This window comes from Streptococcus zalophi, assembly GCF_016481285.1.
GTDB lineage: Bacteria > Bacillota > Bacilli > Lactobacillales > Streptococcaceae > Streptococcus > Streptococcus zalophi.
In genome coordinates, this window is sequence record NZ_JAENBP010000003.1 from 1 (window position 1) to 115,343 (window position 115,343).

The following is a 115,343-nucleotide window of genomic DNA, read 5'->3' on the forward strand; positions in this document are numbered from 1 at the left end:
TACTTGTAGTGCCATCGTCAAAAGTAGCTGCTACTGTGTCATCCATCGGAACAGCAACATCACCGCCTGTGAAGGTTGGTTTGCCTGTTTGCACTTGTCCTTGTGGACCTGTTGAAACAGCATCTGTTCCGGTTGGTGTTACTGCTGTTACTGTTGGAATATAAACAGCATCCATAGTTACAAAACCATTAATATTATCATTAATATTGTCTAAACCATTTAATGCTGTATTTGATGTCCAGCCAGTTGTCACACCGTTTTTATCAGTGGCTCTTAAAACAATTCCTTTGGCCGTACCATGGAAGCTTGGAATTGGCGTGAAAGTTACTGTACCATTTGAAGCAACTGTATAAGTTCCTTCACCTGTTTCTGTATAAGTGGAAACTAAAGTACCATCTGATTTCACTATTTTAACAGCAACTGTTGAATCAATTGTGTTTAGAGAATTTAAATCTGTTTTTAATTTACCATAGGCAGTAAAATTGATTTGAGTTGTCTGATTTTTTCCCTGAAGACCGGTTGTTTCTTTACGTTCCCCTCTTGGAGGATGTATTATTTGTATTAAAAAGTCTTCTACTTCACCAGAAGAAGCAAGTTTTGTTGGCGTTTCAATATCTTCTTCTTTTAAAGCAATTCTAACACGTGCACCTAAAGCAGCAATATTCGTATCAATAATTTGAGGTGAATTTTGAAAAACTAAATCAAGTGCTCCATCAGCAGTGATTTCAGTCATTGCTGATGCTTCATTAGTATCGAATTTACCGTTATTATTAAAATCAACCCAACCTTTAACGAAAGCTTTTGCATGACCACTTCTGTTTGCTTTAATTGAAAGAGTATATTGTTGATTGTCAGCTTCATGAATAACAAATGAATTACCATCAGCTGATAACTGTGATACACCTTCATCAGGGGCATCTGCATTATCATCTCTTATCCATGCTTCGTTCGCAGGAACAGGCGTTCTATCATGATCATAATCTGGTCTTACGGTACCTAAATAAGGTGTATCAGCTGTAAAAATATGTTCAGCAGTTCCATATGAATCTGGCGCATCACTAATATCTGAAAATATAAATCCAAATTGCACACCTTGTGCACCCGAAGAGTTGATATAAATACCAACTTCAGTCGCTTTAGTTTTTAAAATTGGAACAGAGTGCTGACCAATGGAAGTAGCAACTGGGCCAAACACTTTAGTACCAATACCTCCATCTGTTATGTCTCCATTTTGCCAGTATTGTGCTTTATATAAATCCGGAAACAGTCCTCTGTTATCTGAACTTAAATCTGAGGCAGTACTTGGTGAGTAGTGATTTCCAGCTGTATTAGAAACATCTGCTATTTTTTCCCAGTCACTACCGTTGGTGGTAAAAATAATCGCTTCATACCCTTTTGACTCTTCTGCATCTGCAACAATAATATCTACTGGATATTCATTCCCTTGATACCTAGCAAAAACTTTCCACTGAATACCGACATCAGCAGATGTTTTTTCTGTTGTTAAAACAACTTTTTTGTCACCAGCATTAACACCAGCTTTTAACAAATGCGACCAATTTTGATCTTGTTTTCTAACAACAATTTCAGCAGTAGTTCCAGGCTCACCATTATTAAATCCATTACCAGGTTGATATGGTGTGCCTTGAATAGCTTGTCTATATTTATTTGTCAGAGTTGGATCATAACCTCCTGTAGGATCACCTATAGAACGCTCTTTGTAAACATCTGTAGACATAAAAGGTTTTAAACCAATGACTTCAGCTACAAATGTATAACCCGGAACAATTTCTTTCTCATAAACAGTTCCAACTTGAAGCGCTATATCACCACTTGGAAGAGTCTTATAATTTTTTAACGAGTTAGTATCACCAAAATCAACCCATGTTACTTGTTCCTGAATGTCTTGAGCAGTTAACTGATCTGTTTGACTAGCTGCATTATTACCATTTCTAAATTGAATTCCACTAGGAATTTTATCACCTTCATTAGATGGACGTTCCATTGCTGAAGTAGTTGGGACATCATTTTTTTGAACAGATTGGGACTTTGTAACATTTTCAGTTATTTTTTCTTCTACTGTTTCTAGTTCACTATTTTCTTCACCTATTTCAGTATTTGTAAATGTTTCTTCAATCTCCAAATCATTATTATTTTCTGGATTATTTTGTTCTAACTGTTTAGAAAAAACAATTTCTTCTTCAGCTACTTCTTTAATTTCATTTTCTAAAACAAGATTATTTGGAACTTCTTCTAAACTAGATTTTTCTACACTATTTTCTTCAATAATTGACAAATTTGTTGATTTTTCTTCTTCAACTGGTTCTACAATATTAGATAGATTTGTATTATCAACGGTAGAATACGTTGTAACAGAATCTGATGACGAAACAGATTCATCCGCTTGAACATTTCCAGCAAATACAGCAAATACAGTCCCAATTAGTACTGATGCTGCTCCTATTTTAAATTTTTTTATGGTAAATCGTTGCTTACTCTCTAATTTTTTTCTTCTTGACATGATATCTCCTTTTTTATAAGACAAAAAGTTTTGTTTCCCTTTAGTATAGGTTTTCTTACACTCTTTGTCAATTAAAATCGCTTACAAATTTGAAAAAATCTTAATCTATTCATTTTCTCTTTTATTCAACAAAAAGAGAGGACTTCATCCTCTCTTTTATCTAATTTCTGCATCTAACTCTATAGCAAGAGCTGTGATAATTTTCTCAATATAATTAGTCACTTCTTCATCAGTTAAACTATCCGTTTCTTTTTGGAAAGTGAAACTGTAAGCCATTGATTTCTTGTCAGCTTCAATGTTAGTACCACTATAGATATCAAATAATTTAATATCTTTAAGATTCTTAACCTTAGCTTTCTTAATAACAGAAATAATGTCATCATGTGTCACATTAATATTAACAAGTACAGCTAAATCTCTTGAAACAGCTGGATATTTAGTAATCTCTTTAAAGATGATTTGAGATTGCCATAGGTCTTCTACTTTTTGCAAATCAATTTCTGCAACATAAGTTTCTGAAAGATCATAATCTTTAGCCATTTGAGGATGAATTTGCCCAACAAAACCAAGAACGACATCATCTTTCAAGATTAGAGCTGTTCTTCCTGGATGCATATTTTCAATCGTTCTCGCTTGATAACTAACAGAGATATTTAACTGATTAAATAAGGTTTCTAAGATACCTTTGGCATAAAAGAAATCAACCGGTGTTGCTTTGGTTTGGAAATCGTTATCTGTTACTAAACCAGTCACAGCAAACGCTAGTTTGCTGGTTTCATTAGGTAGTGGTGCTGTCTGCTCTGTTTTTGGTTCAAAAATTTTACCAATTTCATAAATAGCAATATTTTTAAGATTACGAGCCTTATTATAGGCAACAATATCAAGTATTCCTGCTATCATGTTTTGTCTTAAAGTAGAGCGATCACTTGTCATTGGCCACATCAATTCCGTCAATTCTTGTAGATTTTGAGTAAAGGCAACAGCTTTTTCTGGTGTTGTTAAAGCATAAGAAATCACTTCTGATAAGCCTTGCGCTTCTATAATGTTTCTTACTTTTCGACGTAATTTTTGAGTTTTGGTTAATTCACCAACCGTTCCTCCTGTACTTGGTAGAGTTGTTGGCAACTTATCGTAACCATAGATTCGAGCAATTTCTTCAACAAGGTCAGCTTCAATAGAAATATCCCAACGACGTGGCGGTACTGAAATAGAAAACTCAGTAGCATTACCACTTAGACCAAATCCTAATTGAGCCATTATTTTTTCAATATCATTATAGACAAGTTCAGTTCCAAGACGAGTATTGACATAATCAAGATTGGAAGAGACCACTTTATCCTCTAAGTGTAATTCCCCAGAAGAGACAATACCAGATAAAACATCACCATCTGCCAATTCTGATAGCATGGCAGCAGCATAATCAAGTGCTTCAAGGACTGTAGCTTGATTGATACCTTTTTCAAAACGTGAGGATGATTCAGACCTAAGGTTTAGACGACTACTTGTTTTTCTAACATGTTGCCCATCAAAAACAGCAGCTTCAAGGACAACTGTCTGAGTATTATCATCAATCTCAGTTGATTGACCCCCCATAACCCCAGCAAGAGCAACGGGTTTATCGGCAACAGTAATCACCATATCCTCTGACGTTAAGCTTCTTTCTTCTTCATCTAAAGTGATGATTTTCTCGTTTTCTTTTGCAAGTCTTGCGACAATAGCTTTTTCTTCAAACTTATCATAATCAAAAGCATGCATTGGTTGTCCGAAATAAAGTAATACATAATTAGTGACATCAACCACATTGTTAATTGGTCTAATGCCTTGATTCATTAAAATATTTTGTAGCCATTGTGGGCTTGGTTTAATCACGACATTTTCAACCACACGCGCAGCATAAAAAGAAATTTCTTGATTGGCAACTTGTACAGATAGCAAATCTGAAACTTTTTTATCTGTTTCTACAAACGTTTTTTCTTCAAATTGAACAGGTTTATCATAGATGGCAGCAACTTCGTGCGCTACTCCTCTCATTGATAAAGCATCAGCTCTGTTTGGTGTGATGGCTAATTCGATAATCTCATCATCAAGATCAAGGTATTTAAAAATTGAATCACCAACAAGTGCATCATCGGGAAGACGGTAAATATTATCTTGGTAGTCTTTAGGAATAACAGCATCGGGGACACCAATTTCACTCAAGGAACAAAGCATACCGTAGGATTCTACTCCTCTAATTTTTCCTTTTTTAATTTTACGATTACCAACAATTCTTGCACCTGGAATGGCAACAATCGTTTTCATTTCTAAATCAACTACCTTGCCACCACAAACGACCTGAATAGATTCTTCTTCACCAATATCAACTTGACAGACGGTCAAGTGTGTTTCTGGAATTTTTCCTTTTTCAATAATTTGACCAACGATTAATTTAGACAGACCTTTATCTAAGCGTGAAACACCTTCTACTTCGATTCCGGTGGTTGACATTTTTTCTGCTAATTCTGAACTTGGCACATCAATAGCAACTAATTTTTTTAACCATTTATAACTAACTAACATATTTTTCCTTTCACTTTTATATCTTACTGTTTCATTAAGATGAATACAAGGTTATAAAGATGGCGTTCTTAGTTGAATTGCTCATTAAAACGCTCGTCACCTTGATAGAAACCTCTAATGTCGTTAATACCATAACGTAGCATCGCAATACGTTCTTGACCTAGTCCAAAGGCAAAGCCTGAATATTTTTGAGCATCAACACCACTCATTTCAAGAACATTTGGGTGCACCATTCCTGCACCTAAAATTTCAATCCAGCCAGTGTATTTGCAAACGTTACAACCAGTTCCCCCACACTTGAAACAAGAAACATCGACTTCAACTGATGGTTCTGTGAAAGGAAAGTATGATGGACGAAGACGAATTTTTCGATCATCTCCAAACATTTTTTGACTAATCACTTGAAGAGTTCCTTTTAAATCACTCATTGAGATATTCTCACCTACGACTAAACCTTCAATTTGATGAAATTGGTGACTGTGTGTAGCATCATCTGTATCACGTCTAAAGACACGACCTGGTGAAATCATCTTGAGAGCACCCTTAGAAAAGTCGTGATTGTCCAAGGTTCTTGCTTGAACAGGACTCGTATGCGTTCTTAATAAGACTTCTTCAGTAATATAAAAAGTATCTTGCATATCACGAGCTGGGTGGTTTTTTGGTAGATTCATTCTTTCAAAATTATAATAGTCTGTCTCTACTTCAAAACCATCAACAACTTGAAATCCCATTCCTAAGAATATATCTTCAATTTCTTCATTGATTTGAGTTAAAACATGACGATTCCCATGTTTAAGCTGTTTTCCAGGAAGTGTTACATCTATTTTCTCTGACTCTAGCTGTTTTGCTATTTTTTCATTTGAGATAGCTACTGCTTTTTCTTCGAAAGCCTTGGTTAAAGCGTCTCTAACCTCATTAGCTTCTTTACCAATAACGGGACGCATCTCATTAGATAAATCTTTTAAACCTTTTAAAATTTCAGTGAGCTTTCCTTTTTTCCCAAGAACAGAAACTCGGAGTTCTTGGAGTTCTTTAGCTCCATCCAATGACATTGTTTCTATAGTTTCTAGAGTCTCAGTTTTTAATGATTGTAATTCTTCTTGTAGTGTCATTATAATCCTTTCTTAATCAAAAAAAGTGCCAATGCTCCAATTATTCGGAGCGTTGACACGCGGTACCATCCGTTTTCATCTAGTTAGACTAGATCTTAATTTGACTATCTTCGTATTGAGTGAATTCGCTAAATTAACACTTTGTGAACTTCCAGTCACGGTCCACATTCCCTGTTAAGCTTTCCTTTAGTTACTAGTCTCAAAGATAAGTATTCAATTACCGTTATTGTAACAAATTTTCTATCAGTTAGCAAGATGTTGCCTAACAAAAAATAAGAGATACAAAATCAATACGTTATTTACTGAACCAATTGTTCGGCATCTTTTAATTTGACTGAGACTATTTTTGAAACGCCAGATTCTTGCATGGTGACACCATAGATACTATCAGCAGCGGCCATTGTCCCTTTTCTGTGGGTAACGACAATAAATTGACTGGATTTATCAAAGCGATTCAAATAGTCTCCAAAGCGTTTAACATTAGCCTCATCGAGTGCAGCTTCAACTTCATCTAGGATAACAAAGGGAATTGTTTTCACACGGATAATCGCAAATAAGAGAGCTAAGGCAGAAAGAGCCTTTTCACCACCACTCATTAAGTTGAGCGACTGAATTTTTTTTCCAGGAGGTTGGACAGATATTTCAACACCAGATGTTAGTAAGTCACCTTCTGTCAACTGTAAATCTGCTGTACCACCGCCAAACATTTGCTTAAAGGTTTGCTTGAAACTTTCTCTAACAGCTTCAAAAGTTGTTTTAAATCTTCCTTTTACTTCATCATCCATATCATGAATGGTCGATAGCAACAATTCCTTGGCACTGGTTAAGTCAGATTTTTGTTCATTTAAGAAATCTAATCTTTCTTTCACCTCATCATATTGCTCAACAGCATCTAAATTCACTGGCCCAAGTTTTTTAATAGCATTAAGGTATTGTTTTAACTGCTCTTTTGCTTCAAGCATATTTTCAATTTCTTTTGCTTTTTCTTGAGATTTTGTGAAACTCAACTGATAATCTTCTGATAACAATGTTGCAAATTGGTGTAGTTTGCCACTAATTTGTTCAATTTGTGACTCTAATTGTGTTTGTGTTCTAATCAGTCCCTCATTTTGCTGACTAATTTTTTGAATTTGTTCTGAAATATCATCTAAAGCCCCTTCGCAATCATCCCACTCATATTGTAAACGTACTGATTGCGACTGGTAGTCTTCTTTTTCTTTTTTTGCCTTATCTAGCTGAATGTTAAGAGCTGGTAATTGATCTTCATTAATAGCATTAAGGTGCTGATTTAAAAGAATCTTATTTTTTTCAAAATCAATCTCTAACTGAGTGAGTTCCTCTTTTATTCTCATCAAGTTAGCTTCTTCAAATTTCAATTCATTCAACAAATCACGCTCAATTAAACGCTCTTTAGACAGGGATTTGTTTAATGAGTCAACTTTTTCAATAATACTATCTTTATCTTTCTTGATTTTTTCGATTTCGCTAGTAATAGATAGTTTTTTCTTAGCTATTTCCTCTATCTTAGTTGTAATAGCTGCTTTTTCTTGTGTTAACGCATCAAGGCTAGTATTTTTTTGATTATTTTCAAGATGTTGAAAGAGTGTTTCTTTATCAGCTAACTGTTTTGTTAAACGTGACAACTCAATTGATAGTTTTTGTTCTTCTAATCGTGCTTTTTCACCATCACTCTTTGTTTGCTCAATACTTTCAGAAAGCATGCTTGTCTCTTTTTTCAAGGTTTCTACACGCTTTTCATCAGTCAATACTTTTGCTTTTAATTGGTTAATATCACTTATTAGACTTTCTAGTTCAGGTTTAATGAATAAGGTATTATTTTGACGATTTGCACCACCTGAAAAAGATCCTCCTGGACGAATTTCTGTCCCATCAAGAGTGACTATACGCACCTGATAATTCACCAATCGGGCAGCTTCATTGGCTTGATTGGTATCCTCAAAAATAACAGTCGTTCCAAGCAAATAATTAAAAATGGTTGCTAGGCTTGAGTCAAATGACACTAACTCATTGGCAAGACCAAGGTAGCCTGTTGCTTTTTCCAATTGTTTTTGATAATGAGATGATAACTGTCTTTGTTTAATTGTCGTTAGTGGTAAAAATGTAGCACGTCCTTGACGTGATTTTTTAAGAAAGTCAATGGAGCGTTTGGCCGCCTTTTCATCAGCAACAATAATGTGTTGACTACTAGCACCAAGAGCAATTTCAATAGCGGTTTGATATTTTTTATCAAAGGAAATTTTCTCACTAACAGCACCAATAATATTCTTTATCTCATTGGCATGCTGAAGAACGAACTTGACCCCACTATAAAACTGGCTATGATTTTTAACAATAGCCTCTAAACTATTCTTGCGTGCTTCTTTACCTTTTAGTTGATCTAATTGATCAAATAAATTTGTTTGACTTTTTTGATACAAATGCTCCAACTTCGCTAGCTCAGAAACTTGTGAGTGATACTCTTTTAAAAGTTGCTCAACTTGTTGTTTAGCATCGTCATGAGCTTTTTGTACATTTTGAAGTTCAATTTTTAAGGCTTCTAATTCAATTGTTAGTTGGTCTTTTTCTTTTGCCTTATCTTTCAAAGATTCCTCTTGATTTTCAATAGCAACAGAAATAGAAGTCAGTTGATTAGAAAAATCTGCTTCTTGATGCATTAAAGCCACAAAATCTTCTCGAAAACGTTCAATAATATCGTCAGGATGTGTTGAAAAACGCTCCAATTCTTTTTCAAGAGTAGTGATCTTTTGTTTAACCTGATAGTTTTTTTCTTCTAAAGATGTTAAATGCTCTTTTTTAGTTTGTAAAGCCTGTTTTAATTGCACTTGCTCTTGGCTAATTTTATCTAATGTTTCTTTTGTAAGAGCTTGTTTTTCCTCTTTTTGATTTGACTCCAATGTGATAATTGCAATTTTTCTATCAAGCTCACTAATCAGTCGAGTCAATTCTATCAAATCATTTTGAAGCTTATCTTTTTGTTCAGATAATTGATGTCGTTTTAATTTTAAAGATTGGTTTTCTTTTTCTAAAGCATCCTTTTTAGCATAAAAGTGCTTTAAATTGTCAGAAACTTCTTTTAACTTAGCTTTTTTATCTGATAAATTTTCTTTATAAGTTATGATATCAGCAACCAAAATATCAAGATATAGAGCTTTTCTTTTATCCTCTAAAGAAAGGTATTCTTTAGCGGCTTTTGCTTGTTTTAACAAGGGTTTAATCTGATTATCTAACTCATAAATAATATCATCTAGTCGATCTAAATTATTTTGTGTTTGATTGAGTTTTGTTTCGGTTTCTTTTTTCCTGGTTTTATATTTTAAAACACCTGCAACCTCTTCAAAAATAGCACGTCTTTCTTCTGGCTTACTGTTAAAAATCGATTCAACACGACCTTGGGAAATAATCGAGAAAGAATCTCTGCCAAGTCCAGTATCCATAAACAAGCTATGAATATCTTTCAAACGAACTTTTTTACCATCAATTAAGTAATCACTGTCACCATTACGATAGACATGACGTTCTACTTTTATTTCTTTATTAGCATTTGCAATAAAACCATCGCTATTATCTAGTGTTACGGTTACTTGAGCATAATTAAGAGCTTTACGACTTTCAGTACCTGCAAAAATAACATCGGGCATTTTACCACCACGAAGATTTTTAGCACTCGATTCCCCCAAAGCCCATCTTAAACTTTCTGTGATATTACTTTTTCCTGAACCATTTGGACCAACAACTGCCGTAATCCCTTGATTAAAATCAATTTTTGTTTTATCTGCAAAAGACTTAAAACCATACATTTCAATTTGCTTTAAGTACATTTATGACCTCTTTTTAAAAGCTTCAAGAGCATTTTTTGCTGCTTCTTGTTCTGCTAGTTTTTTAGATTTCCCAACACCAGAGCTAACCTCTTTATTATCGACTAAAACAACGACTTCAAAGGTTTTTGCATGAGCTGGACCAGATTCTTTAACGACCTGGTAGTCAATTAAAACATCTCCTTGAGATTGGAGTAATTCTTGAAAATTTGTTTTATAATCTAAAACACGTTCAAATTTTCCTTCTTCTACTAAGGGAATCATCACCTGACCAAGAAAGGATTCTACAGCCTCAACACCAGAATCAAGTAATAAAGCACCTAAAAATGCTTCAAATAAATCACCTAAAATGGTGTCACGATTACGACCTCCAGACTTTTCTTCGCCTTTACCTAGTCTAATATATTTATCAAACTCACAAAATCTAGAGAAGCCTGCTAAACTTTCTTCGCGAACAATCATAGATCGCATTTTTGAAAGGTCACCTTCTGCTTTTTTAGGGTATTTTCTAAACAGATAATGAGAAATAATCATTTGAAGAACGGCGTCTCCTAAAAATTCCAAACGCTCATTATGTGAAATCTTTAGGAGGCGATGTTCGTTAGCATAACTAGTATGAGTGAAGGCTGTCTTTAATATTTTTTTGTTGTGAAAAACAATCCCAAAATCATTCTTTAATTTTTTATCTAATCCTCTCATTTTCTCTCCTTTCAGCTTAATTCTTGTTATTATTATAACAAAAAAAACTCAGAATAACTATTCTGAGTTGTAACATCCTGATAAGATATCATTTAAGGTTAGCTTATCATAATTTTAACAGTGGCGAGGCTGAATCTGGTGACGTATCATATATTTTAAAATCTTGGCCTACACCAAAATCTGCTCTCATCAATTCTGTTTCCATTGTCAGACGAGCTAGCTCTTTTAAATTATTTTCTTGACTAAGATGTCCTAAATGAATTCTCTTAGTTTTACTTCCCAAAGTTCTTATCATTGTTTCAGCACTATCATCATTAGAAAGATGACCTACATCTGATAAAATGCGTTGTTTAAGACGCCAAGGATATCTTCCTAAACGTAACATATCAACATCGTGATTGGACTCAATGAGGTAACCATCTGCATTTTCAATAAGACCAGATAAACGATCACTAACATAACCTGTATCAGTTAATAAGACAAAACTTTTATTATCTTTCATGACACGGTAAAATTGGGGATCGATAGCATCGTGGCTAACACCAAAACTTTCGACGTCTAAATCACCAAATATTTTAGTGGTTCCACGTTCAAAAATATGTTTTTGAGCCACATCTAATTTACCAATTAATTTATCCATAACAGACCATGTATTTTCATTGGCGTAAACATCTAGGTTGAATTTTCTTGCTAAAACACCGACACCTTGAATGTGATCACTATGTTCATGCGTGACTAAAATAGCATCCAAATCCTCAGCTTTTCGATCTATTTCAGATAATAGTTGAATAATTTTTTTCCCTGATAAACCCGCATCAATAAGCAATTTTTTTTTAGGTGTTTCAATATAAAACGAATTCCCTGTTGAACCTGAGGCTAAAACACTGTACTTAAATCCTAATTGTTCTTCCATTTATCCGACTGTATCCTCCCATTCATCAACAGAAATAGCATCTTTTTCATACGGTAATACAATGGTAAAGGTTGAGCCATGCCCATAATCACTTTTAGCCCAGATAAAACCATGATGTTGTTTAATAATTTCTTTTGCGATAGCTAGACCTAATCCTGTACCACCTTGTTGTCTACTTCTTGCTTTATCAACGCGGTAAAAGCGGTCAAAAATAAGAGGTAAATCTTTTTTAGGAATACCTAAACCCTCATCTGAAATCGAAATAATGAGTTGAGTATCGGTTGTTCTCATATTTACCTTAATTTTACCACCATCTGGAGAATATTTAATAGCATTATTGATAATATTATCAATCACTTGTGTCATTTTATCAGTATCAATTTCAATCCAGATAGATTGAAGAGGATAATCTCTGACAATCGTGTATTTTTTTTCTGACGTTTCTCGATTTATCTTGATTTGATCAAAACGATTCAAGATAAAAGTCATAAAAGAAGTAAAATTTGTTAATTCCACATTGAGTTGTGTTGCCTGATTATCAATCCTAGATAAATTTAGAAGGTCATTAATCATTCGCATCATGCGGTTAGTTTCATCAAGAGATACTCTAATAAAATTAGGCGCAATCTCATCTCTTAACGCTCCTTCATCAAGGGCTTCAAGATAGGACTTAACAGATGTTAATGGTGTTCTCAATTCATGACTAACATTCGATACAAATAAACGACGCTCACGTTCTTCTTTTTCTTGCTCGGTTGTATCATGTAATACGGCAACCAAACCAGAAATAAAGCCACTCTCTCGTCTATTCAAGGCAAATCTAATTCTAAGCGTAACAAATTCTCCGATATCATTACGGCGGTTAAGAACAACTTCAGGTGTTTTTGACACCAAATCATGGTAGGTATACTCATTATCAGCATCAAAAATATCTAAAATGTTTAATTCAAGAGCTTCTTCTCTTGTTAAATTGAGTTGCTTTTGAGCAGTATCATTAATCATGATGATTTTACCACCACGATCAGTTGCAAGAACCCCATCACTCATATAAGCAAGAATACTTGATAGCCGATTAGTTTCTTGAGATAATTTATCGTGGGTTAAATGAAAAACTCTTGATAAATCATTAATGTTTTCAGCTAATTCAACAAGATCCTGACTTGATTTCACATCAAGAATTTCTGAATAGTCGCCAGCCATTAACGAATAGATTTTTTCATTCATTTGTTTAATAGTTTCAGCTTGACGATAATCCTTTAAGGCTGAATAAACAAAATAAATGGCTGCAATTATTAGTAAGACTAAAAGAGATAACTCAAAAAGTGTTAAATTATCCGATACATTATTCATAATTTTTCATATAATAACCAACACCACGGCGTGTCAAAATATATTCGGGACGACTTGGTTGGTCTTCAATTTTTTCACGAAGTCTACGAATAGTGACATCAACTGTTCTAACATCACCAAAGTAATCATAACCCCAAACAGTCTCTAATAAGTGCTCACGTGTCATCACTTGCCCCATATGAGTTGCTAAATGGTGAAGCAACTCAAACTCACGATGGGTTAAGTCAATTTCAGAACCATGTTTTTGAGCTACAAAAGCATCTGGAAGGATTTCTAAATCACCAACAACAATCGTTGGTTTCAATCCTTTTTTATTATCTTCTGAGGCTGCTGTTTCGATGTTTTCAGTACGACGTAAATGCGCTTTAATACGCGCCAGTAATTCTCTGTTTGAAAATGGCTTTGTGACATAATCATCAGCACCAATTTCCAACCCTATGACTTTGTCAAACTCACTATCTTTCGCTGAAAGCATGATGATTGGAAGATGGCTTGTTTTTCTAACTTCTTTTGCCACTTCTAAACCATCTAACTCAGGCAACATTAAATCCAAAATAAGTAGATCGGGCTTTTCTTCATGAAATTTTTCAAGAGCTTCTCTGCCATCAAAAGCAGTCACAACATCGTAACCTTCTTTGGTTAAATTAAATTTAATGATATCCGAAATTGGCTTTTCATCATCGACAACAAGTATTTTTTTCATAATGGCCTCTCTCTCGTTCTTCACGGATGTTTTCTTTGATATCCATTCTATGCTACTACTCTTTAAAGTAGTTGTTGACAATTATTTCCTAAATTATAACAAATTTATAAAAAAATAGAAACTTTCAGTATCAAAACAATCTCAAAAAGCTTTAATAACAATAAAAACTTTCTCTAAAAGGAGAAAGTATCACTCAGTTAATGTTATTTGACCAGTTTCGTAAGTAATCTTCAATCCTTTTTGAACATTGGGGATAAAAACATTAAATTCTATAGAACCATCTGAGGATTTAGCTTCAAGCTGTCTTCCTCTTGCTACAATGTCATTTTTGTCATAGATTAAGGTTACTCGGTAACGGATAATTTTATTGTTATCTAATCCCTTACGTATAATCGTTTCATAATAATTTTGACCGGTAGAAAACTCACTATTTGCTTGGTTGGACCACGCAGTTTGTGTGGCAATATTTAAAGGATTACTAGCCGATGGATCAAAACCTCTTAAATTGCCGATTAAAGAGTATGCAACAAGGTGACCTCTATCGACCGCATGATTAAAATCACCCGTTAAATCATAAACTTGATGCCATCCAGGTGGTGTCCAAGACGTAGAACCATTTCCTGTTTCTTCTCTATTTTTGTATTGACGTGTGTTTTTAGTTAACAAGGCATTGGCTACTGTTGGAACAACCTCTCCACTTACTTCTTTGGTCTTAATATCAATATAGGGAGCACTTGATACTTTAGCATTTAAGTTTGTTTGATTATGGTTAACAATAAAAGCACCAGCTTGATTCCATTCAAGTTCCCAACCAATTTGTTTGATAATAGTACTCGTTAAAACCGATCTAGCCAAATCTTCATCAGGTGTACTCTCTTGAAAGGAAAGATTTCCTGAATTTTGTTTGGAATTATTTTCTACAAATAATTGTGCTAACTGCTTAATCGGATGACTATTTGAAACGGCATCATTTGAGACAATATAAGACAGCCCCAAAATGATAATAACAGATAGTAAAGAAATAATTGCTTTTTGTTGTTTTTTTGTTTTTCTAGCCATGACTTCCTTTCATTGAAGCATATAGCAACTAGTTTCCAGTAAATTTACTAATAATTGCTTGCCAGTGGTCTATTGATAAAATAGACAAAGGGTCTTCTCCACCACCAAAAAAACTATAACCTATCATTAAACCTACTGCTAAGAAACAAAGACTTAAAATAGCTACTAATGCTACTAACCCAAATTTCATAGCAACATTAAGAAATCTTTCTTTCATTCTTATTCTCCACTAACTCTTTTTATGTGAGCACCAAGTTTAGCTAATTTTTCATGGAATTGATAATAGCCACGATCAAGATGGTTTAATTTACCCACTGTTGTTGTCCCTTTTACCGCCATTCCTGCTAAAATAAGTGCTGCACTAGCTCTTAAATCGGTTGACATCACAGGTGCACCTTGTAGCTTTCCACCACCATGTATGATTGCGGTATCACGTAAAATTTCAATGTTTAACCCCATACGACGCATCTCTTCTAAGTGTTGAAAACGATTCTCAAACACCGTTTCAATCATAGTAGATTCACCTTTTACCATGGCCATAAGAGCCGTAAATTGTGCTTGCATATCAGTAGGAAAACCCGGATGAGGCATCGTTTTAACAGTAACAGGTTTTAATTTTTTAAGATGGGATTTAACACGAATACCACCATCTTCTTCGGACACCTCAACTCCCATTTCCTTTAATTTAGAAATTAATGGGCGATTATGCTCCCAAATCGCATCCTTTACCAAAACATCACCACTAGTAATCGCAGCTGCAACCATAAAAGTACCAGCCTCAATTCGGTCTTGAACAACACCATGTTCAGCACCATGTAAGCTATCTACACCAACAATTGTAATCGTTTCCGTACCTGCTCCTTTAATATTTGCTCCCATTTTATTTAGAAGAAGAGATAAATCAACAATTTCAGGCTCTCTCGCAGCGTTTTCAATGACTGTTTTACCTTCTGCTAATGTTGCTGCCATCATTAGGTTTTGAGTAGCACCAACACTTGGAAAGTCCATATAAAAATGAGCACCTTTTAAACGTTTAGCAGTTGCCGTAATATCACCATTTTCTTGATGAATTTCGGCTCCCATCGCTTCTAAACCTTTTAAGTGTAAATCAATTGGACGACTTCCTATTGTACAACCTCCAGGCATAGAAACCTTGGCATAACCATTACGAGCCAAGATAGGTCCTAAAACAACAATTGAAGCTCTCATTTTATTAATGAATTCATAAGGTGCTGTATCTAAAATATCACCTGTGGCATCAACTAAAATTTCTTTTTTTACTTCATCAAAGTCGACTGAAATATTGAGACCACGAACCACGTGATTCATCGTATAGACATCAGATAAAATGGGAACATTCTTTAATAATGTCTTTCCTTTTGAAGCTAAAATAGTAGCTGCTAAAAGAGGAAGAACAGCATTTTTTGCCCCTTCAATAATCACTTCTCCTTTTAGACTAATATTGCCACCTTCAATTATAATTTTATCCATAATACGACTCCATTCTACAGTTAAGAAAATGCTAATTCACGATTAATTTCCTAGATTATAGTAATAAAAATATTCTTTGTGATATTTCTATTATTGTGATAATAAAGTTACTAACCATAAAACCAATAGTAATACTGATAAATAATATTAGTAACTTAATCTTTCCAACATTCAATGTTGGTTGTTTTACGATTTTTCCCCAGTCAAATAAAGTGATGAGTAATTGGTAAGTCATTCCTATCAAAACTAGATGACTAGTAAAACGAACTATTAAATCTATTATTTCCATTTTACTATTATATCAAAAAAAATTAGAGATGACAGTAAATTGTTTATACTTCTTATGTTTTGATTTTTTTGTTATTCAAAAGAAAAAAGACTTAGTTTTACACCAAGCCTTTTTAAATTGGTTTTATTTTTTTCCAACTGTAATACGATTGATAGCTCTTTGTAGAGCAACTTTAGCACGTTTCATTTCATCAATTTTTTGCTCTTTTTGTGCTTCTTCAAGAGCCTGTTCAGCACGCATTTTAGCACGTTCAGCTCGGCTAACATCAATATCACGTTTACGTTCTGCAGAATCTGCAACAATCGTAATCAGATTATTTTTGATTTCTAATATGCCACCATTAACGGCAACCCAATCAACATGTGAAACATCATCAACACGTCTGATTTTGACTTCATGAACCTCTAACGGTGCAATCATGTTGATATGTTTTGGTAAGATACCGATTTCACCTGCCTTAGTATGTGCTAAAACAAAAGCTGCATGGTGATTATACTTGAGACCGTCCGGTGTCACAATTTGTACCGTCATATGTTGCATTAAAATACCTCACTAAAAGCCCATTTTTTTCGCTTTTTCAATCACGTCTTCAATTCGTCCAACACTTCTAAAAGCATCTTCTGGTAAATCATCATATTTTCCAGCTAGAATGTCTTTAAAGCCACGAACTGTCTCTGAAACTGGTACATAAGATCCTGGTTGCCCAGTAAATTGTTCAGCAACATTAAAGTTTTGTGAAAGGAAAAACTGTATACGACGTGCTCTGCCAACCAAAGTCTTTTCTTTATCAGATAATTCATCCATACCAAGAATAGCAATGATATCTTGTAACTCTCTATAACGTTGTAGAACTCTTTGAACCTCAGTAGCCACCTCATAATGCTCTTGACCAACAATTTCTGGTGTTAGAGCACGAGAACTTGATGCTAGAGGGTCAACAGCAGGATAGATACCCATTTGTGTTAACTTACGTTCAAGGTTAGTTGTTGAGTCCAAGTGTGCAAATGCTGTTGCTGGGGCTGGGTCAGTATAATCATCAGCTGGGACATAGATAGCTTGGATTGATGTTACAGAACCTTTTTTAGTTGAAGTGATACGCTCTTGTAATTGTCCCATTTCTGTCGCAAGAGTAGGTTGATAACCAACGGCTGAAGGCATGCGTCCTAAGAGAGCGGAAACTTCTGAACCGGCTTGAGTGAAACGGAAAATATTATCAATGAATAAAAGCACATCTTGACCTTCAACATCACGGAAGTATTCAGCAATCGTAAGACCTGTTAAGGCAACACGCATTCTAGCACCTGGTGGCTCATTCATCTGCCCAAATACCATGGCAGTTTTTTCAATAACACCAGACTCCTTCATTTCCCAATAAAGGTCATTTCCTTCACGCGTTCTTTCTCCAACTCCTGTGAAAACAGAAATACCACCGTGTTCTTGGGCGATATTATGAATCAATTCTTGAATAAGAACTGTTTTTCCCACTCCAGCACCACCAAAAAGACCAACTTTTCCTCCTTTGAGATAAGGTGCTAGTAAGTCAATCACTTTAATACCAGTTTCAAGAATTTCAGTAGATGTTGCTAATTCATCAAAAGAAGGAGCCTTTTTATGAATCGGTTGACGTAGCGCTTGATCTGAAAATGGCTGATCTAGGTCAATCGTTTCTCCCAAAACATTAAATACACGACCAAGTGTTTCTTTACCAACGGGGACACTAATCGGACGACCAGTATCAAACACTTCTAATCCTCGTTTTAAACCATCTGTTGATTCCATAGCAATAGTACGAATCATACCATCACCAAGTTCAAGAGCTACTTCTAAAACGATTTTTTGTTTTTTGTCGCCGTCTTTATATACAACTAGCGCATTATTTATCTCAGGTAATTGATCTCCTGTTGCAAACACAACATCAACTACTGGACCAATAACTTGAGCAATTTTGCCTAAGCTCATGTATTTCTCCTTTTTCATATTATTCAAGTGCATTAGCACCAGCTACAATCTCTGTAATTTCTTGCGTTATCGCTGCTTGTCTTGCACGATTGTATTGAATGGTTAAATCATTAATAACATTTTTAGCATTATCAGTTGCTGTTTGCATTGCTGTCATACCAGCGGCATGCTCAGCTGTTTTAGCATCAACAATAGCACCATAAATCAGACTTTCAGTGTATTGAGGCAACAACTGTTCTAAAATAACTTCACGATTTGGTTCCAGTTCAAAACTGCTAATATCTTCTTGCGTTGCTTCTTTTGCATCTAAATCAGCAATAGGAAGCATTTGTTCAACACGAACTTGACTAGTTAGACTATTAACATGATGATTGTAACAAACATAAACTTCATCAAACAATTCGTTTTTATACATTTCAACAGTTTTTGAAAGAATCTGTCCAACTTGTTCAAAGCTTGGTTGGTCTTGTAAACCTCTTAGTTCAAACAAAACATTCATTTTTCTAGCTTTGAAAAAATCTGAACCAACACCACCTATTGAGATAATGGCATAATCATCACTGTTTGAATGATATTCTTCAATAATGTCCATCATGGCTTTTAATATTTTAGAATTGTAGCCACCGACAAGGCCTTTATCAGAAGTAATAACAACGTAGGCTGTTTTTTTAACTTCTCTTGCAACCAACATTGGATTAATACTTTCACCTGATAATTCTGATTTTAGTAAATCAGTTGTGATTTGACGAATTTTTGAAGCATAAATTTGAAAGTGCTTTGCTGCTTGTTCTGATTGAACTAATTTTGCTGATGATACCATTCGCATGGCACTTGTAATTTTACTTGTTTTTTCTGTTGAAATAATTTTTGATTTTATTTCACTAAGAGAGCCTACCATTTAAGAACCCTCCTTTATTTATATTGTGATTGATCTTTATAAGCTTGAATCGCTTCATCCAAAACAGCTTCTTCTGGAAGATCTTTGGTTGTTCTAATTATCTCAAAAATATTTTCATAATTAGAATCAAAGTAGTCATAAAGACCTTGTTCAAAATTAAGAATATTATTGACTGGTACATCATCTAAGAAGCCATGGGTCAAAGCATAAAGAATAACAACTTGTTTTTCTACAGGTAATGGTTTATGTAAAGGTTGTTTTAAAACTTCTACTGTACGACGACCACGATTTAACTTAGCTTGTGTTGCTGCATCTAAATCAGAGCCAAATTGGGTAAAGGCTTCTAATTCTCTATAAGATGCTAAGTCTAAACGCAAAGTCCCCGCTACTTTTTTCATGGCTTTAATTTGAGCACTACCACCGACACGAGATACAGATGACCCTGCATCAATAGCTGGACGAATACCTGAATTAAATAAACTTTCTTGAAGGAAAATTTGACCATCCGTAATCGAAATCACATTGGTTGCAATATAAGCTGAGATATCACCGGCTTGTGTTTCAATAAATGGAAGAGCTGTAATAGAACCACCACCTAATTCATCAGAAACTTTGGCAGATCTCTCTAATAAACGGCTGTGAAGATAGAAAACATCACCTGGATATGCTTCACGTCCTGGCGGACGTCTTAGTAAGAGTGATAATTCACGATAAGCAACAGCTTGTTTTGATAAATCATCATAAACAACAAGAACGTGTTTGCCATTATACATAAATTCTTCAGCCATAGCGACACCAGCATAAGGTGCAATAAATAAAAGTGGCGAAGGTTGTGAAGCAGATGCAGTAACAACAATAGTGTAATCAAGAGCACCATAGCGTCTTAATGTTTCTACTTGTGTTCTAACAGTAGATTCTTTTTGACCAATCGCAACATAAATACAAATCATGTCTTGACCTTTTTGGTTTAGAATCGTATCGATTGCCACTGCTGTTTTACCTGTTTGTCTATCACCAATGATAAGTTCTCTTTGACCACGACCAATAGGGACTAAGGCATCAATGGCTTTTAGTCCAGTTTGTAATGGTTCTGATACTGATTTACGCTCCATAACACCTGGTGCAGGCGCTTCTACTGGGCGTGTTTTATCAGTCTTAATATCACCTAACCCATCAACAGGTAGTCCCAAAGGGTTAACAACTCTACCTATGAGTTCTTCTCCCACCGGAACTTCCATAATTTTTCCAGTTCGTTTAACGAGATTACCTTCACGAATAGAACTAAAATCTCCAAGAATGATGATACCTATATCATTTGACTCCAAATTTTGAGCCATACCATAAACACCATTTTCAAATTCAAGGAGTTCACCACTCATGGCATTATCAAGACCTCTTGCTCTTGCAATACCATCACCAATGTAGGTAACTATACCTGTCTCACTGACATCAAAATCTGGCTGAAAATTCTCTATTTGCTTTTTAATTAAAGCGCTAATCTCTTGTGCATTAATTGCCAAAAGCCACACCACTTTCTATTTTAATTTCATTTTTAATGTTTGTAATTGACGACGAATGCTAGTATCGATCACTTTATTATTTGCAGAAATAACAAAGCCACCAATTAAATCTTCATCGATTTCTTCGATTAAACGACGAGGCGTTAAATCAAACTTTTGAGCAACAATTGCTAAAAGACGCTCTCTTTGAGTTTCTGTTAAAGAAACAGCAGAGGTTACCTTGATATCAAAGGTGTTTGTTTGACGCGATAGCTGTTCTAGGACTGTTTCAAAAATCGGGACAAATAGAGCCATTCTGTCATTTTGAATGATAACTTCAAGAAAATTGTTCAAATACTCAGATTGAGATTCCTGAAAGAGTCTGACTAACTTTATCTTATCAGAAACAGCAATACTAAGATCTGCAAAATGCTTTTCTAAATGATTTTCATGGCAAATCGCTAATATATCTGAAATATCTTCTTCAATCACGTCGATAACATTTTTTTCAATAGCTACCTCAACAAGACTTTTAGCATATTGCTCAATGAGACGATAAGTTCTTTTGTCCATTAAGCTTCTCCTAATTTATCAAGATAATCATTCACTAATTGACTTTTAGATGATGCATCAAGTTGTTCGTTGAGAATTTTTTCAGCTAACAAAATGGTTAAGTGACTGACTTCTCCTTTGATACTTGACAAAGCCTCTTCTTTTTCTCTTGCAATATCTTGTTGAGCCTTATCTTTTATTGAATCAGCTGTTTCTTTTGCTTCAGAGATAATCTTGTTGCCTTGTTCATGACTAATTTCTTTAGCATTATCAATGATTTTATTGGCTTCACTCTTAGCTTCATTTAAAGCAACTTCGCGTTTGTTGGCTAATTTTTCTGCTCTCACTTTAGCGTGCTCAGCACTATCAATATCATTGGAAATTCTTTTTTCACGTTCTTCAAAGATGGCAAGGAGTTTTCCCCAGGCAAACTTTTTGATAAGGACTAATAAAATAAGAAAACTACCTGTTACAATGATAAAGTTTCCAATTAAAATATTAAGTCCTACTGTTGATAAAATATACATAATCTACTTTCCTTTCTTACTAACTATTTACTTTTTTTCCGAGATAAATAGAAGTAAGTAGTATAAAGACATAGGCCTGCAAACATGAAATGAAGGCCGAAAAACCTACCCATACAATATTCATCCCTAAAGCAAATGGGGCAAGAAAAATACTTTGATTAGCCATTTGCAACAGTAATGATAGTAAAATCTCTCCAGAGAAAATATTACCATAAAGACGTAGTGATAACGACACAATATTGGTGACTTCTTCTAGTATGTTCATGGGGGTCATAGCAATCGGGGTAATAAAACCTTTAATATAATGCTTAATCCCTTTTATTTTTATAGCTTGGTATTGAATGACAAGTGACATTAAAATAGATAAGGCAAAGTCAAAAGCCATATTAGAAGTTGGTGATCCCCACCAGTTATAACCGTTAGGGGTTTGAATTTTTGTCATTAAGCCTAAATTATTAGCAAAAAGCAAAAAAGTAAACACCACAAAGAAAAATGGTGTGAATTGTTTTCCAAGTTTCTCACCAAGTTCTCCTTTAATAACACCAAAAACAAAATCATAAACATACTCAAGAACATTTTGTTTTCCTTTAGGTTTTAGTGTCATATTACGACTAGACCAAAACACTAAAGAAAAGACAAGAACAACAATTAAAGCAGACATGATAAGTATGGTCAAATCAAAAGCAACTGGCCCTATATGTACTATCGGCATTTCTGATTCCAACTAAGTCCACCTTCTTTCTACAAAATGCATAGTCATCTATTATTTAAGGAATAATGACATCCCTAAAGTAACAAAGAATGTTCCTTCAATAAAGCCAATACCAAGGAAAATGATAGGTCTTAATTTATCAAATAATTCTGGTTGACGTGAAACAGCCTTCATAAAGTTTGAAACCAAGTAACCTTCAGCAAGACTTACTCCAAAACAGGCTATTCCTAAAGCTAAAATACCTAATGTCATTTGTAAATACTCCTTATTTTAAAAATTTTTTACCAATCTAGTGTAGTCCTATTTTTTAAGTTTGTCAAATATAACTTTAAAAGAATGGTTAAAAAACAAAGGTTTTTTGTCATTTCAAAAAAGAAGTGACAAAAACCTTTATTTTACTATTTTTTAATTTGCCACAATTCTTCAGCGTATTGTGAGATGGTATCATCTGATGTGAATTTATGTGACTTAGTGATATTCATCAAACTCATTTGAGACCAAACTTTCTTGTCACGATATAAGTGGTCAATTTTTTCTTGTGCTTCAACATAACTCATGAAATCTTCTAGCAAGAAATACTCATCATTGTGAGTAATTAGTGACTCAAAAATTTCCATTCCTTCACTAACAACATCTGAAATAGTACCATCAACAAAAGTATCAACCACACGCTTAATAACTGGTTGATTTTCATAAATACCACGAGAATAATAATCATGTTTTCGATAGTGATCGTAGACGTCGTCTTTAGTCATCCCAAAAATAACAATATTGTCATCGCCCACTTCATCTTTAATTTCGATGTTAGCACCATCTAAAGTTGCTAGAGTCACTGAACCTGTCATCATAAATTTCATATTTGATGTTCCAGATGCTTCTTTTGAAGCTAACGAAATTTGTTCAGAAACATCTGCTGCTGGAATAATCAACTCAGCTAAACTAACGTTATAGTTTTCTAAGAAAACAACTTTTAATTTGTCTTTTAAATCAACATCATTATTGACAAGATTTGCCACTTCATTGATTAATTTGATAACAGACTTAGCAAAATGATATCCTGGGGCTGCTTTTGCTCCAAAAATAAAGACTCTTGGCACCACATCTTTATCAGGATTATCTTTTAAATCCCAGTAAAGTTTAATGATATGCATCAAATTGAGAAGTTGACGTTTATAAGCATGAAGTCTTTTGACTTGCACATCGAAAATGGCTTGCGTCGAAACAGTAATTCCTGTTGTTTCATAGATATAAGTCGCTAGTCGTTCTTTGGCTTTTTGTTTCACACAGTAAAAATCATTTAAAACAGTATCGTCATTAACATAATGTTTTAATTCTTCAAGCTGATGAATGTCTTTTCGCCAGTCACAACCAATGACTTTGTCAATTTGTTCAGATAATTCTGGTGCAGCAATTTGTGTCCAACGTCTTTGAACAATACCATTTGTTTTATTGTTGAATTTTTCTGGATAAATGGCATAAAAATCACTTAAAGTATCTTCTTGTAGCAGTTTTGTGTGAAGTTTTGCCACACCATTGACCGAATAACCACCAATAATAGCTAGATGAGCCATATGGATTTGTCCATCTTTTACAATTCTTGTTTTTTCAATAATATTTGGATCCACCCCATCAGTAGCCATTTTGACAACATAACGATTATCAATTTCTAGGATGATTTGATAAACCCTTGGTAAAACCTTTTTAAAGAGTCCTTCATCCCATTTTTCTAGAGCTTCAGATAAAATCGTATGGTTGGTGTAACTCATGGTTTTAACAGTAGTTTCCCAAGCTTCTTGCCATTCTAAACCATACTCATCAATAAGTAGACGCATGAATTCAGCCGGAGCTACTGCTGGGTGAGTATCATTGATATGAACAGATACTTTTTCATGAATTTTTGCAAGTGGTCTTCCTTGTTTTAAATAATATTTGATAATCGTTTGAAGACCAGCACTCGTCATAAAGTATTCTTGTGTAAGTCTAAGCTCTTTTCCTTCATAACTACTATCATCAGGGTATAAAATAGCTGTGATATCTTGCACTTTTCGACGTGCTTCTAAGGTTGGATAATGCAATTCATCTTCCTCTGGAATTTCAACATCCCAGAGTCTCAAATTATTGACAATTCCATTTTGATAACCTAGTTGTGGAACATCATAGGGAACAGCTCGAAGAGTTTGAGAATTTTCATGAATAGGAATGAGTTTTCCGTGTTCATTCATCTCAAGATGAACATTACCATACAATTTAACATCAACAATATCGTGATCTTTACGGACTTCCCAAACATTTCCGACTGAACCAAACCAAGCATCTGGCAACTCTACTTGATGACCATTAACAATTTTTTGCTTAAATAAACCATATTGATAACGGATACCATTACCAAAACCTGGGTAACCAGTCGTTGCTAGTGAATCCATAAAGGCTGCTGCTAAGCGTCCTAAACCACCATTACCTAAAGCCATATCGTGCTCAGCATTTTTGACGGCTTCAAAATCAATCCCTAAATCTGAAAAACTATCTTTCACCAAATCAAGAATTCCTAAATTAAGAAGATTTGTTTCAAGCATCCGTCCTGGTAAAAATTCAATAGAAAAATAGAAGGCAATCTTTTCTTGATCGTCTGAAAGTCTTTTATTTCTTTCTAACCACTTTGGAGTATAGTATTTTCTAATCACCTTAGCCAAAGAGGTGAATAGCTCTGTAGGGGTTGCTACGGGAATTTTAATAAGATGTTCTTCATGTAAGGCATCCTTAAAATCCCTGATAAATTGTTCTTTTGTTACTGACATGATAGTCCTTTCTTTGCTTTTATAAAAGCTTTCGGTATAGCTCATCGTAGGCTTTACTAGCGGTATCCCAAGAAAAATCTTGTTTCATCGCACTTTGTTGAAGGTGTTTAAAATCTTCTTTATTATTATAATACAGCTCAATAGCTCCTTCAACTGCTTTTGTTAACCAGTAACCTGAAAAGTGATTAAAGGAAAACCCTGTACCAGTCTTATCATAAGCATTGTAAGGTATAACAGTATCTTTTAGACCACCGACTTCATGAACAATTGGAAGCGTCCCATATCTCATCGCCATCATTTGAGAGAGTCCACACGGTTCAAAGGCACTAGGCATTAAAAAGAGGTCACTTCCTGCATAAATTTTTTGAGCAAATTCTAAATCAAAGGTGATGTTAGCAGAAAGTTTATCCGGGTATTTTGAAGCAAACCAGCTAAAAGCATTTTCAAAACCATTATTGCCTGTTCCTAAAAGTACGATTTGAAGATCATACTGGAGTATGTTGTGTAGTTCTCTAACCACCAAATCAAATCCTTTTTGATCAGTCAAACGAGACACGATACCAATAAGTGGCACATCTTCTCGAACAGGTAAACCAGCATGCTCTTGGAGGTCTGATTTGTTAAGAGCTTTATTTGTCATGTTTTCATATGAAAAATTAGCAATTAAATGAGTATCTGTTTCTGGATTAAAGAGATCAGTATCAATACCATTGACAATTCCTGTTAATTTATTGGCTTCCATACGCATGACCGTTTCTAAGCCCTTACCAAAGACAGAGGTCATGATTTCCTCAGCATAACTTGGTGAAACAGTCGTTACCGAATCAGCATAAAGGACGCCAGCTTTCATCCAGTTTAAGCAATCATTCCATCGTAGTGTTCCATCCTCATATCGCTCTAAACCAACGCCAAATAGATCCCAAAGCATTCCTGGTTCAAATTGTCCTTGGAATTCAATATTATGAATGGTAAAGACTGTTTTAATAGCTTGATAGGCTTCAATCCATTGGTATTTTTCTTTTAGAAGATAAGGAATCATGGCAGTATGATAATCGTGGGCATGAAGAACATCTGGAATAAAATCAAGCTTCTCCATCAACTCAATAGCGGCTAGTTGAAAGAAGGCAAAACGTTCACCATCATCCCATTCTCCATAAACAGTACCTCTAAAGAAATAATCACGATTATCAAGAAAATAGAAGGTCACATTATTTTGAATTAATTTTTTAACACCGACATACTGATGACGCCAACCAACATTAGTAAAATAATATAAGACATCTTCTACTTGATCAGCAAATTGATAATCGATAGAATCATAATAAGGTAAAACAACGCTAACATCATGACCTTTTTTAACCAAAGACTTTGGGAGTGCACCAATAACATCTCCTAAACCACCTGTTTTGACAAAAGGGCTAGCTTCAGCTGCGACAAACATAATTTTCATTTGATAATATCTCCATCTATCTTTTGTCCCTTAGCAATGACCAAAGGATCATCTATCGTCCCTCTAATCGTTACACCTTTTGGAATGGTATTACCTTTATCAATAATGGCATATTCAACAACAGCCCCCTCTTCAATCGTCACTTTTGGAAAGACGATAGAATGACTTACTCTAGCATCTTCCTTAATAGAACAGTTTCTTGAAATAATAGAATGCTCAACATAGCCTTTAACAATACTTCCTGAGGCAAATTGCGAGTTTATAACTGTTGATTTTTTATCAAAAAAAGTTGCTTCTTCATTTTTAATCTTGGTATAGACCTTTTGATTGCTATAAAGTAATGAATAAAATTTTTGAGATTCTAACATATCCATATTGGCATCATAATAAGATTTTACAGAATTAATATTCGATAAGTAACCAGTATACTCAAACGCAAGAGCTTTTTCTGTAACGATTAAATCTCTAAGTAAGTATCTTATTTTTCTAAGCTTACCAGTTTTTAATTCTTCTTCCATTTTTTCGATGAGCCAAGGTGTGTTAACAACATAGATATCTGCTGACATAGAAACTAAATCACTATCAGCTTTTTCTTTTTTGCCGATAACATTATCTAATTCATCAATATCTAAAATATCATTAACTGGAGATACCATTTTGAGAGGTAATTTTTTATAAACAACCGTTATTTGACGTTTATTGACATTATGTAAATGAATCACTTGTTCAAGATTGATATTACATAAGATATCACATGTCATATAAACCGTTTGATCACTTCCTGAACGCTTTAAATAAGTCAAAATTTGATTATAATAATCTTCATCAGTATACTCATCAGTATTTTCAGTATTATAGAACCCTAGAAAATAATGACTGAGAAGCGTACCTAAGCCCCATTCTCGTCCACTTCTAATGTGATCAAATACTGATCTAATATTTTGTCCTCTAAAAATACCATAAACACTTCTAATGCCTGCATTTGCTAAACTGGATAATTGAAAATCAATTAAACGGTATTTACCATCAAATGGTAAGTTCGCTAGAGGACGATTAGCCGTTAACTCAGCCATGTCGTGATAGCCAACAGTATTTCCTAATATGGCAGAATATTTATCAATCTTCATTTGGAACCCCCACTTTTTCATTATAGCCAACAACTTGAACTTCATTTGTGCCATCAATCACAACATTATCACTAATAACGGCGCCTTCACCGATAATAGACCGAATGATTTTAGCATTTTCACCAATTTTTGCTCCACTCATGATAAAACTATCTTTAATCAAGGCACCTTCTTTAACTTGAACATTGGTTGATAGAATAGAATTTTCAACTTCACCTGCCACAAAGCAACCATCAACCACTAAGGAATCTTTAACACGCGCCTTATCTGTAATAAAATTTGGGGGTGCGATATGACTTTTAGAGTAGATTTTCCAATTTCTATCACGACTATTGAGTTCATTGTCAATAGCAATATATTCCATATTAGCTTCCCAAAGTGATTCAATTGTTCCAACATCTTTCCAATAACCATTAAAGTTATAGGTGTAAACTCGTTCTCCTGACTCTAAATAGGCCGGAATGACATTATGTCCAAAATCAGACATATCAACATCATTTTTTTCGGCATTAATCAACATTTCACGAAGACGTGGCCAATCAAAAATATAGATACCCATAGAAGCCTTCGTGGATTTTGGGTTGTCAGGTTTTTCTTCAAATTCAACGATACGATTATTAGAGTCAGTATTCATAATACCAAAACGATGTGCTTCTTTTAGAGGAACATCAATAACAGCAACTGTTAAACTCGCTAAATTATCTTTGTGGGTTTGAAGCATGTCATCATAATCCATTTTATAAATATGATCTCCTGATAAAATAAGAACATAATCAGGATTAACACTATCTATGTAATCAATATTTTGATAAATAGCATGACTAGTTCCCTGAAACCATCGATTTCCTTCTGTTGCCGAATAAGGTTGTAAAATGGTGGCACCTGAATCAATACCATCTAATCCCCATGAAGAGCCATTCCCAATATGACTATTTAAGGCTAAAGGTTGGTATTGTGTAATGACACCAACATTATGGATACCTGAATTAGCACAATTAGAAAGGGCGAAATCAATAATGCGATAACGACCTCCGAATTGCACAGCTGGTTTAGCAATGGTTTGGGTTAGTTTCCCTAAACGAGTACCCTGCCCACCGGCAAGGATTAAGGCTAACATTTCATTTTTCATCTACTTTTCCTTTCCTTTTTAGGATTTAAGAACGTCTTTTAATCTTCCAAATGCTTGCACCAAGTGCTGGAAGGGTGAAACTAATAGTGTGTTCATAATGTTTCCACAGTCTTTGTTGTGTCTTAACGTTTTGATTGGTTGTTTTCCAAACACCTCCAAATGCTTCTAATTCTGTGTTTAGGATTTCTTCATAGAGACCAGAAATAGGAACACCTATTGTGAAATTCTTTCTTTCTATTGGTGTCATATTAAAGACACACACCAATAGATCACCTTTACTATTTTTCCTAATAAAGGATAAAACTGTTTCAGAACTATTATCTGCATCAATAATATCAAGTCCATCATAACTATCATCTATTTGCCATAATACTTTGTTATTCTTGTAGAATTGATTAAGAAAACGCGTAAAATCTTGCATTTTTTTATTTAAAGGATCATCTAGATTAGACCACTCTAGCTGTTCATTATATTTCCATTCTAGAAATTGACCAAACTCACTGCCCATGAAAAGGAGTTTTTTCCCTGGATGACAGATTTGATAAGTGTAGAGATTTCTTAAACCGGCAAATTGATTATAGCGATCTCCCCACATCTTATGCATCATGCTTTTTTTCCCGTGAACCACTTCATCATGAGAAAATGGTAGGATAAAATTTTCACTAAAAACATACATGAAACTAAAAGTAACCAGATTAAATTCAAATTGACGGTAGATGGGATCTTTTTCATAAAATCGTAAAATATCGTTCATCCATCCCATATTCCACTTATAGTCAAAACCCAAGCCACCTTCTGAAATGGGAAGCGTTATCGGAGTAAAGGCTGTTGACTCTTCCGCAATCATCATCACATCGGGATGATAATGTTTCACAACACTGTTTAATTTTTGTAAAAAAGCATAGCCTTCTAAATTACGATTGCCTCCGTCTTTATTGGGTGACCATGGTCCTTCATCATAATCAAGATAAAGCATATTACTAACAGCATCTACTCGAATACCATCTACATGATAGTGCTCTATCCAAAAAAGAGCACTTGAAATAAGAAAGGATTGAACTTGATTTTTACCCAAATCAAAATTTAATGCTCCCCAGCGATAATTATGAGCACGGTCATAATCATCATATTCATAAGTCGGAGTGCCGTCAAAGTAGGCTAGAGCATCATCATTGATAATGAAATGACCAGGAACCCAGTCAAGAATAACACCGATATTATTTAAATGACACGTTTCAACAAAGTCTTGAAATTCTTCAGGAGTGCCATAGGTTTGCTCAAAAGCAAAGTAACCCATTAGTTGATAGCCCCAGCTCATATCTAAAGGATGAGACATCAAAGGGAGAAATTCAACATGCGTATAATTCATCTCAACAAGATAGGGAATCAATTCTTCTTTTAACCGAGAAAAACGATAGGGTTCTCCAGTCTCATTACACTTCCAAGAGCCTGCATGAACTTCATAAATATTAATTGGTCGATTTTTAAATCCAAATCGTTTTCGTCTACCTAACCAAAGACCATCTTTCCAATTTTTGTCTGGTAGTGTTTTAATAATAGATCCTGTTGCTGGTCTTTTCTCCATTTGAAAAGCATAAGGATCCGTTTTTTCTACGGTTTTACCACCTCGTCTTGTCACAAGATATTTATAAATCTGTCCCTCTTTAGCTTTATCAGTAAAAAATTCCCATATGCCAGAATCATCTTTATTCATCAAAAAAGGGTTTTCATACCAATTGGTAAAATCACCAATCAGAGCCACTTGTTCAGCATTAGGTGCCCAAACACGAAAAACATAACCGTCATCATTGTGACGTGTTTCAGGATGCACACCCAGTAATTCATGTGAATGGAAATTCTCACCTTTTCCAAAAAACCATTTAGCGTCTCGTATCGTCATACTTCCCCCTCTATCATTATTATAAATATTAAAATTTTATTTTTCTATTTTTAAACAAAAATAACCTGATAAATATCAGGTTAATCGGTGATATCAAAGACCGTAGCTGTTAAATTTTCAACCCTATTTTTAGGATTTTGATAACGCTTACTATTTGATATCATTATATCATATTTATTATACTTTGTCATATCAATTTTCAAATCATTTCCACTAAGATTGAAAACAATTTTATAATCTTTTTCATCCTTGACAATAAAACTAATCACACCAGATTGGTAGTTGGCTTCTTCTACAAAAACATGCTCACGAATCTCCTTAAAGCTTGAATAGCTAAAATGATTAGTTTTTGTTTTCAGTTCAATCAAAGCTTTAACAAATTCAACGGTTGGTTTATAAAGAGTCACGTTTTGCCAATTGACTTGATTAACAGTATCAGGCGCATTGTAAGAATTCATCGCTCGTTCTTTATCTTCCCATGTTAACGTATTATTCTCACCAGTAGGAAAAAGCTTGGTTCTTAGGAATTCTTGACCCAACTGCATAAAACTCATGCCCTGCATCAAAAGATTCATTGCTGTGGCTAATTCGACACGTTTGATATGGGTCTCGTGATCATCTTCAGGATGTAATTCAAGAAGTAGGTCATTTAAGTTGTAGTTATCATGAGCTTCAACATAATTTAAAACTTGCTGTGGTGCAATGTATTGAACAAGCTCATCACTACCTAATATACTTTTAGCCACAATATCCTCAGTTGGCTCTCCAGAAACAAATCCTTTTTTAATGTGACCATAAACTTCAGCACCTTTGATGGCATTTCTTTGATCATCGTTGAAAAATCCAATACCAGGCATTTGAGCTGCATTTTGTTTTTTTGCTTTGTGTTCTGGTAAAAGACCAACTCCCATGTCCCAACCTTCACCATACATCATGATTCTTGGATCGATATCATTGAGTCTATTTCTAATATGATTCATTGTTGCTATATCATGTAATCCCATCAAATCAAAGCGAAAACCATCAATATTATATTCATTTACCCAGTAAAGAATGGAGTCTACCATATATTTTCGAAACATTTCTTTTTCACTGGCAGTTTCATTGCCACAACCAGAACCGTTTTGAAAAGTCCCATTGGTATTCATTCGATAGTAATAATCAGGGACAGCCATTTGGAGGGCTGAATCTTTTGAAGAATAAGTATGGTTATAAACCACATCCATAATAACAGCAATACCTGCATCATGATAAGCTTGAATGAGTTCTTTCAACTCCAAAATACGACTCACTGGATTATGAGGATTTGACGAAAAACTGGCCTCAGGCACATTATAATTTTCAGGATCATATCCCCAGTTATAAGCATATTCGCCATTGGAATCAAATTGCTGATGGTGATCAAAAATGGGTTGAAGTTGAATATGGGTAATGCCTAAGCTTTTAATATAATCAAAGGTTGTTTTATCGCCATAGCTATTTTTAGTGCCTTCTTCAAAAGCACCGCGAAATTTTCCTCTATTTTCAAAACGAACACCTGATGTTGGTGATTTTGAAAAATCACGAATATGCATTTCATAAATAACAGCTTTGTTTTGATTATCAAGTCGCCAAAAAGCTTCTGTTTGATGTTTAACGGTGAAATGTTCTGGTGTTCTGGTTTCTTTTGAAACCACTACTGAACGTCTACCGTTAGCTGTTGTTGCAATCGAATAAGGATCTCTTGTTTCTTTGAAGGTTCTTTTTCGATAGTAGATGCGATAACGATAAGCTTGAAAATTTAGATCTCCTGCAACTGTTAAAAACCAGACACCATGTGTGTTTTCTTTGTGGTTATCTTGATTCTCTGCTTTTCCACGCGCCATTGAAATTACTTTTGAGACGCTTGCCTTATTATCAGAAGTGTCATAAAGGATTAATTCTACCTTTTCAGCGGTTGGTGCCCATAAGCGAAATTGTGTTTCTTCTTTTGTGTAATTAAATCCTAGCCAGCCATCAAATCCCCACTTTTTATCAAATATTGAACTATTAAGCGCCATGTCAAAACTTCGAGGTGAGCGTCTACCATAAAAATGACTAGCAACTGCTGCTTGTCTAGAGTAATAAACGGTATCATCACCATCAACAATCCATACTTCTGTTTTATTTTCACCAAAATGACGGTTAATCTGATAATCTGGAGTTTTTTGACTCCAACCGTGACTTTTGAATAAAAGATAGGCCTGTGAAACAAAGAAAGGTGATTGATAATTCAAATGAGCCACTGCTCCAAAACTATCAAAGCGTAAAAAATTAACTTCTTTTCCTAGTTCATTTTCACTCCATTGCCAAATATTTCGATCATAATAATTACCACACTTACTATGGTAATGAACAATTACTATATTATCTGTATTAGTCATTTTCTCCTTTATCCTCATCCATTAGTTGATTTAAGTCATCAACTTCATGTGCAAATTTTTGAGCGATTGCTTCTAACACCAATTCATCTTGATCAAAGCTTATTATTTCATTTGCTGTGTCATCTATATTAGTGTAAAAGGTAATATGGTTCTTTAAATTTTCCAATTTAATTGGTGCATCCCCACCATACTCACCATCTAAATTAATCATCATTTGTTGATTAGTCTGTGGTTCAATCATTATTTTACTGGTTTTTATATATTCAATATGTCTGTGGTCAATGTGTTTTCCACCCATTAACATCAATCGTAAAAGATGGACAATTTCAAATAGATTAGCCGTTTTAACGAGAATTAATGTAAATTTGCCGTCATCAAGTTTTGCATCTGGTGCAATTTGCTCAAAGCCACCCACTGAATTAGTGAGAGCGGCAAAAATCATTGAAACATTACCTTCAAAAATACCCTGATCATGAAAAACTTTAACAGGAATATTGCTGAGTCGTGGTAATAATTCGACCCCTTTTGCTAGGTAAGCCAGATAACCAAACATGGTTTTTAATTGGCTAGGAACACTATAAGTCAATTCTGTTAAACTCCCAGCAGCAGCTATATTTATAAAGTAAGTATCATCAAAAGCCTTACCAATATCCATTTTTAAGGTCTTTTTTTTACCAATTAACTCTGCTGCTTTCAAAGGATTTCCTCTTGGAATTTTTAAAGCCCTAGCAAAATCATTGGTGGTTCCTGTTGGAATGATTGCCATTTTGGGTCTTTTATCAAGTGGCGCTATCCCATTAACAACTTCATTAATTGTTCCATCACCACCTGCAGCAACTATTAAATCAAAACCAGAGATGGCTGCGCGTTTTGCTTCATTTTTAGCAGAATCTGGTTCAGGAGTTGTTTGAAAAGCACTCGTTTCATAGCCAAAACCTTCTAAAATAGTTAAAATATCCGCCACATTTTTTTTGATAATTTCTTGACCCGAAATGGGATTATAGATTAAACGTGCCCTTTTTTGCTTTTTCATAATAACCTCATCTTATAGTGTCTGTAACCAAGACTCATCCTTAACAGTAATGCCTAATGATTGTGCTTTGGTTAACTTACTGCCTGCATCTTCACCTGCTAAAACGATATCTGTTTTCTTAGAAACGCTACCGGTGATATTAGCACCCAATTGGATAAGTTTTTCTTTGGCTTCAGTTCTAGTCATGTGTTGTAATTTTCCAGTTAAAACAACTGTTTTTCCAGAAAGGATTTGTTCTAAGTCGTTTGAAGAAGAATAGACAGTATTGACTTGGTATTTCTTCAATTCTTCTAATAAGGTTTGACTGCCTTGTGTCTCAAAAAATGTTTTCACTGAGACAGCAATAGTCTCACCAAGACCATCAATACTTGCAATATCATCCACACTTGCTTTGGATAAATTGTCTAAACTATTAAATTTTTCCAGTAATAATCGACTGGCCTTACTTCCTACATGACGAATGCCTAAACCAAATAACAATTTATCAGCAGCATTCATTTTAGAGGCTTTGATGGCATCATATAGTTTTTGAGCTGATTTTTCTTTAATTCCTTCAAGTGTCATCAACTGCTCAACAGATAAGCGATAAATATCTAACACGTCAGTGACTAGATTGGCTTGGAATAATTTTTCAACAATAGATGGGCCCAACCCTTTGATATTCATAGCATCTCTACCGGCAAAATGTTCTAGCCTTGCCTTCAATTGACTTTGACACATTGGATTGATACAACGAAGGGCTACTTCTTCATCAAAATGAATCAAAGCACTTGAACAAGATGGACATTGGGTTGGGATCGGCATTTTTTCTTCTTGTTGACGCTTGTCAATAACAACTCGTAAAACAGCAGGAATGATATCTCCTGCCTTATAAACAATAACCGTATCACCAATTCTAATATCTTTTTCAGCGATGTAATCTACATTGTGAAGTGTGGCTCGGCTGACTGTTGTTCCGGCTAGCTGAACAGGGGTTAGATTAGCAGTTGGTGTGACCACACCTGTTCTACCAACAGTCCAGTCAACAGAGAGAATTTTGGCTTCTTTTTCTTCAGCTGGAAATTTATAAGCAATCGCCCAGCGAGGAGCTTTCACAGTATAACCAAGTGCTTCTTGAATATCTATTTCATTGACTTTAATCACAATACCATCAATATCATAAGGTAAGTCATTTCTTTTATCAGCAATCTCACTAATAAAATTCCAAATAGTTGCCATCGAGGAACTCTTGAGGTATTTTTTGTTAACTGAAAAACCTAACTGTGATAAATGAGATAGGATTTCTTCTTGACTTTCTTTGGTGGACCGACCTGCTTCTTGATATAAAAAAGTGGCTAATTTTCTTTTTGCTACAACACTTGTATCTAATTGACGAAGTGTTCCTGCTGCTGCATTTCTTGGATTGGCAAATTCTTGTAAGCCACTTTCTTGACGTTCTTGGTTAATCTGATTAAAAGAAGCTTTTGGTAAATAAGCCTCCCCACGAACTGTCACACTTTCTTTACTTGGGATTGTTAAAGGGATATCTTTAATGCGTTTTAAATTCTCGGTGATATTTTCACCAATCTGACCATCTCCTCTTGTTGCCCCTACTTCTAAAACACCATTAGTATAGATGAGAGAAATGGATAAGCCATCAATCTTTAATTCAGCAACATAGCTTGCCTTTGGAAATTTTTCTTTAATTCGCTCATCAAAAGCGTCTAATTCTTCACGCGAAAAAGCATCCTGTAAAGAAAATAAAGGATAGCGGTGTTCATATTTTTCAAATGCCTCTAATAAGACCCCACCAACTCTATGGGTAGGGCTATCTGGCAAAACTAATTCTGGATGTTTCTTTTCTAGGTCAACTAACTGACGATAAAGCTTATCATACTCGGCATCAGAAATACTTGGTGAGTCATTAGTATAATATTCTTTCGCATAACGATTGAGTAAGTCAACTAATTGTTTCATTTGATTTTTCATAATATTATTTTATCATATTAAGATTAAAAACGCTCTCGGTGAGAACGCTTATTTTGTAAAGTCAATAGTTTTAGATATTTTTTCAATAATAACAGCACCTACTAGTAAAGACAGTAATTCTCCAACACCAGTTGTGAACCATGTGAGCCAAAATGGTGCCCCAAATAAATAGTGAAGCTCCAAAGCAATAGTTATCATACTAGCTGCAAAAAAGACAGAAAAATAAAGAAAACCTTTCGATATTATGCCATTTAGCAAGTAGTCATTTTGATATTTTTTAAATAATATGATACCAAGTGTGACAAAGATTAAGGTTGAAAAACCTCCTACAAAAACATCTATCACACCAAAACTGTATAGATTTGAAATCATACAACCAATCGTTACTGCGATAATGTATTTTTTATTGTAGAAGCCAAGAAAGTTTAGCATTTCTGAAACTCTAAACTGATAAGCGCCAAAACTAATAGCATTTAGAGGTGGTAAAATGGTTAAAACAATGTAAATAGCAGCGACCACTGAAATGTGTAGGTAATCTTTAGTTGTTAATGATTTCATTTTTTTCTCCTTTAGTGGCTAAACCACGTGTAATATGCTTGGTGAAAGGGGAGTAAGCACCAAGGGTTGATAAACAACTTTACTATTGTAACATGTTTATTGGAAAAAATAAAGACAATGAAAAATGATTTTTTGATAACTCTTATTTTTTTAAAAAAATATAAGACTAAAACGATATTTAATTTTCTAATCTTTTGGTAAAATAATAGTATGATATCACAACTAGTTACTTTTATAAAAAAACTCTGGGCAACAGAGTTAATCAAATATCTCTTTTTTGGCGTCCTGACAACACTTGTTTATTTTGTCAGTCGAACCCTTTTATTTCTACAAATAAATCAAGCTCTTATCTCAGCTGTCATAGCCAATATTGTCGCTATTTTATTTGCTTTTTTCGTTAATGATCGCTATGTTTTTCTGCAAGTACAAAAAGGACGATTGAAACGCTTAATTCAATTCTTTTTCGCTAGAATTTCAACACTAGTATTGGATGGCTTTTTAGCCTTACTTTTTGTTGATTACTACCCCAATCTCATCGGACAATTTGTTAACAATGATTTGAAGATGGTTAATCTCATCGAAACTATTCTTTCGCAAATTGCCATATTAGTCATCAACTATCTTTTAAGTAAATATTTGATTTTTAAAAACAAAAAACACTAAATCTAATCGGGTTTAGTGTTTTTAGAAACCTTCGTCAAAGAATTTTGAGTTGAAAAGATAATCTTTTTGATATTTAACAGCTAGTTCCTTTATTAATTGTGCTAATTCTTTTTGATAGAAAAATGCATTTTCAATATAGGTTTTATAGGCAACTTTTTCATTACTTGTGGCTTCTTTTTTAAAATAACCCCACATGTGCTGAAAGGCTGTTGTCAGCGTTTCTTTGGTTGGTTCTAACGTTTTTGCATCTTCAATGTAAGACCAAAATAAGTCATCCTTATCTGTATCCCATTCATTTCCCTTAAACAAGAGACGGATCTGATTATAGTGATATTGAGAATGTCCCATTACCCAATATTTGTGATAGGCCCACTCTTTTTGAGCTTTTTTTAAATGATGGTTTGTCATTAATAGTCCTCTCATTTATGAAGAATTATAGCCAGCCATTTTCACGCGCTATTTGGACAGCTTGGGTGCGGTTATTGGCAGATAATTTGTTGAAAATACTCGTCAAATAATTTCTGACAGTACCATTTGAAAGAAATAAGGATTGAGCAATTTCCTCGTTCGAGCAACCTTTAGAAACCAATTCTAAAATAGCTATTTCTCTTTGACTTAGGGGATTTGAGGTAAACGCCATTCCTTCCACTAATTCTGGAGAGTATTCTTTTTTTCCGGCTAAAACCGTATGAATCGTTCCCATTAATTCAGATGCTGAGCGATCTTTTAAAACAAAGGCATCAACCTGAGCTTCTAATGCTCTTTTAAAATAGCCTGTCCGTTTAAAAGTCGTCAGAATAATCACTTTTAAATCACTATGACTTCTCACCCACTCTAAAACATCAAGACCTGTTTTATAAGGCATTTCAATATCTAAAATAGCCACATCAACACTTTCTTTTGATAAGATATCAATGGCTTCTTGACCATTTGAAGCTTGCAAAATAAGATCGACATCATCTTCCATTAATAGTAATTGGCAAAGAGCATCTCTTAACATGGCTTGATCTTCTGCAACTAATAATTTCATGATTTGATTCCTTCTTTAAGAGCAATTTGAATGCGCGTTGGCTGTTTTAATGAGGTTATTTTTAGGTTACCATTAACAAGACTCAATCTATCTTTGATGGATGATAGCTCGTCTCCTTTTAAAGTTGAAAAACCAACACCATCATCTTCAACGATTAGCTTGATGTCTTTTTCTCTGTACAAGCTGATACGACAATTCTTAGCATGGCTATGTTTGATAATATTGTTGGTAAGTTCCCTGATAAGCATCGTCAGTGTTGATTGAATCACAGGCGATAAATTATCTAAGTTAAGTTGATTATCAATCGTTAAAGCGATATTAGCAAGCTCAAAGAGATTTTCAATGGTTTCAAGCTCCTCTATAACTGTTCTAAATTTGAGATTATTGATGATACTTCTCACCTCACTCATTGACTCTTTACTCATTTGGTGAAGTTCTTTTAGTTCTTTTTCAACAAGCGCCGTCTCACCTTTTTCTAATTGTTTCAATGCCAATTCTGATTTAATGGTCATCATGGCAAATACATGACCTAAAGTATCATGGAGATCACGTCCAATACGATTTCGTTCATTTTCAGCCATCAAGACATTAATATAAGCATTTTTTTGCTCAATTTCAGCCTTTTGTTTTTCTTCATTTTGAATTCTCAAGCTGATAAAATAAAAACTTAACATGAAAATACTAACAAAGATGGTAAATAAAGTTTCTTCGATATTTTGACCAAACCATAATTGATAGGAGTTTAGAAAACTGATAGCCAGTAAAAAACTAATGGGACGATAATGTTTAAATGGGTCATGGAAACGATAAACCAGTAAATTGGTTGTGTAGAAAAAATACCAGATAATGCCAATATTAAACGTAAGGCACATAAAAAGAATGTAGCCCAACATATAAAACCAAGCCAATAAATGGTATTTCCCCAAGCCTTTTATCACTAAATAGAGGTAAGCTAAAATAAATAACAGGATTAAAACAAGGTGCCACATTGGCAAAGAACCATTAATAATAGCTACTATTGGGAAAATGAGAAAACTTAAAGAAGCATAGTAAAACAAATGGTAACTATTTTTAATCTGTTTCAATTAATTAACCTCAACTTTTTTCTTTATAATAAAACTTATCATCAGTATTACTATAGCATAAAAAACTAAAATAATGAGCGAATTGATGGAAAATTTATCTGCAAAATAACTAATCAGCAGATTGTTATAGTGATATGTTGGTGTGAATTTGGAAATACTTTGTAACCAACTTGGAAAGGAATCTACTGGCATCCATAGGCCACCTAAAATGGCTAAGCTCATATATAAAATATTACCAAAAACACTTAAGGTTTCAGTGGATTTGATAAAACTCAAAAGGATACCTAAAGGCATAAAGCAAATGGCACCAAAAAATAATAATAGGCCTGAATTTAACCAATCATTAATCGTCATTGACACATCTTGTACAAAACGTCCACTAAGAAAAACGAAAATAATAGCAAGTAAAAAGCTGACTAAAATTCTGATAACTTTTGCCATGAAATATTGCCAGATGGAAACTGGTGAGTGACTCAAATGTTTGATGTAATAACTTTTACGATCTTCTTGAATGGAAAAAGGAAAAGTAAAGAGTGCAAAACTAATACTCGAAAAAGCAGTCATTGACATCATGGATTGTCTAATCACAAGAGGTTGAATGTCTTTTGGCAATTCCCCTAGCAAAATGCTTGAAAAAAGGAGGAAAAAGGCTATCGGCATCCCTATCCCTAAAATAAAACTAGAAAAAGTTCTTTTGGCCTGTAAATACTCTTTTTTTAATAGTGCTTTAAATATGGTCATGGTAAGTATCCTTTCTACTATCAAATATACTATCTAGCAATGTTCTATTGGTCATTTCAATAGCCTCAATGGGACAATTGGCCTCAACAAGGGATTGCCAAATGGCACTTGGTTTTTTTGTCATAAATGAGATGGTATCGTTTTTCAGCTCAAGATTACTGATAATGGTTTGATCTATATCATCTAAATATTTTTTAGGAAGGACAAAGTGCTTACTTTTTTCTTCACTTCTTAACAAATAAGGTGTTGTGTCTTTAAGTAAATTGCCTTCATGCAAGACCAAGATGCGATCTGCTGTGTGTTCTACTTCTTCAATATAATGAGAAGAGTAAATAATTGTTTTTCCTGAAGTTTTTAAGTGATTGATAATTTCCCAGAAACGTTTTCTAGTTGATGTGTCCATCGCAGTTGTTGGTTCATCAAGAAAAATAATATCAGGTTGACCAATCAAGGTTAAGACAAAATCTAAGAGTCGTCTTTGTCCACCAGATAGTTTATTCGCAAACTGCTGTTTTTGTTTTGGTTTAAAAGCAAGTAAGTCGTCTACTTCTTTTTCATTCAAAGGATTAGGATAAATGGCTCTTTGAAAATCAATTAATTCTTGAACGGTCATCTTATCTTGGATAAGATTGTCTTGAAAGAGCACGCCAACTCTCTTTTTAAGACGATGGTCACTGGGTGAATATCCCAAAACATCTATGTCCCCTGCACTTGCTTTATAGTCCCCTAAAAGGCAAGTCATTAGAACTGTTTTTCCAGCACCATTTGGGCCAATTAAAGCTATACAATCACCTTCAAATATCTCGAAAGAAAGATCATTTAAAACGACTTTTTCCTTGAATTGTTTTTTCAGATGATTAACGGTTAATACAGGTTTTTTATTCATAATTATCATCCTTTCTATAACTCTATCTTATCAATTGATAATGGTTTTAATAAGTTCTAAAAAGCATGACTTGATATGACATTTGTCATAAAAAAAAGACTCCTTAGAGTCATTTTTTGTTTTTTGAAAAAAGTGATTCAAAGAAAGAGAGAATGGTTCCTCGTCTTGCTTCAAAAGTCTTCACGTGTTGCTTTTGATAGATAGCATTGATAATGCCTCCAATAATAAGAATCTTGGAAAAAAAGATAAACCAAAACATGATGGCAAAAAGAGTCACCGAACCTAAAATACGAAGATTTTCCATATTTTGAATAGTATTCCCAATATAATTTCCAACGAGATTAGTAAAAAATACAAAAACGATACTGGTAAAGACTGTTCCTGGAATGACGTAGCGAATTTTTTGAATTCTGACATTGGGCAAAATATAGTATAAAAAAGCAAGAGTGACAAAAGATAAAAGTCCTGTTATTGGTTGGATTAAACTATCTAACAGTTGATACAAGTTTTGACCAAATTGTAGTTGCTGATATAACAATGCCAATAGACTACTGCCAAAAGTTGAAATAATAACAGCCATAATTAAAAATATAATTAAAACAAGGCTAGAAAATATACCAACAAGTCGACTAACAATAAAATCACGATGATCTTGCATATCATAAGCCTTATTCATAGCTTTTTGAAGAAATACCAAACTTTTTGAAATTGTCCAAAAAGCAGCCAGTAAGGATAGCCAAACAAGACCTGATGAAGGTCGCTCAAAAATACTTTTAATGATGGTTGCAACACTATCGTACAACTGTGTTGGCAAATAATCCTTTAAAAATTCTAATAACGATGAGGTATCAATATTAAAATAAGGAAAAATATTAGCTAATAAAACAAGGAATGGAAAAACTGTTAACATCATATAATAGGCAACAGCAATACTTGATAAATCCATATCTGAATTTTTATAATGGATTAAAAATGATTGAATAACCTCATTATTTTGCCATTTGCTGATTAATTTTTTCACTTTTTCTCCCATTTGCTTAATAGGTTCTCTCTTCTCCTTGACTGGTTAAAATACGTGGACCATCCTTAGTGATGACAAATTGGTGCTCATATTGACAAGAAAGACCTCCATCAATCGTTTTATGAGCCCAACCGGTTTTGAGATCCGTATCAATTTCCCAAGTACCAGTATTAATCATAGGTTCAACTGTTAGAACCATCCCTTCTTTGAGACGAAGCCCACGACCAGCAACACCATAATTAGGTACCATAGGCTCTTCATGCATAGTTGGTCCAACACCATGTCCCACCAAATCTCTCACAACACCATAACCAAAGCTTTCAGCATATTCTTGAACAGCTGCACCAATATCACCGATACGGTTGCCGATAACAGCTTTTTCAATGCCTCGATACATAGCTTCTTTAGTCACTGCCATCAGTTGTTCAACTTCTTTTGAAACCTTACCAACTGCATAACCCCAACAAGAATCGGCCAAACCACCACGATAAGAGTCGGTGTGTTTTTTCATTTCAGAAACATTATCAAAATCTAACTTAGACACATCAAGAACAGCTTTATCAAGTGGTTCACTTAGTACCATATCAACATTTAATAAGTCACCTTCTTTTAAGATATAGTGTCTTGGGAAGGAATGAGCAACTTCATCATTTAAAGCACAACAAGTAGCATAAGGATAGTCCATTAGTTGTCCATCAACACCGATTTGAAGCGGAAGAACGTTACTTTCTTTGCAACGTCTTCTCACATATTCTTCTACTTCCCACATATCAACACCTGGTTTAATAATATCTCTTAAACCAATGTGAATACTGGCTAAAAAGTCACCAGCACGATCCATAGCATCTATTTCTCTTTGTGATTTTAATGTAATCATTCTTTGTTTTTCTCTTTTCTAAATCATTTTTGTACTAACAATAGCTTTGGCAACACTCCGATTTTGTAGTTGAACTTCAAAATCTAGAACACTACCACGACGACCTTCTGTAATAATTCTTGGAACAATTTTTAATTTGTCTTCCACTTGAACAGCTTGAAGAAAATAAATCATTATTTGTTCAATGATAATATTCCTACTTTTTCTTTCTTTTAGGATTCGTAGAGTAATTTCCTTAATAATCTCTACCAATATACCATGCGATAAATTGCCAGTTAAATCAATCATGACAGGTTCAACCATGAAACTAAAATAATTGCCATCTGTTTTTAGGTTAGAAAGTATTTGTTCACTATAAGTGTAGAGTTGACCTTGTTTATCATCTTGAATACTTTCCATCACCTTACGTCTCGTCACAACACCAAGAAGCGTTTTATCATCTGAAACGACAGGTAACATATCATAATCTTCAAATATCATTTGCTGACTGATATGTGCCAAACTGACATTAGGTTTTGTAAGCACCGGATTTTTAGTCATGACTTTTTCAACACCAATACTGCCTTTTTTACCAGTGATGTCACGCATGCTAACAACTCCTACAACTAAGCCTTTATCATCAATGACTGGAAAACGTAAATAATTGTGCTTTTTGACTAAATTAATGTAATCTTTGATGGTATCGCTCAGTTTTAAGAAACCATAGTCACTTTTGAAGTGATAGATTTGATCAACTGTTTTAACATCTGTCTTGATGCGGGCATTGGCTAGAGCTCTATTTATCATAGTCGCAACTGTAAAAGTATCAAATGCAGTTACCATAACAGGTATACCTAATTGGTTTGAAGTCTCAATCACCTCATCAGAAACGGGAAAACCTCCTGTCACCAGGATGGCATTATTATTTTCTAAAGCTAATAATTGAATATTTTTGCGATCACCAACTATCAAAAGACCACCTTTGACAAGATATTTTAAAATATTTTTTCTCGTCATAGCACCAATAGAGAATTTGCTAAATTCATGTCCTAAACCAGAATGACCCGCCATAACCTCAGAATCACTAATTCTAGCAATTTCCGCATAAGTTAATTTATTTAATAAATGATTTGGTTTCGTCTCAATTCTTACTGTACCACTTCTAGGCTTTGTCTCAACAAGTCCTCTATTTTCTGCTTCTTTAATCGCCCGATAAGCGGTTCCGTCACTAACTTTTAGTCGGTTAGAAATACTTCTAACACTAACTCTTTTCCCAACTGGTAAATTCTCTAAATAGTTTAAAATGTCAAGATGTTTACTCATAATATTAACCACTTTTTCTTAATTCAAAAAGAAGATACTCTCTTGTTTTACGTGTGTATCGATCACTTCCTCGATACTGTTTGACCTTTTTAAAGCCTGCTTTTTGAGCTACCTTTTGACTAGCCTTGTTTTCTAAGTGTGTTATAATCACTAAACGTTTGAAACGAAGGTCGTTAATCGCAAGAGCAACAATAGATTTTAGGGCTTTTGTTGCATATCCTTGTGACCAAAAGTCTTTATGAATAAAATAAGAAATTTCTAACTCTTTATTATAAAAATCAATTTTTTCAAACCGAATAGCACCAATTAAAGTCTGACTCTTTTTTTCTTCAATTGCCCAGTTGCCAAGAGGAGCTTTCATAAAGGAGTGAACCATTAGATAATCACTTTCCTCTTTCGTTTTAATACTAGGTGAATCAAAAGAAAGGTTACCACTAACTCTAGCAATAGCAAAAAATGCCTGTCCATCACTAAAACGAAAAGGTCTAAGCAGTAGATGACTAGTTTCAACATAAGAATATCTTCCCAAATTTGTCCAAATATCCATAAGGTTATCATACAGTTTTTTTACATACTAGTCAACGATGAATAAGACGAAAATCATGATTTTATAATGATTTAAATTCCTTTGAGTCATGATTGCTGGTACTCAAAAACCCTACCGTATATTCTAGATAGGGTTTTTTGAAAATGAAATGAACTTAATTAGGATTAGCTATGCCAGATATCTTCATTATACTGTTTAATCGTTCTATCAGATGAGAAAAAGCCTGATTTAGCAATATTATTGATGACTTTTTTAGACCATAGCTCTTGATTTTCATAGTCTGAGAAGACTTTTTCTTTGATAGCAATGTATTCTTTTAAATCAATTAAGGTCATAAACCAATCTTTAGTGATAAGTTCATGATGAAGTCTTTCTAAGCGCTCTTTATTACCAAAAGAAAGTAACGCTTCACTAACAATAAAATCAACAGCTTCTTTAATGACATCATCTTGATAGTACTCATGAGCATGATAGCCAGAAGTAGCATAAAGGTCGATAATAGTGTCACTATCTTTACCAAAGGTATAAATATTATCCATTCCAGCTAATTCAGCAATTTCAACATTAGCGCCATCCATTGTTCCAAGGGTTAAGGCACCGTTTAGCATGAATTTCATGTTACCAGTACCTGAAGCTTCCTTAGAAGCTAATGAAATTTGTTCAGAAACATCAGAAGCTGGAATCAATTTTTCTGCAACAGTCACATTATAGTTTTCAACTAAATGAACATTAAGGTATGGATTTACTTCTGGATCATTATTGATTAGTTCAGACAAGCTGAGAATTAAGTGAATAATGTCTTGGGCTATGGTGTAAGCTGGAGCAGCCTTACCCCCAAAAATAATTGTAATCTTACGTTTTGGGAGGTTACCTTTTTTAATGTCTAGATATTTATGAATAACATATAAAGCATTCATTTGTTGACGTTTGTATTCATGGAATCGTTTGATTTGAGTATCAATAATGGAGTTTTCGTCTAAATCAATGCCCTTATTATCTTTAAGATAGTTTTTCAAAGCCAATTTATTATTAAATTTAATCTCAGCTAATTTTTGATGAACGTTGACATCATCAGCAAAATCCAATAATTTTTCAAGTTGAGTAGCATCCTCTAGATAGCCATCGCCAATTAATTCTTTAAGATAATCAGCTAAATCTTGGTTAGCAAATTCTAACCAGCGTCTAAAGGTGATACCATTTGTTTTATTGTTGAATTTCTCAGGATATAACTCATAGAAATCTTTTAATTCACTGTTTTTCAAGATTTCTGTGTGGAGTGCTGCCACCCCATTAACACTGTTTGAGTAGTGAATATCCATATGTGCCATATGAACACGTCCAGACTCATCAATAATATGAACTGAAGGATTTGTGTAATCTTTTTTAACAAGCTCATCCAACTGACGAATGATAGTAACAAGATGTGGTACCACTTCTTCTAGATAATCAAGCGGCCATTTTTCCAAGGCTTCTGCTAAGATGGTGTGGTTGGTATAACCCATCATGTTTTTAACGATAGCAACCGACTCTTCAAATGAAAGACCATGTTTTTCTGTTAATAAGCGAATCAATTCAGGAATAACAAGTGATGGATGTGTGTCATTGATTTGAACATAAGCATAGTCAGCCAAATCATGAAGGTTACTTCCTCTTTCAATGGCTTCGTCAATTAAAAGTTGAGCGGCATTTGAAACCATAAAATACTGTTGATAAATACGAAGTAATTCACCTGTTTTATCTGAATCATCAGGGTAGAGAAAGAGAGTTAAATTATTTTTAATGTCACTTTTATCAAAGGAAATCCCTTCTTTGATTAAACCATAGTCAACTGACTCAATATCAAACAAATTAAGATAATTTTTGGTCTCTTTTTGATAACCTAAAACATCAATACGATCTAGTTTTGATTTAAGGGTAAACTTTTTAAATGGAACTTCATAATTAATATCCGTTGGTTGCAACCAACTATCATTTTCAATCCAAAAATTAGGTTCAGCTTCTTGTTGGTTATTTCTAAACACTTGTCTAAAGAGACCACAATGGTAATTTAGACCAACACCCTCACCATTTAAAGATAATGTTGACATAGAGTCAACAAAACATGAGGCAAGTCTTCCTAAGCCACCATTTCCAAGTGATGGTTCTGGTTCAACATCTTCAATCTGACTGATTGATTTCCCTGCAGCTGCTAATTCTTCTTTGATTTCTTTATAAATTCCTAAGTTAATTAAATTATTTGACAATAATTTTCCAATAAGAAATTCTGCTGAAATATAGTAAACTTTGCGTTTTGATTGATTTTTTTCTTTTTTTTGTGCAGCTTCTTTAACGTAATCTAATAGCTGAACATAAATTTCTTCATTTGTTAATTCCGTAAGGGGTTTGTTTGTTTTTTCTAAAACATAGTTAGTTAAATAAGTCATTTTTTTCATTTCCTCTTTGATATAATGTTGTGATTTTAATTAAAAAGTCTTTTTTATCTTGTGTTAAATCTTCCTTTTTCATACGCCATTGCCAATTTCCTCCAACAGTAGAAGGCATATTCATTCGAGTTTCTGCATCTTTATCTAAAATATCTTGCATGGTAGCAATAACGGTGTTACTTGAGGTTGCAAAAAGAACACGAAGCATGGCTTGGCTAACTGGCTCAATCGGTTTACGATTACTGTAAGCATCAAAATAATCTTTTTGTTCAGGACTAAGATTATCATACCAACCATTGATCACTTCGTTATCATGAGTTCCAGAATAAGCAACAGTATTTGGAATACAACGATGAGGACTATCAATACTTTTACCCTCAATATCATAAAAACCAAATTCAAGGACCTTCATTCCTGGAAAATTAGCATTTTGCAATAGTTGTCTTGCTTTTTCATCAATATTTCCTAAATCTTCAGCGATTATTGGTAAATCACCTAGTGCCTCTTTAACGGCATTAAATAAGTCGATGCCGGGACCAGGCTGCCAACTGCCATAACGGGCAATCGCTGCTTTTCCATCAATTTCCCAATAATCAGAAAAACCTTTAAAGTGGTCAATTCTTAAATAATCGTATAACTTAAAACTTTCTCTAATGCGCTCAATCCACCAAGCATAACCTGTTTTAGCATGATTTTCCCAATCGTAAATGGGATTACCCCAAAGTTGACCATCAGCACTAAAATCATCTGCGGGAACACCTGCAACAAAAAGAGGATTCCTATTTTCATCTAATTTGAAAAGTTCTGGCATAGTCCATACTTCAACACTATCAGCTGAAACATAGATTGGCATATCTCCAATAATAGCAATGTTTCTCTGGTTAGCATAAGCTTTTAGTTTTTGCCATTGAGTAAAGAAAAAATATTGACACACTTTATGGTAATGAATTTCTTTTGCTAATAATTGACGATAGTATGCCAATGTCTCTTCATCACGACAAATTGCTTTTTGATCATCCCATAAAGGAAGCGCCTTATTATCAAAATATTCTTTAAGCGCCATAAACTCAGCGAAATTTGTCAACCAAGAATGATTGTCTGACTCAAAAGCAGCATAATCTTGTTTTAATTCCTCAATGGTTAGAAATTGCTCAACTGCCTTTTCAAGAATAGGACGTCTTGTATCAAACAAAAGATTATAGTCAACCGCTTCTTCGTTTTTTGAAAAAATAGCAGTATCATAATCTTCCTTACGTAAAATTCCTTCTTGTGCTAAAAATTCAAAATCAATAAGATGAGTATTTCCAGCCATGGCAGAAAAAGATTGATAAGGAGAGTCACCAAAACTAGTTGTTGTTAAAGGTAAAATTTGCCAATAGGTTTGTTTTGTTTCGACTAAAAAATCAATAAATTCATACGCTTCTTTGCCAAAAGTACCAATTCCAAATTTACCTGGTAAAGATGTAATGTGCATTAAAACACCACTTGCTCGTTTATCCATAGCTTTTACCTCGATTTAATTTATTGTAATGAAATTATAACGCAAACGGTTGCATAGGTCAAGCTTTTTCAAAAAAAAAAGAAAGAGTAACTCTTTCTTATAATTTATAGAGATCACGAACACTTTCTCTTTCTTTTAGATTAAAAGGTACTGTCTCCTTTTGATAACTAGTTTTATGATGATGCAATTTATCTAACAATCCTAACAAACTTGATTTCCCCAATTGTTTAATGTTAATATCAAAAGTTGTTAAATAAGGGTGGATGATTTTAGAATAGACAGAATTATTAAAAGAAATAATTGAAACATGATCAGGTACTTTAATATTATAAAAAGATAAAAATTGAATAACGCGTACTGACAGCATATCATCAATTACAATTAAGGCTGTGATATTTTCATCTTTTATTTTAGTAATAGCATTATCTAGTGACAAGGGATTGTGGCGATCAAATAAAATACTGCCATAATTTTTTATTTTCAAAGATTTTGTTCCTAAAGTATACCCTAGATAGCGCTCAGAATTAACCTTCGCTTTTTCATCATCTGTAATAAACAAAATGTTTTTATGACCTTTTTCAAAAAGGTAATCGACAGCTGTTTTTGCCATTAATTGGTTGTCATTATCAATATAGGTAATCGCTTTTTCTTGTGATTCTTGTGATCCGACAACAACGAAAGGAATATTATTTTGACTAAGAAAAAGACTAACAGGATCATTTTTTTCTGAATACAAGACAATAAAGCCATCTACTCTTTTTTGACGGTACATTAACTTTGCCTGATCTTTTAGACTTTCTGTGGATTCACCTGTTGCAATTGATACGGTAAAGTTTTTCTTTTTAGCTTCGTCATTAATGATTGTTAAAATTTCCATAAAGAAAGGTTGACTGATGCGATCAGAACTTGTTAAAGGTGGCAAAATAACGCCAACACATTGTGTTAAGCCACTTGCTAACATTTGAGCAGCAAAATTAGGGACATAGCCTAAGTCATCCATTGCTTTTTTGACTTTTTCCTTTGTCTTTAAAGATATGGAATGACTATTTTTTAAAGCACGACTAACAGTTGATGGGTTGACACCAGCTTTTTTTGCAACGTCTTTTATTGTAACCATCTATTGCTACCTCCCTTGAAATATAATCTATTAATGATATTTTCTATTCTACAATAGATTTTCATTTTAAACAAGTTGATAAAGCGTTTAAATGATATCACAACTATGTTATCCATTTTTTAAAAATTCTTTTTATAACTTTTATTTTAAATAAAAAAGTAAAAAAGAAAAAAATTTTAAAAAAATGAACTAAAATACTTGACATTTTCTGCAAACGGTTGCATAATAGTGGTGTAACTAAATTTATTTAACGTTTCAGGGAGGAAACAAGCTATGAAAAAATGGCAAAAATTATTGATTAGTGGTGCAAGTTTAACACTTGCTAGTACTTTATTAGTCGCTTGCGGATCTAATGATAAAAAAGAAGAAACTGCTTCATCATCAGATGACAAAACTATTAAACTATGGGTCCCAACCGATTCAAAAGACTCATATAAAGATATTGTTGCTCAATTTGAGAAAGATTCTGGTTATAAAGTTAAAGTTATCGAATCTGAAGATCCTAAAGCACAAGAAAAAATCAAAAAAGATGCAAGTACTGCTGCTGATGTCTTCTCACTTCCTCATGATCAACTTGGTCAATTAGTTGAGTCTGGGGTTATCCAAGAAATCCCTGAAGAGTACGCTTCTGAAATTGCAGCTACTGCAACTGATCAAGCCATTGCTGGGGCTCAATACAATGGTAAAACATATGCATTCCCATTTGGTATTGAATCTCAAGTACTTTTCTACAACAAAGAAAAATTATCTGAAGAAGATGTTAAGTCTTATGAAACAATCACTTCAAAAGCAACATTTGGTGAAACCTTTAAACAAATGAATGCCTACGCAACTGGTCCATTATTTATGTCAGTTGGTGATACTTTATTTGGTGAAAATGGTGAAGATGTTTCTGGTACTAACTGGGGAAATGAAGCTGGTGTTTCTGTTCTTAAATGGATTGCTGACCAAAACAATAACTCTGGTTTTGTTAACTTAGATGCAAGTAATGTGATGTCATCATTTGGTGAGGGAACTGTTGCTGCTATTGAAACAGGTCCATGGAACTATCAAGCAGCTCAAGAAGCTATTGGAGCTGATAATTTAGGTATTGCTGTTTACCCAATGATTAACATTGGTGGACAAGACGTTCAACAAAAAGCATTCTTAGGTGTTAAACTTTATGCTGTTAACCAAGCACCTGCTAAGGGTGATACTAAACGTATCGCTGCAAGTTACCAATTAGCTTCATACTTAACTAACGCTGAAAGCCAAGCTAACCAATTTGAAACTCGTACTATCATCCCAGCAAATAAAGAAGTTCAAGCTTCTGAAGTTGTTCAAAATCATGATTTAGCACAAGCCGTAATAAAAATGGGATCTTCAACAGACTACACTGTTGTTATGCCTAAGTTGAGTCAAATGGGTACCTTCTGGACTGAAAGTGCTGCTATCCTTAGTGACACATACAATGGAAAAATTCCAGAAAGTGACTATTTATCAAAACTTCAACAATTTGATAAAGATCTTGCTGCTACTGAATAATTCATGACACGTAACAAGTGAGGAGAAAACTTCTCCCCACTTGTTTTATTTAGTAAGAACCTCTGCTAATTAAGCTTTTCATGTGTCAAGTTTAACTAGCAGAGTTTCTGATTATTATTATAAAGGAGTCTTTCTATGGCTAAAGCTATCACATATGAGAACGTCTCTGTCCCTCAAGCTTTTAAAGAAGGTGGCATTGACATTAAACTCTCTTTTTTGATTATGGGATTTGCCAACCTTGCTAATAAACAATTTATTAAAGGATTACTATTTTTACTAAGTGAAATTTTATTTTTCATTGCATTTTTTGTTCAAATTATTCCTGCCTTGGCTGGCTTGATTACTTTAGGAACACAAACACAAGGCATGACGACTCAAGAAGTAGATGGTATTACACTACAAGTGGCTGTTGATGGTGATAATTCTATGTTAATGCTGATTTTTGGATTAGCATCACTTATCTTTTGTCTTTTTTTTGCTTACATTTATTGGTCAAATCTAAAAAGTGCTAGAAATATCTATCTTTTGAAAAAAAATGGTCAAAAAATACCATCTTTTAAAGAAGATTTTAAAACTCTTGCTAATGGTCGTTTCCACATGACTTTGATGGCGGTACCACTAATTGGTGTCCTACTTTTTACAATCTTACCTCTTATTTATATGATTACTATCGCCTTCACTAACTTTGACCATAGTCATTTACCACCAAAATCACTCTTTGACTGGGTTGGTTTTACTAATTTTGGTAATGTCTTTAGTGGGCGAATGGCTGGTACTTTCTTCCCTGTTCTTTCTTGGACACTGATTTGGGCTGTTTTTGCCACTGCAACTAACTTTTTCTTTGGAGTTGTTTTGGCACTATTAATTAGTACCAAAGGGCTTAAGTTAAAGAAAATGTGGCGTACTATCTTTGTTATTACAATTGCTGTCCCACAATTTATTTCTCTTTTAATTATGAGAAATCTATTAAATGATGTTGGTCCTCTAAATTCTTTATTGAAAAATTTGGGATTGATTCATGAAGGCTTACCTTTCTTATCAGATCCACTTTGGGCTAAGTTTTCGATTATTTTTGTTAATATGTGGGTAGGTATTCCCTTTACCATGCTAATTGCGACTGGTATTATCATGAATCTACCTAGTGAACAAATTGAGGCTGCTGAGATTGATGGGGCTAGCAAATTCCAAGTCTTTAAATCAATTACTTTCCCACAAATTGTTTTGATTATGACTCCAACCCTCATTCAACAATTTGTTGGTAACATTAATAACTTCAATGTCATTTACTTACTTACTGGTGGTGGACCAACAAATTCTCAGTTCTACCAAGCTGGAAGTACTGACCTTCTAGTTACTTGGCTTTATAAATTAACGGTCACTGCTGCCGATTATAACTTGGCTTCTGTTGTAGGGATTTTAATCTTCACAATTTCTGCTGTATTTAGTTTATTAGCCTATACTAGAACTGCATCTTACAAGGAAGGAGTAGCAAAATAATGAAATCTAAAAAACAACTCCGTCTAACGATGGTATATTTGACACTTATTATTTTATCAATTATTTGGCTCTTCCCTATTGTTTGGGTTGTTCTTACTAGTTTTCGTGGTGAAGGAACTGCTTATGTTAGCTACTTCATCCCTAAAACGTTTACTTTAGACAATTATATTAAGTTATTTACAAATAGCTCCTTCCCATTTGGACGTTGGTTTTTAAATACCTTGTTTGTTGCATCGGCCACCTGTGTCCTTTCAACTTTTATCACAGTGGCAATGGCTTACTCACTTAGTCGTATCAAATTTAAGTTTAGAAATCACTTTTTAAAACTCGCCTTGGTGCTTAATATGTTCCCAGGTTTCATGAGCATGATTGCTGTTTACTACATTTTAAAAGCCCTTGGTTTAACTCAAACATTAACATCATTAATTCTTGTTTATTCGGCTGGTGCAGCACTCACATTTTACATTGCTAAAGGATTTTTTGACACCATCCCTTATTCTCTTGATGAGTCAGCAATGATTGATGGAGCAACAAGAATGGATATTTTCTTTAAGATAACACTTCCACTTTCAAAACCTATTATTGTCTACACTGCTTTACTAGCATTTATGGGCCCGTGGATTGATTTTATCTTTGCGCAAGTTATCTTAGGGGATGCCACTAGTAAATATACCGTTGCTATTGGTTTATTCTCAATGTTGCAGCCAGACACCATTAATGAATGGTTCATGGCCTTTACCGCTGGTTCTGTTCTCATTGCCATTCCAATAACCCTTCTCTTCATGTTTATGCAAAAATACTATGTTGAAGGTATTACTGGCGGTTCTGTTAAGTAAGAAGCTAAATAAAATAGTGAGGAAAAAATTGTTATGACAACAGTAAAATTAAATAATATCTATAAAAAATATCCTAATAGTAAACACTATTCTGTTGAGAATTTCAATCTCGACATTAAAGATAAGGAATTTATCGTCTTTGTTGGTCCTTCAGGATGTGGAAAATCAACAACTCTTCGTATGATTGCTGGTTTAGAAGACATTACAAAGGGCGAGCTTTATATTGATGAGAAGCTCATGAATGATGCCGCTCCTAAAGATCGTGATATTGCTATGGTTTTTCAAAACTATGCTTTGTACCCCCATATGACAGTCTATGAAAATATGGCTTTTGGTCTTAAACTGCGTAAATACAAAAAAGATGATATTGACAAACGTGTGCGTGAAGCCGCTGAAGCTATCGGTTTAACTGAATTTCTTGACCGTAAACCTGCTGATCTTTCTGGGGGACAACGTCAACGTGTGGCTATGGGACGTGCCATTGTTAGGGACGCAAAAGTGTTCTTAATGGATGAACCTCTTTCTAACCTAGATGCCAAGTTACGTGTTTCTATGCGTGCTGAAATTGCAAAAATTCACAGACGTATTGGTGCAACAACTATCTATGTCACTCACGACCAAACAGAAGCAATGACACTTGCTGATCGCATTGTTATTATGAGTGCTACTAAAAATCCTGATGGTACTGGAACAATTGGACGTGTGGAACAAATCGGTTCTCCTCAAGAACTCTATAGTTATCCTGCCAATCAGTTTGTCGCTGGCTTTATTGGTAGCCCGTCTATGAACTTCTTTAACGTTCAAATTGAAGGTGAAGAACTTGTTGACTCTGAAGGACTAAGAGTTGCTATCACTGAAGGACAACGTAAAGCTTTAGAAGCAAAAGGATACCTTAATAAACCACTTATTTTTGGAATTCGACCTGAGGATATTTCAAGCAATCAAATTGTTCATGAAACTTATCCAAATGCCAATGTCACTGCTGAGGTTTTAGTCTCAGAATTATTGGGTAGTGAAACCATGCTCTATGTAAAACTTGGACAAACTGAGTTTGCAGCGCGTGTTGATGCTAGAGATTTCCATCAACCTGGTGAAAGTGTTAACCTCACTTTTAATGTAGCCAAAGGTCATTTCTTTGATATGGAAACAAAAGAACGTATTCATCTTAATTAAAAAAAAGCTATTTAGGTTTTCCTAAATAGCTTTTTTACATTAAGATTAATCATCGACAAGAGTTATATCCGCACCTAGATGGTCTAATTTTTCAACAATATTAGAATAACCACGAAGAATAAATTCAACATTGGTAATTTCAGTTTGTCCTTTGGCCAATAAACCAGCTATAATAAGTGCAGCACCAGCTCTTAAATCAGTTGCTTTGACCTTGGCACCAGATAATGATGACGGACCATTATAAACAATTTTGCCACCAACTACCGAAATATCAGCATTCATTCTTGCTAATTCTGGTATATGATTAACTCGTTTTTCATAAATAGTATCAATAATAATGCCTCTACCCCGAGCACAAAGCAATAAAGGAGTTATTGGTTGTTGTAAATCAGTGGCAAATCCCGGATAAGGGGAAGTTTTAATGGTAACAGCTCTCAAATGGTCTTGTTTTTCTACAAAAATACTATCTTCTTCGACAGTCATTTTAACACCCATCTCTTCTAGCTTTGAAATAAAACCTTCTAAGTGCTCATAAAGGACATTGTTAATTCTAACACCTTCGCCTACAGCAGCCGCTAAAGCAATATAAGTTCCAGCTTCAATACGATCAGGAATGACTTGATGACGGGTACTTCCCAATTGTGATACACCTTCTATGGTAATAACATCGGTTCCAGCACCACGAATATGAGCTCCCATATTATTAAGAAAAGTCGCAACATCAATAATTTCAGGCTCTCTTGCTGCATTTTCAATAATCGTTTTTCCTTTTGCTTTTGTTGCTGCTAGTATGGTATTAATTGTCGCACCAACACTAACAGTATCCATATAAATATGAGCACCTAAAAGAGAAGCTCCTTTGGTTGTCAACTTCATATAATTTCCTTCAAATGAAGATTTTGCACCCATGGAATCAAAAGCTTTTAAGTGTAAATCAATAGGGCGAGGGCCAAGATCACAACCACCCGGCAAACCTACAACAGCCTCACCAAATCGCCCTAAAAGGCTACCATAAAAATAATAGGAAGCCCTCAAACTATTAATTTTACCATATGGCATGGGATTATTTTGTATACTTCTTGGATCAATTTCTAAAGAATCATGTTCTTTTTTAACCTTAGCACCCATTGCAATTAGAATTTCAATGAGGCTATCAACATCACTAATATCTGGAACACCATCCAGCCTTACAATATCATCTGATAAAATGGCCGCAGGAATTAAAGCAACAATACTGTTTTTTGCACCAGATACCGTTACTTCTCCTTTTAAAGTTTTACCGCCATTGATTATAATTTTTTTCATTTAAACATCTTTCCTATACTAGACTTCAACCTTTTCATTTTACCATATTATAGCCTATTTTGACAAATTTTATGAAAATCATCAAAAAAGAGAGGGATTTCCTCTCTCTTTTTATCGGGTTAAAAAATTTTTTAAGGCTTCAACTTTATCTAATCTTTCCCAAGGCAAATCAAGATCAGTACGACCCATATGACCATAAGCAGCTGTTTGTCTGTATATTGGACGTTTTAAATCAAGCATCTTAATAATCCCTGCTGGTCGTAGATCAAAATTCTCTCGAATAGCTTTTTCTAATTTGTTTTCTGAAATTTGACTGGTCCCAAAAGTATCAATACGGATAGATACAGGCTGGGCAACACCAATAGCATAAGCTAACTGAACCTCAGCTTTTCTTGCAAAACCTGCTGCTACTATATTTTTGGCAATATATCTTGCGGCATAGCTAGCTGAACGGTCAACCTTTGTCGCATCTTTTCCTGAAAAAGCACCACCACCATGACGGGAATAACCACCATAAGTGTCAACTATAATCTTTCGTCCCGTTAATCCTGAATCACCTTGCGGCCCTCCAATGACAAAACGTCCGGTTGGATTGATAAAAAATTTAGTGTCTTGATCCAAATATTTATTTGGAATAACAGATTTTATCACTTGTTCAATCATATCCTGCCTAATTTGTTCTTGACTGGCTTCAGGATTGTGTTGTGTTGAAATAACAACAGTATCAACACGAACGGGTCTATCATTTTCATCATATTCAACTGTTACCTGACTTTTCGCATCTGGACGAAGATATGATAATGATTTGTTTTTTCTAAGTTCTGCTAATTTTCTAACTAACTTATGGGCTAAAGAAATAGGTAATGGCATCAATTCAGGTGTTTCATCAACAGCAAAACCAAACATCAAGCCTTGGTCTCCTGCTCCAATAAGACTAAGATTATCCTCATCACCTTCTCTATTTTCGAGTGCCTTATTGACGCCTTGTGCGATATCTGGTGATTGTTCAACTAGTGAGGGATGAACACCCACAGTTTCAGCAGAAAAACCATAGTCGGTATTTGTATAACCAATATCAGCAATGGTATCTCTTACTATTCGATTAATATCCACATAAGCAGTTGTTGAGATTTCCCCAAAAACATGAACTGAACCAGTGTAAACAACCGTTTCAGCAGCCACATGTGCTTCTGGATCCTGATCTAATATAGCATCTAAAATAGCGTCTGATATTTGATCAGCAATCTTATCTGGATGTCCTTCTGAAACTGATTCAGAAGTAAATAGTTTTCGTTCTGACATATTTTTTATGTCCCCCTTTTAATTAATAGTGTTAAAAAGTTACAAAGTACTAGCTTAGCTATCTTTTCGGGACTTATTAACTTCATTATTATATCATTTTTTTGACAGATTTTATATTATAAAAACTACCTATTATCAAAAAACAGTTTATGATAGATTCGTTAAGAATTTTTTACAATTAATGACGAAAAACACCCTAAAGTTAGGGTGTTTTATTAATCTTATTCATGATCCTCATGATGATCATCATGATCGTCGTGATCTTCATCATGGTCATCACCTTCAGTCAAAGCCATTGCTTCTTCTTTAGTGAGGATGGTGTCAGTATTTTCTTTATCGTTTGGATAATAGTAAAATTTATCGTTGACTTTAATAATAGATCCTTCATCAAGGTTGTAAACAACATCTTTTTCATCAAAGACATAATCATCAGCTGGTAAGGTACTATCTAAGAACTTTGCATTTCCTGGTATTTTTCCTTCTTCAAAATGATCATGATCGCCATGAACATGAGCAAAACCATCTGCCATAATTTCAGAAACGACAACTAATCCATCATGGTCGTCATGGTCATCATGATCAACCACTTCTTGAGTTGTTACTTTATCGTCATCTTTTTTACTGTCATTTGACGTTGCTTGACAAGCAGCTAGCATAAAGTAACCAGCAAGAATAAGACTAAGAATTTTTACTATAGTAAGATTTTTTTTCATTTTTTTCCTCCTTTTTATTAACCAGTTAAGTATATCATGAACTTAATTATTTTTCAAGTTATAATATCATTTAAAATGATTTTTCAAGTCTTTTATATTATACTAGAAGCATGAAAACATACGAAAAAATTTTTTGCCAACTTTCTGAAACCAAAGGCTTTGTCACTGGAGAAGAGTTGGGTTCTCATTGTCAACTCTCTAGAACTGCTATTTGGAAAGCTATTCAAAAATTAGAACAATTTGATGTTAAGATTCAATCTCAAAAAAAACGAGGTTATAGATTATTATTTGGAGACTTATTAATTCCAGAAATGATTGAAAAACAAACTGGTGTTCCAGTTATACTTAACCATAACAGTCTATCAACGCAATTAGATGCCAAAATTGGCATTCAAGAAGGTCAAAAAGCGCCAAGACTGTATCTTGCTAGTAATCAAAAAGAAGCTAAAGGACGATTTGGACGTTCTTTTCATGCTTCTTCTGGTGGCATTTACATGTCCTTACATATTCAACCTCATGTTGCTACTGATAAACAACCAGCCTATACTATGATGATTGCAAGTGCTATTGTTAAAGCCATTTCTCGCTTAACAGGTATTGAAACACAAATTAAATGGGTCAATGATATCTATTTAGGACAAAAAAAAATAGCTGGTATTTTAACCGAAGCTATTAGTTCTGTTGAAACAGGAATGATAACTGATGTGATTATAGGTATTGGTATCAATTTTAATATTAAAGAAATGCCCAAAGAGCTTGAAAATAAAGCAACATCACTTTTTTCAGAAGAACCTAGTATTACAAGAAATCAACTCATCGTAGAAATTTTAAAGTTATTTTTGACCACTCCTGAAACAGATCTCATTAAAGTCTACAAGGATAAATCTTTCATTTTAGACAAACAAATTACCTTCTTAGAAGATGGAAAAACCTATCAAGGTGTTGCAGAAGATATTACAGATAACGGCGCTTTAATCGTCCAACTAGATAATGGAAAAACAAAAACGCTCTTAGGGGGAGACATTAGTCTTTCTTCTTGGGAGATGAGGAGTTAAAATAACGTGTCCACTTACTAATAATATAGGCTTTTCGAAGATTTTGAAGCAGAAAAATGGCCCAAAACCCAACTAACCAATAAGACTGATTAAAAAAGGCATCTGTTAAAAAATACGTTTCTACACTACACATGGCAGCCAGAATAAAAAATTGTTTTAGTGTCATAAAAATATTCTATCAAAAAAACTGCTAAAAAGCAGTTTTTTTGATGCCATCATAATAGTAATCTAATACGGCTTTGATAAAATAGTAGTTTTGGTTGTTTTTACGATAATATTTCCCTTTTTAATAACAAAGAGACGTTCAGGAATATCTATAATCGCATGGTTTACTATTTTAGTATCTAAAATGACCAAATCAGCTTGTTTGCCTACAGCTAAACCATAATTTTCTAATCGCAAAGCTTTTGCTGGATTGGTTGTTATCATTGGCAAAACAGTTTTTAAATCATCTGCGCCACCTAGATGACTAACCGGAATGGCAAGCATAGCAGTCTGAATAATATCACCTGTCCCATAGGGCGTAAAAGCGTTACGAATATTATTAGTTGAAAGACACACATTAACACCGCCATCACGCAGTTTTCTAATAGGTGTAACAGCTCTACGAACATTGGAAGAATCATTTCTTCCTCCCAAATGCAAATCTGTAGCTGGTAAAGACATAACATTAATTTTTGCTTTAGCCATTTTTTCAATAATGGGAGTTAAAAGATGATCTGGTAGTGCATGTAAAGCTGTTAGGTGCCCAACAGAAACCCTACCTTGATACCCCTCTTTTATCGTCTTTTCACAAATATATTCGATACTTAAATGATCCGCTTCATCTGAAAAATCTTGATGAAAATCAATATCTTTATCATAGTGTTTTGCAATATCAAACACTAAATCAATATGATCTTCAACTGGAGAATCATTATAAGGAATACCTCCTACAACATCAGCCCCCATTTCCATTGCTTCATACATCATTTCTTTTGTTCCCGGTACTTTAAAAATACCCTCTTGTGGAAAAGCAACAACTTGCATATCAATGACATTCTTATATTCTTCTTTTAATCTAAGGATTGTTTTTAAGCCAGAAAAGCCTTGACTTGGATCGAACTCAGACTGCGTTCTAACAGTAGTTGTCCCATGTGTGATAATCATTTCAAGAGCTTCCTTAGCACGATTATAAATGTCTTCCTCTGTGAAGGTAGGTTTTAATTGTCCAGTTACACGAATCGCTTCTTGAAGCGTTCCAGATTTGTTAGGCATACGATCTGCTATCAAAGCTTTATCAAGATGCAGATGACTTTCAATAAAACCTGGAACAACTACATTCCCTTTTGCATCAATAACTTCATCAGCTATTTCATTGATTTCTTTCGCAATAGCTACAATTTTTCCATCTTGAATACCGATATCTTGTAAGGGTAAATCATCATCAATTCTTGCTTGTTTAATTATTAAATCCATTTTCTTGCCTCCAAAACTTATTAACTAAAAATAAAACCGATTAGCACTAAGATAGCTGAGGCCAAACTAATCCATTTGACATTGCCTTTTACAATATCTAAAATTGGTAACTGAAATCCTGATGATAGAGCTTGCATTGTGATGTTGACAAAACTCATCTGACTACCAAAGCCAACACCAATAGTTACTAAACCTAAGGCTAATGGTGAAAATCCTAAAGATATTGCTACTGGTAAAACTAAAGTTAATACAGAACCAACATAGGCTCCTGCTGGTATACCTATTAAGATACCTGTCACAATTGCCACTGGCACCATTAAAAACACAGGGGTATTTTTTGCTATACCAGCAATAACAGAAAAAGTACCTGTTGTCGCTATGACATTAATAAAAGCTAAGAAGATACCAACTTGAAAAAGTCGTGTCAAAATATAAGTTGAGCCATCAATCATCGATTCAATAGATTGATTCATACTAAAATCGGTACACATGTATATTAGTGCAAGTGTTACAACCATATAAACTAAAGGTGTAAACAATTGAAAACCTAGAAGATTGTTAAAAAGAGGACCAAATATGACTGCTAATAATAGGAAAATGGCTGGAATTGTTATCTTAAGGAGTTCTGCGTTTTCTTTTTGGTCAAATTCATCATCAAGAGACTCTTTAAAACCAATGTTTCTTTTTTTCGTTCCCCAAAATGACAAAATAACAGCCAAAATGACAAAAAATAACCAGTATGGACGCATGGCAGAAACATAAGTACCAATTGAAAATTCACCCAATTGAGAAACAATACTTGATTCTAGAGAAGCAGGAGACGTTGTGAATGAAACTGCTGCTGCTAGTGACATAGCAGCAATTAATTCTGGAACAACACCTACTGCTGCAAATGCTAAAGGAGCAATAACCATAGCACTACCACCACCAACTCCAGACATATAAGTAGCAGCTGCTAATAAAATGACAATAAAAGCTGAAACATACTCTACTTTACCTTTTGTTAATCTTTTTGAAAGAGTTAAAGCAGCTGAGTAACTTCCAGCTTTAAAAACTGCCATTGCAATGGCAGAATTGATTATTGGAACAGTTATTCCAAGCATCATAGGCACTGCTTCTAATAACTTTCCATTAGCCTCCTCTAAACTGATTCCACCAATTATCATAGCTAAAACGCCACCAACAAGGCCAGCAATAACCATATCAACTTTTTTAAATAATAAGAACAAGACAATTACTAAGGGAATAATGACAATAACTGCCATTAATCCTGTTGGGGCTTTAATTTCATCAATTTCTTCTGCATAAACCAGCATTGGGCTGAACAAATTGATAAAAAAACCATAGATTAAAACGTTAAAATATTTTTTCATTTGTTTATCCTCATTTTACAATAACATTTTAATAAGTGATTTAAAATCTTCCCCATCTCGATTGAAATGAGGAAGATAAAAAATATCATGCACAAATTTTATTTTGCAAAAGGATCTTTGTCACCATATTTATCAAAATGAAGTGTCTCTGATTTCAGGTAATCAATGATCCATTTTGGAATATTGATGCCATTTTCTTTATTCTTTTGGTAAGTTAGAATATTTGGCTCACCAGGATAATAGACTTGTTCAAATCCTTTAGCTGGTTTCACTTCATGCAATTCATTAATACTTTGTTCAACATAGTTTTTAAAGATCTCAAGATTAATAAATCGAGAAGGATCAATTACAATAAAGAGATGACCTAGGTCTCTTCCTTTTGTCATATCTGCATACATGGATGAGACATGTTTTCCAAATGGTAAGCCAAGCATAACACCACTAAGCATATCAACCATCATCATTAAGCCATATCCTTTAGGTCCTGATAGAGGGAGTAGACCAGCAACAGCCATCGGATCAGTAGTTGGTACACCGTGACTATCCACAGCCCAAGTTTCAGGAATGGCTTTGCCTTTAGATCTAGCGTCTAAAATTTTACCCCATGCTTGAACAGTTGTTGCCATGTCAAAAATGACTGGTCGACCTGATTTTCTTGGTGCTCCAAAACCAATTGGGTTGGTACCATAATAAACCTCAGAACCTCCAAAAGGAACAACCATTGGGTCGGATTGACAAATAGAGATAGCTACTAAATCTTCATTGGCTAATTTTTCTAAATAGTATGACATTGTTCCAGTATGACTAACTTTTGATAGTCCAACAATGGCAACTCCCGTTTCTTTGGCCATTTCAATAATTGGTTCAAGGGCTAAATTGGCAACATAGTGACCTTGAGCATTATCACCATGATAAATTCCAGTGCTAGCACCAGTTTTTTCAAATTTTAAGTTAGGGTGACGTGTCACACCACCTTTATCTATACGTTCAGCATAGTAGTCAACACGCACAGCACCATGAGAATGTATCCCAGACAAATCAGCAAAAACAAGATGATTAGCCACTTCTTGTGCTTGTTCTTCTGGAAGACCAGCACTGTGTAATTTATCAAAAATCAATTGATGTAATTCATAATCTTTTATTCTAATTAATTGTTCATCCACTTTATAATCCTCCTATGAGATAAATAGATTGTTGTTCAAAATCATCTTATTTCTTTAATTTACCGACAGTTTTTGCCACTAACATTGCCGTAAAAACATCCGAATCGACATTTAATATTGTTCTAATCATTCCAACAAAGTAATCAACGCCAGCAAATAAAGCAACTGCTTCTATCGGAATGCCCATTTGAGGAAAAATAATCGCTAAAGACACAATACTTGATCCTGGTGCTACTGAATTTGCTAGAGAAACTAGTGAAGCTAAAACACCTAGATAAATTAACTTTTCAACGCTAAGATCAAATGAATACATTTGGGCAACTGTAACGACAGTTATTGCCATATGCATTGATGCACCGTTACTATTTAATGAAACTCCTAAAGGTAAAACCAAATTAGTGATATAGTCATCAATTTTTAAATTATTTTTAGCACCTTCAATTGCTGTAGAAAGTGTGATTGCTGATGATCCTGTTGTTAAAGCAACAACTGACATATTCTTAACACCACTTATAACAAATTTTATAGATTTTTTACAATATGTACTAACCACACCAATCCAGATTATCAAGAATATGAAAGTGGCAAAAGCATAGACTACCAAGTATTTCAACAGAGGTAAAATCACAGATAAGCCTGCCTCACTAGTAGTATCAGCAATTAAACTAAATATTCCTATAGGAGCCACTGTCATCACTATTTTAATAACAACCATTACAATATCATTTATCTCTTCTAAAATTTTTAAAATGACATTATTTGAGTGGCTTTGAACATAGATATTAATAGCTGTTCCAAAAATAAGAGAGAAAACAATAATTTGTATTATGGAACCACCAGATAAAGAAGCAAAAATGTTTGAAGGGAAAAAATCTATAAACGTATCATATATATTTAATTCCTGTGCTGCAATTGCTTCCTCAGATGTTAATGATATTGCAACACCTTGACCAGGTTTAAAAAGAGTGCCAAAGAGGATTCCCCAAAAAGCAGCTATTAAAGTGGATACCGCAAATATTATGATTGTTAAACTACCAATCCTAGAAATATCTTTTTTTTCAATACTACCTAGGGCATAGACAATCTGTCCAAATATTAGAATAGGAATTGACATTTGCATCAATTTCAAGAATATTTGACCAAAAATGCTGAAATAAGCTGTCAAATCAGGAAGCCAAAGACCAAACGCAATTCCAACGATAACAGCTAGCACTATTTGGGTAATAAAAGATATTTTTTTCATTGCTAGCATCCTTTCGTATTATGATTTTTCAACAATCTACAAAACTGTTAAACTCTTTGAGTATCTTGAGCCATCATACCAAATAGTACTAAGGCAACCATCAACATTCCTGCTGCCAAGTAAAATCCAATTTGCATAGAACCAGCATTATCTGAGATAAAACCTGTCACATAAGGAGCAAGGATAGAACCTGACATTCCAATAAAGTTATATGCACTAAGAGTTGTTGATAATCTACCTTTTGGTGCATGTGTATTAACGTATGAGATTAGAATTGGATCAAGTGCTAATTTACCTGTTAATCCATAAAGAATTAAGACAGCAATAAGTAATCCTTGGTTCTCAACAAAAGCGATGAGAGAAACTGATAAAGCTGCTAATGGCACTAGGAAATAAGCTAATTTTTTAGTACTACCAATTTTATCTTTCATTCTAGCAAAGAATAGCGCACCAGGAATAGATGCCCAAGGAACAAGTGAAGAGATAAAACCAACGCTAGAACCTTCAAAACCACGTTCTGTAATTAAAAATTGTGGTAACCATGTGATAATAACGAAGTTAGCATAGATACTTCCAAATAGTAAAATGAAGGCAAAGACAAGGTTTTTATTTCCAAAAATTTGTTTGAAGACATTGCCCTTGTTAACTACTTCTGACTCAACAGTTTCTGGTTCAATTTCTTCATTTTCTTGAACAACTTTTTCTTTTAACATGGTATAGAACAAAATACCAACGATAGCAGTAGGAACTGCCATGATAAAGAATGGTTGACTCCAATCCTGACCAGCTTCTAAAACCAAAGCACTAGAGAGTAAGTAACCTCCAGAAGTACCAAAAGCCATACCACTATTAATAATAGCATTTCCTAGTGTCACTCTATCTTTAGGGATAGACTCAGAAGATAAGGCATACTGAGGACCATAGTAAGCCCCTTGAGCTATCCCTGCAATAGCACGAATAAGTAAGAACATGGCAAATGTTCCAGCTAATCCACTAAGAAAGGTTGAAATGGCTAATCCTAAGAAACCAATGGTAATGACTAATTTTCTACCATATTTATCCCCGATTGCTCCAAATGGAATCTGTGCCACGGCATAAGTGAGGAAGAAAATACTATTGGCTAACCCTAATTCTGTGTTTGTGAGATTAAACTCTTCACCAACAACTCCCATAATAGGATTAAATATGGTACGGGTAGCATACATCAATATCCAACCGGCAAAGAATAATCCAACAACCCTCATCCAGTAAGTATTATTAACTTTCTCTATTTTATGATTGTTCATTTCAAACTCCTCGAATGTGTCTGTAGTACAAATGAAATTCCTAGAAATAATCCTAAAAGCATATCACTTCCAGAAGTATGTCCAATTCTTTGTATGTTAGAGACACATCTTTCCAATTTATTTTTTTCACAATGATGATGATTTTTTAACCAAAGATATAAGTCATAAAGAGGTGTACTCACTGCTTGATTGCGACACGCCTTTAAATAAGAAGTACTAATTAAAGTTGTTTTGTCCAAATAGTTTTCAATACAAGATGATACTCGTTTTCTTTGAACATCATGACAGATAATCATGATAAAAAGATAAGTGACCAAAATATCATCGCCACTAGGTGTTAAACCTTGCCCTCGACCAATTAATTGTTTAACTGATTGATCTAATTCAAGTAGGCTTGCCTTTACATCTGTTAGTGTTGCAAGAGCTTTTTGCGCACCATCTCCTAACCCGTTTTTGACAGATAAATGGCTCTTATGCTCTAAATAATTTTTTAAGGCATTTAATTTTTTATCAAATTGTTTCGTAAAGTCTATTTTATCTATCCTTAAATCAATAACAATCTCTTTATAGGATGTTTGATATATCCCATTAAAACTATAAATCATTAATGTATCAGCCGTTAGTTTGACTAAATTACCAACTTGAAGATAAGGTCTTATCAGTTGGTAGTCAAGTTTTGATATTCGAATACCAAAACTTGACATAAAATCTTCATGACTACTAACATGAACCAACTGATGATTTATTAAAATGTTAAAAGATGAGTTAAAGACACTGTGAATGTGACCCATACGACCCAAATTTTTTAAAGGATAGATATTGTGACTAACTTCTATGTTAATCAACTGCTATTCCTCTTGCTTTAGCATAAGCTTCAAGTGCCTTTTCAAAACAGCCAAGAGGGGCACGAACAGTACCAGCACCAACTTGTCCTACTCCAGCTTTTTTGTGGGCTATACCTGTATTGATTAGCGGGGTAATACCAGTTTCAACAACTTTACGAATATCAATGCCTAAAAGTGAGCCTTGGAAATCCCAAGTTGGAATTGACCAGTTTGGATTATGGGTAACAGTTATTTTTTCCATTTCATTAGAAATATCCAGAGCATCTTGGAAACCACCAGCACCAACGAAACGAGTAACACCAGGTGCTGAAATCATAGCCATAGCTCCAACACCAACCGTTTCTGTAATCGCACTATCACCAATATCTGGGTTACCATCTTCTTCTGTAAATCCTGTGAAGTATAGACCAATCGGTGTGTTAACAGGTGCTGTATACCAATCATCAACCGTTTCAGCAATTCTAATACCAAAGTCAACACCGTTTCTAGTCATAGTGGTGACAATTGTTCCTTTGCTATCTGAACGTGCACTATCAACAATTACCTTACCTGTAGCCATCATAATATTTAAGAAGAATTGATCAGTATCTGATAAGAATTTAATCACATCATATTTTGTTTTTTGATCAACATCTTCTAAAGATGTAATCAGTGGTGACATTTCTTTTAAGAAGTTTAGTGAGGCTGCAATATTACGTTGATGGAATTCATCACCCATAGTAATCGCACGCGCAATCAAAACATTGAGATTGACACCTTCTTTAGAAGTTTTTAACGCTTTAGCAATAACTGGTCCAAGCACATCACGCATCCAGATAAGGCGATCAACAACTTCTTGAGAATAGGCACCAAATCTAAGAACTTTTCCGATACCTTCGTTTAAAGTACAGTAACCACGGACACCATCAACTTTATTTTCAACAATCAAAACTGGCATATTTGCTGAGGTAATACCACCCATTGGTCCAACAGCCTTAACATGATGACATGGTATAAAGCGAACAGCTCCTGAACTTAACAATTGAACGGCTTCTTCTTCTGTACTAGCCCATTCTTCAAATAAAGCAGCGCCAATACATGATCCTTTCATCGGTCCAGTCATAACATCCCAAGTGATTGGTGGCCCAGCATGTAGTAGTGTTTTATGGTTGTCATCATTTAATTCAGGAATCACTGTCTTAGCCGGTTGAACATCAATTAAGAACGGTTGGGCTTCCTTCATCTTGGTAATCACTTTGTTGTTTTCTTCATCAATTTCATCTGCCATATCTTCTAGAGCTGATAAAATTTTAATCATTTTTTTGTTACCGCTAGCTCTTGGACGCCAGTTGAATTGCTCAGACACACCACCATAATCTTGAACAGATTTATTAAAGCTTTGAAGACCAATATTAATCACCCGAGGTTTTGTGGTAATTAGTGCCATCACAGCTTCACTAGGTTGTGGTAATTCTAAATAGTCACCAGCGTAAGGTTTTAAGTCTTTAACAGTTTCTTTGAAATCATAACCTTTCAATTGTAATGCTAATCGAACGGCTTTAGCATTACTATCTTCAATAAGAACACCTGCTTCTTCTAGACGTTTTACAGTATCTTCGTAACCTTGAGGGTCTTGATTGGTACCAACGACTGTTGCAACAAAATGTAAATTACGATGATCAGCTTTAGCTTTTTCTAATTCTTCACTAATAGCTGGTAATAAAGCCGACGCCATATCATCGTGAGCACCATAACCCAAAACAAAATCTAAGAGAATAACACCAGTATTTTTATCTTGAGCAAATTCATGAATTTTTTGAATACGTGTTTCTGGATCAATCATTGGGTGTGGTTTACCTTGAGTATAAACATCATCACCTAGGTCGATTATCTCATAGCCTTCTGCTCTTAAAACATAGCCTTCACTTTTAGTCGCACTTGTTAAATCAAGTGTTTCTTTAATCATCATTGCTGCTTCTGAGGCTAATGTTCCACCTGAATACAATCCTTTAACCACTTTGTCTTCTGATAAGCTAGCTAAATCATGATGTTTTAAATCGTCTAGGTAATTTTCTTTAATCACATTGTCCTTAGCTAAATCAACAGCAATTTTTGCAGTTTCTTCTAAAGTATGTGCCAAGTAAACCTTACCAACATGACTCTCAGGATTTTCACCAAGGAAGATAGCAACAACAGGTTTTTTCACACTCTGCAACACACGAAAAACATCATCACGAACTTCTTTAGCCGGTGGTTTAGAAATAACACATAAAACATCTGTTTCTTTATGATTTTCTAAAGCAATGATGGCATCCTTAACAGTAATCGCACCAACTTCTGAGCTTAAATCTCTTCCACCTGTTCCTATGGCATGAACAACACCACCTCCTAGACGATCAATAATGGTAGTCACTTCTTGAATACCTGTTCCTGAAGCACCAACAATACCAATATTTCCTGGTTTAACAACGTTAGTAAAAGCTATCGGGATACTTGAAATAATACCAGTTCCACAATCAGGTCCCATCATCAATAGGCCTTTATCGTGTGCCAATTTTTTTAATCTCACTTCATCTTCGATAGGTATATTATCTGTAAATGAGAAAACATGCAGATTATGACGTAAAGCTGTTTCAATTTCTGGTGCCCCATATTCTCCCGGAATACTAAAAACTGCTAAGTTAGCATCAGGTAAGTGTTCTACTGCCTCATTCCAGCTAGTTGAAACCGTTGTTTTACTGTCTTTTGATTTAACAGATAAGTCATCTAAGAAATTCGTAACCTCCTCTAATACGATCTCAAGAATATCTGATCGTTCACTATTTACTACAATCATCAAGTCATTAGGGGATGCTTCTTTAGCCTCATCGGTTAATAATCCAGTGTTGGCCAAAATATCTTTGTTGGCATCTGTTCCCATCATCACTTGACTCATGACGACATCATCAAGCGCATTAACTTTATCTGTTAATAACATTAAGTTAATGGAATCTTGATAGTTATTCTTCAATATTTCCGTAAACAACATGCTATCATCCTCCTTAATTTGTTGTTAACTTCTCACTAACTATTATACAGGTTTATGTTTGCGCTTTCATTTGCCATTATTCTAATTTTTTGCTATAATTTTTATCCAGTAAGGATAAACTTTGTAAAAGGAGAAAATTGAAACATGCAAGTCAGAGAATTATTACAATTAAATCCTTTCAAAGACTGTTCTGTCAGAACTGGTTATATCGGTTTAGATAATGAGATTGAGTCAGCAATGGTCCTTGAAGCCATCGATATTGAAAAATGGGGTAGAAAAAATCAACTCATTTTAAGTTCCTTTTTTGCCTTAAAAGACTTGGATCAAAAAAAACTTGAGACATTCTTTGCTACCATTCATGAAATAGGCATTAGTGGTATTATTCTAAAATTAAATCGATTAATAAAATCAACTCCAGAAAGCATGATTAATTTATGCTATCATTATAAAATTCCCTTAATTGAAATCAAGGGGGATGTTAACTATGAACGTGTTTTAAATGCTATTTACGAACCACTTTTGAATAGACAAACAGCTTTATTAAGAACTTATTATGATGCTAATAAAATTTTTTCAACCTTAAAAAATGCTTCAGCAACCTATAAAGAAATAATTGATCGATTAGTGCATATGATTTCAAAAAGTTGCCAACTAACTATCCCTAGAGAAAATATTGTCATCAAAAATGGACATACCATCGTTTCTGATTGGGACTGTATTCACACCGCAACCATATCAACCGAATATACTGATAACACTTATCATATTTCAACACTAAAACACCCTTCAAAAGAACAACTGATTTATAAAATCACAGCTCAATACACTTCTCAGTCCTTGATTCCTTTTACCATTGATATCTACCAAACTGAACCTGAGTTTGAACATAGTCATATCATGATCGTTGAAAATGCCATGGAGGCAATTCAACATAAACTCCAGATTGATTTATCCATCAAGCATGAATATTTTAATATCTACAATAACATTGCAGCTTCCATTTTCTTTGGCACAACACCAAACGATAAAGAAAAAAATGATTTACTAGAAGAAACCAATCTACTAGCTCACCCCTATTATCAAGCAATAGGAATAGGTAAACACATTCCACACGACAATGAAACCCTAAGATTATTGAGAAAAACATTAGAAGATCTTTTTCCTAATAATCTCTACTATGAAAATAGAAAATATATTATCATTCTTTTTAATATTCCAAAAGAAAGTGATGAATTGACGATTGAGAAACTTTCTAAAAAAATTCCAACTCTTTCGCAATTCAACGTTGTTATTAGTAGTTTTAGTGGTAAGGAAAACATCCATAATCTTTTTAATGAATGTTTAGACATGATTTATTTCAATAGAGAATATCACATCTTCAATCTCATGACGATTACCGACCTTGGAATATTTAGACACTTTCTAGATGCCAAGAATGATTTTTTCAATACTGATTTAGCTAAAAATTTAGAGAAATTAAAAGAAGAAAAACCAGAATTATTTGATACCTTTCTCAATTTTATTCTCTGTAAAGAAAACTATCAGTTAACTGCGCAACAAATGTTTCTTCATCCTAAAACGGTAAGATATCGTATCAGCAACATTCAAAAAGTGCTTGACTTTGATATTAGAAACCCTATTCAAAGTCTCAACTATTCAATGGCAACCATTATTATCAACTTTAACTCAAAATAAAAAAACTGCCTTTGGCAGTTTTTATTTATTTAATCCTTTGATAAGTCATCAACTGTTTCAATTTTATCTGCTAAAAAAGAGAAATTATCAGGAATCACTTGCTCATCATCTTTTTTTGCTGGTTCTTTATCGTCTGTGTTATTATTTTTTAATTTGCTAGCAAATTCTGTTCGAATTACTTCAAAATCACGCTTTGAAATGGCTAAAATATTAGGTGAAAAACCAGCGACTTTACTCATAATGTTACCAAAAACAGTATTCAAATCAGAACGCCTCATTGCTTGTTCAGCATTAAAGGCAGCTTCAAACGCTAAGATAGCATTTTCACTATTAGCAAGAACAGGTTCAGAACCAAGCAACAAAGCTCGATCTTGTGGTGAAATACTATCTAGAATTTCATTCCAGGCTGACTTTAGAGCCTCCAAATATTCTCTTGATTTTTGACTATCTTGAACCGTTTCTTCCATAATAGTCAAAACTTTGCTTTTATCAATCTTTAAAGCAACTGTTCTTGTTGTCTTAATCGTTTTTGTTGTTATTTGATTTGATGACGATTGTGATAGAGAAGATAATTGCGCTTTTAAAGAATTGATTTCCTCTTTTAGGGTTTGTAATTCCTGTAAGAGACCTTCGTCTACATTATGAGCGACTTCTTTAAATTCTGACAATCTCACTGTCATGGTTTCAGCATAAATTTTAGGATGTCCACCTGTTTTAATTTCAGACAAACTAGCTGTCACAATACTAATCAACTCAAGAATATAGTCTTGAGATAACTGCTGATTATCGTTAAAATAAGAGCTATCATACGTGCTTGAACCACCACTTTTAACAATCAAAAGCTCTCTTAGATAATTAAGTAAATCAATAGCAAAACGACTCATGTTTTTGCCACTAGAGAAAATAGTATTTAAACTACCAAGAGCTTCTAGGGTTTGATGGTTAATCACATGATGTACATATGTATCTAACGCAGTTAAGGCTATACTACCCGTGATATCTTCAACAATGCCAATAGAAATATGATTATCACCGCTAAGACTTCTTGCTTGATCAAGAATGGATAAGGCATCACGCATTCCACCTTCTGCACGGTTGGCAATAATGGTTAAAGCTTCATCATCATATGTCATTTGTTCTTGATTCAAAACAAATTTTAAATGCTCTTTAATAGCGACTAAACTAATCGCTCTAAATTCGAAGCGTTGGACACGTGATAAAATTGTCGCAGGAATTTTGTGTAATTCAGTTGTTGCCAGAATAAAAACAACATTTTCAGTTGGCTCTTCTAATGTTTTTAATAAAGCATTAAAAGCACCTGTTGATAACATATGCACTTCATCAATGATATAAACCTTATAAGTTGCTCTACTAGGAGCATAGGTTGATTTATCACGGATATCACGGATATCATCAACACCATTATTTGATGCTGCATCAATTTCAATCACATCTTCTAGTTGACCAGCTGTAATATCTTTACAAATATCACAGTGATTACAAGGTTCACCATCCACCTGATTAAGACAATTAATCGCCTTTGCAAATATTTTAGCAGCACTCGTTTTCCCAGTTCCACGAGGACCTGAAAAAAGATAGGCATGGCTAATTTTCTTAGTTGCCACCGCTTGTTTAAGGGTTTTTGAAATGATTTCCTGTCCAACCATTTCAGAAAATGTTTGACTGCGATATTTACGATAAAGGGCTTGATACATTACTTATCCACTCCAAACATTTCAAAATTAAATTCTGTTTTCTCAAGTAAGATGGCAATAAATTTCTCCAAATATTCCCTATCAATAGCATCATAGTCGGCTACCAAAGAAGAGTCCAAATCTAAAACACCAATTAATTTGTTATTTTTGACCATCGGTAAAACAATTTCACTTTTAGTTGCCGCATCACAAGAAATATAGTTGGCATGCTTTGTCACATCATCGACAGTAAGAGTTTCTCTTTTTTGTGCTGATTCACCACAAACCCCTTTACCTAAAGCAATACGAACACAGGAAACGCCACCTTGAAAGGGACCCAAAATAAGTTCTTCACCATTATATAAATAAAAGCCAGAAAAAACAGTGTTAGGTAAGGTTTGATTGATTAAAGCACTAGCATTTGAAAGATTAGCTAGCGCATTGTTTTCATTTTCAAATAGAGCTTTTGCTTGCTCTAACATGATACGATAATGATTTCTTTTATCAGTCATTATTTATTATTACTTTCTTCATTTGCTGTTTCGTTTGTTAATAGTTGTTTTATTTTTCTATCCTAAGATAATTTTTGACCAAGAATACTGGCAATTTTGGTGTTAATTAAATCAAGTGCGACAAGATTTGAAGCACCTTCAGGAATAACAATGTCAGCATAACGCTTTGTTGGTTCGATAAATTGATGATACATCGGTTTAACCACAGAAGTGTATTGGTCGATAATGCTATTTAAACTACGACCACGTTCTTCCATATCTCTTTTAATCCGTCGAATGATTCTAATATCATCATCTGTATCAACAAATAATTTGATATCCATCAAGTCACGAAGTCTTTTATCTTCAAGAACTAAAATCCCCTCTACAATAAATACTTCTTGAGGTTCCTGACGATAAGTCTTCTCACTTCGTGTGTGCTTAGTATAATCATAGATAGGAATATCGACTGGACGACCAGAAATCAACTCATTCATATGTTCAATCATTAAATCCGTGTCAAAGGCTAAAGGATGGTCATAGTTGGTAGTAATTCTCTCCTCAAAAGTGAGATGACTTTGATCTTTATAATATGAATCATGTTCAATCATTGAAATGTCAGCATCTTCAAATTTTGATAAAATCGCTCGAGAAACACTTGTTTTCCCACTTCCTGAACCACCAGTAACGCCAATAATGATTGGTTTTTTACACATTAATTAATTTCTCCTAACTAGGTCTTTCTATCTATTTTACACTAAAAAATGGTATAATGAAAGAAAATAATAACAAAAACAGCCCTTCCTTCTCATATCGATGAAGGATAATCTATTAGAAAACAAGGTATTCCATGATTGAACAACTTCCTATTGTCTGGCAAGATAAACTCAAAGCACTTTCTTTTGAAACGTCAACTCCTATTCAAGAAGCTATCTTTAAACCGATAAGAAATGGTAAAAATGTTTTAGCGATAAGCCCTACAGGAACTGGAAAAACGCTAGCTTATCTTTTACCAACTTTATTAAATGTCAAACCTAAAAAAGGACAGCAACTGCTGATTCTTGCACCTAACACTGAACTCAGTGGTCAACTGTTTGACGTCGCTAAAAACTGGGCAGAACCCTTAGGACTAACGGTGCAACTTTTTATTTCTGGAACTAGTCAAAAAAGACAGATAGAACGTCTTAAAAAAGGTCCTGAAATCTTAATTGGAACTCCTGGACGAATTTTTGAATTGATAAAACATAAAAAAATCAAAATGATGGCTATCGATACTATTGTTCTTGATGAATTTGATGATCTTTTAAGTGATTCTCAATACCATTTTGTTAATCGCATCACTCACCATGTTCCTAAAACTCATCAAATGATTTATGTCAGTGCCACCAATAGTGTCGATAAAGATGTGCTAGAAAAAGATACTGATATTATTAATCTATCTCAAAACGTATTAAACACTATCACACACTATTATTTATTCCTTGAGAAAAGAGAACGACTTGAGGTGCTAAGAAAATTAGCAAATATTCCTGAATTTCGTGGTCTAGTTTTTTTTAACAAACTATCAGATTTGGGCGCTAGTGAGGAAAAATTGCAATTTAATCATGTTAGAGCCATTTCACTAGCAAGCGATGTCAATACTAGATTTCGGAAAGTGATTCTAGAAAAATTTAAGAGCAATGAGATTTCTTTGCTTCTTGGAACAGATCTCTTAGCAAGAGGACTCGATATTGATGATTTAGCATATGTGATTAATTATGATTTGCCTAGTAGCAAAGAAAGTTATATTCACCGTTCAGGCAGAACAGGGCGCATGGGTAAATCGGGAATAGTCATTACCTTAATCACTCACAAAGAAGAACTCAGACAATTAAAAAAATGGGCTGATGTGTCTGAAGTAACACTGAAAAGTCAACAACTACAATCCAAATCATAAAAAAAGAAGTGAAAATTTAATTTTCACTTCTTTTTATTTTTAAAACTTATTAGTTTTCTTTTTTCTTCATTCCTACAATTCCAAAAGCGCCAACCATTGCCGCAAAACCAAGTAATGGCATATAAGCATTATCTTGTGTCCCTGTCTTAGGAAGACTTGGAGTATTTGGTTTCTTAGGTTCTGGCGTTGTGGTACGAACTTTATTTGAAGCATACATCACATCATTAACAGTATTAACATAAGTATTTTCAAAAGTACCTACCGCAATACGTTTCATTTGAATGAAGCTTTCTGCTTGGAAGCTAGATTCAGTAGAAATTGAGCGTAAGAAGGCTTCTTTGAATTTAATAATGACAACACCGTCTTTTGGATCAACAATTGACTCAGTATATTCTGTTAAATCAGTACCCGCTTTGATGACACTACCATCTTTTAATAAAATATCAACGTTATTAAAAGTCTTGTATTGACCTGTGTATTCATCACCCGTTTGATCATAGTCATCATAGAAACTATAGTCAAAGAGTTCTTCTGAATGATTGATTGGCACAATACCACCAATTAAGCGGTAGTTGAAGATTTGGTTCAACTGAAGAGTCGCACCATCGTAATTGTCCATATCAGCTGGATCATTTGTCACTGTCACGTCTTTCTTAGGACTAATCTTTGGAATATTGTTAGTCACGATATTAGACTCATAACCATTACCAAAGTCAATTTGGTAGGCCTTATTGACATACTCGCCGCCTGTCAGACCCATCTCATCTTTCACCTTCATCGGATTAATAACTGTGATGTTCAAGCCTGTCACCACATAGGTGTCAAAGAAGGCTTGTGGGTCATCTGCTATAAAGAGTTGGAAGGCACCTGTTGGCATGATGTTTGTCTTACCTAAGATTGCTTTGATACGATCTGGCGCTACTGACACGCTGTCATAACGATAGACGCTAACGCCTGTCACCGCTTGGCCATTGGCATCGACTAAACGAATCAAGTCATCTTGTGGCACTAACGCAACTTCTGGATAATCATCTACAAAGTAGAAACCTTCTTGAATCACATCTTCTGTAGCTTGAATATCTTTATACTGATCAAGATCCCAAGTCATTTCATAGTAGTTGGTGCTTCCTGCCAAGACATTCTTACCATCAATCACCACACCTTTTTCATTCTTGTTTACTTTTGGTGGACGAGGATTTTCTGGGGTTTTAACACGAACAATATCAGAACGAACGCCATAAGCATCATTGATAAAGGTTACAAAGTTATTAGTATAAGTACTACCATCATTAAACACTTGTCCAACAATTGTTGGGAATAGTGGCGTAACAGATTGTGTTAAATCAGCATTAAGTAAAGCTAATGTCTCATCTGTCGCTGTAAAGGTAATAATATGTTTAGCTTCATCATAAGTGGTTGTAAAGCCTGGACTTGCTTCTTTTGTTGCCACCATGTTAACTTCATATCCTTTTGGTAGAGGATCTGAAATAACAAATGAGGTGGTTTCATTACGACCTGCTGGAAGTGTTGGTGATTTTAATTCAAACTTAATCACTGATTGTTTAGAAACGGATTGGTTATTAACATCAACATCTTTCCCGTTTTTGACCTCTTTAGTAACTGGAGGTCTATTGGTTAATATATGATAATGATAGCTAACTACAGGAGCAACTGGTACCTTTGGCTCTACAGGTGGCGTTGGTGGCGTCGGTGCTTCACCTGGTGGTGTTGGTGCCGTTGGCTCTACCGGTGGTGTTGGTGCCGTTGGCTCTACCGGTGGTGTTGGTGCCGTTGGCTCTTCACTCGGTGGTGTTGGTGCTGTTGGCTCTACCGGTGGTGTTGGTGCCGTTGGCTCTACCGGTGGTGTTGGTGCTGTCGGCTCTACCGGTGGTGTTGGTGCCGTTGGCTCTACCGGTGGTGTTGGTGCTGTTGGCTCTACCGGTGGCGTTGGTGCTGTTGGCTCTTCACCTGGTGGTGTTGGTGCTGTTGGCTCTACCGGTGGTGTTGGTGCTGTTGGCTCTACCGGTGGCGTTGGCTTAATAGGAACACCAACAGCCTTAATATCTGAGTTGAAAGCAAACCAAATACCTCTTCTATTAGCTGAACCAAAAGTTAATTTAACAGTTTCTCCTGCTGCCTTACCAACAATAGCCCCATACCATTTATATGGTGAACTATCAGAGTCCCATTGCCCTGCCTCGAATCTTGAGCCACCAGATACATGTTCATTAGATTCTGGCACAGAAGATACTTGTGTTCCCTGTACACCAATGGATGAACCTGAAATTGGAATATATTCTCCATTAAAATCACGAACATATTCGACAGTATCAACATTTCCAACCTTATCACGATTCAATGATGAAAAACTAATTAAACCGCCTGTCATATCAATGGGATTGCCGTCCTCATCATAAAACTTAGCTTCAAGATTAATATCAGCTGTTGAACCAAGATCAGAATAGTTAATTGTCACTGTTGGATCTTTATATAAAATAGCCGGTATCTTGGTTTTCCCTGGCGATGTTAGATTAGATAAAGTATAAATATATTCAACTTTAGAAAGTTTTTTACCATTAAATGTTGAGTTTTGTAAATCAGTATAAGTAACTGTTAATGGCACATCTTTTTCAAGAAAGACTCTTGATGCATTATATTGATTAGCATAACTATCATAACGATCAATGACTAAATTCATTTCTGGAAGGGTATCTATTCCTTGATTTTGAGCTTCCGATTTCCAATCTGCACTGGAATAAACTTGACCATCAATTGTTATAGTTGCATTAGGTTCAGATTTAAAGATAAAGGTTTGAGAAAGTGGTTGTGATAAATAACCATCTTCATTTTTCTTCGCTTCAGCCTCAGCTAAAGCAGCTTCATAGGCTACCATGTCTTGATCATATTGAGCCTTGTCAGTGTCATATTGAGCTTTGTCAGTATCATACTGAGCCTTTGCTGCATCATAAGTGGCTTTATCTGTATCATATTGAGCTTTAGCTGCATCATAAGCGGCTTTATCTGTATCATACTGTGCCTTTGCTGCATCATAAGTGGCTTTGTCAGTGTCATACTGAGCCTTTGCTGCATCATAAGCGACTTTGTCAGTATCATACTGAGCCTTTGCTGCATCATAAGCGACTTTGTCAGTATCATACTGAGCCTTTGCTGCTTCATAGGCGGCTTTATCTGTATCATATTGAGCTTTGTCAGTATCATATTGAGTCTTTGCTGCATCATAGGCGGCTTTATCTGTATCATATTGAGCTTTGTCAGTATCATATTGAGCCTTATCTAAATCGTACTGTGTTTTAGCTACATCATACTGGGCCTTTGCTGTATCGTAAGTGGCTTTATCTGTATCATATTGAGCTTTAGCTGCATCATAAGCGGCTTTGTCAGTATCATACTGAGCCTTTGCTGCATCATAAGTGGCTTTGTCAGTGTCATACTGAGCTTTTGCTGCATCATAAGTGGCTTTATCAGTGTCATACTGAGCTTTGGCTGCATCATAAGCTGCTTTATCTGTATCATACTGTGCCTTTGCTGCATCATAAGTGGCTTTGTCAGTGTCATACTGAGCTTTATCTGCATTATATTTTGCTACTTCTTGATCATGTTTTTCTTTTTGAGCATCATAAACGATTTTATCTTCATCGTATTGCACTTTATCTACATCATACTGTGCCTTGTCTTTATTGTATTCATCAGTGTTTTTTAGATGCTCTTCAGTCTTTTCTTTTATAGTAGTTTCTTGAGATTTATAATCATTTTTTATTTCAACAATAGCCTTATCTACTTCTTCAGGAGTCGTAGTGATATCATGATTAACATCTTCTTCTTTAATCACTTCAACACCGGCTTCTTCAGCTGATTTTACTGCCTGATCAAGGTCATCATGAGTAACATTAATGGGAAGAGAACCAGTCGATTCTCCAGCGTGTTCTTGACTCTCTTTAGCGACATCAGTCTGATCACCAGACATTTCCTCAAAATTTGTTGCTGAATTATCTGGTGTTTCAATAATGACATCAACTGATTTTGTATTCTGCTTGGTATCAACTTCATCGGCAAAAGTTGTATTAGCAGTCAAAGTTAATATTGCCATTACACCTAATATGGCACCACATAAATTCTTGCTAACTTTACTTTTTCTAAAGCCAAAAGTTGCTTTTTTATTCATTTTTTTCCTCCTAAAGAAAACATTGGGTATGTTTTAAATTTTATAATTTTTTAATTTAAACATAACGTTATTGGGTAATAAGCTTTAAGGTATAAAACTACGCATTAATCATATCAAATTAGTTAATCCTTTGCAATCAATCTGTCTATTAATAACCGTAAAGTTCACTAACCGTCACAAATTCATAACCTTGAGAAATTAAATAATCAATGACGGTGGGTAAAGCATCAACAGACGTTTGATGAATATCATGCATCAAAATAACACCGCCACTTCCCAAAGTTGCTTTCAGATTAGTCATAATGGATGGTGTGTTTCGCTCTGCCCAGTCTCTAGTATCAACTGTCCAAAAAACAAGAGGTAAACCAACATCTTGAGCTACCTTAGGATTAGAGTCACCATAAGGTGGTCTAACGGTTTTTGGAGTCACACCTGTTGCTTTCATAATAGCATCATTGGTTGATTGAATCTGCCACTTCACTTGTTCTGAGGTTAGACCTGTTAAAGCTGGGTGATCCCAAGAGTGATTCCCCAATTCATGACCAGAAGCAACCATTCGTTGTAAAACACCTTCATTTCCCGCAACATGAGAGCCAAGGACATAGAAAGTTGCTCTGATGTTATATTTTGCTAAAATATCAAGAACTTGTGGTGTTGTCTTGGTACTAGGCCCATCATCAAAGGTTAAAGCAACTACTTTTCGACCTTGGTTGGCGATTTTTTTGCGGTTTTCTTCGGCTTGTTTGGCTTTTTCAGCCGCAATTTTGGCCTCCTCTTCTTCTTTTTTCTTAACCTGGTACTCTTGATAATGGGTTAATTCTTCACCTGATAGATAAGTCACATCAATATTATCATAAAAGACAGACAAAGGGATTTCAACATCCTCACCTAATGCAAGGTAACCTTTTTTAAAAGAAAAAAAATTACTTGCCTCTCCTTTTTTCTTAAATTCAGAAACGAGATCCAATTGTTTTATTTTACCTAATATTTTTTCTTGGTTATCAATTTGATGTTCTTTTAAATAATTTGAAATCGTACTAACTAATTGATTTTCATCACCTTTTACTAGCTCTTTTAAATAAAATAATTGACCATTATCATGAATATAAAAATCTCTCAAGGCTTTCTCAGTGACTTTTTCAATATTCAGCCATTTTGATTGGTAAACCGTCCTATAAAGCGTTAGTTTTTTAATTCCTTCTAACGGAGATTCTTCCATTTTAGCATTTAAAAAAATGAGTTGATTTTTTTGATGTGGTGAAATTTTCTCTGCTTCTTTATGCCATCGTTCAAGTTCAGTCTCGATATCTTTAGAGTCTGTCACTGGCACCATAAAAATAGTAGAGTTATTATCATCATTTCTAATAACAATCTCATTTGATGGAAACAAGGTTTCTGCTTTTTTCTTTTCAGCTTTAATAATCTCTTTCTCTTGGGTTTCCATATGCCATTGTCTTACAAAAATAGCACCTATAACAAGACTTAAAATAATACCTATGGCTATAATATACTTTTTCATTTCTCTCTCATCTCTTTACTAAATCTAAACGTTTTTAAAAATAACACGTTTTATTATACATGAGATAACTTATCTTTTCAATGAAAAGAAGTTTTTTTAATAAATTTTAGCAAGACAATTTAATAGTAGAAAACATAGGATAAAGCAAAAAAAGCAGAGAAAACTCTGCTTTTTTTAAACAAGATATTCTTTTTGTAATTCTAGAACTTCTTCTGCTGTTGAGCATTCTGTTAGGGCACGTTGTGCGTATTCTTTCATTTTTTCAGTATCTAGACGTTTCATCAAACTTCTAGTTCTTAAAATAGAAGTAGCACTCATTGAAAACTCATCAAGTCCCATTCCCATGAGCAATGGCACAGCTCTTTGATCACCAGCCATCTCTCCACACATACCAGTCCATTTACCTTCTGCATGAGATGCTTTAATCACGTTATTGATTAAACGTAATAATGAAGGGTTGTACGGTTGATACAAGTAAGAAACTTGTTCATTCATACGGTCAGCTGCCATTGTGTATTGGATGAGATCGTTTGTTCCAATAGAGAAGAAATCAACTTCCTTGGCAAATTGATCAGCAAGCATTGCTGCTGCAGGGATTTCAATCATAATACCGACTTGGATATTATCTGCTACAGGAACACCTTCTGCTTGTAATTTAGCTTTTTCTTGTTCATAAACAGCTTTTGCTTTACGGAATTCTGTTAAGAGAGCAACCATTGGGAACATGATACGTAATTGACCATGAACAGATGCACGAAGTAAAGCACGAAGTTGTGTACGGAACATTTGATCGCCAGTTTCAGAAATAGAAATACGAAGCGCTCTAAAGCCTAAGAATGGGTTCATTTCATCAGGTAAATCGAAATATGGTAATTCCTTATCACCACCGATATCCATTGTACGAACCACAACAGGTTTACCATTCATTCCTTCAAGAACTGACTTATAAGCTTCATATTGCTCTTCTTCAGTTGGGAAGTCTTGAGAATCCATATATAAGAATTCTGTACGGTATAAACCAACAGCTTCAGCACCGTTATCATTAACACCTTCAATATCTTTAGGTGTTCCGATATTAGCTGCCAATTCAAAATGTTTGCCATCAGCAGTCACTGTCTCAGCATCTTTTAATAATGCCCACTCAGCTTTAAGGTCAGCATATTCTTGACCTGCTTTTTTAAATGCTGCAATTTCTTCTTCACTTGGGTTAATAATAACTTCCCCAGAAATACCGTTAACCGCAATAATATCATCATTTTTTACTAATTCAGTGATATTGTTAGTTCCTAACACAGCTGCAATTTCTAAAGTGCGTGCCATAATAGCTGAGTGGCTTGTACGACCACCAATGTTAGTAACAAATGCTTTAACATATTTAGCATCTAACTGAGCAGTATCAGATGGTGTCAAGTCGTGAGCAATCACAATAGATTCTTCATCAATGGTTGCTGGATTTGGTAATTTAACACCTAATAAATTTGCCAACACACGTTTAGCCACATCACGAATATCTGCAGCACGTTCTTGCATGTATGGATTATCATCCATATTTTCAAATAAAGTCACAAACATATCAGTGACTTCTTTTAAGCCACTTTCAGCATTAACTTGTTTAGCACGAATCGTTTCTTTAATTTGCCCAATCATTTCTGGGTCAGAAAGAACCATTAAATGCGCATCGAACACAGCTGCCGCTTCGTCACCAAGACTATCTACTGCTTTTTCACGGATAATAGAAAGCTCGTCTTGAGATGCTATTAAAGCAGCATCTAAACGAGCTTCTTCTGAACTTGTATCTTCAACAGTTACAGTTTCAAATGACAAATCCGGTTGAGTAAGTAAATATGCCTTAGCAACAGCAACACCGTCAGATGCCGCAATTCCTTTAAGCATTTTTGTCATAATTAAGCCAATCCTTCTTTTGTCATAGTTTCAACGATAGCAGCAAGTGCTTCGTCAGCATCAGCACCTTCAGTTGTAATCGTTACATCTGCCCCTTGGCCAACACCAAGACTCATAACACCCATAATTGATTTAAGGTTAACTGCTTTTCCTTTGTAATCTAATGTAATGTCAGAAGCAAACTTACTAGCTGTTTGAACTAATAATGTCGCTGGGCGTGCATGAATACCTGTTTCTGCAACAATGTGAAAATCTTTTGAAGCCATATGATGGTTCTCCTTTATGTATTATCTTTTTAGTTGCCTTTGGCAACCCTTACATTTTTTTATTATAGCACATCGCTTATATCTTTTCAAGAATAAAATAATAAGCTGAAATTTTTCATATTCCTTTTCAATTTTCATTAAAGTTCTTTTCTCTATTAATTAAGTTATTACAAAATGGATAAAATGTAATTTCGCAATATTCTAAGTCAGATTTATCAGTTTATCACGAACATTGAATAATCGTAAAATACCATATATAGTGACTGTTTAAAATATAAAGCACAATATTTAGTGATTTTTAGATTTTAGCGCTTGCGTTTTTTCTTCTTTTAAGGTATCCTATAAAAGTATTTAATTTTTAAAAAATGAGGAGATTAAACATGGCAAAAATTACTATTTTTTCGAAAAATCATTGTATCCAATGTAAAATGACTAAAAAATTTCTAACTGAAAATCAGGCTGATTTCGAAGAAATTAACCTTGATGAAAACCCTGATAAAATTAGCTATGTTAAAAACTTAGGTTTCACTGCTGCACCTGTTATTGAAGCTGGCGATATTGCGTTTTCTGGCTTCCAGCCAAGTCGTTTAAAAGAAATTATTTAACCCATGATAACAATAGTTTTTTATTCTCTGACTGGCCAAACTAGGAGATTTATGAAAAAGTTATCCTATGATAAGACTCTTGAGTTAAAAAGAAATAAAGAAAATCCTGATGTTGATAATGATTTCATCTTAATTGTTCCAACATATGAGGATGGACTTGGTTTTATCGATGACTTTCTTGATAGAAACCGTCACTATTTTAAGGGTGTTATTGGTTCTGGAAATCGCAATTTTGGACCAGAATTTTGTCATGTTGCAAGACGCTTATCAAAGACTTACCAGGTTCCTGTTCTTTATGAATATGAATTTAATGGTACGGATGAAGATGTAGAAAAAGTTAAAGGAATTATAGAAAATGAGTCTTAAAAACCTTGGCGAAGTTTCTTACTTTCGCTTGAATAATGCTATTAACCGACCTGTTAATGGTAAAATCCCACTCAATAAGGATAAAGAAGCCTTAGAGGCTTTCTTCACAGAAAATGTTATCCCAAACACCATGACCTTTGCTTCGATTTCTGAAAAAATCGATTATCTCATTGAAAATGACTATCTTGAAGAAGCTTTTCTCAGAAAATATAGCGTGTCATTTATTGAAGAATTAGTTGCTCTTATTAAAGCACAAGATTTCCACTTCAAGTCTTTTATGGCTGCATATAAATTCTATCAACAGTATGCTCTAAAAACTAATGATGGAGATCATTACCTAGAAAGCATGGAAGATCGTGTTCTTTATAATGCCCTTTATTTTGCTGATGGCAATGAAGAACTAGCCAAATCAATGGCTCTTGAAATGATTAATCAACGCTACCAGCCTGCTACTCCTAGCTTTTTAAACGCTGGTCGTAGTCGCCGTGGTGAACTAGTGTCGTGTTTCTTAATTCAAGCAACAGATGACATGAACTCAATTGGACGTTCCATTAACTCAGCCCTTCAACTCTCACGTATTGGTGGAGGCGTTGGGATTTCACTAAGCAATCTTCGTGAAGCCGGTGCGCCAATTAAAGGTTATGAAGGTGCCGCAAGTGGTGTTGTTCCTGTGATGAAACTTTTTGAGGATAGTTTTTCATACTCTAACCAATTGGGTCAACGTCAAGGTGCTGGAGTGGTTTATCTTGATGTCTTCCATCCAGATATTCTTGCTTTCTTATCTACTAAAAAAGAAAATGCGGATGAAAAAATTCGTGTTAAAACATTATCACTAGGTGTCACAGTACCTGATAAGTTTTATGAATTAGTAAGAAAAAATGAAGACATGTACCTCTTTAGCCCATATTCCATTGAAAAAGAATATGGCGTCCCATTCAATTATATTAATATCACAGAAAAATATGATGAACTGGTTAGCAACCCTAATATTACCAAAACAAAAATCAAAGCACGTGATTTAGAAACGGAAATTTCTAAACTACAACAAGAATCTGGTTATCCTTATATCGTCAATATTGATACTGCTAATAATAGTAGTGCTATTGATGGGCGTATTATTATGAGTAACCTTTGTTCAGAAATTTTACAGGTTCAAGAACCAAGTACTATTAATGATTCGCAAGAATACCTTAAAATGGGAACAGACATCTCTTGTAATCTTGGTTCAACCAACATTGTTAATATGATGGCATCACCAGATTTTGGAAAATCTATTAGAACAATGACTCGTGCCTTAACATTTGTTACCGATAATTCAAGCATTGAAGCTGTTCCAACCATTAAAAATGGTAATAATAAAGCACATACTATCGGTCTTGGTGCTATGGGATTACACAGCTATTTGGCTAAAAAACATATTCAATATGGTAGTCCTGAATCAATCGAATTCACTGATATCTACTTTATGTTGATGAATTATTGGACACTGGTTGAGTCTAATAATCTAGCACGTGAAAGAAAAACAAGCTTTGCTAATTTTGAAAATTCAAAATATGCTGACGGCTCTTACTTTGAAAAATACATTTCAGGTGATTTCCAACCAAAATCAGAATTAGTCAAAGAATTGTTTAAAGATCATTTCATCCCATCAAAAGAAGATTGGCAAGCTCTTTCTGAAGCCATTCAAAATGATGGCCTTTACCATCAAAATCGTTTAGCAGTTGCTCCAAATGGTTCTATTAGCTACATCAATGACGTTTCTGCAAGTATTCATCCAATCACACAACGCATTGAAGAACGCCAAGAAAAGAAAATTGGTAAAATTTACTACCCTGCATCAGGTTTAGCAACTGATACCATCCCTTATTATACTTCTGCTTATGATATGGATATGAGAAAAGTGATTGATGTTTATGCTGCTGCAACACAACACATCGACCAAGGGCTATCCTTAACATTATTTATGCGCAGTGAGATTCCTTTTGGACTTTATGAATGGAAAAAAGAAAGAAAACAAACCACTCGTGATTTGTCAATTCTTCGTAATTATGCCTTCCATAAAGGGATCAAGTCAATTTACTACATCCGTACATTTACTGATGACGGTGAAGAAGTTGGCTCAAATCAATGTGAAAGCTGTGTCATCTAGGAGAGGAAATTATGACTTATTATAACGCGATAAATTGGAATGAAATTGAAGATGCTGTTGACAAATCAACCTGGGAAAAGTTAACAGAGCAATTTTGGCTCGATACACGTATTCCCTTATCAAACGACCTTGATGATTGGCGTAAACTTTCAGAAGTTGAAAAAGACTTAGTAGGTAAAGTTTTCGGTGGTCTTACACTACTTGATACAGTTCAATCTGAAAGTGGCATGTATCAACTTAAAAAAGATGTCAGAACACCACATGAAGAGGCCGTTTTCAATAATATTGAATTCATGGAATCTGTTCATGCCAAATCCTACTCTTCAATCTTTTCAACCCTAAATACCAAATCTGAAATTGAAGAGATTTTCAAATGGGTTTCTGAAAATCCTTATCTGCAAAAAAAAGCTGAAATGATTAATGAAATCTATATCAAGGGAGACCCTCTAGAGAAAAAAGTTGCCAGTGTATTTCTAGAAACCTTTCTCTTTTATTCAGGTTTCTTTACACCACTCTACTATCTTGGAAACAACAAACTAGCTAATGTGGCAGAAATCATCAAACTGATTATTCGTGATGAATCTGTTCACGGAACCTATATCGGTTACAAATTCCAATTGGGATTTAACGAACTTTCTGATGCTGAACAAGATAAACTAAGAGACTGGATGTATGAGCTTCTTTATCGTCTATATGAAAATGAAGAAAAATATACGAAATACCTTTATGATCCACTTGGGTGGACAGATGAGGTAATGGTTTTCCTCAGATATAATGCCAATAAAGCCCTTATGAATCTTGGTCAAGACCCACTTTTCCCAGATACCGCAGATGATGTTAACCCTATCATTATGAATGGTATCTCAACAGGAACAAGTAATCATGACTTCTTCAGTCAAGTTGGTAATGGTTACTTGCTTGGAACTGTTGAAGCAATGACTGATGATGACTATCTCATCGGACTAGACTAAAACTAAAAAAGTTTCCTTATGTGATGTAAGGAAACTTTTTTGTGGTTTATTTATAATAATCACGAACAGACTTAAACTGCATTAACATAATATAGAGATGAATAACAGTGACAATGATGAGTCCTAAAAAAGGAATGGACCTTGTTAATACACTATAAATAAAGAGCAGGATTTCTATTGCTGGTAAAACATACCCTGAAAGACTCATAACAATCAGAAAGCTTGACTTATATTCATTTAGTAATTCTGCTTCATCTTGTTGAAGAATATTATTGGTCACCTCTTTCACTGTTGGAAAAAGAGGTATGTCTATCTGACGAACGTCAGAATAGAATTTCATTAGCCTACCTTGGAAAAAAATCGCAATAAAAGTCATGATGATATCAAATAGAAATAATAGAAGAGCTACTAATTTAAAGTCTGCCAAATGATTAGCAGTTAAAATGATACAAAAGAAACATAAAATAGAGGTCAGACTATTAAATATCAAACTAAAAGCACCTTTTTTATTAATAGTAATATAGAGCTCTTCTGAACTATCATCTTTTTGATAATCTTGATATAATCTTTTGGCATCTCTAAATAAGAAGATAGCAATAAAAAATAAAATGATATAGATAAACCTAACAGTAAAAGACATTAGTGAAATAATATTATTAATCTCTAATTCTAAAAAAGATATCTTATCAAAAACAAACCCACTAGCAAAACCAATAATCCCACCAAAAAAGGCACCAAGTAGTAAACGACTGACAAGATTGCCATAGTGTTCTTTCTCTTTTCTATCTTTCATCTTCTCCTCCCTCTAGTCGAAAAACATTATCTACCGGTTCTTTAAATATTTGAGCAATTTTCAGTGCAATTAAAATAGATGGTAGGTATTCGCCTCGTTCTATTAAACTAATGGTTTGCCTTGATACTTTTGCCAGTTGGGCTAGCTGACTTTGATTTAAACCATCTCTAGCCCGTAATTCCTTTAAGCGATTTTTGACAATCATTTGATCACCTCATTTTCATCATTATTGTAACATATCCTTTTCTTTTTGACAACTATCATTGTCATTTTTCCTATTTTAATTGTCAAATGATTTTTGAACATCAAAAAACCTCTATGATAATCATCACAGAGGTTTTCTTTATCTCACACCTAGTGCAATTCTTGCATAACGACTCATCTTGTCAACAGACCAAGCTGGGTACCAAACGAGTTTAACATCCACCTTGGTAACTTCTGGAACACCTTTCATCACATCGTAAATTTGATCTGTTAGTAAATCTGCTAGAGGACAACCCATAGTTGTCAAGGTCATATCAATTTCAGTTGCGCCATCATCATCAAATCTAATCTCATAAACAAGACCAAGATTAACAATATCAATACCTAGTTCGGGATCAATCACTTGTTCAAGTGCTTTTAAAATATTACCTTTGATGATTTCAACTTCTTCAAGAGAATAATTTTTTTCTGACATAAATATTTCTCCTAATCTTCAATAAAATCACGCAATTGTTTACTACGACTCGGATGACGTAGTTTTCTTAAAGCTTTTGCTTCAATTTGACGAATACGTTCACGCGTCACATTGAATACTTTACCAACATCTTCCAAGGTTCTCATTTTACCATCATCCAACCCAAAACGTAGGCGAAGTACATTTTCTTCACGGTCAGTTAATGTATCTAAAACCTCGTTTAGCTGTTCACGTAAGACAACACGAGTAGTGTAGTCGATAGGATTTTCAATCACTTCATCTTCAATGAAATCTCCAAGATGGCTATCATCTTCTTCACCGATTGGTGTTTCTAATGACACAGGTTCTTGTGCTATTTTCAAGATTTCACGAACCTTATCTGGTGTCATCTCCATACGTTCACCTATTTGTTCAGGTGTAGGATCTTGACCTAATTCTTGTAAAAGATTACGTTGCTCACGAACCAACTTATTAATCGTTTCAACCATATGGACTGGAATACGGATGGTACGAGCTTGGTCAGCAATAGCACGAGTAATGGCTTGTCTAATCCACCATGTGGCATAAGTTGAAAATTTGAAACCTTTAGAATAATCAAATTTATCAACTGCTTTCATCAAGCCCATATTGCCTTCTTGAATCAAATCAAGAAACTGCATGCCTCGCCCAACATAGCGCTTAGCGATTGACACCACTAAACGTAGATTAGCTTCAGCTAGACGTTGCTTGGCTAAAGCATCTCCTTGATCAACTAAAACAGCTAGTTCTTTTTCTTCTTCTGTGGTTAAAAGAGGCACAACACCAATTTCTTTTAGGTACATGCGTACAGGATCATTAACCTTTGCAGAATTACTACCAAGAAGTTCTTCATCGGTTAATTCTTCTGGTTTAATTTCTTCAACAGCATAGGTAGTTGATGGATTACCTTCTTTATCAGTAATGGAAATTCCACCGTCTGTCAGACGTTCCAATAAATTTTCAATTTGATCGGCATCTAGTGTAAAAGGAATAACCAGTTTTTCTGTAATCTCGTCATCAACTGCTGTTCCCGCTTTTTTATGATTACGAATAAAATCTGCGACTTGCACATTATACGTTGACATTTCTTTTTTACTTACCATAATTCTCCTTTATTCCATATGACGCTTTTGCTCAATCAAAGCTTCAAGTGCTGATATAGCACTGTCAATATCACCTTGATTACTTGATTCACGGATAAATTGACTTTGTTTTTTTAAGTCTTGTTCTCTTAAAAAGAAATTACGCCGTTCTTCAATTTCTTCAATTTCATTTTCGGCTATCTCATCAGGTAGATTTTCTTCTAAAACTTGATAATAGGCCTGTCTTTGACTATCAGTTAGTTGAGCCAAATCTAAAGTAGTAATTTCTCCTTTTTCTTTTAAAATACCATATAAAAACTGAAGTTCTGTTGTTTCAAATCTGAAATCATCTCTATTTCTAAAAGCATTTAATAAATGTTCATGATGAATTAAACGATGAAATAATTGATTTTCTGCTTTTAGAAGCCCAGTCGTATGCCCTACTTTTTGTATCTCATGATTAAGAGACGAAAGACTCATTCTAGCATTTGATTTTGATGTCCGTTGACTAAGACGGTAATTATTAACCACCTGTTCAATTTGTAGATAATCAAAATCTGGAAGTCTTTCTGCCAACTTATAGATATAGGTGTTTTGAGCAGTGATGGATTTTTCTTTGGCGATTAATTGTGCCATTTGATCAACATACGAAATTTCAGCTTGAAGATTGTCACTATTTTTGGGCATGTAAAATTGCATTAAAAATTCAATACTGCTGATTCGTGATTGCTCTAAAAGAGACGCCAATTCTTGTTCAGAATATTTTTTAACGAATTCATCAGGGTCCATCTGCTGTGGCATTTTAACAATTTCAACTATCAAATCACTCAATATATCAAGCGCCTTAGTAATAGCCTCTTGTCCAGCGGAATCACCATCATAAGTTAAGATAACCTTTTTAGCAAATTTTTTCAAATGTCTAACATGATCAGTCGTTAGTGCTGTTCCCATTGATGCGACAGCATTTTTTATCCCTGAACGATAAGCCGCTATGACATCCATAAATCCTTCCATGATATAGACTTCATTTGTTTTTTTGATAACTGCTTTTGCCTTATCCAAATGATATAATTCGTAGGATTTATTAAAAAATGCTGTCGATCTTGTGTTTTTATATTTTGCTTGATGTTGACTTATTTCCTCTTTTGTCCAAATACGACCAGAAAAACCAATAGTATTACCCGATTCATCTGTTAGAGGGAACATAATACGATTTCTAAAAGCATCATATAATTGATTGCTATCACTAATATTAAATAATCCCGATGCCGTCAGATCTTTTTCCTCATACTTAGAAGAGATGCTTTGAAAAAGATAATTAGTCTCGTCTGGTGCTAATCCAATATTAAAATAAGTGATTAACTCATCAGTTAAACCTCGTTCATAGAGGTATTCTTTTGCCTTTTGACCGACCGTTGTTGTCATTAATACAGCATGATAAAATTTGGCAGCATCTTTATTTAGCTCAAAAATGATTTGATGAGGGTGCTTTTTTTTCACTTGTTCACCAAGAGATTGACTACTAATTGAAAAACCAGCTCTTTCTCCTAAAATTTTGACACTCTCTAAAAATGTAATCTGATGATATTCTTCAAGAAATTTAAAAACATCACCTGACTTACCACAACCAAAACAGTGGTAAAACTGTTTATCTTCAATAACATTAAATGACGGGGTCTTTTCTTGATGAAAAGGACAAAGACCAAGATAATTACGACCAGATTTTGTGAGATCGACAACCTCGCCAATAATATCAACGATATTAACGCTATTTTTGATGTCTGAAATCATTGTTTTATCAATTGCCAAATCATCACCTCAACACAAAAATCCCATTTTATTTTTATATTTCATTATAGCACAGTCACTTATAATTGTAAATTTAAAAACCGATTTGCTTGCTTTAAGAAAAAAAATACGTTATAATTCTCAAAAATCAAATGTGAAAGGAGCATACGAACTTATGATTAAAGATCTTAAAAACTTTTTGTTTAAGGGAAATGTTCTCGATTTAGCAGTTGCAGTGATTATTGGTGGCGCTTTTGGTGCTGTCATTACTTCCTTAGTTGAAGATGTGATTACACCAATTATCGGTATGATTCTTGGCCAACCCGACTTTTCAAGTATCAAGATTGGGTCTATTGCTATTGGTAACTTTATCAATGCGGTTGTTAGTTTCTTAATTATTGGAACAGTTCTCTTCTTCATTGTGAAAGCTGCTGAACGTGCAATGACTGTTGGTAAAACTAATGAAACTGTGGAAGAAGAACCAGTTGGACCAACTCAAGAAGAACTACTTATTGAAATTCGAGATTTATTAGCAAAAAAATAAAAGTCGCTAAAATAAATATTGAACCTGAAATAAAAAGACAAGCACTAACTTTAGTGCTTGTCTTTTTATTTTTTCAATCTATCGTTTCATCTCCTTATTCTAAAAAATAAGGTCTTAACATTTGTAATTATGAACGCACTTCCATAACAACTGGTAAAACAGCTGGACGACGTTTTGTTTGTTCGAAGAGGAATCTGCTGACAGCATCACGAATAGAAGACTTCAATTCACCCCACTCAAAACTATCTTTAGCTAAATATTTTTCTACTGTTTCGTTAACCAAATCAGCACTGTCAATCAAAATATCTCTGCTCTTTTTAACATAAACAAATCCACGTGTGTTGACTTTAGCTTTAGAGACAATTTTTTTCTCACGTTTATTCACAGTAATAACAACAATGAAAATACCATCTTCTGACAAAACCTTGCGGTCTCTCATAACGATATTACCAACATCACCTATAGCATTTCCATCTAATAAGACATCATTAGCAGGCACTGTTCCTTCCTTGAGAAAACGATCCTTTTGTAAAACCATGACATCACCACGTTTCATGATGTATATATTTTCAGGAAACATACCAATCTCTTGTGCTAAGCCTGCATGAGCTGCTAATTCACGGTATTCTCCTTGAATTGGAAAAAGATATTTAGGTTTCATGAGATTAATCATCAACTGCAAATCCCTACCGTTGGCATGACCTGAAACACGTAAATTTTTAGTAATGGACTGAACAACCCCACCAGCCTTATAAATTAGATTTTCAACACGCGCAACGATAGCTTCACTAGCAATACTTGGTGTGGTGATAATGTAGATAAGATCACCGTCTTTAATTTGGACATAACGATGACGGCCTGTTGACATTTTTCTAAGACCATTAATAGGTTCACCCATACGACCTGTTTCAAGAATAATCAACTCACTATCATCAAATCTGTCCATTTCTTTAGGTTTGATTAATAATTTTTTATCAGATAGAGATAATTTTTTCAAATCTAGAGCTGTTCTAACAATATTTTCAGCATCAAAACCAGTTAACACAACACGACGACCATGTTTTTCAGCAGCGTCAAAAACTTGCTGAATCCTTGCCAAATTACTGGCAACAGCCGCAACAATAATACGACCTTCCCAATCAGCAATGACGTTATTGATTTCATCGCCAACCTCTGCTTCACTAGCAATCTGAAAATTGCTTTCAGCATTGGCAGAATCTGAAAGAAGAGCCAAAACACCTTCACTACCAATTTCTGCTAATCTAGCAAAATCCGTTTGATATAACTCACTTGCTGCTTGGTCAAATTTAAAGTCACCAGTATAGACAATATTACCTTTTGATGTTCCAATCACAATTCCTAAACTCTCTGGAATAGAGTGTGTTGTTTTAAAAAAGGAAATGGTGTTTTTACCAAATTCAATTTCTGTATCACTATCAACAATGTGAAAATTATTAAATTTCTTAGTGGCATCATTTGCTTTAACCACCAATTTTGCTAGAGCAATTGTCAATTCTGAACCAAAGACAGGTGCTTTCACTTCTTCTAAAAGATAGGGAAGCGCTCCAATGGCATCAGCGTGTCCATGGGTTAAAAAGATGCCTTTAACCCTTTTTTTGTTTTCAAAAACATAGTCTAGATTAGGGATAACCACATCCACACCTAATTGTTCGTTTTCAGGATATTTTAATCCTGCATCTAAAATATAAATGGCTTTACCAACTTCTACAATGTAGAAGTTTTTACCATTTTCTCTTACACCGCCCAGGGCAATGATTTTTATATTTGTCACTCTTTTCTCCTTAATATTTTTTTAATACTAACGGTCCTTGCTTTTAAACAAGTCGAATTACAGCGATTGCAACAGTGTTGCATACTTTCTTAGTATACAACTTTTCCCTTATTTTTTCAATGAAAGGACACTAGAACGACTTTATCAAAAGCATTGATACGTTTTATGAATGAACTGTGGTATAATAACAACATAAAACTGAAAGTTGGAATGTTATGTCTTTTGATGGCTTTTTTTTACACCATATGGTTAAAGAATTAAAAGAAGAAATTTTATTTGGTCGTGTGCAAAAAATTAATCAACCTTTTGAAAATGAGTTGGTTTTATCTATTCGTAAAAATCGTCAAAATTATCGATTGCTCCTATCTGCTCATCCCGTATTTGGAAGACTTCATATCACTCAAGTCACTTTTTCTAATCCACAAACACCAAACACCTTTACAATGATTATGAGAAAATACCTTCAAGGTGCTGTCATTGAAGATATTAAACAACTGGAAAATGATCGCATTGTTGAAATGACCTTTTCCAATAAAAATGAGATTGGTGATCATATCAAAGTAACTTTGATGATTGAGATAATGGGAAAACACTCGAATATCATCTTGATTGATAAAAATGAAGGCAAAATTATTGAATCAGTCAAACACGTTGGTTTTTCACAAAATAGTTATCGCACTATTTTACCAGGCAGTTATTATGTTTTACCACCAAAAACTAATAGCACCAACCCTTTTGAAATTTCTGATGAAAAATTATTTGAGTCTTTGCAGACTAATGAACTTAACCCCAAAAACCTACAACTGCTATTTCAAGGATTGGGACGTGATACCGCAATAGAACTCAGTCATAGACTAACCAATGAAAAATTTCAAGCCTTTCGCCACTTTTTTAATCAGTCCACAGCACCTAGTCTTACAGAAAAATCTTTCTCAGCCATTTTATTTTCAGACTCAAAAGAAACTTTTTCGAGTTTATCTGAAGTGTTAGACGTCTATTATAAAGATAAGGCACAAAGAGATAGGATCAATCAGCAAGCCAATGATTTAATCCACCGTGTTAATACGGAAATACAAAAAAATAAGAAAAAACTAAAAAAACAAGAGCAAGAACTAAAGGATACCGAAAATGCGGAAGAATTCCGTCAAAAAGGAGAATTACTGACAACCTTTTTAAGGAATGTTCCAAATAATCAAAACCAGGTCACTCTTGATAATTATTACACAGGAGAAAAGATAACTATTTCACTAGATAAAGCTTTAACTCCTAATCAAAATGCTCAACGCTATTTTAAGAAATACCAAAAATTAAAAGAAGCTGTGAAACATCTCAGTCATTTGCTCAAAGAAACCAGAGAAACAATTGCTTATTTAGAAACCGTTGAAACGGCTCTTAATCAGGCAACTCTTTCTGAAATTGCTGATATCAGAGAAGAATTGATAGAAACAGGATTTATCAAACAAAAAAGACGCGATAAACATCATAAAAAACAAAAACCTGAACAGTACTTAGCGAGTGATGGAAAAACACTTATCTTGGTTGGTAAAAATAACCTCCAAAATGACGAACTTTCTTTTAAAATTGCTCAGAAAAATGATCTCTGGTTCCATGCCAAAGATATTCCTGGTAGTCATGTGGTTATTCGTAATAACTCAAATCCTAGTGATGAGGTCAAAACTGATGCTGCTGAACTTGCCGCCTATTTTTCTAAAGCACGACTCTCTAATCTTGTTCAAGTAGACATGATTGAAGCAAAAAAATTAAATAAACCGACCGGATCAAAACCAGGTTTTGTTACCTATACTGGGCAAAAAACCTTAAGGGTAACCCCTGATGAAGAAAAAATTAATAGAATGAGACAGTCATAAAAAACACTTGCACAAGCAAGTGTTTTTTTAATCCCACTCTTCTAATAGATGAACAATTTCCAAGTCATCTGGCACCAGTTTGAGATAATTCTCTCCAATTCGTCTCATCTTTTCATTGTCACCATATTCTCTTAAAACGTAAAAATAATCTTTGAGAAATTCTGGATTAGTTTTTAAATCATTGACTAATTCTTCATAAGACGCAATTGTCTTTTCTTCATCTTCAAGTGCATGATAAGCTTTAGCGATGTTCCATCTGGTTAAAACATTATCAATAGACTCTTTACTCAAAGCAATGACATCTTCATAGCGTTCTTCTTCTAGGTAAAGAGTTGTCAAGCGTAAAATGACTTCCTCCTTGTCTTCTACGATTTGTTGAGCAGATAATAAATAAGCTTCTGCTGCTTTAACATCATGATTCTCATAAGATAATTGTGAAGCTAACAATAATAATTGACTATCAAATTCATTTTTAGACAATCCTTGTTGAGCAACCTTAAGAGCTTCTTGAATTTGGTCTTCTTCGTGGAGTGATAAGGCATAAACATACTCATAACCGGCAAATTCACTGGAAAGATTATCCAACTGTTTAAAATAGATATTAGCTTTTTGATACTCTTGCTGTTGATACAATATTGTTGCTAATTCAAAAATAGTATCTTCGCTATAATCAAATTCCAGAGATTTTTCTAGAAATTCAATAGCCACTTCATATTTTCCTAGACTAGCATAGGATTTACCAATTCTTTGATAGGTAGAAACACCTGTTAATGCTAAAATTTCCTGATGGTCTAATTTGGCATATTCATTAATAGCCTCTTGGTAATGCTCCAGAGACAACTCAATCTCAGCCAAGCCAAAAACAATAAGTGGTTCTTGACTTAACTGACTAGCTTCAAATAATTTTTCACGCGCAACATCTGTCAAACCTTCTAAATCATATAAATCAGCCATAACTAGTAGGGCAGAAAGATAATGCTCGCTTGTCTTTGAAATCTCATCAAGGTATAAAAAAGCTGTTTCAATATCACCTTCTTCTGCCACAATTTGAGCAAGATTAATACTTACTTCAGGGTAATAAGTTTTTAGCTTTAAATAGATAGCTTTTGCTTGTGGGTGAAAACCAATACTCTCTAGGTATTCTGCCAAAGAAAGCAACAGGTCATCACTATCATGTAAGAGGGCCTGATTAAAATAATAGTCTGCACCTTCTAAATTTTTATTTTCAATTGCCTTTAGCATTTTTTCACTATTAGTCATCAATCTTCTCTCTTTTATCTTCTTCATATAGTCCACTAACTGACTTGTACCATTCAAATAATTCTATAATCACAACCTTTAATGAGGCATAAACTGGTATCCCTAGTAGAACCCCCCAAAGACCAAACATCGACCCTGTTGTTAATAAAATAAATAGGATGGTAATTGGATGAATATTTAGTTTGCTACCCAAAACAAGCGGCGTCACAAAACGTCCTTCAATAGTTTGTTCAATTGTGAAAACAATGATAACCTTAACAAGCATGATTGGTCCATCTACCATCGCTAAAATAACAACTGGGACCATGGCTAGAAAACTACCAAGATAAGGAATCATATTTAAAAAACCAGCCATTATCCCTAAAGTAATGGCATAGGGTAATTGAATGATATTAAACATGATAGAAAACATTAAACCAACAACAATAGCAACCGTTACTTGTCCTTGAACATAACCTGACAACTGTTTGTTAACATCTGTTAAAATACGTGCCATTGGTTTTCGAATTTTTATTGGTAAATAAGATACAACGACTCCTTTGATTTGATTGCTATCTCTTAAAAGATAAAACAAGATAAAAGGAGAAATCAAAAGAGCTAACATGACTTTCGTCAGAGCGGAAGCAAACCTGCTTGCCCAATCAACTGCCTGACTAGAGAAACTTTGAACAAAATCAATAGCTGTCTGACTAAAATTATCAATCATTTCAGATAATTGAGGACGCATAGCTTCAAGGCGATCATCTTTTAATAACTCTGTTAATTGACTCTCTAATTGTGTTATATAGTCTGGTAAATTCTTAATGAAAGAGGTTATTTGTGTTTGAATTGTAGGAACAATACTTGCAATTCCCAGGACTAAAAAACCTAAAACCATGACAAATACAATAGTAATTGAAACGATTTTATTAAGTCCTTTTTTCTCTAAAAAAGAAACAATTGGTTCTAAAAGATAGTACAACAAGCCTGAAATCACTATCGGCAACATAATAATCGATATAATCGTAATAATTGGCTGAAAGATAAAACTAATTTTTATTAAAATAAAAATATTTAAAAAAACCAGCAGCATTGATAATAAAACAACATTGGCCTTATTATCTACAAACCATTTAAAAAACCAGGTGAAACTAAATTTTTTGTCTCTAAAATTATTCATGGTATCCTCTTTAATATTATATTATAAAAATAAATTGTCTTATTGCTTTTTGTTTAAATTAACAATGTGTTGTAAGGTCGTTTGGGGATGTAATAAAGCCTCTTTTAAAAATCCAGGATTGAGATTGTAGCTAGCCAAATCATTTATCGCTAACCATTTGATAGGCAAATTCCCATCTTCAAAAATATCATTAGGCGCAGATTCTAATAGGGTAACAGCGTAATGAAATTCAATATTATGAAAATTTTTCTTTGATAAAGAAAATTCATTTTCAACAACAAATAGCAAGTCAGAAACTTGACAAGCAATACCTAATTCTTCCATTACCTCACGTTTTATTGCCTCTTTTGTAGATTCACCAATTTCAATAGCACCACCTGGTAAATAATAAGTCTTTTTTTCTTCATTATAATAAGTCAGCAACTGATTATTTTCAATAATAATGGCTGAGCCTCTGACACCAAAAACTGTTTTATTTCGTTCGTGTCTAAAATCATTATTAGCCATAAAATGTGACCTCTTTATCCACTAATTTTTCATTAACATAGGAAAATTTAGCTGAAAAGAAAGGATAATCCTCTAAGATCCACTTTAACATTTCATAATCACCTTCCCAGGTTGGTTTCTTTAAAACTTCTTCATAAGGCACCCATTCTAGCGTTCCCTCAGGGGAATCTTTTATCAGTTCTCCTTCAAATCCTGTTATCTTAAAAACATAGGTATACCAGTCATCTTCAGGCGTAAAACTAGGAAAAGTAATGATGCCTTTAAAGTCCATTTTTGTTACAATCAAACCTGTTTCTTCAAAAATTTCACGTTTGGCACATTCTTCAGGACTTTCACCAAGTTCTATTTTACCACCAACACTAATCCACTTGCCCTCATGAATATCATTTTCTTTTTTATTCCTGTGAAGCAATAATAAAGCTTTGTCATTATCGATATAACAAATTGTCGCTAATTTTACCATTATTTCTCCTAAACCTTTTTATTCATTATACCAAAGTTTCAGCAGTTATGGACAGTCTAAACTTTTCTTAAAATAAAAAATGTTAGAAACTATCTAACATTTTTTTACTACTATTTTGTGCTCTTGTTAGATTGACCAAACCAAATAGCAATTTCTCTTTTGGCTGCTTCAGTTGAATCTGAACCATGCACAATATTAAAAATACCACCTTCTTCTCCTGGAGCTTGAGCAAAATCTCCTCTAATAGTACCAGGTAGAGCATCTTTAGGATTGGTAACACCCATCATGGTTCGCCATGATGAGACAACGCGATTGCCTGAAATCACACCAATAACAATCGGACCACTTGTCATATAGTCTTTTAGTTCTGGGAAAAACGGTTTTTTAATAAGCGCTTCGTAGTGTTGTTCTAATAGTTCTTGTGTTGCCATACGCATGTCTAATTTTTCAATAATAAATCCACGACGCTCAATTCTTTTAATGACTTCTCCCACTAATCCTCTTTTAACACCATCTGGTTTAATGATAAATAAGGTTTTTTCCATCATCTTTCCTCACAATTCCTTTTTTGTTATATTATAACATGGAAACCCTTTCAAAAATAGATATTAACTGTAAATACTGAATAAAACCGTCAAATAAAAAGTAATCTTCCTAGTCCGTTAAATTTTTCTGCCCCTTTCCTGTCCACTTTTTACAAAAATAAAGCCCCTTAGTTTAACTAGGGGGCTTAAATCCTTATTATATCAAGGCTTATTTTTTCAAATTGTAGAATGATTTCAAACCACGGTATTCAGCTACTTCACCAAGTTGATCTTCGATACGAAGTAATTGGTTATATTTAGCAATACGGTCTGTACGTGATAATGAACCAGTTTTGATTTGACCAGCATTTGTTGCTACGGCAATATCAGCAATTGTTGAGTCTTCAGTTTCACCTGAACGGTGTGAAACAACTGCAGTATATCCTGCTTCTTTAGCCATTTCAATAGCTTCAAAAGTTTCAGTCAATGTACCAATTTGGTTAACTTTGATAAGAATTGAGTTGGCAGCATTTTCGGCAATACCACGAGCTAGGTAGTCAGTGTTTGTTACAAAGAAGTCATCTCCGACCAATTGTACACGTCCACCAAGACGAGAAGTAAGAGCTTTCCAACCATCCCAGTCATTTTCATCCATACCATCTTCGATAGTAATAATTGGGTATTTATTAACTAATTCTTCAAGGTAGTCAACTTGTTCAGCCGCAGTACGAACAGCTGCGCCTTCACCTTCAAATTTAGTGTAGTCGTAAACTTTACGTTCTTTATCGTAGAATTCAGAAGAAGCTACGTCAAAACCAATCATAATACCATTTTCACCAGCTTCATATCCAGCTGCTTCAATCGCTTTAAGAATTGTTTCAACACCATCTTCAGTTCCTTCAAACTTAGGTGCAAATCCTCCTTCGTCACCAACAGCAGTTACAAGACCACGTTCTTTAAGAATTTTCTTAAGAGCATGGAAAACTTCTGCACCCCAACGAAGACCTTCTTTGAAAGTAGGTGCTCCAACAGGAACAATCATAAATTCTTGGAAAGCAATTGGTGCATCAGAATGTGAGCCACCATTAATGATGTTCATCATTGGTGTTGGAAGAACTTTAGCGTTAAATCCACCAAGATAGTTGTAAAGAGGAATTTCTAGGTAATCAGCTGCTGCACGCGCCACGGCAATAGAAACACCTAAAATAGCGTTAGCTCCCAATTTACCTTTATTTGGAGTACCGTCAAGAGCAATCATCGCACGGTCAATAGCTTGTTGATCACGAACATCATAACCGATAAGAGCTTCAGCGATAACGTTGTTTACGTTGTCAACAGCTTTTTGAGTTCCAAGACCAAGGTAACGAGACTTGTCACCGTCACGAAGTTCAACTGCTTCGTGCTCACCAGTTGAAGCACCTGAAGGAACCATACCGCGTCCAAAAGCACCTGATTCAGTATAAACTTCTACTTCAAGTGTTGGGTTCCCGCGTGAGTCTAAGACTTCGCGAGCGTAAACATCTGTAATAATTGACATATAATACTCTCCTTATGAGTTTAATTTTTTACATGTTAATAATACCACAATCTCACAGCATAAGCAAGATTTTACCCTACAAAAACAAAACCTATTCTTGTTATATATGTGTTTTAAAAGACTGACACAAATATTTTTTAATTAATTTTTAATCGATAACAAGAGTATTTCCAGTAAAACAACGTCTTTCTCTTTTTTTAAAAAATAGTGTATAATTGATAATAAGAATAAAAAGAGGTTTATTATGGCAGATTTACATGAAAAAGTCTTAAAAGGAGCTTTAGGCGAAAAACGTTTGAATCCTGATGAACAGCGTTATTATCTCGGAACATTTTCTGAGCGAGTTGTCCTTACCATTCTCATTGAAAAGACTAACAAAGATAAAGTAAAATCATTCTTCTCAGAAGCACTTAAACACCTTAGTGAGCAATATGATAGCAAGTTATTTGTTAAAATTTCTCCACAAATAGCTCTCAGCCTCCAAATGTACTATTTAAAAATAGCTCAAGAACAAGGGATTAATGCTACCATTGTTGATGAGAAAACATCAAAGTCTCCATTTGGCATTCTTGTTCATACACAATCGCCCGAATATGTTGATAAAGCTGATATTTATGATGTTTTCCCTCAACTTCTTTCTCAAACAAAAGAAGAAAATACTCCTCAAAAAAAATCATTCTTTAAGCGACTCTTTAAAAAGTAAAAATCTCTCCTGGCGATTAAAGTCAAGAGAGATTTTTATTTGTTTATAAAATATTAACAATGACATTATATGCTGATAATAAGATGAGAAATATGATTAAAAGTGAATACAGTTGTTCAATTCTTTTAATAGATAAAGACTGATTAAGTTTTGTACCAATTAACCCACCAATTATTGCTGTGATGATTAAAAAAGGAATCATTTTTAAATCATAGGTGATAAAACTACCTCCAAGAACAGAAATTCCTAATTTTGATAATTGTGAGAAGAAGATTGTGGCTAAAGAATAAAAAGCGGCTTCTCTAATTGGAAAAGAAAAGCAAAACATTAGCATTGAAACATTTAAAGGACCACCACCTATTCCCAGAAAAACAGAAATCATCCCCAAAAAAAGTCCAATTAAAACACTACCAATTTTACTTTTTACCTGTAAACTTTTTATTCTATTACTAACAAGGGTATAATAAAAGATAACCAATAATGTTATCAATAAAACACTAGCCTGCACTGCTTTCACTTGTTGGTTATTCCAAATATTAAAAATAAATTGGAAAGCATATTCACCTAAAAAACCGCCAATCACTGATCCAAAAGATAGTGAATAAACGATATTTTTATTAAATTCTGTCTTTCTTCGAAGTTGTTTATAAAGAGAAATGACACACATTGAAAAAACAGCAACTGATGAAAAAAAACCAATTTCATCAACACTGTGAAAGCCAACAACATCAAGAAGTGGTTTAATAATAATTCCCCCACCCAACCCAGTTGTGGCTCCTACTGTAGTGGCAAATAAAACAATAAGGATATAAATTAAGATAATCAAGGGTAACTCCTTTATAGTTATTAGTACCTTCTAGTTTAAAAAAAAAATGATAAAATAGCAACAAGAAGAAGATACTTTTATGTAAAAAGAAGATGATTATTTAAAACATGGCAAAAATACCAGTATCATATTATTATTAAAGAAAATAGACAGATTAATAAAGTTCCTTAACAAGATAAAAATAAAAAAAAGAGAGTCTAGGTATCTATTCCTATCCTCTTTAGTATTTATAGATAAGTATCAATCAGTGAAATCACTTGATAAAGGTCTGGCTCATTAATCTGATAATCAGCCTGTTCTCTCACAATAGGTTTAGCACAAAAAGCAATTCCAAGACCTGCTCTTTTTAACATTAAGAGATCATTGGCACCATCACCTACTGCAACCGTTTTTGACATGTCTAACTGATTTTCACTTGCCCATTCTTCTAATTTTTCTTTTTTAACATCTTTAGTAACAATATCACCAGTCACGCGACCGGTTAAAATACCATTTTCCACTTCTAAGCGATTAGCTTTAACATAGTCAATACTTAACTTTTCAGCTAGTTTATCAACAATTTCGTGAAAACCTCCTGAAACCAGACCAACTTTGTAGCCACGATTGTGTAGCTCTGATACTAATTTTTCAGCACCCTTTGTATAGTGAAGATTTTTTAATACATCATTGAAAATACTATCTGGCAAACCCTTCAATAAAGTGACTCTTTCTTCTAAAGACTGTCTAAAATCCAACTCTCCTCTCATTGCTTGATCTGTAATACTAGCAATTTCTTCACCTTTACCAATAGCCTCACCTAATTGATCAATCACTTCTTCTTGAATAAGGGTTGAATCCACATCCATCACTAATAAGCCTTTTACCACTGCCATCTTTTCTCCATTTTCTTGTTGTTTTTGTCAAAAAAGCACTTTGCCTTAGAAATTCCTATTCAATAAGGAAATTAAGGTTAAGTGCTTTTAGCGATGACTATTATTTTTAAAAGCCAACTTTTTCTCTTGTTTTTTCATAAGAGGTAACAAAACGTTCAGTAACACCCGGCTCAACTGTTTCAAGTGCATAAGAAATCTCTTCAAACGAAGCTTGATAGTCAAAATGATTCTCGAATAATTCCAAAGCTTTCTCAAAACTTTCTTGAACAGAAGGCTCAAAACTACGATAACGATTTGAATATTGTAATAATTGCTCTGTTAGGGTAGCATTTTCAATCACTTGATAAGTTGTTTCTTCAAGAGTTGCTAGAGCTCCTGTTGCAGCATCAGTCAGTTTTAAGACAATATTAATATCCACTCTTCCACGACTAAGCTCATCTCTCAATGCTTCTAGCTGAGAACTTGTTGTAAAGAAAGTACTCAAGAAGTATTGAGGAATACCAGGTAAGTTTTTCTTCTCCATATAACGTTTAATAATATGAAGTTTGTTGATGTAATTATCTAAAGTTTGACGCGAAGTCTCTTCGAGTGTCTCAATATCTTTGAAGGACTCTAAAATAGCAAATTGTTCTTGCTCAATTTCTAAGAGATTTTCATGAATTTTTGCAAGTGACGCTCTTAAAACTGAGAAAGGCTCTTTTTTTTCTTCAATAGCATCAACAATACTAGCTGTTTCAGATTCCATTGTTGACAATTGCTCTTGGAAACCCTTTAGTTTTTCACTATTTCTTTCATTTAAAAGATAACGATGAGATAAACGTTGGTATTCATCAATTAATTTTTGATTGTTTTCTTTATTATGATTAATAAATTTTGGAATAACAACTTTTTCTTTATTAACTTCTTTGAAAGCAGTAATTTCTTTTTCAAATAATGCATATAAAGAATCAACATTTTCTTGGATATCTTGATTACTACTTTCTGCTTTATCTAAATCTAAAGATGATAAGTCTTCAATCGTCTTAGCAATAGCTTCTCTGATTTCTTGGAAACGCACTTCAATATCATCTTCAATAAATTGATAATCTTCTTCCAAAAGACGACCATATCCTGTTTCTAAATCATCCAGTTGATCAGGAAAATCATCTTCTAGTTTTGTCACGATGGCAGGAATTTTTTCGGTAATTTGACCAAGAGCAATGGTATGTTCTTCAGCACGTTCTAAAATATTAGCCGCTTCAATTGGATCACCAGAGGAATTCAAAGTCACAAATTGTGAAAACTCACCTTGAATATTTTTTAATTGTTTACCAATTTCCGTCATTGTCGGACCATAATTATCAGCGTTTTCAGCTATATCATTTTGAAGTGTTTCATACATATCAAGAGCATGAGTCACTCGTGAACTGTTTTTTCCTTCTTGTTCTTTAAGGACTTCTAGTGCTTCTCTAATACCTTTAATATCTTCTTCTACTAAATTTAACTGACTCTCAATACTATTAATTTCATTTTTAGCTTTAAAGAAATTAAAGGTAGCATTTAGATTTTCAGCTTCAAAAATATGGTTTTCAATATCACTAAACGAATTGAGTGATAAATCAACCCATTTTTGGTTCCATTCACGAAAGGCAGTTTGACTTTGACCAATCAAATGAAGGCTCTTAACTTCTTCAATTTCATCATTGACAGGTAAATCAAAAAGCTCTTGCTTGCGTTCTTCTAGTTTTGCAATCAAGCCATCATTACGTCTTCTTATAATCGCACCTATAAGATAAGCAATGATAACTAATAAAACAATTCCTACTATTAATAAGACGATTCCACTGGTCATCTTAATCTCCTTAACTTGTCATTTTTTACTAATATGGTCTATAACATTACGATTATACCATACTTCTATGTGGTTTTCAAAAGCTTATATATCTAAAGTACTATAAACAGCATTTTCTTCAATAAATTCACGTCTAGGCTCAACTTTGTCACCCATTAACATTTCAAAAACGCGGTCAGCTTCAGCGGCATCTTCAATAGAAACCTGTGCCATCAAACGTCTTTCAGGGTCCATGGTTGTTTCCCAAAGCTGATGATCATCCATCTCACCTAATCCTTTATAACGTTGGACAGATGGTTTAGAGCGACCCTCACTATACTTTTGCATAGCCTCTTTTAATTCTTCTTCTTGATTTGGACCTGGTTGAATATATTGTTTAATGTCACTACCAACCTTAATACCATAAATTGGTGGTTGAGCGATGTAAACAAAACCAGCTTCTAATACTGGACGCATAAAGCGATAAATTAAGGTTAGTAATAAAGTTCTAATATGCGCACCATCAACATCAGCATCAGTCATAATCACTAATTTATGATAACGTGCCTTTTCAACATCAAAATCATTACCAAATCCTGTTCCCATGGCTGTAAAGATTGTTCTGATTTCTTCATTGGATAGAATCTTATCCATCGTCGCTTTTTCCACATTGAGAATTTTACCTCTAATAGGTAAAATGGCTTGAAATTCACGATTTCGGCCTGATTTAGCCGATCCTCCTGCTGAGTCCCCCTCAACAATAAATAGCTCATTTTGAGCAGCATCGTTAGAAGAACAGTCAGCTAATTTCCCTGGTAAATTTGAAATTTCCAGACCAGATTTTTTACGTGTGACTTCTCTTGCTCTTTTAGCAGCTATACGGGCTTTACTTGCTAAAATCCCTTTTTCAACAATTTTTTTGGCTGTTTGAGGATTTTCTAACAAGAAACGATTGAAAGCTTCACTAAATAAACGATTCGTGATTTTAACAACTTCACTATTACCTAATTTGGTTTTAGTTTGTCCTTCAAACTGAGGATTAGGATGCTTGATAGAAATAACAGCTGTCAATCCCTCACGAACATCATCACCGGTTAGATTATCGTCATTGTCTTTTAAAATGTTATTTTTCTTGGCATAATCATTGATAACACGTGTTAAAGCTGTTCTAAACCCTTGCTCATGTGTTCCACCTTCATGGGTATGAATATTATTGGCAAAACTCATAACGTTTTCATGATAACCAGTAGTGTATTGCATGGCTACTTCAACAGCAATGCCTTCCATTTCACCATCTGTGTAGATTGGGTTATCAAAAATAACTTGTTTATCAGTATTGATAAACTCTACATAGCTAGCAATCCCTCCTTCATAATGAAATTCTAACTCTTGAGGGTTATGTTCGCGTTTATCTGCGATTGATATTCTTAATCCACGGTTTAAAAAAGCTAATTCTTGGATACGTTTTGCTAGTTTATTAAAATCAAACTCTAAGGTTTCTGTAAAAATTTCACCATCAGGTGTGAAGTGAACAGTTGTTCCTGACAAATCTGTCTCTCCTATGATTTTTAAATCATCAACTACCTGACCTCTTTGATATTCTTGATAGTAAATGTTACCATTTTTATATACTTTAACATCTAGCTGACTAGATAAGGCATTAACAACTGAGGAACCTACACCATGAAGACCACCTGAAACCTTATAGCCACCACCACCAAATTTACCCCCAGCATGAAGGACTGTAAAGACTGTTTCAACCGCTGGACGACCAGTTTTTTCTTGGATGCCAACAGGAATACCTCGACCATCATCAGATACAGTAATAGAGTTATCAGGTTCAATAAATACTTTAATATGACTGGCAAATCCAGCTAAGGCTTCGTCAATAGAATTGTCGACAATTTCCCAAACCAAGTGATGCAAGCCCTCTTTTGAAGTGGAACCAATATACATTCCTGGTCGCATACGAACTGCTTCTAACCCTTCTAAAACTTGAATTTGACTGGCATCATATTCATTTGCTAAATCCTTTTTCTTTTTCTTATCTTTTACCATTCGCCCTAACCTTATCGTTATTTTTTAAAATTAATAGTCTTAATGAAAGATAGATACTTATCAAAATTTTTAACTATTAAAAAAATTATTAGTTGATTATTATTGAGTATTCTTCGATGAATTGATATCTATAATAAATTCACTATATATACGCTCTTTATTATAACATATTTTAACGTTTTTTACACTATTTTGAATAGAGAAAAAAGCTCTATTGCTAGAACTTTTCTCAGTTTATTGACCCTTGTTCTTCTATAAAACTTTCCTTATTTTTTTGATTCTGATAAGACATTGATAAAATTAGACCAACCCCCAATAAGTTGGAAATTAAAGAGCTTCCTCCTTGGGATATAAAAGGTAGCGGAATACCTGTTAGAGGAAGAACACCGATAGCTGCACCAATATTTTCAAAAATATGGAATAAAATCATCATGATAAAGCCAGTAGAAATATAGGTATAAAAAAGATTATTTGATTCAAAAGTTACCCGAATCATTCGATAGATTAAAAATAAATAAAGTCCTAATAGTAGACTAGAACCGATAAAGCCAAAATTTTCAGCAATAACAGTAAAAATCATATCACTTTCTCGAACAGGAACTGATAAATCAACAACATTAAGGCCTTTACCAGTAAAACCACCACTACCTATAGAAATCATCCCTTGAGTTTGTTGGTAGGCAATCGAGTCAGCAAAGTCAAAAGGACTCAACCAAGCAGAAATCCGATTGATTTGATATGTATCCATACCCAGATTATAAAAGAAGGATTTACCCATTGGTGAAAGAAACATGGCTAAAAAGCCAACTGACCCAGAAATAATAATCGTTGTCACAAAAACAATCAATTGCCAAGAAACTCCTGATAATAAAATAAGACCTGACAAGATAGCAATAAAGACCAAAGCTGTTCCTAAGTCCTTTTGCAAAGCTAATAGAAATAAGACAGGAAGGGTTAATAGACCATAAACTAAAAGCAATTTCAGATCATCTTTAAAATAGCGATTAACAATATTTTGCTGTAATTTAACAGTTGCTTGAGACAGCATCAAGATATATGAAATTTTCATAAATTCTGATGGTTGAAATAACGTTGTATTTCCTATCGTAATCCAGTTTTTTGCTCCTGTTAGAGAAACTAATTGAGGACTATAAAAAAATAAGGGCAAAATCATTAAACCTAGCCCTAATATATAGAGAAAGGGTGTTATTTTCCATAAAAATTCTGTGCTAAAAAGCATAACAATAAAACTAAGAGCAAATCCAGTTATAATCCATAGAACTTGCTGAGCTAATACAGTTGTTAAATTTTGAGGATAGTCATGATTGATGGCAATATAGACAGCTAATAAACCAATAATTAGTAAAATGAAGACTGGTAAAATCAACAAATAATCAATTCTATTATCAATAGTCTTTTTAATATTTTTCATGACGACCTCTCTTATTTTTTGTCTTTTTATTATACCACGATTTTTTATTATTGCTTGTTTTTTAGTGATAAAATAATAGACTTCTATTTATTAGAAAAAAATAAAAAAACAACCTTCAAAAAATTTTTTCGGGTTGCATTTTTTTGATGTCCCCTGTAGGAATCGAACCTACAACGACTTCTTAGGAGGAAGTTGTTATATCCATTTAACTAAGGGAACTGATAAAAAAATCTGCCCATGCGAGCAGATTTTTGAAATTGTCTTAGCGACGAATTTCTTTGATACGTGCAGCTTTACCTTGTAAAGCACGTAAGTAGTAAAGTTTCGCACGACGAACTTTACCGTAACGAACAACTTCAATTTTATCAACACGAGGTGTGTGAAGTGGGAAAGTACGTTCTACACCGATACCGCTTGATAATTTACGAACAGTATACATTTCTGAGATACCTTGACCTTTACGAGAGATAACAACACCCTCAAAGATCTGGATACGTTCACGAGTTCCTTCAACAACTTTCGCATGAACACGAACAGTGTCACCAGGACGAAACGCAGGGATATCAGTACGAAGTTGACCTTCAGTCAAACTTTGAATTAATGGATTCATTTTATTTTCTCCTTATCTTACTAATCTTAAGAGCATTGTCTTAGCGGATTAGCCGTTTATTGTGTGTCCATTACACACGTAGTCTATTCTATCAAATTATCTTAATAATGTAAAGATAAATTTTAGTTTAGAACTTAATATTTCTGTTCCCCATAGATACTATTTCTTTTACCAAAACTCATGGTAAAGACCATAACAATAAAGAAATAAGGGAAGTTTTCCATACCAAAAACTTCTGCTCCAATTAAAATGGGTGCTAAGAAGGTACTTGTAGCACTACCAAACACACTAGCATAGCCAAGAGCTGCAACCAAAGAAATTGGAAGTCCAAAAATTGGAGCCAAAACGACACCCAAACTTGAACCAATAGCAAATAGTGGCGTTACCTCACCACCTTGAAAACCAATGGCTAATGTTAGTAAAGTAAGCACTAATTTTAATAGCCAATCATAGCTTAAAATACTACCGTCAGAAAAACTCGCTGAAATCAGATTTGTTCCAAGTCCTGAATAACGTCCCATATCTAACAAAAGAAAAGTAAGCGCCAAGATAGATCCTATAAGAACTATACGAAGATAGGCATTTGGAAGTTTATCAGCCAACCATTTTTTCGACTGCTTTAATCCTAAGGCAAAAGCATTACCCGTTAATCCAAATAATAGCCCTAATACAGCTAATTTCATAAATAGAATTGGAGTTATCGCTAAAGAGACCTTAATTGGTATAGCAAAATGTTCTAGTCCTAGAAACTGAGAGGTGGCACTAGCCGTATAAGAAGCCACTAAGACTGGAACTAAAGCAGACAATCTCATTCGACCAATAAATAATACCTCAATAGCAAATAAAGTGGCAGCAAGAGGCGTTTGAAAAAGCCCAGCGAAACCAGCTGCCATACCAGTAATCAAAAATAAACGACGATTAGCATCGTCAAAAGAATTGGTAAAAAAATTTGAGATGGTAGCACCAATTTGAACAGCCACTCCTTCACGACCAGCACTCCCACCAAAGAGATGAGTTAACCAGGTTGTAAGGATAATCAAGGGAATTAAACGCTTGGGGATGCTTTGTTCTTTTCCATGTCCAACTCGAAAGACTAAACCCATGCCGCCATTAGCTCTTCCACCATAGTGTTGGTACAAATATAAAATAACTAAACCAGCAAGTCCTAAAAATGGAATAAAAAATAAAGGATGCTCTGTTCTAACATCTCCTATCAAAAGTAGAACGCGTCCAAAGACCATATCAAAGGCACCAGTTATTAAACCTATCACTAGACCCAGCACAATAAATAGTAAATTTTTCTTGACAAACGTTAGGACTGTTTTTTGATTAATTATCATCTCTTAATCTCTTTTCTTGAAAAGTTTTTGAATGTATCATGATGTCTTTAAAAGTAGCTACAATTGATTCTTGATACATAGGGTTCTTAACTTCTTGAGCAACTTTTTTTAAAATAGTCTCTTCTCTATTTTGATCTAATATAGGCATTTTATGAGCTTTTTTATAAGCAACAACTTGACTAACCAGTGCCATTCTCTTTTCCAAAAGACTAATAAGGGTTTCATCAATAAGATCAATTTCTTGACGACTTTTATCTAATGTCATAACAACTCCTGTTCTGAAAGTTTATTTCATTATAAAGGATTATAAGCCACTTGACAAGCTAGCCAAACGCTTCTTTTATATTAGTTATTAGACAAAGTAAAAGACCTACACAAAGTAAGTCTTTGTCTTAAATATTAAGCATATTAGATAGTTTTTCAGCAAAAGCTTCTAGATGTTCAATGTCCTCTTCTTCAGCAGCCAAGTCAACTTTGACACTATCAGCACCTTTGGTTGCTCCTGTCATAGCAAAAGCATCCTCAAAGTCATCAACTGATTGGCAAAAATTATCATAAAAAGTATCGCCTGAACCTACAACACCATAGATTTTTCCAGAAAGATCTAACTCTTTTAAATCATCATAGAAATCCATGATTTCATCTGGTAACTCACCTTCACCGTAAGTGTAGGTTGCAACAATGACAATATCGCCATCTTCAAAATCACTAGCATCAACAGTTGTACACTCATTAACATCAACGGTATGTCCTAGCTCTTCTAGTTTTTTAGCAACGATATCGGCAATCTCTTCTGTGTTACCTGTCATACTAGCATAAACAATTTGTGCAAAAGCCATAGTTTCCTCCTCATTATAATGGTCTTATTATATCATAAATAATCAATTGAAAACAATTAGATTATGAGAGATAGGGATGATAGCTCTCTTCTAAACGTTTTAAGAGAGCATCTTTTTCTTCAGTAGTTGTAAAACTAGCTAAAATCGCATTTTGATTGAAGTGATAAAAGTCAGAAATACTTGTATTAAAATACTGATGGTACAAGGCATACTCTTTTGTTAAATTGGTATTAGAGACCGTTCGATTATCGGTATTTATCGTTAGTTTAAGGCCTGCTTCATAAAACAATTGATATGGAAATTCTGCAATATTTCTTGCAGCCTTTGTTTGTAAATTACTAGTAAGACACATTTCTGCAGTAGCATCAGATTTTACAAAATCTGCCACTAAGTCTTTTTTTCTGTACAAAGCCGTCACATGACCAAAGCGTTTGATACCAAGATTTAACCCATCACTAACATTATTTGGACAATGACATTCACCTGCATGAAAGGTTAAAGGAAGTCCCAAATCTTGCGTAGTTTTAATGATATCTTTTAACTCTGATGTTGGAAAGTCTGCTTCATTACCAGCAAAATCAAAACCGACCAAGCCTCTTGAAGAGAGTCTAGCAACCTCTTTAAAAATGCCTTGTGTGACTTCTTTTTGACTTTGTTTCAAGCCACAAACCAATAAACGTGCTATAATATCAAACTCTTTCATCGCCTTATTTAAACCATCAAGAACAGCTTCAACAGTATCAAGAGCAGTAAGATTTTCATCCATAGACAATTCTGGTGCAAATCGCACTTCAATGTAGATAACATTTTCTTTTGCAGCTTGTTTAACGACATCGTACGCCGCAAGCGAAAGTGCCTCTTTTGTTTGTAATAAGGGTCTAATAAAATCAAACGTTTTTAAATAATCCATAAGATTATCAGAGTCTTCTGCTACTGTTACTAATTGTTTTAAAGTTTCATCTTCAGATGGTATAACAATATTTGCCATCATAGCCAATTGTCTTATCACCTCTAAAGACAAGGAGCCATCTAAGTGACAATGGAGTTCTGTTTTCTTTAAATCATGCCATTTATTATCAGTCATATTGTGCTTCTTTCACTTGTAATGTTGCTTTATATCATAACATATTTCTCTTGATTTTCCAGTTTTTCTGTGATATATTTTGAATACTATTTGAGAGGAGTCATTTATGTGGTATTTTAAACGTTTTAACCAATTAACCTCCGAAGAATTGTTCATCATTTTAAAAGAACGAGTGCGAGTCTTTGTGGTTGAACAAAATTGTGCCTACCAAGAAATTGATGAGGATGATTTAACTGCCATTCACCTCTTTTCTCTTAAAGATAAAGAATTAATGGCTTATTGCCGACTTATTCCTCAAGAAAATCAGGTAAAACTGGGACGTGTCTTGGTTCCACTCTCATATCGTCAAAAAGGATTGGGCAAGAAATTAGTTCTAAAAGCGATAGATTTTTGGCAACAACACTACAAAGTGCCACTTTTTGCGCAAGCGCAAGCTTACTTGAAAGAATTTTATCAAGAATTTGGCTTTGAAACCATTTCTGATGTATACCTTGAAGATGACATCCCTCACATGGATATGATATTAACAAAAAACAGCAAAGGATGATTTATGACAACCTATCAGACTATTTTAGAAAAAATTAAAGAACACCAGACGATTATTATTCATCGTCATATGAAACCTGATCCCGATGCTATTGGTAGTCAGGTGGGATTAAAGCTCTTAATTCAACATAATTTCCCCGAAAAAAAAGTTCTGGCTACTGGTTTTAATGAGCCAACACTAGAATGGTTAGCTAAAATGGATACTGTTTCAGATGACGATTACAAAAATGCTTTGGTTATTGTGACTGACACAGCAAACACACCTCGTATTGATGATAAACGTTATAGCACCGGCAACTATTTAATTAAAATGGACCATCATCCTAATGATGATCCTTATGGAGATCTTTACTTTGTTGATACTAACGCATCAAGCGCCAGTGAAATTGTTGCTGATTTTGCTTATCAAATGCAACTAGAATTAACCTCTGATGTTGCACGTCTTCTTTATGCTGGTATTGTTGGAGATACTGGGCGTTTTCTTTATCCAGCAACTAGTAGTAAAACTTTGGAAATTGCTAGCCAGCTACGTCAGTTTGATTTTGATTTTTCTGAAGTTTCGAGACAAATGGATTCTTTCCCTTATAAAATTGCTAAACTACAAGGTTTTGTTTACGATCATTTAGAAATTGATAAAAATGGTGTCGCTCGTGTTTTTCTCACCAAAAACATCATGGACAAATTCCAAGTAAGTGATGCAGAAACAGCAGCCATTGTCTCTGCACCAGGTAAAATTGACTCAATTGTGACTTGGGCAATTTTTGTTGAACAACCAGACGGTCATTACCGCGTTCGTTTAAGAAGCAAAACCGTTGTTATTAATGAAATTGCTAAAAATCATGATGGTGGTGGTCATCCTCTTGCTAGTGGTGCTAATTCTTATTCCGATGAAGAAAATGACGCTATTTACCAAGAGTTAAGAGATGCAGTCAAACAAGATAAAACACTAAATAAGCAGTAAAAAAATAGAGAAAAAGGTTGTCAAACCATTAAATTTTTGATAAACTAATAGAGTTATTAAACTATGACTCAAAAAGGGTTATGGCAGAAAGGAAAATGACATAATGAAAAAAGATATCCATCCAGATTACCGTCCAGTAGTATTTCTTGATACTTCAACTGGTTACCAATTCCTTAGTGGTTCAACAAAACCAACTAAAGAAACTGTTGAATTTGAAGGTGAAACTTACCCACTTATTCGTGTGGAAATTTCATCAGACTCACACCCATTCTATACAGGACGTCAAAAATTCACACAAGCAGACGGACGTGTGGACCGTTTCAACAAAAAATATGGTCTCAAAGACGCAAATGCTGCGCAATAAGCAAGATAATGATAAAAAAGCATATCCACTGGATATGCTTTTTTGTTATAACTAACACTGACAAGCTCTCCTAAAATCTAGTTTAATCAATCG

General features: G+C 34.2%; 100 protein-coding genes, 1 tRNA gene and 1 riboswitch (1 of these 102 running past the window's edge). Of the genes, 18 read left to right on the top strand and 83 right to left on the bottom strand.

What is annotated here, in order from left to right; genetic code table 11:
- From JHK64_RS02805 to JHK64_RS02945, 29 genes are all read right to left on the bottom strand, one after another.
- On the bottom strand, window positions 1-2,521 hold a 2,521-nt coding region (locus tag JHK64_RS02805), incomplete at its 3' end, for a CshA/CshB family fibrillar adhesin-related protein (RefSeq protein ID WP_199567488.1).
- Between the two features lie 156 nt (window positions 2,522-2,677).
- Window positions 2,678-5,080, bottom strand: coding sequence for a phenylalanine--tRNA ligase subunit beta (gene pheT / locus JHK64_RS02810; RefSeq protein ID WP_199567489.1), 2,403 nt, complete (start codon window positions 5,078-5,080; stop codon window positions 2,678-2,680).
- A 68-nt stretch (window positions 5,081-5,148) separates the two neighbouring features.
- A complete protein-coding gene (gene pheS, locus JHK64_RS02815; RefSeq protein ID WP_199567490.1) occupies window positions 5,149-6,192 on the bottom strand; it encodes a phenylalanine--tRNA ligase subunit alpha in 1,044 nt (347 codons plus the stop codon).
- A 299-nt stretch (window positions 6,193-6,491) separates the two neighbouring features.
- Entirely contained in the window at window positions 6,492-10,031 is a 3,540-nt protein-coding gene (gene smc, locus JHK64_RS02820; RefSeq protein WP_199567491.1) for a chromosome segregation protein SMC, read from the bottom strand.
- Complete coding sequence (gene rnc, locus JHK64_RS02825; protein WP_199567492.1) at window positions 10,032-10,727, bottom strand: ribonuclease III; 696 nt, start codon at window positions 10,725-10,727, stop codon at window positions 10,032-10,034.
- A 106-nt stretch (window positions 10,728-10,833) separates the two neighbouring features.
- Window positions 10,834-11,640, bottom strand: a complete 807-nt coding sequence (locus tag JHK64_RS02830; RefSeq protein WP_199567493.1) for an MBL fold metallo-hydrolase — start codon at window positions 11,638-11,640, stop codon at window positions 10,834-10,836.
- Window positions 11,641-12,990 (bottom strand): cell wall metabolism sensor histidine kinase VicK, encoded by a 1,350-nt coding sequence (gene vicK, locus JHK64_RS02835; protein ID WP_199567494.1) that lies wholly within the window; start codon window positions 12,988-12,990, stop codon window positions 11,641-11,643.
- Window positions 12,983-13,693, bottom strand: a complete 711-nt coding sequence (gene yycF / locus JHK64_RS02840; protein ID WP_199567495.1) for a response regulator YycF — start codon at window positions 13,691-13,693, stop codon at window positions 12,983-12,985. Before yycF ends, vicK begins: the two co-directional genes overlap by 8 nt.
- Before the next feature lie 189 nt (window positions 13,694-13,882).
- Window positions 13,883-14,752, bottom strand: a complete 870-nt coding sequence (locus JHK64_RS02845) for a DNA/RNA non-specific endonuclease (RefSeq protein ID WP_199567496.1) — start codon at window positions 14,750-14,752, stop codon at window positions 13,883-13,885.
- A 28-nt stretch (window positions 14,753-14,780) separates the two neighbouring features.
- The gene (locus JHK64_RS02850; protein WP_199567497.1) at window positions 14,781-14,969 is read right to left on the bottom strand and encodes a DNA-directed RNA polymerase subunit beta; all 189 of its coding nucleotides are present in this window, start codon (window positions 14,967-14,969) and stop codon (window positions 14,781-14,783) included.
- Between the two features lie 2 nt (window positions 14,970-14,971).
- Window positions 14,972-16,243 carry a UDP-N-acetylglucosamine 1-carboxyvinyltransferase gene (gene murA, locus JHK64_RS02855; protein ID WP_199567498.1) on the bottom strand — a complete coding sequence of 424 codons (1,272 nt, stop codon included), beginning with the start codon at window positions 16,241-16,243 and terminating at the stop codon, window positions 14,972-14,974.
- Between the two features lie 55 nt (window positions 16,244-16,298).
- A complete protein-coding gene (locus JHK64_RS02860; protein ID WP_199567499.1) occupies window positions 16,299-16,532 on the bottom strand; it encodes a DUF1146 family protein in 234 nt (77 codons plus the stop codon).
- Between the two features lie 123 nt (window positions 16,533-16,655).
- Complete coding sequence (locus JHK64_RS02865; protein WP_199567500.1) at window positions 16,656-17,072, bottom strand: F0F1 ATP synthase subunit epsilon; 417 nt, start codon at window positions 17,070-17,072, stop codon at window positions 16,656-16,658.
- Between the two features lie 12 nt (window positions 17,073-17,084).
- On the bottom strand, window positions 17,085-18,491 hold the full coding sequence (gene atpD, locus JHK64_RS02870; protein ID WP_199567501.1) for a F0F1 ATP synthase subunit beta: 1,407 nt from the start codon (window positions 18,489-18,491) through the stop codon (window positions 17,085-17,087).
- A gap of 19 nt (window positions 18,492-18,510) precedes the next feature.
- Window positions 18,511-19,389, bottom strand: coding sequence for a F0F1 ATP synthase subunit gamma (locus tag JHK64_RS02875; protein WP_199567502.1), 879 nt, complete (start codon window positions 19,387-19,389; stop codon window positions 18,511-18,513).
- 14 nt (window positions 19,390-19,403) lie between these two features.
- Window positions 19,404-20,909 carry a F0F1 ATP synthase subunit alpha gene (gene atpA / locus JHK64_RS02880; RefSeq protein ID WP_199567503.1) on the bottom strand — a complete coding sequence of 502 codons (1,506 nt, stop codon included), beginning with the start codon at window positions 20,907-20,909 and terminating at the stop codon, window positions 19,404-19,406.
- Between the two features lie 15 nt (window positions 20,910-20,924).
- Window positions 20,925-21,461 carry a F0F1 ATP synthase subunit delta gene (locus JHK64_RS02885; RefSeq protein WP_199567504.1) on the bottom strand — a complete coding sequence of 179 codons (537 nt, stop codon included), beginning with the start codon at window positions 21,459-21,461 and terminating at the stop codon, window positions 20,925-20,927.
- Window positions 21,461-21,967, bottom strand: a complete 507-nt coding sequence (atpF, locus tag JHK64_RS02890; RefSeq protein ID WP_199567505.1) for a F0F1 ATP synthase subunit B — start codon at window positions 21,965-21,967, stop codon at window positions 21,461-21,463. Before atpF ends, JHK64_RS02885 begins: the two co-directional genes overlap by 1 nt.
- A gap of 19 nt (window positions 21,968-21,986) precedes the next feature.
- Window positions 21,987-22,679, bottom strand: coding sequence for a F0F1 ATP synthase subunit A (gene atpB, locus JHK64_RS02895; protein ID WP_199567506.1), 693 nt, complete (start codon window positions 22,677-22,679; stop codon window positions 21,987-21,989).
- A 51-nt stretch (window positions 22,680-22,730) separates the two neighbouring features.
- Window positions 22,731-22,931, bottom strand: coding sequence for a F0F1 ATP synthase subunit C (locus tag JHK64_RS02900; RefSeq protein WP_018370083.1), 201 nt, complete (start codon window positions 22,929-22,931; stop codon window positions 22,731-22,733).
- Between the two features lie 146 nt (window positions 22,932-23,077).
- The gene (locus tag JHK64_RS02905; RefSeq protein WP_199567507.1) at window positions 23,078-25,474 is read right to left on the bottom strand and encodes a glycogen/starch/alpha-glucan phosphorylase; all 2,397 of its coding nucleotides are present in this window, start codon (window positions 25,472-25,474) and stop codon (window positions 23,078-23,080) included.
- 19 nt (window positions 25,475-25,493) lie between these two features.
- Window positions 25,494-26,924 carry a glycogen synthase GlgA gene (gene glgA, locus JHK64_RS02910; RefSeq protein ID WP_199567508.1) on the bottom strand — a complete coding sequence of 477 codons (1,431 nt, stop codon included), beginning with the start codon at window positions 26,922-26,924 and terminating at the stop codon, window positions 25,494-25,496.
- The gene (glgD, locus tag JHK64_RS02915; protein WP_199567509.1) at window positions 26,921-28,051 is read right to left on the bottom strand and encodes a glucose-1-phosphate adenylyltransferase subunit GlgD; all 1,131 of its coding nucleotides are present in this window, start codon (window positions 28,049-28,051) and stop codon (window positions 26,921-26,923) included. Before glgD ends, glgA begins: the two co-directional genes overlap by 4 nt.
- Window positions 28,041-29,180, bottom strand: a complete 1,140-nt coding sequence (locus JHK64_RS02920; protein ID WP_199567510.1) for a glucose-1-phosphate adenylyltransferase — start codon at window positions 29,178-29,180, stop codon at window positions 28,041-28,043. The genes glgD and JHK64_RS02920 overlap by 11 nt, the downstream gene beginning before the upstream one ends.
- 25 nt (window positions 29,181-29,205) lie before the next feature.
- Window positions 29,206-31,080, bottom strand: a complete 1,875-nt coding sequence (gene glgB / locus JHK64_RS02925) for a 1,4-alpha-glucan branching protein GlgB (RefSeq protein ID WP_199567511.1) — start codon at window positions 31,078-31,080, stop codon at window positions 29,206-29,208.
- Window positions 31,081-31,160: 80 nt separating this feature from the next.
- The gene (pulA, locus tag JHK64_RS02930; RefSeq protein ID WP_199567512.1) at window positions 31,161-33,482 is read right to left on the bottom strand and encodes a type I pullulanase; all 2,322 of its coding nucleotides are present in this window, start codon (window positions 33,480-33,482) and stop codon (window positions 31,161-31,163) included.
- The gene (locus tag JHK64_RS02935; protein WP_199567513.1) at window positions 33,475-34,515 is read right to left on the bottom strand and encodes a diacylglycerol kinase family lipid kinase; all 1,041 of its coding nucleotides are present in this window, start codon (window positions 34,513-34,515) and stop codon (window positions 33,475-33,477) included. Before JHK64_RS02935 ends, pulA begins: the two co-directional genes overlap by 8 nt.
- A gap of 12 nt (window positions 34,516-34,527) precedes the next feature.
- Entirely contained in the window at window positions 34,528-36,483 is a 1,956-nt protein-coding gene (gene ligA, locus JHK64_RS02940; RefSeq protein ID WP_199567514.1) for an NAD-dependent DNA ligase LigA, read from the bottom strand.
- A 48-nt stretch (window positions 36,484-36,531) separates the two neighbouring features.
- Entirely contained in the window at window positions 36,532-37,041 is a 510-nt protein-coding gene (locus JHK64_RS02945; RefSeq protein ID WP_199567515.1) for a QueT transporter family protein, read from the bottom strand.
- Window positions 37,039-37,136: riboswitch (PreQ1 riboswitch) on the bottom strand. Its footprint overlaps the gene before it by 3 nt.
- Window positions 37,137-37,251: 115 nt before the next feature.
- Here JHK64_RS02945 and JHK64_RS02950 point away from each other — a divergent pair.
- On the top strand, window positions 37,252-37,704 hold the full coding sequence (locus tag JHK64_RS02950; RefSeq protein ID WP_199567516.1) for a GtrA family protein: 453 nt from the start codon (window positions 37,252-37,254) through the stop codon (window positions 37,702-37,704).
- Between the two features lie 21 nt (window positions 37,705-37,725).
- On the opposite strand, the gene JHK64_RS02955 is transcribed toward JHK64_RS02950, so the two are convergent.
- From JHK64_RS02955 to JHK64_RS03010, 12 genes are all read right to left on the bottom strand, one after another.
- Window positions 37,726-38,112, bottom strand: a complete 387-nt coding sequence (locus tag JHK64_RS02955; protein WP_199567517.1) for a DUF1722 domain-containing protein — start codon at window positions 38,110-38,112, stop codon at window positions 37,726-37,728.
- Window positions 38,113-38,137: 25 nt separating this feature from the next.
- The gene (locus JHK64_RS02960) at window positions 38,138-38,734 is read right to left on the bottom strand and encodes a response regulator transcription factor (protein ID WP_199567518.1); all 597 of its coding nucleotides are present in this window, start codon (window positions 38,732-38,734) and stop codon (window positions 38,138-38,140) included.
- Entirely contained in the window at window positions 38,731-39,819 is a 1,089-nt protein-coding gene (locus JHK64_RS02965) for a sensor histidine kinase (RefSeq protein ID WP_199567519.1), read from the bottom strand. The genes JHK64_RS02960 and JHK64_RS02965 overlap by 4 nt, the downstream gene beginning before the upstream one ends.
- Entirely contained in the window at window positions 39,820-40,560 is a 741-nt protein-coding gene (locus JHK64_RS02970) for an ABC transporter permease (RefSeq protein WP_199567520.1), read from the bottom strand.
- Complete coding sequence (locus JHK64_RS02975; RefSeq protein WP_199567521.1) at window positions 40,547-41,446, bottom strand: ABC transporter ATP-binding protein; 900 nt, start codon at window positions 41,444-41,446, stop codon at window positions 40,547-40,549. The genes JHK64_RS02970 and JHK64_RS02975 overlap by 14 nt, the downstream gene beginning before the upstream one ends.
- A 109-nt stretch (window positions 41,447-41,555) precedes the next feature.
- Window positions 41,556-42,467 carry a YhjD/YihY/BrkB family envelope integrity protein gene (locus JHK64_RS02980; protein ID WP_199567522.1) on the bottom strand — a complete coding sequence of 304 codons (912 nt, stop codon included), beginning with the start codon at window positions 42,465-42,467 and terminating at the stop codon, window positions 41,556-41,558.
- A 16-nt stretch (window positions 42,468-42,483) separates the two neighbouring features.
- On the bottom strand, window positions 42,484-43,344 hold the full coding sequence (locus JHK64_RS02985) for a methionyl aminopeptidase (protein WP_199567523.1): 861 nt from the start codon (window positions 43,342-43,344) through the stop codon (window positions 42,484-42,486).
- Window positions 43,345-43,362: 18 nt separating this feature from the next.
- Window positions 43,363-44,646, bottom strand: a complete 1,284-nt coding sequence (gene spxR / locus JHK64_RS02990; RefSeq protein WP_199567524.1) for a CBS-HotDog domain-containing transcription factor SpxR — start codon at window positions 44,644-44,646, stop codon at window positions 43,363-43,365.
- A 4-nt stretch (window positions 44,647-44,650) separates the two neighbouring features.
- On the bottom strand, window positions 44,651-45,193 hold the full coding sequence (locus tag JHK64_RS02995; RefSeq protein WP_199567525.1) for a GNAT family N-acetyltransferase: 543 nt from the start codon (window positions 45,191-45,193) through the stop codon (window positions 44,651-44,653).
- A gap of 164 nt (window positions 45,194-45,357) precedes the next feature.
- Window positions 45,358-47,616, bottom strand: coding sequence for a glycogen/starch/alpha-glucan family phosphorylase (glgP, locus tag JHK64_RS03000; protein ID WP_199567526.1), 2,259 nt, complete (start codon window positions 47,614-47,616; stop codon window positions 45,358-45,360).
- Window positions 47,600-49,117 carry a 4-alpha-glucanotransferase gene (gene malQ / locus JHK64_RS03005; RefSeq protein ID WP_199567527.1) on the bottom strand — a complete coding sequence of 506 codons (1,518 nt, stop codon included), beginning with the start codon at window positions 49,115-49,117 and terminating at the stop codon, window positions 47,600-47,602. The genes glgP and malQ overlap by 17 nt, the downstream gene beginning before the upstream one ends.
- Before the next feature lie 97 nt (window positions 49,118-49,214).
- A complete protein-coding gene (locus JHK64_RS03010) occupies window positions 49,215-50,234 on the bottom strand; it encodes a LacI family DNA-binding transcriptional regulator (RefSeq protein WP_199567528.1) in 1,020 nt (339 codons plus the stop codon).
- Between the two features lie 273 nt (window positions 50,235-50,507).
- Here JHK64_RS03010 and JHK64_RS03015 point away from each other — a divergent pair, with 273 nt between their 5' ends.
- From JHK64_RS03015 to JHK64_RS03030, 4 genes are all read left to right on the top strand, one after another.
- Complete coding sequence (locus JHK64_RS03015; RefSeq protein ID WP_199567529.1) at window positions 50,508-51,758, top strand: extracellular solute-binding protein; 1,251 nt, start codon at window positions 50,508-50,510, stop codon at window positions 51,756-51,758.
- A 135-nt stretch (window positions 51,759-51,893) separates the two neighbouring features.
- Window positions 51,894-53,255: a carbohydrate ABC transporter permease gene (locus tag JHK64_RS03020; RefSeq protein WP_199567530.1), complete on the top strand. Its 1,362-nt coding sequence runs from the start codon at window positions 51,894-51,896 to the stop codon at window positions 53,253-53,255.
- Window positions 53,255-54,091, top strand: a complete 837-nt coding sequence (locus JHK64_RS03025) for a sugar ABC transporter permease (RefSeq protein ID WP_199567531.1) — start codon at window positions 53,255-53,257, stop codon at window positions 54,089-54,091. The genes JHK64_RS03020 and JHK64_RS03025 overlap by 1 nt, the downstream gene beginning before the upstream one ends.
- A 33-nt stretch (window positions 54,092-54,124) precedes the next feature.
- The gene (locus JHK64_RS03030) at window positions 54,125-55,264 is read left to right on the top strand and encodes an ABC transporter ATP-binding protein (protein WP_199567532.1); all 1,140 of its coding nucleotides are present in this window, start codon (window positions 54,125-54,127) and stop codon (window positions 55,262-55,264) included.
- 45 nt (window positions 55,265-55,309) lie between these two features.
- Here the strand turns inward: JHK64_RS03030 and JHK64_RS03035 are convergent, their stop codons facing one another.
- The 3 genes from JHK64_RS03035 to JHK64_RS03045 all read right to left on the bottom strand — a co-directional run bounded on the left by JHK64_RS03035 (window position 55,310) and on the right by JHK64_RS03045 (window position 58,584).
- On the bottom strand, window positions 55,310-56,569 hold the full coding sequence (locus JHK64_RS03035) for a UDP-N-acetylglucosamine 1-carboxyvinyltransferase (protein ID WP_199567533.1): 1,260 nt from the start codon (window positions 56,567-56,569) through the stop codon (window positions 55,310-55,312).
- A 111-nt stretch (window positions 56,570-56,680) separates the two neighbouring features.
- The gene (gene metK / locus JHK64_RS03040) at window positions 56,681-57,871 is read right to left on the bottom strand and encodes a methionine adenosyltransferase (protein ID WP_199567534.1); all 1,191 of its coding nucleotides are present in this window, start codon (window positions 57,869-57,871) and stop codon (window positions 56,681-56,683) included.
- 221 nt (window positions 57,872-58,092) lie between these two features.
- A complete protein-coding gene (locus JHK64_RS03045; protein WP_199567535.1) occupies window positions 58,093-58,584 on the bottom strand; it encodes a pneumococcal-type histidine triad protein in 492 nt (163 codons plus the stop codon).
- 110 nt (window positions 58,585-58,694) lie between these two features.
- Here JHK64_RS03045 and birA point away from each other — a divergent pair, with 110 nt between their 5' ends.
- Window positions 58,695-59,639, top strand: coding sequence for a bifunctional biotin--[acetyl-CoA-carboxylase] ligase/biotin operon repressor BirA (birA, locus tag JHK64_RS03050; RefSeq protein ID WP_199567536.1), 945 nt, complete (start codon window positions 58,695-58,697; stop codon window positions 59,637-59,639).
- On the opposite strand, the gene JHK64_RS07575 is transcribed toward birA, so the two are convergent.
- The 8 genes from JHK64_RS07575 to JHK64_RS03090 form a co-directional block, all read right to left on the bottom strand.
- A complete protein-coding gene (locus JHK64_RS07575) occupies window positions 59,608-59,805 on the bottom strand; it encodes a DUF3272 family protein (RefSeq protein WP_199567537.1) in 198 nt (65 codons plus the stop codon). The two genes, birA and JHK64_RS07575, sit on opposite strands and share 32 nt — an antisense overlap.
- Window positions 59,806-59,867: 62 nt before the next feature.
- Window positions 59,868-61,097, bottom strand: a complete 1,230-nt coding sequence (locus JHK64_RS03060; RefSeq protein WP_199567538.1) for an amidohydrolase family protein — start codon at window positions 61,095-61,097, stop codon at window positions 59,868-59,870.
- A 20-nt stretch (window positions 61,098-61,117) separates the two neighbouring features.
- Window positions 61,118-62,470 (bottom strand): citrate transporter, encoded by a 1,353-nt coding sequence (locus JHK64_RS03065; RefSeq protein ID WP_199567539.1) that lies wholly within the window; start codon window positions 62,468-62,470, stop codon window positions 61,118-61,120.
- Between the two features lie 98 nt (window positions 62,471-62,568).
- Window positions 62,569-63,633 carry an ureidoglycolate dehydrogenase gene (gene allD / locus JHK64_RS03070; protein WP_199567540.1) on the bottom strand — a complete coding sequence of 355 codons (1,065 nt, stop codon included), beginning with the start codon at window positions 63,631-63,633 and terminating at the stop codon, window positions 62,569-62,571.
- A 46-nt stretch (window positions 63,634-63,679) separates the two neighbouring features.
- Window positions 63,680-64,876, bottom strand: coding sequence for a dicarboxylate/amino acid:cation symporter (locus JHK64_RS03075; protein WP_199567541.1), 1,197 nt, complete (start codon window positions 64,874-64,876; stop codon window positions 63,680-63,682).
- Between the two features lie 47 nt (window positions 64,877-64,923).
- Window positions 64,924-66,162 (bottom strand): MFS transporter, encoded by a 1,239-nt coding sequence (locus JHK64_RS03080; RefSeq protein ID WP_199567542.1) that lies wholly within the window; start codon window positions 66,160-66,162, stop codon window positions 64,924-64,926.
- The gene (locus tag JHK64_RS03085; protein ID WP_199567543.1) at window positions 66,159-67,007 is read right to left on the bottom strand and encodes an oxamate carbamoyltransferase subunit AllH family protein; all 849 of its coding nucleotides are present in this window, start codon (window positions 67,005-67,007) and stop codon (window positions 66,159-66,161) included. Before JHK64_RS03085 ends, JHK64_RS03080 begins: the two co-directional genes overlap by 4 nt.
- Entirely contained in the window at window positions 67,000-70,014 is a 3,015-nt protein-coding gene (locus JHK64_RS03090; RefSeq protein ID WP_199567544.1) for a bifunctional FdrA/YlbE family protein, read from the bottom strand. The genes JHK64_RS03085 and JHK64_RS03090 overlap by 8 nt, the downstream gene beginning before the upstream one ends.
- A 144-nt stretch (window positions 70,015-70,158) precedes the next feature.
- On the opposite strand from JHK64_RS03090, the gene JHK64_RS03095 reads away from it, so the two are divergent.
- The gene (locus tag JHK64_RS03095) at window positions 70,159-71,709 is read left to right on the top strand and encodes a PucR family transcriptional regulator (protein ID WP_199567545.1); all 1,551 of its coding nucleotides are present in this window, start codon (window positions 70,159-70,161) and stop codon (window positions 71,707-71,709) included.
- Window positions 71,710-71,738: 29 nt separating this feature from the next.
- Here JHK64_RS03095 and dnaX read toward each other — a convergent pair whose 3' ends face one another.
- The 3 genes from dnaX to udk all read right to left on the bottom strand — a co-directional run bounded on the left by dnaX (window position 71,739) and on the right by udk (window position 74,610).
- On the bottom strand, window positions 71,739-73,424 hold the full coding sequence (gene dnaX, locus JHK64_RS03100) for a DNA polymerase III subunit gamma/tau (RefSeq protein WP_199567546.1): 1,686 nt from the start codon (window positions 73,422-73,424) through the stop codon (window positions 71,739-71,741).
- Window positions 73,424-73,915: a GAF domain-containing protein gene (locus JHK64_RS03105; RefSeq protein WP_199567547.1), complete on the bottom strand. Its 492-nt coding sequence runs from the start codon at window positions 73,913-73,915 to the stop codon at window positions 73,424-73,426. The genes dnaX and JHK64_RS03105 overlap by 1 nt, the downstream gene beginning before the upstream one ends.
- Before the next feature lie 62 nt (window positions 73,916-73,977).
- Window positions 73,978-74,610 (bottom strand): uridine kinase, encoded by a 633-nt coding sequence (gene udk / locus JHK64_RS03110; protein ID WP_199567548.1) that lies wholly within the window; start codon window positions 74,608-74,610, stop codon window positions 73,978-73,980.
- A gap of 134 nt (window positions 74,611-74,744) precedes the next feature.
- Here udk and JHK64_RS03115 point away from each other — a divergent pair, with 134 nt between their 5' ends.
- Window positions 74,745-75,830, top strand: coding sequence for a DEAD/DEAH box helicase (locus JHK64_RS03115; RefSeq protein WP_199567549.1), 1,086 nt, complete (start codon window positions 74,745-74,747; stop codon window positions 75,828-75,830).
- 49 nt (window positions 75,831-75,879) lie between these two features.
- On the opposite strand, the gene JHK64_RS03120 is transcribed toward JHK64_RS03115, so the two are convergent.
- The 4 genes from JHK64_RS03120 to JHK64_RS03135 form a co-directional block, all read right to left on the bottom strand.
- A complete protein-coding gene (locus JHK64_RS03120; protein ID WP_199567550.1) occupies window positions 75,880-80,013 on the bottom strand; it encodes an SspB-related isopeptide-forming adhesin in 4,134 nt (1,377 codons plus the stop codon).
- 148 nt (window positions 80,014-80,161) lie between these two features.
- Window positions 80,162-81,532 carry a polysaccharide deacetylase family protein gene (locus tag JHK64_RS03125; protein ID WP_199567551.1) on the bottom strand — a complete coding sequence of 457 codons (1,371 nt, stop codon included), beginning with the start codon at window positions 81,530-81,532 and terminating at the stop codon, window positions 80,162-80,164.
- 174 nt (window positions 81,533-81,706) lie between these two features.
- On the bottom strand, window positions 81,707-83,434 hold the full coding sequence (gene ptsP, locus JHK64_RS03130) for a phosphoenolpyruvate--protein phosphotransferase (RefSeq protein ID WP_199567552.1): 1,728 nt from the start codon (window positions 83,432-83,434) through the stop codon (window positions 81,707-81,709).
- A gap of 2 nt (window positions 83,435-83,436) precedes the next feature.
- Window positions 83,437-83,700, bottom strand: coding sequence for a phosphocarrier protein HPr (locus JHK64_RS03135; protein WP_018370043.1), 264 nt, complete (start codon window positions 83,698-83,700; stop codon window positions 83,437-83,439).
- A gap of 380 nt (window positions 83,701-84,080) precedes the next feature.
- Here JHK64_RS03135 and nrdH point away from each other — a divergent pair, with 380 nt between their 5' ends.
- From nrdH to nrdF, 4 genes are read left to right on the top strand one after another with little or no spacing between them, the layout of a single operon-like run.
- Window positions 84,081-84,305: a glutaredoxin-like protein NrdH gene (gene nrdH / locus JHK64_RS03140; RefSeq protein ID WP_199567553.1), complete on the top strand. Its 225-nt coding sequence runs from the start codon at window positions 84,081-84,083 to the stop codon at window positions 84,303-84,305.
- Between the two features lie 3 nt (window positions 84,306-84,308).
- The gene (gene nrdI, locus JHK64_RS03145; protein ID WP_199567554.1) at window positions 84,309-84,671 is read left to right on the top strand and encodes a class Ib ribonucleoside-diphosphate reductase assembly flavoprotein NrdI; all 363 of its coding nucleotides are present in this window, start codon (window positions 84,309-84,311) and stop codon (window positions 84,669-84,671) included.
- Complete coding sequence (gene nrdE / locus JHK64_RS03150; protein WP_199567555.1) at window positions 84,661-86,820, top strand: class 1b ribonucleoside-diphosphate reductase subunit alpha; 2,160 nt, start codon at window positions 84,661-84,663, stop codon at window positions 86,818-86,820. The genes nrdI and nrdE overlap by 11 nt, the downstream gene beginning before the upstream one ends.
- A gap of 11 nt (window positions 86,821-86,831) precedes the next feature.
- Window positions 86,832-87,791 (top strand): class 1b ribonucleoside-diphosphate reductase subunit beta, encoded by a 960-nt coding sequence (gene nrdF / locus JHK64_RS03155; protein WP_199567556.1) that lies wholly within the window; start codon window positions 86,832-86,834, stop codon window positions 87,789-87,791.
- 46 nt (window positions 87,792-87,837) lie between these two features.
- Here nrdF and JHK64_RS03160 read toward each other — a convergent pair whose 3' ends face one another.
- The 5 genes from JHK64_RS03160 to dnaG all read right to left on the bottom strand — a co-directional run bounded on the left by JHK64_RS03160 (window position 87,838) and on the right by dnaG (window position 92,154).
- On the bottom strand, window positions 87,838-88,584 hold the full coding sequence (locus JHK64_RS03160) for a DUF3169 family protein (RefSeq protein WP_199567557.1): 747 nt from the start codon (window positions 88,582-88,584) through the stop codon (window positions 87,838-87,840).
- Complete coding sequence (locus tag JHK64_RS03165) at window positions 88,574-88,789, bottom strand: helix-turn-helix transcriptional regulator (protein ID WP_199567558.1); 216 nt, start codon at window positions 88,787-88,789, stop codon at window positions 88,574-88,576. Before JHK64_RS03165 ends, JHK64_RS03160 begins: the two co-directional genes overlap by 11 nt.
- A 138-nt stretch (window positions 88,790-88,927) precedes the next feature.
- Complete coding sequence (locus JHK64_RS03170; protein WP_199567559.1) at window positions 88,928-89,263, bottom strand: metal-sulfur cluster assembly factor; 336 nt, start codon at window positions 89,261-89,263, stop codon at window positions 88,928-88,930.
- A gap of 11 nt (window positions 89,264-89,274) precedes the next feature.
- Window positions 89,275-90,384, bottom strand: a complete 1,110-nt coding sequence (gene rpoD / locus JHK64_RS03175) for an RNA polymerase sigma factor RpoD (RefSeq protein ID WP_199567560.1) — start codon at window positions 90,382-90,384, stop codon at window positions 89,275-89,277.
- A 9-nt stretch (window positions 90,385-90,393) separates the two neighbouring features.
- Window positions 90,394-92,154: a DNA primase gene (gene dnaG / locus JHK64_RS03180; RefSeq protein ID WP_213086822.1), complete on the bottom strand. Its 1,761-nt coding sequence runs from the start codon at window positions 92,152-92,154 to the stop codon at window positions 90,394-90,396.
- A gap of 172 nt (window positions 92,155-92,326) precedes the next feature.
- Between dnaG and mscL the strand changes: the two genes are divergently transcribed.
- Entirely contained in the window at window positions 92,327-92,695 is a 369-nt protein-coding gene (gene mscL, locus JHK64_RS03185; RefSeq protein WP_199567562.1) for a large conductance mechanosensitive channel protein MscL, read from the top strand.
- Window positions 92,696-92,822: 127 nt separating this feature from the next.
- Here mscL and JHK64_RS03190 read toward each other — a convergent pair whose 3' ends face one another.
- Complete coding sequence (locus JHK64_RS03190; protein WP_199567563.1) at window positions 92,823-94,487, bottom strand: ribonuclease J; 1,665 nt, start codon at window positions 94,485-94,487, stop codon at window positions 92,823-92,825.
- Window positions 94,488-94,702: 215 nt separating this feature from the next.
- Between JHK64_RS03190 and JHK64_RS03195 the strand changes: the two genes are divergently transcribed.
- Window positions 94,703-96,355, top strand: coding sequence for an Rqc2 family fibronectin-binding protein (locus tag JHK64_RS03195; RefSeq protein WP_199567564.1), 1,653 nt, complete (start codon window positions 94,703-94,705; stop codon window positions 96,353-96,355).
- Between the two features lie 27 nt (window positions 96,356-96,382).
- On the opposite strand, the gene JHK64_RS03200 is transcribed toward JHK64_RS03195, so the two are convergent.
- The 6 genes from JHK64_RS03200 to eno form a co-directional block, all read right to left on the bottom strand.
- Complete coding sequence (locus JHK64_RS03200) at window positions 96,383-97,615, bottom strand: tetratricopeptide repeat protein (protein ID WP_199567565.1); 1,233 nt, start codon at window positions 97,613-97,615, stop codon at window positions 96,383-96,385.
- Entirely contained in the window at window positions 97,608-98,774 is a 1,167-nt protein-coding gene (locus JHK64_RS03205; protein WP_199567566.1) for an AI-2E family transporter, read from the bottom strand. Before JHK64_RS03205 ends, JHK64_RS03200 begins: the two co-directional genes overlap by 8 nt.
- Before the next feature lie 39 nt (window positions 98,775-98,813).
- Window positions 98,814-99,281: an NUDIX hydrolase gene (locus tag JHK64_RS03210; RefSeq protein WP_199567567.1), complete on the bottom strand. Its 468-nt coding sequence runs from the start codon at window positions 99,279-99,281 to the stop codon at window positions 98,814-98,816.
- Complete coding sequence (locus JHK64_RS03215; protein WP_199567568.1) at window positions 99,274-99,744, bottom strand: NUDIX hydrolase; 471 nt, start codon at window positions 99,742-99,744, stop codon at window positions 99,274-99,276. Before JHK64_RS03215 ends, JHK64_RS03210 begins: the two co-directional genes overlap by 8 nt.
- Window positions 99,745-99,854: 110 nt before the next feature.
- Complete coding sequence (gene ndk / locus JHK64_RS03220; RefSeq protein WP_199567569.1) at window positions 99,855-100,289, bottom strand: nucleoside-diphosphate kinase; 435 nt, start codon at window positions 100,287-100,289, stop codon at window positions 99,855-99,857.
- Window positions 100,290-100,497: 208 nt separating this feature from the next.
- The gene (gene eno, locus JHK64_RS03225) at window positions 100,498-101,805 is read right to left on the bottom strand and encodes a surface-displayed alpha-enolase (RefSeq protein WP_199567570.1); all 1,308 of its coding nucleotides are present in this window, start codon (window positions 101,803-101,805) and stop codon (window positions 100,498-100,500) included.
- Between the two features lie 244 nt (window positions 101,806-102,049).
- On the opposite strand from eno, the gene JHK64_RS03230 reads away from it, so the two are divergent.
- Entirely contained in the window at window positions 102,050-102,508 is a 459-nt protein-coding gene (locus JHK64_RS03230; protein ID WP_199567571.1) for a YueI family protein, read from the top strand.
- Window positions 102,509-102,551: 43 nt separating this feature from the next.
- On the opposite strand, the gene JHK64_RS03235 is transcribed toward JHK64_RS03230, so the two are convergent.
- The 11 genes from JHK64_RS03235 to add all read right to left on the bottom strand — a co-directional run bounded on the left by JHK64_RS03235 (window position 102,552) and on the right by add (window position 113,379).
- Entirely contained in the window at window positions 102,552-103,334 is a 783-nt protein-coding gene (locus JHK64_RS03235) for a sulfite exporter TauE/SafE family protein (RefSeq protein WP_199567572.1), read from the bottom strand.
- A gap of 227 nt (window positions 103,335-103,561) precedes the next feature.
- Window positions 103,562-104,206, bottom strand: coding sequence for a phosphoserine phosphatase SerB (gene serB / locus JHK64_RS03240; RefSeq protein WP_199567573.1), 645 nt, complete (start codon window positions 104,204-104,206; stop codon window positions 103,562-103,564).
- 106 nt (window positions 104,207-104,312) lie between these two features.
- The gene (gene ezrA / locus JHK64_RS03245) at window positions 104,313-106,037 is read right to left on the bottom strand and encodes a septation ring formation regulator EzrA (RefSeq protein ID WP_199567574.1); all 1,725 of its coding nucleotides are present in this window, start codon (window positions 106,035-106,037) and stop codon (window positions 104,313-104,315) included.
- 84 nt (window positions 106,038-106,121) lie between these two features.
- Window positions 106,122-108,074 (bottom strand): DNA topoisomerase (ATP-hydrolyzing) subunit B, encoded by a 1,953-nt coding sequence (gene gyrB / locus JHK64_RS03250; protein ID WP_199567575.1) that lies wholly within the window; start codon window positions 108,072-108,074, stop codon window positions 106,122-106,124.
- A 229-nt stretch (window positions 108,075-108,303) separates the two neighbouring features.
- A complete protein-coding gene (locus JHK64_RS03255) occupies window positions 108,304-109,506 on the bottom strand; it encodes an FtsW/RodA/SpoVE family cell cycle protein (protein WP_199567576.1) in 1,203 nt (400 codons plus the stop codon).
- Window positions 109,507-109,653: 147 nt separating this feature from the next.
- Window positions 109,654-109,725: transfer RNA gene (locus JHK64_RS03260), tRNA-Arg, on the bottom strand.
- Window positions 109,726-109,768: 43 nt separating this feature from the next.
- Window positions 109,769-110,116, bottom strand: a complete 348-nt coding sequence (rplS, locus tag JHK64_RS03265) for a 50S ribosomal protein L19 (RefSeq protein ID WP_199567577.1) — start codon at window positions 110,114-110,116, stop codon at window positions 109,769-109,771.
- 134 nt (window positions 110,117-110,250) lie between these two features.
- Window positions 110,251-111,456 carry a chloride channel protein gene (locus JHK64_RS03270; RefSeq protein WP_199567578.1) on the bottom strand — a complete coding sequence of 402 codons (1,206 nt, stop codon included), beginning with the start codon at window positions 111,454-111,456 and terminating at the stop codon, window positions 110,251-110,253.
- Entirely contained in the window at window positions 111,446-111,721 is a 276-nt protein-coding gene (locus JHK64_RS03275) for a chorismate mutase (protein WP_199567579.1), read from the bottom strand. Before JHK64_RS03275 ends, JHK64_RS03270 begins: the two co-directional genes overlap by 11 nt.
- 127 nt (window positions 111,722-111,848) lie before the next feature.
- The gene (locus JHK64_RS03280) at window positions 111,849-112,295 is read right to left on the bottom strand and encodes a flavodoxin (RefSeq protein ID WP_199567580.1); all 447 of its coding nucleotides are present in this window, start codon (window positions 112,293-112,295) and stop codon (window positions 111,849-111,851) included.
- Between the two features lie 61 nt (window positions 112,296-112,356).
- On the bottom strand, window positions 112,357-113,379 hold the full coding sequence (gene add, locus JHK64_RS03285; RefSeq protein WP_199567581.1) for an adenosine deaminase: 1,023 nt from the start codon (window positions 113,377-113,379) through the stop codon (window positions 112,357-112,359).
- A 106-nt stretch (window positions 113,380-113,485) separates the two neighbouring features.
- Between add and JHK64_RS03290 the strand changes: the two genes are divergently transcribed.
- From JHK64_RS03290 to JHK64_RS03300, 3 genes are all read left to right on the top strand, one after another.
- Window positions 113,486-113,926: a GNAT family N-acetyltransferase gene (locus JHK64_RS03290; protein WP_199567582.1), complete on the top strand. Its 441-nt coding sequence runs from the start codon at window positions 113,486-113,488 to the stop codon at window positions 113,924-113,926.
- Between the two features lie 3 nt (window positions 113,927-113,929).
- Window positions 113,930-114,886: a DHH family phosphoesterase gene (locus JHK64_RS03295; RefSeq protein ID WP_199567583.1), complete on the top strand. Its 957-nt coding sequence runs from the start codon at window positions 113,930-113,932 to the stop codon at window positions 114,884-114,886.
- Window positions 114,887-114,989: 103 nt separating this feature from the next.
- Window positions 114,990-115,250, top strand: a complete 261-nt coding sequence (locus JHK64_RS03300; RefSeq protein ID WP_018370011.1) for a type B 50S ribosomal protein L31 — start codon at window positions 114,990-114,992, stop codon at window positions 115,248-115,250.
- A gap of 82 nt (window positions 115,251-115,332) precedes the next feature.
- Here JHK64_RS03300 and JHK64_RS03305 read toward each other — a convergent pair whose 3' ends face one another.
- Window positions 115,333-115,343 carry the end of a GNAT family N-acetyltransferase gene (locus tag JHK64_RS03305; protein ID WP_199567699.1) on the bottom strand. 319 nt of this gene lie beyond the right edge of the window, so only the last 11 of its 330 coding nucleotides appear in the window; its start codon lies beyond the right edge, outside the window; it ends in the stop codon at window positions 115,333-115,335.

What these genes read in the sequence shown, in the direction of transcription:
- pheT (WP_199567489.1), bottom strand. Translation starts at nt 5,080, where the DNA reads ATGTTAGTTAGTTATAAATGGTTAAAAAAATTAGTTGCTATTGATGTG.
- pheS (WP_199567490.1), bottom strand. Translation starts at nt 6,192, where the DNA reads ATGACACTACAAGAAGAATTACAATCATTAAAAACTGAGACTCTAGAA.
- smc (WP_199567491.1), bottom strand. Translation starts at nt 10,031, where the DNA reads ATGTACTTAAAGCAAATTGAAATGTATGGTTTTAAGTCTTTTGCAGAT.
- rnc (WP_199567492.1), bottom strand. Translation starts at nt 10,727, where the DNA reads ATGAGAGGATTAGATAAAAAATTAAAGAATGATTTTGGGATTGTTTTT.
- JHK64_RS02830 (WP_199567493.1), bottom strand. Translation starts at nt 11,640, where the DNA reads ATGGAAGAACAATTAGGATTTAAGTACAGTGTTTTAGCCTCAGGTTCA.
- vicK (WP_199567494.1), bottom strand. Translation starts at nt 12,990, where the DNA reads ATGAATAATGTATCGGATAATTTAACACTTTTTGAGTTATCTCTTTTA.
- yycF (WP_199567495.1), bottom strand. Translation starts at nt 13,693, where the DNA reads ATGAAAAAAATACTTGTTGTCGATGATGAAAAGCCAATTTCGGATATC.
- JHK64_RS02845 (WP_199567496.1), bottom strand. Translation starts at nt 14,752, where the DNA reads ATGGCTAGAAAAACAAAAAAACAACAAAAAGCAATTATTTCTTTACTA.
- JHK64_RS02850 (WP_199567497.1), bottom strand. Translation starts at nt 14,969, where the DNA reads ATGAAAGAAAGATTTCTTAATGTTGCTATGAAATTTGGGTTAGTAGCA.
- murA (WP_199567498.1), bottom strand. Translation starts at nt 16,243, where the DNA reads ATGGATAAAATTATAATTGAAGGTGGCAATATTAGTCTAAAAGGAGAA.
- JHK64_RS02860 (WP_199567499.1), bottom strand. Translation starts at nt 16,532, where the DNA reads ATGGAAATAATAGATTTAATAGTTCGTTTTACTAGTCATCTAGTTTTG.
- JHK64_RS02865 (WP_199567500.1), bottom strand. Translation starts at nt 17,072, where the DNA reads ATGCAACATATGACGGTACAAATTGTGACACCGGACGGTCTCAAGTAT.
- atpD (WP_199567501.1), bottom strand. Translation starts at nt 18,491, where the DNA reads ATGAGCTTAGGCAAAATTGCTCAAGTTATTGGTCCAGTAGTTGATGTT.
- JHK64_RS02875 (WP_199567502.1), bottom strand. Translation starts at nt 19,389, where the DNA reads ATGGTAGGCTCTCTTAGTGAAATAAAATCAAAAATTATTTCAACAGAA.
- JHK64_RS02885 (WP_199567504.1), bottom strand. Translation starts at nt 21,461, where the DNA reads ATGGACAAAAGAACTTATCGTCTCATTGAGCAATATGCTAAAAGTCTT.
- atpF (WP_199567505.1), bottom strand. Translation starts at nt 21,967, where the DNA reads ATGTATATTTTATCAACAGTAGGACTTAATATTTTAATTGGAAACTTT.
- atpB (WP_199567506.1), bottom strand. Translation starts at nt 22,679, where the DNA reads ATGCCGATAGTACATATAGGGCCAGTTGCTTTTGATTTGACCATACTT.
- JHK64_RS02900 (WP_018370083.1), bottom strand. Translation starts at nt 22,931, where the DNA reads ATGACATTAGGTATTTTAGCTTTAGGAATAGCCTGTTTTGGAGTAAGT.
- JHK64_RS02905 (WP_199567507.1), bottom strand. Translation starts at nt 25,474, where the DNA reads ATGTCAGTAACAAAAGAACAATTTATCAGGGATTTTAAGGATGCCTTA.
- glgA (WP_199567508.1), bottom strand. Translation starts at nt 26,924, where the DNA reads ATGAAAATTATGTTTGTCGCAGCTGAAGCTAGCCCTTTTGTCAAAACA.
- glgD (WP_199567509.1), bottom strand. Translation starts at nt 28,051, where the DNA reads ATGAAGATTGATAAATATTCTGCCATATTAGGAAATACTGTTGGCTAT.
- JHK64_RS02920 (WP_199567510.1), bottom strand. Translation starts at nt 29,180, where the DNA reads ATGAAAAATGAAATGTTAGCCTTAATCCTTGCCGGTGGGCAGGGTACT.
- glgB (WP_199567511.1), bottom strand. Translation starts at nt 31,080, where the DNA reads ATGACGATACGAGACGCTAAATGGTTTTTTGGAAAAGGTGAGAATTTC.
- pulA (WP_199567512.1), bottom strand. Translation starts at nt 33,482, where the DNA reads ATGACTAATACAGATAATATAGTAATTGTTCATTACCATAGTAAGTGT.
- JHK64_RS02935 (WP_199567513.1), bottom strand. Translation starts at nt 34,515, where the DNA reads ATGAAAAAGCAAAAAAGGGCACGTTTAATCTATAATCCCATTTCGGGT.
- ligA (WP_199567514.1), bottom strand. Translation starts at nt 36,483, where the DNA reads ATGAAAAATCAAATGAAACAATTAGTTGACTTACTCAATCGTTATGCG.
- JHK64_RS02945 (WP_199567515.1), bottom strand. Translation starts at nt 37,041, where the DNA reads ATGAAATCATTAACAACTAAAGATTACCTACACATTTCAGTGGTCGCT.
- JHK64_RS02950 (WP_199567516.1), top strand. Translation starts at nt 37,252, where the DNA reads ATGATATCACAACTAGTTACTTTTATAAAAAAACTCTGGGCAACAGAG.
- JHK64_RS02955 (WP_199567517.1), bottom strand. Translation starts at nt 38,112, where the DNA reads ATGACAAACCATCATTTAAAAAAAGCTCAAAAAGAGTGGGCCTATCAC.
- JHK64_RS02960 (WP_199567518.1), bottom strand. Translation starts at nt 38,734, where the DNA reads ATGAAATTATTAGTTGCAGAAGATCAAGCCATGTTAAGAGATGCTCTT.
- JHK64_RS02970 (WP_199567520.1), bottom strand. Translation starts at nt 40,560, where the DNA reads ATGACCATATTTAAAGCACTATTAAAAAAAGAGTATTTACAGGCCAAA.
- JHK64_RS02975 (WP_199567521.1), bottom strand. Translation starts at nt 41,446, where the DNA reads ATGAATAAAAAACCTGTATTAACCGTTAATCATCTGAAAAAACAATTC.
- JHK64_RS02985 (WP_199567523.1), bottom strand. Translation starts at nt 43,344, where the DNA reads ATGATTACATTAAAATCACAAAGAGAAATAGATGCTATGGATCGTGCT.
- spxR (WP_199567524.1), bottom strand. Translation starts at nt 44,646, where the DNA reads ATGAGTAAACATCTTGACATTTTAAACTATTTAGAGAATTTACCAGTT.
- JHK64_RS02995 (WP_199567525.1), bottom strand. Translation starts at nt 45,193, where the DNA reads ATGGATATTTGGACAAATTTGGGAAGATATTCTTATGTTGAAACTAGT.
- glgP (WP_199567526.1), bottom strand. Translation starts at nt 47,616, where the DNA reads ATGACTTATTTAACTAACTATGTTTTAGAAAAAACAAACAAACCCCTT.
- malQ (WP_199567527.1), bottom strand. Translation starts at nt 49,117, where the DNA reads ATGGATAAACGAGCAAGTGGTGTTTTAATGCACATTACATCTTTACCA.
- JHK64_RS03010 (WP_199567528.1), bottom strand. Translation starts at nt 50,234, where the DNA reads ATGGTTACAATAAAAGACGTTGCAAAAAAAGCTGGTGTCAACCCATCA.
- JHK64_RS03015 (WP_199567529.1), top strand. Translation starts at nt 50,508, where the DNA reads ATGAAAAAATGGCAAAAATTATTGATTAGTGGTGCAAGTTTAACACTT.
- JHK64_RS03020 (WP_199567530.1), top strand. Translation starts at nt 51,894, where the DNA reads ATGGCTAAAGCTATCACATATGAGAACGTCTCTGTCCCTCAAGCTTTT.
- JHK64_RS03025 (WP_199567531.1), top strand. Translation starts at nt 53,255, where the DNA reads ATGAAATCTAAAAAACAACTCCGTCTAACGATGGTATATTTGACACTT.
- JHK64_RS03030 (WP_199567532.1), top strand. Translation starts at nt 54,125, where the DNA reads ATGACAACAGTAAAATTAAATAATATCTATAAAAAATATCCTAATAGT.
- JHK64_RS03035 (WP_199567533.1), bottom strand. Translation starts at nt 56,569, where the DNA reads ATGAAAAAAATTATAATCAATGGCGGTAAAACTTTAAAAGGAGAAGTA.
- metK (WP_199567534.1), bottom strand. Translation starts at nt 57,871, where the DNA reads ATGTCAGAACGAAAACTATTTACTTCTGAATCAGTTTCAGAAGGACAT.
- JHK64_RS03045 (WP_199567535.1), bottom strand. Translation starts at nt 58,584, where the DNA reads ATGAAAAAAAATCTTACTATAGTAAAAATTCTTAGTCTTATTCTTGCT.
- birA (WP_199567536.1), top strand. Translation starts at nt 58,695, where the DNA reads ATGAAAACATACGAAAAAATTTTTTGCCAACTTTCTGAAACCAAAGGC.
- JHK64_RS07575 (WP_199567537.1), bottom strand. Translation starts at nt 59,805, where the DNA reads ATGACACTAAAACAATTTTTTATTCTGGCTGCCATGTGTAGTGTAGAA.
- JHK64_RS03060 (WP_199567538.1), bottom strand. Translation starts at nt 61,097, where the DNA reads ATGGATTTAATAATTAAACAAGCAAGAATTGATGATGATTTACCCTTA.
- JHK64_RS03065 (WP_199567539.1), bottom strand. Translation starts at nt 62,470, where the DNA reads ATGAAAAAATATTTTAACGTTTTAATCTATGGTTTTTTTATCAATTTG.
- JHK64_RS03075 (WP_199567541.1), bottom strand. Translation starts at nt 64,876, where the DNA reads ATGAAAAAAATATCTTTTATTACCCAAATAGTGCTAGCTGTTATCGTT.
- JHK64_RS03080 (WP_199567542.1), bottom strand. Translation starts at nt 66,162, where the DNA reads ATGAACAATCATAAAATAGAGAAAGTTAATAATACTTACTGGATGAGG.
- JHK64_RS03090 (WP_199567544.1), bottom strand. Translation starts at nt 70,014, where the DNA reads ATGTTGTTTACGGAAATATTGAAGAATAACTATCAAGATTCCATTAAC.
- JHK64_RS03095 (WP_199567545.1), top strand. Translation starts at nt 70,159, where the DNA reads ATGCAAGTCAGAGAATTATTACAATTAAATCCTTTCAAAGACTGTTCT.
- dnaX (WP_199567546.1), bottom strand. Translation starts at nt 73,424, where the DNA reads ATGTATCAAGCCCTTTATCGTAAATATCGCAGTCAAACATTTTCTGAA.
- JHK64_RS03105 (WP_199567547.1), bottom strand. Translation starts at nt 73,915, where the DNA reads ATGACTGATAAAAGAAATCATTATCGTATCATGTTAGAGCAAGCAAAA.
- udk (WP_199567548.1), bottom strand. Translation starts at nt 74,610, where the DNA reads ATGTGTAAAAAACCAATCATTATTGGCGTTACTGGTGGTTCAGGAAGT.
- JHK64_RS03115 (WP_199567549.1), top strand. Translation starts at nt 74,745, where the DNA reads ATGATTGAACAACTTCCTATTGTCTGGCAAGATAAACTCAAAGCACTT.
- JHK64_RS03120 (WP_199567550.1), bottom strand. Translation starts at nt 80,013, where the DNA reads ATGAATAAAAAAGCAACTTTTGGCTTTAGAAAAAGTAAAGTTAGCAAG.
- JHK64_RS03125 (WP_199567551.1), bottom strand. Translation starts at nt 81,532, where the DNA reads ATGAAAAAGTATATTATAGCCATAGGTATTATTTTAAGTCTTGTTATA.
- ptsP (WP_199567552.1), bottom strand. Translation starts at nt 83,434, where the DNA reads ATGACAAAAATGCTTAAAGGAATTGCGGCATCTGACGGTGTTGCTGTT.
- JHK64_RS03135 (WP_018370043.1), bottom strand. Translation starts at nt 83,700, where the DNA reads ATGGCTTCAAAAGATTTTCACATTGTTGCAGAAACAGGTATTCATGCA.
- nrdH (WP_199567553.1), top strand. Translation starts at nt 84,081, where the DNA reads ATGGCAAAAATTACTATTTTTTCGAAAAATCATTGTATCCAATGTAAA.
- nrdI (WP_199567554.1), top strand. Translation starts at nt 84,309, where the DNA reads ATGATAACAATAGTTTTTTATTCTCTGACTGGCCAAACTAGGAGATTT.
- nrdE (WP_199567555.1), top strand. Translation starts at nt 84,661, where the DNA reads ATGAGTCTTAAAAACCTTGGCGAAGTTTCTTACTTTCGCTTGAATAAT.
- nrdF (WP_199567556.1), top strand. Translation starts at nt 86,832, where the DNA reads ATGACTTATTATAACGCGATAAATTGGAATGAAATTGAAGATGCTGTT.
- JHK64_RS03160 (WP_199567557.1), bottom strand. Translation starts at nt 88,584, where the DNA reads ATGAAAGATAGAAAAGAGAAAGAACACTATGGCAATCTTGTCAGTCGT.
- JHK64_RS03165 (WP_199567558.1), bottom strand. Translation starts at nt 88,789, where the DNA reads ATGATTGTCAAAAATCGCTTAAAGGAATTACGGGCTAGAGATGGTTTA.
- JHK64_RS03170 (WP_199567559.1), bottom strand. Translation starts at nt 89,263, where the DNA reads ATGTCAGAAAAAAATTATTCTCTTGAAGAAGTTGAAATCATCAAAGGT.
- rpoD (WP_199567560.1), bottom strand. Translation starts at nt 90,384, where the DNA reads ATGGTAAGTAAAAAAGAAATGTCAACGTATAATGTGCAAGTCGCAGAT.
- dnaG (WP_213086822.1), bottom strand. Translation starts at nt 92,154, where the DNA reads ATGATTTCAGACATCAAAAATAGCGTTAATATCGTTGATATTATTGGC.
- mscL (WP_199567562.1), top strand. Translation starts at nt 92,327, where the DNA reads ATGATTAAAGATCTTAAAAACTTTTTGTTTAAGGGAAATGTTCTCGAT.
- JHK64_RS03195 (WP_199567564.1), top strand. Translation starts at nt 94,703, where the DNA reads ATGTCTTTTGATGGCTTTTTTTTACACCATATGGTTAAAGAATTAAAA.
- JHK64_RS03200 (WP_199567565.1), bottom strand. Translation starts at nt 97,615, where the DNA reads ATGACTAATAGTGAAAAAATGCTAAAGGCAATTGAAAATAAAAATTTA.
- JHK64_RS03205 (WP_199567566.1), bottom strand. Translation starts at nt 98,774, where the DNA reads ATGAATAATTTTAGAGACAAAAAATTTAGTTTCACCTGGTTTTTTAAA.
- JHK64_RS03210 (WP_199567567.1), bottom strand. Translation starts at nt 99,281, where the DNA reads ATGGCTAATAATGATTTTAGACACGAACGAAATAAAACAGTTTTTGGT.
- JHK64_RS03215 (WP_199567568.1), bottom strand. Translation starts at nt 99,744, where the DNA reads ATGGTAAAATTAGCGACAATTTGTTATATCGATAATGACAAAGCTTTA.
- ndk (WP_199567569.1), bottom strand. Translation starts at nt 100,289, where the DNA reads ATGGAAAAAACCTTATTTATCATTAAACCAGATGGTGTTAAAAGAGGA.
- eno (WP_199567570.1), bottom strand. Translation starts at nt 101,805, where the DNA reads ATGTCAATTATTACAGATGTTTACGCTCGCGAAGTCTTAGACTCACGC.
- JHK64_RS03230 (WP_199567571.1), top strand. Translation starts at nt 102,050, where the DNA reads ATGGCAGATTTACATGAAAAAGTCTTAAAAGGAGCTTTAGGCGAAAAA.
- serB (WP_199567573.1), bottom strand. Translation starts at nt 104,206, where the DNA reads ATGGCAGTGGTAAAAGGCTTATTAGTGATGGATGTGGATTCAACCCTT.
- ezrA (WP_199567574.1), bottom strand. Translation starts at nt 106,037, where the DNA reads ATGACCAGTGGAATCGTCTTATTAATAGTAGGAATTGTTTTATTAGTT.
- gyrB (WP_199567575.1), bottom strand. Translation starts at nt 108,074, where the DNA reads ATGGTAAAAGATAAGAAAAAGAAAAAGGATTTAGCAAATGAATATGAT.
- JHK64_RS03255 (WP_199567576.1), bottom strand. Translation starts at nt 109,506, where the DNA reads ATGAAAAATATTAAAAAGACTATTGATAATAGAATTGATTATTTGTTG.
- rplS (WP_199567577.1), bottom strand. Translation starts at nt 110,116, where the DNA reads ATGAATCCATTAATTCAAAGTTTGACTGAAGGTCAACTTCGTACTGAT.
- JHK64_RS03270 (WP_199567578.1), bottom strand. Translation starts at nt 111,456, where the DNA reads ATGATAATTAATCAAAAAACAGTCCTAACGTTTGTCAAGAAAAATTTA.
- JHK64_RS03275 (WP_199567579.1), bottom strand. Translation starts at nt 111,721, where the DNA reads ATGACATTAGATAAAAGTCGTCAAGAAATTGATCTTATTGATGAAACC.
- JHK64_RS03280 (WP_199567580.1), bottom strand. Translation starts at nt 112,295, where the DNA reads ATGGCTTTTGCACAAATTGTTTATGCTAGTATGACAGGTAACACAGAA.
- add (WP_199567581.1), bottom strand. Translation starts at nt 113,379, where the DNA reads ATGACTGATAATAAATGGCATGATTTAAAGAAAACAGAACTCCATTGT.
- JHK64_RS03290 (WP_199567582.1), top strand. Translation starts at nt 113,486, where the DNA reads ATGTGGTATTTTAAACGTTTTAACCAATTAACCTCCGAAGAATTGTTC.
- JHK64_RS03295 (WP_199567583.1), top strand. Translation starts at nt 113,930, where the DNA reads ATGACAACCTATCAGACTATTTTAGAAAAAATTAAAGAACACCAGACG.
- JHK64_RS03300 (WP_018370011.1), top strand. Translation starts at nt 114,990, where the DNA reads ATGAAAAAAGATATCCATCCAGATTACCGTCCAGTAGTATTTCTTGAT.